Origin of the sequence: Polynucleobacter paludilacus (genome assembly GCF_018687595.1) — a bacterium.
Classification (GTDB): domain Bacteria; phylum Pseudomonadota; class Gammaproteobacteria; order Burkholderiales; family Burkholderiaceae; genus Polynucleobacter; species Polynucleobacter paludilacus.
Window position 1 is genome coordinate 794,141 of the sequence record NZ_CP061298.1, and the last position, 115,343, is coordinate 909,483.

A 115,343-nucleotide genomic window follows, 5' to 3' on the forward strand; every position below is an offset into this window, starting at 1 on the left:
ATGCCATTTTGTTTGGAGCGGTTGGTGACTGGAAATATGACACCTTAGCGCGCGAGTTTCGTCCAGAGCAAGCCATTCTGGGTTTGCGCAAACACCTTGAGTTATTTGCCAACTTTCGTCCAGCCATTTGCTATGCAGAACTGACTGCCGCATCGAGTTTGAAACCTGAAATCGTTGGCGGCTTAGATATCTTGATCGTTCGAGAACTGAACGGCGATATTTATTTTGGGCAACCGCGCGGCATTCGCAGCTCAGAGTTGCCATTGTTTAAAGGTGCGCGTGAAGGTTTTGACACGATGCATTACAGCGAGCCAGAAGTGGAGCGCATTGGTCGAGTGGCTTTTGAAGCGGCTCGTAAGCGTAGCAAGAAAGTTTGCAGCGTAGATAAAGCCAATGTATTAGAAACATCGCAACTTTGGCGCGATGTCATGATTCGGGTGTCTTCAGAATATCCAGATGTAGAGCTATCCCATATGTATGTTGATAATGCAGCAATGCAGTTGGTCAAAGCACCCAAGGCATTTGATGTCGTCGTGACTGGAAACCTCTTTGGAGACATTCTTTCTGATGAGGCTGCCATGTTGACAGGCTCTATTGGCATGTTGCCATCAGCCTCTTTGGATAAGAACAACAAGGGCTTATATGAACCCAGTCATGGTTCTGCGCCCGATATTGCTGGCAAAGGTATCGCTAATCCATTGGCGACCATTCTTTCGGCTGCAATGATGCTGCGCTACTCATTGGGAATGCCTGAGCAGGCGGATACGATTGAAGCAGCAGTACAGAAAGTCCTTTCGCAAGGTCTTCGTACAGCAGATATCTATACCGCTGGAACAACGAAAGTATCTACGGTTCAGATGGGTGACGCTGTTCTAGCGGCACTCGCTTAATTCATTCATTATTTAATACAGATTAGTGGCTCATATGGGAAATCAAAATACACCAGTTGTTGGACTCGTTGGCTGGCGCGGTATGGTTGGCAGCGTTCTCATGGAGAGAATGCTGGTCGAGAAAGACTTTGATTTGATCGAGCCGGTATTTTTTAGTACCAGTCAAGTTGGCGGTGAAGTGCCTGCCTTCAATGGTCAAAAAGTCACCAAGTCTGAAACCACTTTGCAAGATGCAAATGACATTGCTTCGCTAGCTCGTTGCGACATTATTTTGACTTGCCAGGGTGGCGACTACACCAATGCCATCTTTCCAAAGTTGCGCGCAGCAGGTTGGCAGGGTCACTGGATCGATGCTGCCAGCGCCTTGCGGATGAAAGAGGATGCCGTGTTGATTTTGGATCCTGTCAATCGTCCTGTGATTGATCGTGCTTTAGCTGCCGGTGGTAAAAATTGGATTGGTAGTAACTGCACGGTGAGTTTAATGATGATGGCAATGGGCGGCTTGGTCAAAGCGGATTTGGTCGAGTGGATCAGCGCCATGACTTACCAAGCTGCGTCGGGAGCCGGCGCTCAGAATATGCGTGAGCTGTTACTTCAAATGGGTGCTTTGCGTGACAGCGTTGCTGCAGAGTTGGCTGATCCTAACTCCTGGATCTTGGATATTGATCGCAAGGTTACCGCTACTTTACGTTCTACTGATTTTCCTAAGCAGAACTTTCGTAACACCGCTCTAGCAGGTAGTTTGATTCCATGGATTGATGTTCCTGTCGAAAATGGACAGACTAAAGAAGAGTGGAAGGGCGGTGCCGAGTTCAATAAGATTTTAGGTAAACCAGCCTTTCGGACACCTGGCAGCATACCCATTGATGGACTCTGTGTGCGAGTGGGTGCGATGCGTTGCCACTCTCAAGGATTGACCGTCAAACTCAAAAAAGATATTCCGCTCAAAGAAATCGAGAGTATTTTGGCTAACGACAATCAGTGGGTCAAAGTAGTCCCCAATGATCGAGAAATGACTGAGCGCGATCTATCGCCTGCGGCAGTGAGTGGAACCTTAACCGTACCGATTGGAAGACTCCATAAATTAGCCATGGGCCCTGAATATCTTGGCGCCTTTACTGTTGGTGACCAGCTGTTGTGGGGTGCTGCTGAGCCTCTGCGTCGCATGTTGCGTATCCTCTTAGATCACTAAGGATGGAAGTGCGCTCTAGAAGACTGCTGCTAATTCGCATTATTTGCGGGTTCTTGTTGAGCTGGTCTGGTGTGGCTGGAGCGATCACTTTGGGTTCCCCCCAAGTTCAGTCTCAAGCTGGGCAACCGCTTCGAGTTGAGATACCTATTCGAGTTTCTGCTCAGGAGCAGGATGTATTAGAGAGTCTCAAGGCGCAGGTCCCCAGCGCTGCTGACTATGCTCGTCTCGATGTATCTGGCAAGATACTCAATTTCAATATGCAGTCGATGGTATATCGCACGCGCGACGAAAGATTAGTGGTGTTAGTTGAGACTGTCGACCCCATCCCTGTAAGTGATGACCCCTTCGTCGACGTGCTGATTCAGCTCAATTGGGCTAGTGGCAGTCTAAGTAAGACCTTTACATTGCTCTTGGGTGATACACAAAAAGTGATCGTTAAACCAGGGCAAAACTTATCAGAGATTGCAGCTCAAATGGCTCCTTTTTTAGAGGGCGCTAGCTTGGATCAAGCCATGATGGCGCTTTATAAAGCGAACCCTGATGCATTTGCGAGTGGCTCAATCAATTTGCTTGCAGCTGGTGCTGAGCTGAATAAACCCAGTCAAGCTCTTCTTAGATCGATTAGTCCAGTTGAAGCAAGCCGTTTTGTGGCCGAGGCAAATGCGGAATGGCTAGCCAATCATTCTGATGCGGCTGGTGGTGAAAAAGGAAATCAAAAGATTGATTCCAAGCAAACCGTCAAGGGCAAAGAAATTCAAGACCGCTTGAAAATTGGTGCTAGTCCTACCGATGTTCAAGAAAAAGCTTATACAGAAGAACTAGTTGCTAAAGAAAAAGCATTAGAGCAGACCCGCGCTAAGGTCGTGGAGCTTGAAAAGAATATTGCTAAACTACAAAAGCTAGTGGATCAGGCAAAGGGCAAAAAATCCCAAGACCAAAACTATGGCTTAGGTGCATTTGGTCCTGCATTAATTGGCTTAGGCCTTATTGCCTTGACTGGCATACTACTTTGGCTATTCGCTCGCCATGCTCGCCGATCTGAGATAACTGCAAGCTCCTCTCATATGGTTCATCAGGCTTCTCCAGTGATGCCCGTACCTGAGCGTGCAAAGTCTCTCTTCGCTGGTATCAGTCTCGATCTTGAGCCCACCTCTAAAGTTCAGGCCGACGATAATCTTCTCGAAGATACGCTCCGTGTAAAGCTCAATTTAGCTAAGGCTTACATGACGATTGAGGACTATTCTGCAGCCAAAAAATCCTTAGAAGAAATCGTGCTCATCAGTAATACAGTAGATCCTTTACTAACCATTGAGGCTCAGGGCTTGTTAGCTGAGCTTACTCAACGAAACACTTAGATCGCAATCGTGAGAATTGCATTAGGCGTGCAGTATGAGGGTAGTCAGTTTTGTGGTTGGCAAACCCAAGCACCCCCCATTCGCTCCGTTCAAGCTGAATTAGAAAAAGCCATTGAATCTTTCATTGGGAGCGAGGGCGTTGCCAATAATCCCGTGAAGACAATTACAGCAGGCCGAACTGATACGGGCGTTCATGCCTTGGGTCAAGTGGTTCATTTTGATACGTCGGTAGAGCGTTCTGATTGGTCTTGGGTCAGAGGCATCAATTCCTTTTTACCCTCTGATATTGTGATCAATTGGGCTAAGCTAGTTTCAGAAGATTTCAGCGCGAGATTTTCTGCTTATGAAAGAACCTATATTTATGCACTGCATGCTAGTCCATGCCGCGCTCCGCTAGTTGCTCACCGGGCTGGCTTTTATATGTTGCCGCCCGATACTTGGTTCGACATTCCCGCGATGAAAAAAGCAGCCGAGTGTTTAATTGGCGAGCATGATTTCAGCTCTTTTCGCTCCGCGGAATGTCAAAGTAAAACCCCCATCAAAACCCTGTACTCGATCGACATTATTTCTGAGCAACCTTGGTTGTATTTCCGGATTCGCGGCAACGCTTTTTTGCATCATATGGTGCGCAATTTGGTTGGGTCATTCTTGATGATTGGCGTTGGTAAGCAAGATGCTTCTTGGATGCAGGAAATCTTGGAGGCAAGGGATCGAAAAGTGGCTGCACCAACATTCGCTCCTGATGGTCTATATCTTGCCAAAATTGCCTATCCAGAGGTATTCCAGATCCCCGATTCCTGGCTACAGAATTCTTTACTACCGAGCCAGCTCCTCGACTATTAGGCTTGCCTAGGGCTTATTATTAGGCTTATGGGACTACTTCATTTCACGCCAGGCCATACTAGGGTCAAAATCTGCGGTTTACGTACCGAGTCAGATGTAGATGCGGCAGTCCAAGCAGGGGCAGATGCGGTCGGTTTTGTCTTCTATCCCCCCAGCTCCAGAGCAGTAACCCCAAAAACAGTAGCCCAGCTTATCAAGCGCTTACCAGCCGGAGTAGATGCGGTCGCTTTGCTTGTAAACCCTAGTCAGGCCCAGGTAGATGAGATTCGGTCAACAGCCCCAATTAGCCTCTGGCAATTTCATGGAGATGAGTCTCCATCGGATTGCTCCCTGTTTGCTGAGGGTGAGCCTTGGATCAAAGCAGCCAGAATAGGGCCTAAGTTCGCTTTTGACGAATTTTCTCTACAATATGAGGCTGCAAATGCTTTTCTCCTCGATGCTTTAGTTGAGGGTTATGGAGGAGGGGGCATCCCTTTTGATTGGAATGGAATTCCTCAAGCATGGCTAAGCGTAAACGGGCCTCGGGTCGTTTTGAGTGGTGGGTTAAATGCGCACAACGTCGGCGAGGCGATTGCGCGTCTGCATCCTTGCGCGGTTGACATCTCCAGCGGTGTCGAAATCAGCAAAGGTGTAAAAGATCCTGCACTGATCAAGCAGTTTATTGAAGCGGTTCGTGCAGCAGATGTGAAGCTGTCATCCCCCTAATTGCTGTAATTTGATTTAAGAGGTAGCCATGTACGACAAACCTGATGCAAGAGGACACTTTGGTCCTTATGGTGGTGTGTTTGTATCCGAAACATTGATGTTTGCTTTGGATGAACTCAAGGCCGCTTACGCAAAATATCAAAACGATCCCCAATTTCTTGCTGAGTTTCATAGTGAGCTGAAACATTTTGTTGGTCGCCCATCACCGATTTATCATGCTAAGCGCATGAGTGAAATTCATGGTGGTGCCCAGATCTATTTCAAGCGAGAAGATCTCAACCATACCGGTGCCCACAAGATTAATAACGTCATTGGCCAAGCGATGCTGGCCAAGCGGATGGGTAAGCCCCGCATTATTGCCGAGACCGGAGCGGGGCAGCATGGCGTTGCCACGGCTACCATCTGTGCGCGCTTTGGCTTGGATTGCACCGTCTATCAAGGTTCAGTAGATGTTGCACGACAAGCGCAGAATGTGTATCGCATGAAACTACTCGGCGCTAAGGTTGTACCCGTAGAGTCTGGTACCAAAACCCTAAAAGATGCTTTGAATGAAGCGATGCGTGACTGGGTAACGAATGTGGAAGATACCTTTTACATTATTGGCACCGTTGCAGGACCACACCCTTATCCGATGATGGTCAGAGATTTTCAGAGTGTGATTGGTGAAGAGTGCAAAGTGCAAATGCCCGATTTGACTGGTCGTCAACCTGACTATGTTTTAGCTTGTGTTGGTGGCGGTTCTAATGCAATGGGTATCTTTTACCCCTATATTGATTTTCCAGAAGTGAAACTCATTGGAGTTGAGGCTGCCGGTCACGGACTCAATAGCGGCCTTCACTCCGCGGCTCTTTGTGTCGGTAAGCCTGGGGTGTTGCACGGTAACCGCACTTATCTTTTACAAGATGAGAACGGACAAATTGCAGAGACCCATTCTGTTTCAGCGGGCATGGATTACCCTGGAGTAGGCCCAGAGCATGCTTGGCTTAAAGATTCAGGTCGCGCTGAGTATGTTGCGATTGATGACAAGGAGGCTTTGCAAGCCTTCCACGATTGCTGTCGTATTGAAGGCATTATTCCCGCATTGGAATCAGCCCATGCGATTGCCTACGCCTGTAAATTGGCAGGGACCCTTGGAAAAGATAAGACCATTCTGGTCAATCTATCAGGTCGTGGCGATAAAGATATGCATACCGTGGCTCAAGCAACAGGCTCTGAAGGCTAAAGATTCATGTCTAAAATTACCACTCTTTTTAATGAACTCCGAGCTACGGGTAAAAAGGGATTAATTCCTTTTATTACTGCTGGCGATCCTCATCCAAATCAAACTGTAGAACTGATGCATGCATTAGTCCGCGGGGGTGCAAACGTGATTGAGTTGGGCGTACCGTTTTCAGACCCCATGGCGGATGGACCGGTGATCCAGCGATCTTCTGAAAGAGCCTTATCTCATAAAGTCAGTCTGCATCACTGTGTTGAGATGGTGAGGACCTTTCGTGAGAAGGATCAAAAAACGCCTGTTGTTCTGATGGGCTATGCGAATCCTGTTGAGCAAATGGGAGCAGAGCGCTTTGCTCTAGAAGCCAAAGATGCGGGAGTGGATGGTGTTTTGGTAGTGGACTATCCGCCCGAAGAATGCACTGAGTTTGCCGTGCTCATGAAAGCCGCTGGTGTTGATCCTATTTTCTTATTGGCACCAACTTCTTCACGGTCTCGCATTCAGGAGGCAGCCAAAATTGCATCGGGCTATATTTACTATGTATCGTTGCGTGGCGTCACTGGTGCATCGAATCTGAATACTCAAGATGTAGCCAGCATCATTCCACAAATTCGCGAAGTAAGTGACATTCCGATTGCTGTAGGTTTTGGTATCCATGACGCCGCAAGTGCCAAAGCAGTTTCACAGACTGCAGATGCCGTTGTGATTGGTAGTCGTATCATTCGCCTATTAGAAGAGGCCCCTGAAGGCGAGGCAGTACAATCTCTAGAGAAATTTATTCAAGAGATTCGGACAGCCTTAGACAGTTGAGATCAATATGAGTTGGATCGATAAGTTACTGCCACCCCAAATTCAGCAAACAGATCCTGCTAATCGCAAGTCTGTTCCTGAAGGCCTCTGGGTTAAATGCCCAGCATGTGAAACTGTGCTCTACAGTACTGATATCGAAGCCAATCTTTCGGTATGTCCAAAGTGCAATCACCATATGCGGATTTCTGCTCGCCAACGCTTGGATAGTCTTTTAGACCCGAAGGGGCGTTATGAAATCGGTGCCGATATCTTCCCAGTAGATGCGCTTAAGTTTAAAGATTCCAAGAAATATCCTGATCGACTTAAAGAAGCGGCTGATGCTTCAGGTGAATCTGAAGCATTAATTGTGCTGGGTGGAAAAATTGAGAATATTCCAGCGGTCGTTGCTTGCTTTGAATTTCAATTCATGGGTGGTTCAATGGGCTCGGTGGTAGGTGAGCGATTCACTCGAGGCGCTCAAGAAGCAATCGACAAAAAATGTGCCTTTATTGTGATTACCGCAACTGGCGGGGCACGTATGCAAGAAAGCCTGCTTTCGCTATTTCAAATGGCTAAAACCAACTCGATGCTGACATTGCTCTCTAAAAAGGGTCTGCCTTACATTAGCATTCTGACTGATCCCACCATGGGTGGTATTTCAGCCAGCTTTGCTTTCATGGGTGATGTTGTGATCGCAGAACCTAAGGCCTTGATTGGTTTTGCTGGTCCGCGTGTCATTGAGCAAACAGTACGCGAAAAACTCCCCGAAGGTTTTCAGCGTTCTGAATTTCTCTTGCAAAAGGGCGGCATCGATATGATTGTGGATCGTCGCCAGCTTCGCTCTGAAGTGGCTCGTCTATTAGCACTTCTCCAGCAATTGCCTGAGCCTGACAGTACGCATTCTCACTAGCCTTTCTCACACCCGCTAATATCGCCGCATTTGTCGAACGTTCAAAATCCAAACTTGTTTACCAGCCTCTCGGCTTGGCTTGCTTATCTTGAAACGGCCCATCCTGTCGGTATTGACATGGGGCTTGATCGCATTAACCTGGTTAAAGCTGCTTTAAATCTCCAGTTCAACTGCCCCGTCATTACAGTTGCCGGCACAAATGGTAAGGGCTCGACCTGCGCCTATCTTGAAGCGATTTTATTGGCCGCTGGATACCGCGTTGGTATGCACACCTCTCCCCATTTATTGCGCTTTAATGAGCGTGCACGTGTTAATGGCGCTGAAGTCTCTGATGAACTTTTGTTGGAGTATTTTGCAAAAGTAGAGCAGGCGAGAGCTAGCCTGACTGATGCCCCTTCATTAACCTACTTTGAGTTCACAACTCTGGCCATCCTCATGCTGTTTTCAGAAACCCCTTTAGATGCAGTCATCTTGGAGGTAGGCATGGGAGGGCGTTTAGATGCCGTCAATTGCGTTGATACCGACTGTGCGATTGTGACCAGTATTGATATTGACCATGCGGATTTTCTGGGCAACACCCGTGATGCGATTGCATTAGAAAAAGCAGGGATATTTCGTCAAGGAATACCAGCCATTTGTGCGGATCCAGTTCCACCCCAAACCCTAATCGACTATGCCGAAAATTTAGGGTGTGACCTGTGGTTGCAGGGCCGCGATTTTCAGTTTCTGGGTGATAAACAGCAATGGGGCTGGAGCGGCAGAGGCAAACGCTTCAGTGGCTTGGGTTATCCAGCCTTGCGTGGAGCCAACCAAATTCTGAATGCCAGCGGAGTCATAGCCGCCTTGATGGCCTTACATCAGCGCTTACCAGTGGGTGCGCAGGATATACGCAATGGATTTGCCTTAGTGGAATTGCCGGGGCGTTTCCAGGTTCTTCCAGGGCAGCCAACGGTTGTACTGGATGTGGCTCATAACCCCCATGCTGCTGCTACTTTGGCGCAAGGTCTGGATAAGATGGGCTATCACCCCTATACCTATGCCATATTTGGGGCGATGGCAGACAAAGATATCGCTGGAGTCATTAAGCCCTTCCTGGGGATTGTGGATTTTTGGTATTGCACCGATTTACCGACCCTCCGTGCTGCAACTGCTCTGGCCTTAGCCGGCGAGCTTGAACTCCTCGGTGTCAAGTTAAAAAATGGTCAAGATGGCGGTATCGAAAGCTTCCAAAACCCTGCTTTAGCCTATCAAAAAGCGCTTTCTGAAGCCGGAGAGGGTGATAGAATTATCATCTTCGGATCCTTCTATACCGTTGCAGGCGTAATGGCTTATCGAAACCACCAGGCGCATTGATCCATGATTCGTTTACCGAAGCTTTTTAAGCGAAAAACGCAGTCTGATCACCTTGAAAGAGGTTCAGTTGGAATGCGTCGCACCCCTAAAAAATCCACAGCCCGTTCCTTTGTTCGAGCCCAAGAAAATGAAGAGCCCGCATTAACTGAAGATCCTGAAACTCAGCGCGCGCGCCATCGCTTAATCGGCGCCAGTATTTTAGTAATCCTTGCTTTCATCGCCTTGCCACGTATTTTGGATAGCAAGCCCAAGGCAGCTAGTAATGATATTGCTGTGAATATTGTCACAAGCCTTCCGGTTCCGGGTATGAATTCTGAGACACCAGCAAATATTAAATCCAATGTTGCTTCCCAAGTAACTCCAACTACAGTCGCTCCGGTTGCACCCATTCCGGCACCTGCGCCAGTGCCTGCGCAGAGTAATCAAGCCGAATCTAAACCAGATGCTAATAAAAGCGCAGCTCAAAGCCAAACACCACCCACAGCAAGTGCTCCCGATACCAAATCTAGTCCGCCACCAGTTCCTGCCAAGTCTGCAGCATTGGGCTTAGCTGCTGGCGAAGAAGTGGTCGCTTCTAGCAATAAACCAAAAACCAACGCAGATCCCACTACCACTAAACCTGGTGCCAATCCTGCGGGTAAATTTGTGATTCAAACTGAAGCGTTTAAGTCAGAAGATCGACTGAATGGCTGGCTAAGCAAGATGAAGGCTCAAAAGATTCCAAGCTATGTGATTAATAAAACCACATCTGATGGCACTAAGCTCTTTGTGCTAAGAGCAGGCCCATTCCCGGATAAAGACGCTGCTGAGGCGGCAGAGAAGAAGATCAAGGCAATGGGACTCAATAGCCGCATTGTGGATGCCAGTAAATCCTAATGGACCTCATATCCACCTTAAAGCTAACCACGGTGGATTACTTCACCCTAGTGGTTTTGCTTACATCGGCTTTAATCGGAATCTCTCGCGGTTTATTTAAAGAAGTCCTCGCGCTCGCATCATGGTTTGTTGCCGCTTGGGTAGCTTACCGTTATAGCAACTATCTATCTACAGAGTGGCTATCGAGCTTTCATTTGGAAGAGCTAGTTAGCCTTGGCTCAAGCTTCTTGATCCTTTTTGTCCTTACCCTCATTGCCTGTGGACTTTTGGGCGGCATCGTTCAAAAAATTATTCTATCGGTGGGATTGAGTTTGACAGATCGTTTCTTGGGCTTGATCTTTGGTCTAATGCGCGGCATTCTCATTATTGTGGTCTTAGCAACCTTAGCGCTCTTGACCCCCATTCCCCAAACCATTGCTTGGCAACAGGCCTTAACAAGACCAGCGATTGAGACGGGAGTCGGTTTTATTAAGGGCTGGTTACCAGAAGATTGGGCGAAGCAATTAAGTGATGCAGTACCGAAAGTAGTTATTCCATTAACCATAGGGAATTAGGCATATGTGCGGCATAGTCGGAACAGTCTCCCATGCACCAGTAAATCAATTACTGTATGACGCTTTGTTGCTATTGCAGCATCGTGGTCAAGACGCTGCAGGCATTGCAACGATGAATGGCAATTCTTTTACGATGCATAAAGCGAATGGCTTAGTGCGCGACGTTTTCAGAACTCGCAATATGCGCAGCCTGGTTGGCAACGCTGGTATTGGTCAGGTTCGATATCCAACAGCGGGTTCAGCCAGCAGCGAAGAAGAAGCGCAGCCCTTTTATGTAAGCGCGCCTTACGGCATTATCTTGGCACATAACGGCAATCTGACCAACGCACCAAGCTTGCGGGTTGAAATGGCCTATCGTGATCGTCGTCATATCAATACCAGCTCTGATACTGAGGTTCTGCTCAACGTATTGGCTGATGAACTTCAAAAAGAAACGAATAGTGCTGCTTTAGACGAAGGCGCCATGTTTAATGCCATCACCGCTGTAACCAAGCGTGTGAAAGGTTCTTATGCTGTTGTTGCTTTAATTGCTGGTTATGGCTTGCTAGCATTTCGTGATCCATTTGGGATTCGACCCTTATGTATTGGCCGCATTGATACCCCCAAAGGCCCAGAGTGGATGGTTGCTTCTGAATCTGTTGCCCTAGAAGGTCTTGGATTTACTTTTGTGCGGGACGTCAATCCAGGCGAAGCAATTTATATTGATCTGGACGGTAATTTCTACTCTAGACAGTGTGTTGCTGAGGCAGTTCTAACGCCTTGCATTTTTGAGTATGTCTATATGGCGCGTCCTGATTCAACGATTGATGGCGTTACGGTTTATAACGTCCGGATGCGAATGGGTGACTACCTAGCAGAGAAGATTCGTAAAGAAACGAATGTCAAGGAAATTGATGTTGTCATGCCGATTCCGGATTCCAGTCGTCCAGCTGCCATGCAAGTGGCTAAGCGTTTGGGAATAGACTATCGCGAAGGCTTCTTTAAGAACCGCTATATCGGTCGCACCTTCATCATGCCAGGTCAGGCGGTACGTAAAAAGTCTGTTCGACAAAAGCTCAATGCCATGCGGATTGAGTTTAAAGACAAAACTGTTTTGATTGTGGATGATTCCATTGTGCGTGGCACCACTTCCTATGAGATTGTTCAAATGGCGCGCGAGTCTGGCGCCAAGAAAGTCATCTTTGCTTCGGCAGCACCGCCAGTCCGTTTTCCCAATGTCTATGGCATTGATATGCCTACCCGAAGCGAGCTCGTTGCTTATGGCCGTACTGATGAAGAGATTAATAAATTGATTGGCGCCGATCAGCTTATTTACCAGAGCGTTGAGGATATGAAACAGGCAGTACGCGATATCAATCCAGAGATTAAAAACTTTGAGGCATCTTGCTTTGATGGTAATTACATCACTGGTGATATCAACGAGTCCTATCTGGATGCGCTAGAAGCGGCGCGCAATACCAGCACCGCGAAGGCAGATCGTGCAGGAGATCCGAGTGACTTTGCCCGCTCACAACTGCACTTACATCTCGCAACCGAAGACTAAAAACGACAAGAAATGCCTCAAATCGAGGCATTTCTTGTATTTGGTGTCAAAATAGCAGCATGAAAAGTAAACCAAAACGACCCTCAGTTGACCTATCTAAGCTAGCGCTAGAGACTATTGCTGTCCGTGCGGGTACACGTCGTACCGAAGAATTTCATGAGCACTCTGAAGCACTGTTCTTAACCTCCAGTTTTTGCTTTGATAGTGCAGAGCTGGCTGAAGCGGGTTTTGCAAATGCCGATAAAGGATTTATCTACTCGCGTTTCACCAATCCGACCGTGAGTATGTTTCAAGATCGTTTAGCTGCACTTGAGGGTGGAGAAGCTTGTATTGCAACCTCCTCTGGTATGGCCGCTATATTGACCACCGCAATGGCCCATCTACAAGCTGGCGATCATGTGATTTGCTCTCGCTCGGTATTCGGTGCAACCATTCAGCTATTTAGCAATATCCTAGGTCGTTTTGGTATCACTACAACGTATGTTGATTTAGTAGATACCAAAGCGTGGCAGAGTGCTATTCAAAGCAATACCAAACTTTTTTATCTTGAAACACCATCCAATCCATTAACTGAGATTGCTGATATTAAAGCGATAGCGGCGATTGCGAAGAAGGCTAAGGCCTTATTTGTGGTGGATAACTGTTTTTGCACACCAGCCTTACAAAAGCCTTTAGCTCTTGGTGCGGATGTCGTAATTCATTCAGCTACGAAGTATCTGGATGGACAAGGTAGGGTCGTCGGTGGTGCGATTGTTGGCAAAAAAGATTTTATTAACGGCAAAGTCTTTCCTTATGTCAGAACCGCGGGCCCGACACTTTCTGCCTTTAACGCATGGGTTTTCCTGAAAGGGTTAGAGACCCTTGAGTTGCGGATGAAACAACAAAGCCAGAATGCTTTGGCTCTTGCGCAGTGGATCGAGAAACAGCTTGGCGTTGAGCGCGTTTATCACCCCGGCCTCAAATCCCATCCTCAACATGCGCTAGCTAAACGTCAGCAAAAAGAGGGCGGCGCTATTCTTTCCTTTGTTTTAAAAGGCGGTCAGCGTTCTGCATTTCGGCTGATTAATCAGACCAAGCTTTGCTCAATTACCGCAAATTTGGGTGATACCAGAACAACCATCACCCATCCAGCAACAACGACGCATTGCCGAGTTTCTCCTGAAGCAAGAAAAGAAGCTGGAATAGTTGATGGACTTGTACGTATTGCCGTCGGCCTTGAGAACGTCAATGATTTGATCAACGACCTTAAGGGTGGTTTCAAAGCTCGCTAGCACTACCAGATTCCTGAAGCCGTCTGGGATCGTTAATGGGTCTTAATGGCATGATGTGGATTTGCTGGGTATCAAACTCAATATGGGCTTCACTGCCAAGCTGTATCGCTAAGCGCTTGACCTCTGCAGAGGAAGCTTCCCAATTCACCACAACCTCGCTGTCTTTAATCTGAAATTGAATTGATGCAATCTGACCAATGCTGCTGAGCTGATGAACAATAGCAATTAGGCTGTTAGGCTTTGCTTGTGCATGGACGCTAATGCCGCTTTGGGGAATCACCCATGCAACCTTTTGACCTGCCGGAATTTTTCCTTTATCAAACACCTGCAATACTCGATTGCATCCATCCCAGCTTAATGATCCAGCACTAAAGATGCCGGTGTAAATATTATTAATGCCGACTAGTTGCGCTACACGGCTATTGCGTGGTTTTTGAAATAGGACTCTTGGACTAGCAGTTTGCAGGCTAACGCCTTGATCAATCACGGTGATGCGATCTGCTAATAAGCTAGCCTCTTTCAAATCATGCGTGACAAGCAGGATGGGAATATTCAGCTCTTTTCGAATGCTTGCCAAAGTTTTATATAACTCGTGACGGGTGGGAATATCAATCGCCGAGAATGGCTCATCGAGAAGCAACACTTGAGGCTGTCGTGCTAATGCTCTCGCTAAGGCAACCCGCTGTTGTTGACCTCCTGATAACTCATGGGGCATTCGTTGCGCTAATGGTGAGATACCTAATTTTTCCAACCATTCTTGAGCAATCACCATCCGCTCCCCAGAATTTAGATATGTATTTTGTAGTGGAATGGCAATATTTTCTAAGGCATTGAGATGGGGAAATAAGGCATATTGTTGGAATAGAAATCCACAAGAACGCTTTGCTGTTGGGAGATTCATTTCTACTCGCGCATGAGAAGCGCTATACCAATTCACATCCCCACATTGAATGTGGCCTTCATCGGCTTGCATCAATCCCGCTATCGCTCTTAATGTGCTAGTTTTGCCACTACCAGATGGGCCTACTAATGCGTGGAGCTCACCTGGAAGACATTCCAGTTGAATCTGTAGCGGCATTGGATGAGCCTGATTCAGCTTAACCTTCAGCATTAGCGCTTGCCTAATCGATTTTTTTGATGACGCGGACTAAATACACCGTAAGACAGTGCAATCGCAAACAGTGAGATAGCCAAAAGGAGCAGAGACAACTTTCCGGCTCCAGCAGTGTCAAAACTTTGGACCCTATCGTAGATCGCAATCGAAGCAGTTTTAGTCTCTCCAGGAATAGCGCCACCGACCATTAAGACCACGCCGAATTCTCCAAGGGTGTGTGCAAAGGTGAGAGCGGAGGCGCTCAAAATACCGCGCCAGATAAGTGGCAGCTCTATTAAACGAAAAGCTTGCCAAGGTGAAAGACCACAGACTTTAGCAGCTTCACGTATATGAGGGTCGATCGATTCAAAAGCGCGTTGGATCGGCTGGATAGCGAAAGGGATATTCACAATCAGGGATGCGATCAGAATTCCGGTGAATGAAAAAACCAGCGGAATGCCTAAAATAGTTTTGCCTCCGAAGCCAACTAAAAAGTAATAACCCAACACCGTTGGAGGCAAAACCAAGGGGAGGGCCAGCCCGGCCTCAAGCCAAACTTTGAATGATCCAGCATTTACAAGGCGATATGCACACCAGACCCCAAGGGGGATCATGATCGCTATCGTCCATAAAGCCAGCTTTAGAGATAAAAAGATTGAGTCAAAATCCATCATCATCTGATTGTATTGCGGTATTTGAGGAATCTCCCCGGTCAAATTAAGCCTATTGCTAAGTAGCCTTAAAATAGGCGCTTTAGTCCAGCCTTGGATCCTTTAGCAATCGAATATCTGATTCCATGAATACACCAGACATTATGTCGCAGAGCCATCTTATTTTATGGCTTACCTTCGCTATCACTTTTGCCCTTGGGGCGGTAATGCAGCAGACCTCGTTTTGCACCATGGGGGCTATTGCGGATGTATTTTTGATGGGCAGCTGGGACCGATTGAGACAATGGTCTCTCGCCATTGGAGTTGCGATCATCGGCTTTACTGTGATGGCCACTTTGGGAGTAATCGACCCACTCAAGAGTATTTATACCTCCAGCAAATTATTACTTGCTTCTACATTGGTTGGGAGCACGCTATTTGGCCTGGGAATGATGCTTGCCTCAGGTTGTGGCAGTAAAACCTTGGTCAGAATTGGTGGGGGCAATCTTAAATCCCTGGTCGTATTTTTAGCCTTAGGACTGAGCGCTTATATGTCACTGAAAGGGTTCTTGGGTGTGATTCGTTTCAATACACTTGATACCGTTTTCATATCTCTTGCCACCCCACAAGATTTACCAAGTATATTCAGCAATCTCACTGGCGTTGCTCGCGATGAACTTCACTTCATTCTTGGAACGCTAATTGGTGGGGCTTTTATTTTATTTGCACTCATTCGTAAATCGTTTTGGACATTCGAAAATGTACTTGCTGGAATATTCGTCGGCCTAGCGATCTGTGCTGTTTGGTGGGTATCTGGACATCTAGGGTATTTGGCTGAAGATCCGAATACCCTCGAGGAAGTATTCCTGGGCACTAATTCTGGAAAAATGGAAAGCCTTTCTTTTGTCGCGCCTTACGCCTATACACTGGATTGGTTGATGTTTTATAGCGATATATCCAAGGTTCTCACCATTGGTGTTGTTGCTGTAATTGGCATGATCCTTGGCTCTGCTTTCATGGCGGTCTCGAATAAAAGCTTCCGTTGGGAGTCCTTCCGAGACCCTGAGGATACCGCCAATCACCTCATTGGGGGAGTGCTGATGGGATTTGGAGGAGTAACTGCCTTGGGTTGTACTATCGGTCAGGGGCTCAGCGGAGTTTCCACTCTAGCGCTTGGCTCATTCATTGCTTTGCCTGGTTTTGTCTTTGGCGCCTATTTAGGGTTAAGATATCTTCAATATAGGATGTCGCCAAACCCGTGCGATTAACTTTGAAAGTGAATAATGCATATTGATTGGCTAGCCTTCACTCCGGGACCCTCATTGCTAGGGGGGGTTTTATTAGGGATTGCTACCTCAGCATATGTTCTGCTTCATGGTCGCATCTTAGGTATTAGTGGAATCATTGGCGGTTTATTGCGCCCTGTCAAACAAATGTGGGTTTGGAGAATCGTGCTTCTCCTTGGCATATTGTCCTCACCGCTTTGGGCAATCTTTTTATGGGATATGTATCCGGTTCAAATCATTGATGCCGGCTGGCCTGCAGTCATCCTCGCAGGCTTGCTAGTTGGCTTTGGTGCTCAGTATGGATCAGGCTGTACTAGTGGCCATGGTATCTGTGGGCTATCCCGTCTATCACCTCGCTCTTTAATTGCGATTATTTCATTCATGTTCTCGGGGTTCGTCATCGTGTACGTCCTGCGTCATCTTTTGTGAGGCTGTCATGAAAAAACATTTCAGCTTATTAAGTCAATATCTCATTGGCGTTCTCTTTGGCTTTGGCCTGATGATTTCAGGAATGAGTAATCCTCAGAAAATACTCAATTTTTTGGATATTGCCGGCGACTGGGATCCATCCTTATTATTCGTGATGCTGGGCGCTGTCTTAGTCGGTCTTTGTGGCTTTTATGTAGTCTCTAAAAGATCGCAGTCTTTTTTTGGTGGAACTCTTCACTTGCCGGCAAAAAAAGAAATTACTAGACCATTAGTCATTGGCAGTCTTATCTTCGGCGCAGGCTGGGGCTTGGCTGGTTTCTGCCCCGGGCCAGCCATCGTCGCTCTTGGTGTAGGGCATCTAAAGGCCTTGGTCTTCATTCTTGCGATGTTGGCTGGGATGGAAATCTGCGAGCGATTCTTTATGAGCAAATCCGAAGAAGACTGATTTAAAATCGACTCTTATTAACGATTTGAATATATTGAGGTTTTTATGAGTCTCGCAATTGCTTGTCACAATGATGCCTTTGGCACAGCACCTCAAATTGACCCTGCGCAACTTGAAGAAATAGTTGCTCAAGGTTATAAAAGTGTTATCAATAATCGCCCTGATTTTGAAGGCGGCCCAAGTCAACCCTTAAATGAAGTCATCGAAGCCAAGGCGAAGAGTTTGGGTTTGCATTACGCTTATCTCCCTGTAGTCAGTGGTTCAATTACCCCTGAACAGGTTATAGAGATGGCGCGCTTGCTAAAGACGCTGCCTAGTCCAGTTTTGGCATTCTGCCGATCGGGCGCGCGCTCTACCAATCTGTACCAGCTAGCCCAACAAGTTCGCTAAGGCTGCTTCGAATGCGGATCGACATACCTGAAAATAAAAAGCTGGTGCATGAAACAGTGATGCCGATTCGCTGGGGTGATATGGATGCCTATCGCCATGTCAACAATACGGTTTACTTTCGTTATATGGAGCAAGCCCGGATTGAATGGATTGCGGCACTAGGGTATCCAATGGATACCACCGTGGAGGGCATGCTGATGGTCAATGGTTTCTGTAATTTCATCCAACAACTGACCTATCCTGGTGACTTATTAGTCAAGACTTATGTTGGTCACATTGGCAAATCCAGTGTGGATGTTTTTAATACGATGGCCCTAAGTTCTGAGCCTGAGGTTTTATGTGCAGCCGGTGGGGCAACAATGGTGTGGGTCGATTTACAGGCCAATAAGTCCATGCCTTGGCCAAAGCATGTTTTAGATAAGCTCTCTTAGGAAAGCGCTTGCAGCCCAAGAATTCACACATTCTGGAAATTGCTCAATTCACAAAAGAGCGTAATCAATTCGACGCCATCATTGATGTTCGGTCACCCGCTGAATTTGCTTTAGACCATATTCCAGGGGCAATCAATTGCCCCGTCTTGAATAATGAGGAGCGTGCCGAGATTGGCACGCTATACAAACAGGTTTCTCCATTTGCCGCCAAGAAACTAGGTGCTGCAATTGTTTCACGCAATATCGCTCTGCATCTAGAGCAATCTTTCCTTGACTTTCCTCGTGAATGGCGTCCTCTCATTTATTGTTGGCGGGGCGGTGAGCGCAGTGGAGCATTTACCCATGTACTCAATCGGATTGGCTGGAAAGCGTTGCAATTAGAGGGGGGTTATCAAGGATTTCGTAGGGTGGTGATTGATGACCTTGAGCATGCTGCGAAACAATTTGATTTTCGGGTGATCTGCGGCATGACTGGCTCTGGTAAGACGAGGATCTTGCAAGAGCTCAAACTGCAAGGTGCACCAGTATTAGACTTGGAAGGCCTGGCAAATCATCGTGGTTCGGTGCTTGGCAATGAACCTGAGATTGAGCAACCATCTCAGAAAGGCTTTGAGACTGGCCTGTGGAATGCACTACAAAATCTTGATCCAAGCCACCCCATTTTTATTGAATCTGAGAGCAAGAAGGTGGGGGGCGTCCATATTCCCGATGCTCTGATGGAGAAAATTCGGCATGGTCATTGTATTGAGCTCAGATCAAGCTTATCCACTCGAGTCTCTTGGCTGTTGCATGAATATCCCCATTTTGTTCAAAATCCGATTCAATTCAAAGAAAAGTTGTCTTTATTAACATCTCGTTATGGCAAAGTGCAGATCGCCGAGTGGTGCGAACAGATTGACGCAGGGCGTTTCGAAGAATTGGTGACGGACTTATTAGTCAAGCATTACGATCCCTCTTATCAGTCCTCAATCGTTAGAAATTTTCCAAAATACCGTGCCGATTGCTTTGTAGAGCTTGCCAATAAGAGTGATGCTGCATTCGCATCTGCAGCGAGTCACATATTGAAGCAATTTACCTCGGGATAAACCAAGATATGCATCAGATCATGACAGAAAAGAAACGCCACCATCGCTACTATGATTTGATCTTGGCTGCCTTTGTAGTAGTTTTGCTTTGCTCAAACTTTATTGGAGCGGGTAAAGCGGCTGTCGTTCATTTGCCATATTTTGGTGAATTTATTTATGGGGCCGGGATTCTGTTTTTCCCCATTTCCTATTTTTTTGGCGATATTCTCACTGAGGTTTATGGCTATGCTTATGATCGCAGGGCAGTTTGGGCAGGCTTTGCAGCGCTAGCATTTGCTGCCATCATGGCTCAAATTGTCATTGCATTGCCGCCTGGACCAGGTGCTTACATGGAAAACTACCAGCATGGAATGGAGGCTGTATTTGGTAATTCTTGGCGAGTTGCTTTGGCTTCGATGATGGCTTTTTGGTCAGGAAGTTTTGTAAACAGTTATGTTCTAGCCAAACTGAAGATTAAGACTCAAGGGCGTTACCTGTGGATGAGGGCCATTTGCTCTACAGCCGTCGGCGAATTAGTTGATTCATCTTTGTTCTATATGTTGGCTTTTTATGGCCTGTGGCCAACCAGTGAAGTGATTCAGGTGGCTTTTGCGCAATATTTCTTGAAAACTTCTTGGGAGGTATTGGCCACCCCATTGACCTATTTGGTGGTCAATTTCCTCAAGCAGAAAGAAAATGAGGATTACTACGATATCAATACCAACTTCACCCCATTTAAGGTAAAAGTCTAATTTCCATTCAAAATTGCTAGACCCGTTAAAATAGCGGTCTTGTCTGCCCTTATGGCTAGCAAAGTTAAAAATCCATATTTTGTAAATCGCATCTCTTAAGGTTAGAAACATTCGTGCTTACTGCATCTAATATCACCATGCAATTTGGGGCAAAACCCCTGTTTGAAAACATCTCTGTCAAGTTTGGTGGAGGCAATCGCTATGGTTTGATCGGTGCCAATGGTTGCGGTAAATCTACCTTTATGAAGATCCTGGGTGGCGAGCTTGAGCCTACTAGCGGAAACATTAGCCTAGACCCAGGCGTTCGTTTAGGCAAATTACGTCAGGATCAATTTGCCTATGAAGATGTCCGGGTTTTGAATGTCGTCATGATGGGGCATGAAGAAATGTGGAAAGCGGCCGCTGAGCGCGACGCAATTTATGCTAACCCTGATGCTAGCGATGAAGATTACATGCGTGCTGCTGAGTTAGAGGGTAAGTACGCAGAATATGGTGGCTACACTGCAGAAGCCAAGGCAGGGGAGCTCTTATTAGGCATCGGCATTCCGATCGAGCAACATACCGGTCCAATGAGTAATGTGGCGCCTGGCTGGAAGCTGCGCGTTTTGCTGGCTCAAGCTCTGTTCTCAGACCCGGACGTTCTGTTGCTAGACGAGCCAACCAATAACTTGGATATTCATTCGATTCATTGGCTTGAAGATATTCTGAATGATATCAAGAGCACTATTGTCATTATTTCCCACGATCGCCACTTCTTAAATGAAGTCTGTACGCATATGGCGGACATGGACTTCGGTACGCTGAAAGTCTATCCTGGTAACTATGATTCTTATATGCTTGCTTCTGTACAAGCCCGCACACAGCAACTGAGCTCTAACGTTAAAGCTAAAGAAAAGATTGCAGAATTACAGGCTTTCGTGGCTCGATTCTCTGCCAATGCATCAAAGGCGCGTCAAGCTACTTCACGTCAACGTCAGTTAGAAAAAATCGAGATTGTGGAAGTCAAGCCATCTTCGCGCCAGAACCCATTTATTCGTTTCGATGCTGAAAAAAAATTGCACAATATGGCCGTGGAGTGCAATGCCCTAACTAAAGCTTACGACCGTACTATTTTTAAGAACTTCAAACTTGGGGTAAGAGCAGGAGAGAAGATTGCCATTATTGGGCAAAATGGTGCGGGTAAAACAACCCTCCTCAAAACGATTCTCAGCAAACGATTTGAAGGTATTGCTGCAGATAGTGGTGACGTCAAGTGGGCTGAAAATGCCAATGTCGGCGTGATGCCTCAAGACAATACTGAGATGTTTGCCAAAGATGAACTACTCATGGATTGGATGAACAACTGGCGTAACACTGGTGATGATGACCAGTCTATCCGTGGAACTTTGGGTCGCTTACTTTTCTCAGGCGACGATATTGGTAAGTCTGTCAAAGTCTTATCAGGTGGTGAGAAGGGCCGAATGATTTGGGGCAAACTCATGCTTCAAAAATATAATGTTCTAGCCATGGATGAGCCAACTAATCACATGGATATGGAGTCTATCGAAAGTTTGCAAATCGCACTTGAGAAATTCGATGGCACTCTGATTTTCGTATCGCATGATCGCGAATTCGTATCTGCTTTAGCTAACCGCATTCTTGAAGTCAAGATGGATGGCACTGTGAACGACTACTCAGGCACATACGAAGAATATCTGCGCAGCCAAGCTTTAGCAGGTTAATCTAGCTCTTATTTTCTTTAGCTTGGCGCTGAAAGCGCATTGCCGTTCCCTCTGCGCGAATTCTATTCCAGACCTGTGCTTTTTCATCGGGGCCAAAAAAGACCCAATTACTGACTTCGGCTAAGGTGCGTCCGCAGCCTTGGCAAATCTCATCGTATAGGGTGGTACAGACTCCGATACAAGGAGAGTCAGATTCTGCATCCCCTGTTGATAGGGAATTGGCGCTATTGCCCGCATTTTGAAGGTAGTTTTCGTTGCTCACGGAAGTACTGTATTCGATTTCAGAGGACTGTGCTCGGAGAGCTCATCTACGTAAGCTGCCATTCCGGCACTCTCCCGATGTAGAAAGTGTTTAACTGCTTTTGAAAATTGAGGGTTTGCAAGCCAGTGAGCAGATTTTAAGGTTTTGGGTAAAAAGCCTCTAGCCATCTTGTGCTCGCCTTGAGCGCCACCTTCAAAGGTCTGAATTCCTTCAGAGATACAGAACTCAAGGGACTGGTAATAGGCAGTCTCAAAGTGTAGGCAGGGAATATATTTGAGTGCACCCCAATAGCGTCCATAGACTTTACTTCCCGCTTTATCTACGACCAATAAAGAGCTTGCAATCCGTCTGCCTCCCTGGCTAGCGATGATGAGATGCAAATAACTTGGCATGTCTTTAGATAGCTTTAGCAAGAATTCAAGGTTTAAATAGGGACTCGAATGATGCTCTAAATAGGTTTGTGCATAGCACTCATAAAAGAATTCCCAATCTGCTGCAGTAGATTGTTCGCCAGAAATGTGTTCAAACTCGACTAGCTCTTTACGCACTTGGGCTCGTTCATGACGAATATTCTTGCGCCGTTTTTTATTCAAAGCCTCTAGGTATTGATCAAAGTCTTGATAGCCTTGATTTTTCCAATGAAACTGTACCGAATCCCGCAGCATAAAACCTTCCGCTTCCAGCAATTGAACATCATCGTCGCTGGGAAAAAGGATATGAATTGAGGATAGATCATTATCCAGTGCAACCCCTTTTAAGCCAGCAATCAATAATTTTTGAATGGTTTTGTGGTCTTCGCCTACCTTAGCCAAGACTCTGGCTCCCTGAACAGGGGTAAAGGGGATCGCGCTCAGTAGTTTGGGGTAGTAGGGTTTACCGAGTTGGTGATAAGCCTCAGCCCAAGCCCAATCAAATACAAACTCACCATAAGAATGTTGTTTTAAATAAAGCGGTATGGCCCCTACAAGCATTCCATGAGGGTCTTTGGCAATGAGGTGCGTAATTTGCCAGCCCGTATCCGCTCCAACACATTCTGCTTCTTCCAAGTTACTCAGAAAGGCATGCTTTAGAAAAGGGCCGGCATGAGGATGAAGCAGGGCATCCCACTGCTCGGGACTCACTTTAGAGAGACTATCTAGCAGCTCGAGACGATAGGGTAACTCGGTTAACTCCGCTTGCACTTCACTTATTCTTGAATTAACTCAATTTTGTATCCATCGGGATCTGTCACAAAGGCAATGATGGTATCGCCACCCTGAACGGGGCCGGCCTCACGAGTGACCTTGCCGCCGGCTGCTTTAATCTTGGTGCAGGCTGCATAGGCATCTGGAACCTGGATGGCAATATGACCATAAGCAGTTCCCATCTCGTAGGAGTTGACCCCATAGTTATAGGTAAGTTCAATCTCCGCCTGTCCCTCTGCATTGCCTTTGCCGAAACCAACAAAAGACAAAGCGTATTTTTGCTCTGGTCGTTCGGTTGTACGAATCAGATTCATGCCTAAGACCTTGGTGTAAAAATCTACTGAGCGCTGCATATCACCGACTCGAAGCATTGTATGGAGGATCATCATATGTTGGCTCGTTTTATTAGGATGCAATTTCATGTGGTGCAAATGCATGTATGCTCAGCGCATGAATTTCAGCGGGAATATGGTCTTTGAGAGCAGCATAGACCGCACGATGCCTTGCTACTGCACTGAGACCGCTAAATTCAGAGGCCACAATATGAATTCTGAAATGACCCCCACCACTCGCAGCGCCAGCATGTCCTGCATGTAGGTGGCTCTCATCTTGTATCTCAAGATGGGATAGTTTGAAGGCTATCTGTAAATCACTTCTGAAGCGCTCGATTCTCTGTTGATTGAGGTTCATTCGCTAACTTGCTCCATGTGTTTTGATAGCCACACGCCTTGCAAGATGATGAAGACAATGAGCAGACCAGTACTACCAAAGAGTTTAAAGTTAACCCAGGCATCTTCAGAATATTCAAAGGCAACATACAAATTAAGAGCGCCCATCAAAAAGAAGAAGAGCGACCAAGCATAATTTAACTTTTGCCATGCAGACTGTTGACTATGGGCTTTCAGGGTAATTTGCTTACCCATGAGTACTTGGATCCAATTCTTTTGAAAAAATTGTGCACTGATTAATAGGGTTCCAGAAAATAACCAGTAGAGCGCAGTAGGCTTGAGTTGGATAAAGGTTTTGTCATGCAGGAAAATAGTGAGACTTCCAAATACCACAATGAGCACTAAGCTAACCCACTGCATGGCATCAATTTTGCGATGACGATAGTAGACCCAGAGAATTTGACCTATGGTTGCCACCATCGCTACGATCGTTGCCGTATAGATGTCTGCCAACTTAAAGGCAATGAAAAAGAGGATGATAGGAAAGAGATCGAATAAGAATTTCATATACAGATTATGCCGTTATTAAGACGCCTCTTTCTGTTCTGGCTCTTGAGCGAGATCGCTCGGCTCAAAACGGAGTGAAGCAGAATTAATGCAGTACCTTAGACCGGTGGGGGCGGGGCCGTCCTCAAACACATGCCCAAGATGCGCATTGCAATTTGAGCAACGCACCTCGGTCCGAATCATGCCATGGCTTGAATCTTTAACTTCTTGTATAGCTGAAGCGTTTTCGGGGGCGTTATAACTTGGCCAGCCACAACCCGCATCAAATTTGCTACTAGACCTAAATAGAGGGGTATGGCAGCAAACACACTGGTATTGACCCTGATCCCAATGATCCCAATATTTACCAGTAAAGGGCCTCTCGGTTGCCGCTTCTCTGGTGACTTTGTATTCAATCTCGCTTAAAGCAGATTTATATTCAGCATCCGTTTTTTTCATGTTCATTCCAGTGATTAAGAGGAGCAACTAACTTCAACAGGACGATACTCTGAAGGAGGGGGATTTGCATAGGCTTCATTATTTTCTTGCTCATCAAATGGGTTTTCTAAAATAGCCAATAATTTACTGACTTCTGAGTAGTCCTGTATTTGAGCCTTTTCAATGGCATCTTGGGCTAAGTGATTGCGCAAAATGAATTTCGGATTGCAAGCATTCATGAGCATTTTTCTCTCTGCATCTACGCTATTTTCAGATTGAAGCCTCAAACCATAATCTCTAAACCATTCATCGATTACTGCAAGATGATTAAAAAGATCGCGAGCCTCTTTTGGCGGCTTGAGAAGAATAGAGTCGTAATTAGCCAGCTTTCTAAAAAAGAAGGTGTAGTCGACTCTAGCGTCATGCATCACTTGCAATAATCTTTCAATGAGGCTGATGTCTTCAAACTCTACCGTCTGCAGCCCCAGCTTTGCTCTGAAGAGACCCTGCCATCTCCCTGCGTAGAGCTTAGGGAATTCCTCTAAGGCGGAACGTAATAATGCTTGTGCTGTTTCGCTTGGGTGATTGATCTCTAAAAGCGGGCACATTGCACTGGCTAAGCACGCCATATTCCAGTGCATGATTTGGGGTTGACGATGATAAGCATATCGGCCACCGCTATCACTATGGTTGCAAACATGATCGATTTGAAATTGATCCAAGAAACCAAACGGTCCGTAATCAATCGTTAAGCCCAAGGCGCTAATATTGTCTGTATTTAATACGCCATGGCAGAAGCCGACAGCTTGCCATTGCGCTACGAGATCGGCACTTCTTGCGGAGATGGCCTTGAATAGCTCAAGATAAGGCTCTTTAGCAGCTCTACATTCTGGATAAAAATGGTCTATTAAATAATCAGCCAATTCTTGCAAGCGTTCTACTTTTTGTAGAGCGGCGTAATGTTCAAAATGCCCTATGCGGATAAAGCTAGGAGCAAGACGAGAGCACACCGCAGCAGTTTCTAGGGTTTCTCTTCGGACTGCTTGGTTTGAGCCTACTACAGCAAGTGCGCGACTGCTTGGAATGCCTAGACCATGCATTGCTTCGCTACAAAGAAATTCTCTGATTGAGGAGCGAAGCACTGCTCGCCCATCGCCCATTCGGGAATAGCGAGTTTTGCCTGCTCCTTTGAGCTGTAGTTCCTGGCCATTGATTTCTCCAAGCAAAATTGCTCTCCCATCACCCAAATGCCCAGCCCAGACACCAAATTGATGGCCACTATAGGCAGTAGCGATAGGACGGTCGAATGTTTTGTCGTCAAGATCTAATCGATTTCCGGCAAGTACTTCAAGCCATTTTGGATCGCTGGGGAGTTGTGCACGCCCCAAAGGAATATTGATCAGCTTAGCTGCGGAGGAAGAAAAAGCAACCCAATAAGGATCAGGTAAGGGGCTGGGATTGACTTGATGCAGAACATCGTCGCCTTGCAGTAAAAATGCCATAGTTCGTCTATTCTATGGGGATTCTGAAATCAAGGTTAAAGCTTCAAAACTATTTCTTAATAGTCTTAAAATCGATCTCATGACAACTCCATTACAAACTCAAACTTCACAGCAACTAGCCAATCTAGGCGAAGAATTGAATGTTCCTTTTTTAAAGCTACTGGGTGTACGTTGTATCAGTGCAGAGATGGGCAAAGGTGAAATCCTGCTTGCGCTCAAGCCAGAGCATAAAAATACTTGGGAGGTCGCGCATGGCGGTGTTTTATTGACATTAATGGATGTTGCTATGGCTGTCGCCGCACGCTCAGCTGATCCTGCGGATCGAAGCGTGGTTACGATTGAATTGAAGAATAACTTTATGCAAGCAGCGAACGGCATCTTGCGAGTGAAGGCTGAGACTGTACGTAACACTGCCACGATGGCATTTTGCGAAGCCAAGCTTTATAACGATCTGGGTGAAACCTGCTGCATGGCAACGGGTACGTTTAAATATCTAAAGCGCTTACCATCACGCAATGCCGCAGGAGAGCGGGTCATTAACGACGATCTACGTTGGGAATAGATCCGAATTAAACCGATAAATTAGAGCCGGATGCATTGCTCAGCACGCCCGTGATGACATCATGACCGACGGTTCCATTGGCATCAAAGCGCCGCTCCACCATTTCAAAAGCACCGTCTTTGCGAACCCTTAAAAGCGTACTGGATCGGGTGCCATAGGAAGAGGTTTTGACAAAAGCAGGTGAGAGGGCTTTTTCCCAATCCTTACTCACGCCAGTAGAAGGCAATTCATGGTCATTGGCCACGTGAGTGTCGGCCAATAAGCGCAAATACTGATCAGCGTTTTTGAGTCCGCCATGATCCATGGCCAATGTTTGAGCAAATGCCGCTATCCGGTGATTGACTTTAGGCCATGGTGTATCCAGCATGGCATTGGAGAGCCCGTAGACTCCCGGGCTTAGAGGGTTTTCAGGAAACACCTTCCGCGGACGAATTTGTTGACCCATCATGAGACGATTGCTAACCCAGTGCATCTCAGCGTTTTCTGGATTACTGAAATCAGCCATCAGGAGATTAAAGCCGTTGTATTGGTCAAAGCGCTTGCCATGAGTCTGAATAAATTCCTGGGGGTGCTCCTTGCCCGCTAAATACATCAGGGATAGTTCGCCACGGGTTCGCGTATCCGGTCTTTTTTCACTGGGGGCTCTGACATTTGTTAGGGCGGCAAAACGACCAGTTTTGGCAAAACCTAACCATGTTCCTGGGCTGCCAAGCACATCGGCTTTATCCCTGCCTGCCAAGACCTCCGGATGCTCCGGCCACCAATGCATCGCTTGGGTATCGCGCTCATAAAATTCATCACGATTTGCAGCTACCACCAAAGGGTAGTCTGGATGCGATTTCCAGGCAAAGAGGATTAGGCACATATACGCAAGCTAAAAGGATGAAGGATTAGATTTCGATCAAAGGGTAAGGCAACGAGTCTATTTTTAACACAGGCCCATCGATACTTCCCAAATGGATATCCCCATTTTCGAGCGCCTCTAGCTTTATCTCTATTTGCAGGTCAATCCTGGAGGGTGCAAATGGATTTTTTGCAGAAAGCACAACCATGCCGGCTGGTTGGTTTGGATCTTGCGAATGAAAAACTTCGGTGCCAGGGGCATGGGCGACAGTGTCTAGATCGTGATGTAGAAGCCGAGCTAAATGAAGACGTCTCTTGATTGCGCCCCGATATTGGCTCCTCGCTACGATTTCTTGTCCTGGATAACAACCCTTTTTGAAATCGATACCTGCAACAGATTCAAAATTGATCATTTGAGGCACAAACTGCTCCTGGGTTGCCATCACAATTCTGGGTATGCCACTTAATACCTCAAGATCATTCCAGAGCTCTAAATTTTTGCTTTGCTTATGGGTATTGAGAAGGGGCTGTTTTGGTCGGGCAGAAATAATGCGCTCAAAAATATCTCCATCAACTGTAACCGAAGGTAGTTGCAGTGAAATTTCATCAGGATTACCTAGGTATGGTGTTTTAGTATCGCGTATTAGATGACCCTCTACATCCCAGCTATCCGAAACATCTTTAACGGTCAGTTTAGATCGCAACACATACATGCTCAGTCGCTTTGCGGTACTTGCCGCAATATCTCTGGAGATCAATAGCCCATAGCGCTTAATTTCCTCTCCGCCCACTATATTTACCTGCAAGAGTAACCATGCGCTGGCTAATAAGCGGCCTTTGGGGCTACAGTAGCCCACCAAACGAACTTGAGCGCTGCCATGGGCAGCTTGACTGCCTTTAGCCGACTCTAAGCCTTGAACCGAATTGGTGAGCTGGTTTTGCAGGAATTGCTCTGAATCAGGTCCCTCCACCAGAATAAGGCCCCAATCGGATAAGGGGGTGCTCTCCCAGAGAGCTGAGTTGTCTGTTTTTGTAGTTGAAATAGGGTTCACGCTTTTATCATAGCGTGATGAGTCAAAAATTTCAGAAAATGAATTTATTAAACCTAAAAAAGCAACCAACATGGGTTATCTGGTTGTTTGGCACATTGATTGGTTTATTAATCTTTTTTTATGCCGCGATATTCCTCATTACTGTTGTTCCGACAAATCCAAATTTTTCAGATGGTTCAGGCTATAAAGTCAAAATTCAACCCAAATCTGGTCTCAATTCAATTGCGATGCAAATGCAAGATCAGGGTCTTGCCGTTAATCCTGTGGTGTTTCACATCAGTGCCAGAGCGCTATTTGTTGGCTCAAGACTAAAGCCAGGCACCTATCTTTTTCCTCTAGATGCCGGATTGGGAAAGATTTTGTTACAAATGGCTAGGGGCGATCGGGTACGTGAGAGCGTTTCAATTATCCCAGGCATGACTATTTGGCAGGTGAGGGCATTAATCGATGCGCATCCTGCTTTGAATCATCAAACCCGGTCAATGAGTTCTAGAGAGTTGCTCGCTCAATTGCATTTAACTTACCCAAGTTTGGAGGGGGCATTTTTTCCCGATACCTACGTGTTCGATCCAGATGAAATGGATCTCATGATTTATCAGCGAGCAGCACAAGCAATGCAAAAACAGCTTTTATCCGCTTGGTCTGAAAAGACTGCAAGCAGCCCACTGAAGACGCCTTATGAGCTCCTCATATTGGCTTCGATTATTGAGAAAGAGACCGGTAGGGCTAGTGATCGCAATTTAATTGCTGCGGTATTTTTAAACCGCCTCAAGCTAGGAATGAAACTGCAGACGGACCCAACGGTGATTTACGGTATTGGCCCTAAATTTGATGGAAATCTGCGTAAAGCCGACTTGACCCGAAACAGTCCCTACAATACCTATATGCACAAAGGTCTACCCCCTACGCCGATTTCAATGCCAAGCAAGGAGTCTTTGCTGGCAGCCGTTACACCTTCCAATAGCAAGGCACTTTTCTTCGTGGCGAAAGGGGATGGAAGTAGCCATTTCTCTGCGACTCTTTCTGAGCATGAAGCCGCGGTTGATCAATATCAGCGCAAAAAATCATTACAAAACTCGCCACATTAATTGATATGACTACTGCCTCTTATCCAGGATATTTCATTAGCTTCGAAGGTATCGATGGGGCAGGGAAGAGTACGCATATTGATGCCTTTGCCAATCTTCTAAAACAACGTTTTCCTGAGCGCGAAATTGTACTGACTAGGGAGCCTGGTGGAACTGAACTAGGCGAACAATTACGCCAGTTGCTTCTGAATGCTCCAATGAATTTGGAGACTGAAGCCTTGCTGATGTTTGCGGCGCGGCGCGAGCACTTAGTTCAAATCATTGAGCCAGCTTTGTTGGCCGGAAAGATAGTGATCTCCGATCGTTTCACGGATGCTAGCTTTGCCTATCAAGGCGGAGGGCGAGGTCTAAGTATTGATAAATTAAATGCGCTTGAGCAGTGGGTGCAAGGTAAACAAAATCAAACCATCTTGCAGCCCAATCTCACTATCTTGTTTGATCTACCAGGATCGATTGCTGAGGCGCGTCGCTCTAAAGTGCGAACGCCTGATAAATTTGAGCAAATGGACCTTGATTTCTTTGAGCGCGTGCGTCAAGAGTATCTGCGTCGTGCTAAAGCAGATATGAATCGTTTTCACATTGTTGATGCGACTCAAACTCAGGATCTGATTTGGCAGGACCTAGAGCAACTTTCTTTACAAATCTAGTTCATGCTCAATTCATCATCTCAATCGGAAGTAACGAGACCTAATATCCCACCTTGGCTAGAGCCACTATGGGGTAGTGTGGATTTAAATCATTTTCCGCATGCGGTTTTATTTCATGGCCAACCTGGTATTGGGAAATTTGAGTTAGCGATTGAGTTAGCAAAGGCACTACTTTGTGAATCCACCTTAAGCACAAAACCCTGCAATAGCTGCGAAGCCTGCCATTGGTTTGATTCTGGTAATCACCCTGACTTTATCGCCTTAGTGCCCGAAACACATCAGAAAAGATTGCCTAGAGGAGATTTTGATTTTGATGCAGAGGCGCCAAAGAAAAAAATAGCTAGTGCTGATGATGATGAAACGTCAGATAAAAAAGCAAAGAAAAATGTCGCGATTGAAGATACGCGTAAGGCAATCGAAGGTCTCTCCATCGGAGCGCACAGGGGTGGCAATCGAGTGATCTTGATTTATCCATTAGAGTCCCTTCGACCTGACTCTGCTAACACTTTACTCAAGTCTTTGGAAGAGCCGCCTGCTCAGACGATTTTTCTGCTGCTCGCTGATCGCCTTGAAAGGGTGCTTCCCACTATCCGCTCTCGTTGTCGCTTGATCGCTGCCCCAAGACCTGATCGCGAGACTGGTTTGGCTTGGTTAAGAGTTCAAGTACCTTTGGCTACTGGTGCTAAGTTAAATGAAGATGAGCTCGAATCAATCTATGACGAGCAAGGTGGTGCGCCATTCTCTGTATTGAACTCCTTGCTGGCCAGACATCATCAAGACGATAAGGATGAGCTCTCTATTTCTATTCAGGCATCGAGAGTTTTGCTACAGGGTTTATCGCAAGGGGGACGCATTCAATCCTTAGGGATCGCTGAAAAGATTCATAAATCACAGATGGGCCCCTTGCTCACCTCAGCGCAACGTTGGGTTGCCGATTTATTAGCAGTGATAGAAGGAGGCAATGCGCGCTATTTTCCCAAGCATCAAACGCATCTTCTCGCCCTCAGCAAACAGGCCCGCCTGGTTAAATTGCTTCGCTTTTGGAAACTCTTAACAATTACCCGTCGTCATGAAAACCACCCTCTAGCAAATCGGGTTCAGCTAGAAGCTTTGCTTTCTAACTACCAGCAGATCTTTGAAGATTAAAATTCAAACCCATGTTTATAGACTCCCATTGCCATCTCGATTTTCCTGAGTTTCGGTCTAGATTGCCTGAGGTTCTGGGAAATATGGAAAAAGCCAATGTGAAGCTTGCCTTATGTGTTTCAGTCGACCTGCCTGACTTTCCCAAGGTGCTTAAGCTGGCTGAAGACTATCCTCATCTCTATGCTTCGGTTGGGGTTCATCCAGACTATGAGGACACTCCAGAGCCAACTATTGAATTCTTAGTCGAAGCTGCACAGCACCCTAAAATTGTTGCGATTGGTGAAACTGGCTTGGATTACTACCGAATGGGCGACCGGAGCTATCAGTCAATGGAGTGGCAGCGTGAACGTTTTAGAACCCATATACGGGCCGCTATCGCCTCTAGACGCCCACTCATCATTCATACTCGCTCTGCCTCTGAGGACACCCTCAGAATTCTTGAAGAGGAGGGCGCCAGTCAGATTGGCGGGGTAATGCACTGCTTTACTGAGAGCCTAGATGTAGCCCAAGCTGCTATAAAAATGGGCTTTTTTATCTCCTTTTCAGGCATTGTGACATTTAAAAGCGCGAAGGATCTACAAGAGACTTGTCGTCAAGTACCCCTTGATAAATTATTGATTGAGACGGATTCACCATATTTAGCCCCAACTCCATATCGTGGAAAAACCAATGAGCCTGCATGGGTCGCCCAAGTTGGTGAGTTTGTGGCTGATTTAAAGGGGGTTTCTGTTGATCAATTGGCCAAACAAACTTCTGATAATTTTTTTGAATGTTTTCATATAGATAGAGAATCTTCTTGAAAATTTACTTTAGATTTTTTATCTTCATTATTTATATCGGCTTCTCATTATTTGGGCATGCAAGAGCTCAAACACCATCCCAGATTACCGATTTCACAAAAGCAGCCAAGTTTGATGACATTTCTGAGGTGAAGTCCCTTGTTAATGCTGGTGTTAGCGTCAATTCTGTAGACCCTAAAGGCGACCCCATGTTGCTCTTAGCGGTTAAAGATAAGTCGTTAAAAGTCTTTGAATATTTGCTATTAAACCCCAGTATTGATGTTAACAAGACCAATTCCTATGGAGAAACACCGCTAATGATGGCGTCAATTGATGGCGACCTCGAAATGGTGAAAGTACTGGTTGAGAAAAGTAAGGCTGATATCAATAAAAGCGGCTGGAATTCCTTGCTGTATGCCTGCTCAAAAGGTCAACTTGAAGTAGCCAAATACCTTGTTCAGCACGGCGCTGATATTAATTCTTTAAGCACAAACGGCAGCACACCGTTGATGATGGCGGCCATGTCAGGAAATGAGTATTTAGTTAAATATCTTCTAGATCAAGGCGCCGATTTAAAGTTACGCAATGCTTTGGGCTACAGTGCCATTGATATGGCTGCACAATATGCCCATCCATGGATAGATGAAGGCCTAGTTTCACGCTGGCAAAAGCTCTATAAAGAGCCATATCCAGGCGGCCCTAAGCCATATCGTGCTAATTGATCCTCTATTCAATTTGCGTATAATCATTATTATGTCAAACAAGATTAATCTCTATGAATATTGAAATACTCCACACCTTAGAGAGCTTTAAAACTGTCTATACCCAGGTTGTTCAAGAATCAGGCAATAGCGACATCTGGATTATTGCTTTAGCTACCGCTGTCACCCTGGCTATTCATAGTTTCATTGTTCTCGCTATTGCTGGGGTTTTTCACAATCTAGATAAAAAGATGAAGGATCGCCATATTTATGGGGGTAATTTCGTCGCTTACTTCGTGGCAGTCATGCTGATCGTTTTGAGCCACTTATTACAAATCATGACGTGGACTTATATTTGCTTGGCATTTGAGGTGCTCCCAGACAGCGCTAAAACCTTCTTCTTTGCTGGCGAGATGTACACCACTGTCGGATACGGAAATTATCATTTGAGTCACAAATGGGAAATACTCCCCATTTTTATTGCTTTCACAGGCTTATTCGCTGTATCAACTTCTGGAGCAGCGCTTTACTCGATGATGGGTGCTCTGGTGGACCGCGGCAATAATCAAAAAACCTGAGATCTAAAAGAATCTCAATCCCAGTGGATGTCCGGACTTTCTAAGCCTTCAAGTAAGCGGCTATTCTTAGGTAAATTCGCCGCCAAAAAATCCATTTGGTCCGCAAGAATATTGCGCCCTTTAAGAATCATGTCCTCATAAAGACTTGGCATGTAGGGGGCATAAAGTAAACTCATCCCTGCATTTTCTGGGGTACGATTTCCCTTCTTTTGATTGCATGGACGACAAGAGATAACGAGATTCATCCAGGAGTATTTACCGCCGCGACTGTTGGGAACAATATGCTCTGCTTCCGCATCGCCCTCGTGAATGCGTTCCCCGCAGTATGCGCACAAACCTCGATCGCGCCGGAATAACTTTCGCTTGGTGATGCCAGGAATGACATCAAAGAGATTAATTTTTGCTGAACCTTTTACGGCGATGATCGAATGCAGCTCAATAACGGATTGAAGCCCGGTTGCACGAGAGATGCCGCCGCGCATTTTTAGAATGGGGTCACCAAGAGTCCAAAGCACGCTGTTATCAGCATAATGCTTGGTAGCTTCTTCTGCAATGACCCAGCACTGAGGGATACCCCCAGCATCTAATTTCAAAATGCTCAGCACAACCTCTCCTTTCTAGACCATGGCGTATTAGCCATCTGTCGTTTGATTCATCTTACCGAAGAATCATGACCTAAGCAATAAAACTGCCTGGAGAAAGTTTATGCTGCAATAAACCGAATCACTTCAGGCAAATACTCTACGTATTCGGAGATGCCATGATCGCTGCCCTCTAGAACTAATTGGCTAGCACCGGGATAAAAATTGACCATTTCTTGCCAATCTAAAAGCTCATCGCCCTTGGCCGCAATTAAAAAATATCGCTCTGCTTGAGTAATCTTGCCTACTTGCAGAGCATTTAATTCATCAATATATTCAGGTCGAAAATCAAAAGGCTCGTCACTATCGTAGGCTGTCATCATTCCGACATGGGGAGCCAATTCGCGAGGGGCATAGACTGCAGGATTCAAGACAACTGCCTTCGCTTGGTATTTCTCAGCCAGATAATTGGCATAAAAGCCCCCTAAGGATGAACCAATAATGACCAATCGGTCAGCACTACTGCCATCAATATGCTGGGTCACCATCTCCATGCTGAGTTTTGGTGAGGCTAGTAATTGAGGACAGTACCACTCGTAAGGGTGTTCAGGGGATGAAATGACTTCAATCCCCTGCCCTGTCATAACGGCCTTACTCGATCTGGGTGATGAGCGAAAGCCATGCAAATACACAACTAGAGTAGATGGCATCACTTATCTAGTAAACAAACCATTACGCTTTTTGACCGATTTCAAAGTTCGCCAGTTTCTCTAAGGCCTTCACCATTGCTGAGTGATCCCAAGCCTTTCCGCCATATGCTGAGCAGGAATTAAACAAGGCTTGAGCGGTAGCAGTATTTGGCAATGAAACGCCTAACTCTTTAGCGCTATTGAGAGCTAAGTTCAAATCCTTCTGATGGAGCTCAATTCGAAAGCCAGGATCAAAGGTTCTCTTAACCATACGTTCGCCATGGACTTCCAAAATTTTAGAGCTTGCGAATCCTCCCATGAGTGCTTGACGAACTTTTGCTGGATCTGCGCCAGCCTTAGCTGCAAACAAGAGCGCTTCGCCAACCGCCTCGATATTCAGGGCAACAATAATTTGATTGGCAACTTTAGCCGTTTGACCATCACCATTGCCGCCAACTAAATTGATATTTTTTCCCATGAGCTCAAAAATAGGCTTGATGCGTTCAAATACAGCTTCGTCGCCACCCACCATGATGGACAGCGTGGCATTTTTAGCTCCAAGCTCGCCACCGGATACAGGTGCATCTAAATAGTCACAGCCAAGCGCATTGATCTTCTTAGCAAATTCTTTGGTCTGGATTGGAGAGATCGAACTCATATCTACAACAACTTTGCCTTTAGACAAACCAGAAGCAATACCATGCTCACCAAACAACACTTTTTCGACGTCTGGTGTGTCAGGCACCATCGTAAAAATAATATCGGCATGTTGAGCAACTTCTGCTGGAGTTTTGCATTGGGTTGCATTAGATTGAGCAATATCTGCAGGCACCTTGCTTCTAGTACATACAAATACGTCATGCCCAGCTTTAATTAAGTGTCCTGCCATAGGCGCACCCATGATGCCTAAGCCTACAAAGCCCAACTTTAATGTATTACTCATTTCCAAAAACCTCTTCAAAATTGTGGAGAAAAAATTTGCTCAAGACCCCTATTCTAGTGCCATAGGCGTTATAAATGAATGAAAAAAGCGCAAGATAGTTAGTCTTGCGCTCATGAATCACTAAGAACGATAGCCTTACTGAGATTCAGCTTTCTTTTTGTTTTGGCGATAGATAAATGCCGTCAATATCGGTGTCAAAACAGCGGTAACAATGACAGATGCTGCCACTTGAATGGTTGCAATTGGAGCAATCGCAGCAAATGAGGGGTCGGCCAGTGCAACAGCTTGAGGCGTACCAGTTGCGTTACCCGCGGTGCTTGACGCAGCTGCACCGGCAACACCAGAGCCGCCCAATAATCGATCAGCCAGGATACAAACAATCCCTGTAATCACCAGCACAGACAAGCCCAACAAAATTCCTGGAATACCAGCAGTCATCACGGCCGAAAGATTAATACCCTGCCCCAATGTGAATGCCATGAAAGGAATGATGATTGGCTCATGCTTACCAAAGAAATCACGTAGATCTGAATCAAGATTTCCAAGAATTGCACCAGCAATAATTGGTGCGATGACAGAGAACATGGTTAACCAAGGAATCACAGCCAAGCCAGCCCCGACTAGGACCAGCATGGTAAGGAATGGGCCTGTTTCGATACTTTGTGGTACATAAGTTCCTGCGTCTTCTTTATTGCCAAAGGTACTAGTAAGAGCAAGGAACATACCGCCATTCGTATCGTTCATGGCCGCTAATACTGCTAGGGTTGTTAGGCCAATGATGTCGCCATTAAAGAAATGGGCGATGCCGAGTGCAACCAAAATAGCAACCCCAACCTTTGCAAATAAAATACCAAAACCCCGCTTGAGCATGGTTGGCGCTGCGTTCAAAGTCATTTTGGTACCAACAGTAAAGAGGTACATCGCTAAAAAGGTTGGATAACCTTGATTGGTCAGCGCTTGAGTGAAGCCGCCAATCTTCATGGCATTTGGTGCAAACGTATTCAGGAGCATACCGATAAACAATGGTACGACCATCAATCCGCCTGGCACCTTATTAATCGCTTGATAAATTTTCATATAAACAACCCTTTAAATAAATTTGTCCCAGAGGCAATGTGCCTAGTTTTTATTATTCATACTCAGTACTGCAGGGGTTTAATCCCTGCTGCGGTTCTATTAAATATGATTTGTACAGGTTTATTTATTGATTTAGGTCAATGCCTAGCGAAAACACCTAGTAAATAACTAGTCGCAGATACTGCGCTGCAACAGATAAATCAATGGAAAACTACCTTATCTGTTCTGTCATCCAGCCTAGACCACTGAATGTGTCACTAGCTGGCTTGTATTCACAACCGACCCAGCCTGTATAACCAATTTTTTCAAGAAAACGAAATAAATAAGGGTAGTTAATTTCACCGGTTCCAGGCTCATTTCGCCCAGGGTTATCCGCTAATTGCATGTGTGCAATGCGATGAAAGTATTTTGTGATGGTATTGGCCAATTCTCCTTCCATGCGTTGAGCATGATAGATATCGTATTGAAGGAAAAGATTATCTGCCCCTACCTCATCCAAAATGCTGATGGCTTGCTGAGTGCTGCACAAGTAAAAGCCGGGGATATCGTATTGATTGATTGGTTCAACGAGTAATTTGAGGTGATTCTTTTTGAGCTCAGCAGCTGCGAAACGAAGATTGTTAACGAAAGTTTGATGTAGCAGCTTGTGATCAACGCCAGGAGGGACTTTACCGGCTAGGCAATTTAACTGGTCCACACCCAAAACCCCAGCATAGCGAATAGCCTCGGCAACTCCAGCTTTAAATTCCTCCACACGATCAGGTAAGCAAGCAATACCCCTCTCCCCGCCGTCCCAATTACCAGCCGGTAAGTTATGCAGTACCAGTTTCAAGTGGTATTGATCCAGCTTCGCCTTAATTTCCTCTGCAGGTATGCCATAGGGAAACAGGAACTCAACCGCCATAAATCCTGCTTTTGAAGCTTGTTCAAACCGGTCAATGAAAGGAAATTCGGTAAACAACATGGTGAGATTGGCTGCAAAGCGGATCATAAGAACCTTTTAAAATAGGCATTAAAGTATCCTAGATCTTATCAAATAAGGGCGTTCAATTTGAAAAGCTATATGTTAAAAATGCGCTAAGATCTGAGCAGACCCACATGTTTCCTCTAAGGATTGTTATGAAAACCGATCAACACCCACTTACCTACTTACTGGCATCGACATGTCTTTTTGCATCCCTAGCCTTTAGTCAGCCCCCTGCCGCTGCTGATAAGCCTATGGAGATCGATGCGGCTGTGACGCAGAATCGTTATCAATTATTTGAAGGTGATGTCATTGGTGTCAATCACAAAACCAGAACGATCACATTTAAAAATAAAGATGGAGTTTCAAAGTTTGTAGCGGGTCCTGATGTCAAAAACTTTGATCAGATTAAGAAAGGCGATCACCTAAGCATGACCTATGAGCTAGGCGTTGCTATTGACTTAATTAAAACAAAAAGTGATGGCGTTCGCAGCAAAGTAGAAACCACAACCTTGTCTCAAACTAATGGCGACAAGCCTTCTGAGAAGCTGACCAATAAAACTACCATCATCGCAGACATTGTTGCTGTAGATCGTGAAAAAAAACTCGTGTCAGTAAAAGGGCCTAGCGGTAAAGTAACAACTGTGAGCGTTACCAATTCTGTCTTACTCAATGATGTCAATGTGGGCGAACAAGTTAAAGTTGTTTACACCGATGCGATGGCTGCCTCAATTACCCGTTCTAAAAAATAATTTGTAGTAGATGTTACCAAGGCAACTCCTCATGAGGCTTCTTATAAGCCTCATTTTTATTGCATGTCTGATGGCATGCGCTAACACGACTAGACCGGGTGCAGTTGGCATTAATCGCTCACAATTCATGGTGGTCTCTACAGCCGATGTGAATAGACTATCAGCCGCCGACTTCGAAGAGCAGAATAAAAAGGCCAAACAAAAGAATGTTCTGATTACTTCAGGGCCTACCTACGATCGCCTAAAGCATGTTGCTGATAGGTTAATTCCGCAAACTGCAGTATTTCGGGATGACACCCGAACTTGGGATTGGCAGCTGAGTTTGATTCAATCTCCTACTCTAAACGCAAGCTGTGCCCCCGGCGGGAAAATTACCTTTTACACGGGCATCATCGAGCAGCTTAATTTGAATGATGCTGAAATAGCAGCCATCATGGGTCATGAGATGGCGCATGCCCTTCGTGAGCATGGTCGAGAACGCATGTCTGAAGCAATGACGCAGAGTGCACTAACTAACGTTGCTCTTGCGGTCGCTGGCGCAAATTACGCCACAGGGATCAATGCGGCAAATCAGCTCGCACAATATGCCTTGGTGCTGCCTAATTCACGACAAAATGAGTCTGAGGCAGACGCGATTGGACTCGAACTAGCGGCGCGGGCAGGATATGACCCATATGCTGCAATTACCGTATGGGAGAAGATGCTCAAAGCTACTCAGGGGAAAAATCCACCAGAGTTTTTATCTACCCATCCATCTGGCGAAACCAGAATTGAACAATTAAATACATTGATACCCGCAGTGGAGCCTTTATATCTGAGCGCCAACAAAGCGCCTCAATCACCGCCAAACAAAACAAACACTAAAACGAATTAATTTTTCGCAGCTGGGGAGCTTGGAATATTAGGACCCTGCTTTGATTTCACGGGTTGAGCTCCAGGAGAAACTGGGGCTGTGGGGGCAGGTTTTACAGGCTGACTTGCAGGCCCTGAAGGACGGACGGCGCTGGAGTTGGCACCGGCAGAAGTCGGCGATTTACCAGCAAAAGGATCATAGCCAAAGCCAGCCGCTTGGGCTGCAATGGACATAGAAAGACCGATAAGGATCGCTAGTAAAGACTTCATCCCAATATTCTCCCATAGGAAACCGGAATTTGCCAAGATTTACCAGATATCGAGGTTTGAACCCCTTTAATCGCGTACTTCCTGCTCGCGTGCTTTTTTGAGGGAGAGGCTAGCTTGAGTTAAAAGGCGGAAATTGCTATCACTCACTTTAGAGATCAGGACAGCCTTGTAACGCTCTCGCTGGAGCCATTCCACAATCGCAACAGCGATAAACGCGATCAAAATATAAGAAATAAAAACAAAGCCGTCTTGTGGCGTTGGCATGTCATAAGAATCAAAAGGCGGTACAAAGAAGAAAAAGGCAATTGGTACAGAAAGAAAAATCGTCAACAGGCTGGGGATGAAGCCATAAAACAAGGCAATGATGATGGTGTTGAGGATAAAAAAGGTCATTGGAATATTGCCCTGCAAGAAATCATGGAGGCTATACCGTATGCTAAATGCGACAAAAACGCCGAATATTGCAAAAAAATACGCTTGGATCCCGGAATGGGCCCACCGTTTCGAATTCTTAATCTGCATAAGTAATAATGTCGTAATTAATTAATAGGCATCTAATTCGACTCAATGACATCCATAGCCGAGCAAACAGACCGATACGAGACATTCTATCAAGGTAATTCAGGCCATGCGGTAGTTTTATTGCCAGGCCTTTGCGGTTCAGAGCTGGAAATGGGCGTCATTCCCCGACTCCTAAAACAGTCAAATCACACCTATACAGTACCTAAGATCAATGGCTACTCTGCCCATACCGGCCTTTCAAACTATCAAGAGTGGATCGATAGCGTAGACCAATTTATTACTGACCTTGCCCAATCGCATAACTCTGTTTCTGTTGTTGGATTGAGTATGGGCGCGACGCTCGCTCTGGCGGTTGCAGCACAAAATAGTAAAGCTCATAGCGTGGTTGCTCTTTCCCCTGTTTTTATATTTGATGGCTGGGCAATCCCTTGGTATCACCCTTTCCTCGCCCTGGTATTTGCGTTGGGAATCCGTAATTGGCACTACAAAGAAAGAGAGCCGTTTGGCGTCAAAAACCTTGAATTAAGACGCCATATCCGAAAAGCGGTCATGGCTAATAGTGTGAGCGAGCTTGGCGCCGCCCATTTACCTGCAGTTCACCTCTATCAGTCCTTGGAGCTCATTAAGGCAACTAAAAAAGAACTCAGCTCAATAACAGCAGACGCTTTAATCATTCATGCGATTGATGACGAAACTGCATCGCCAAAGAATCCAGAAATAATCCTTAGGGGAATTTCCTCCGAAACCTGTCGAATGATTTGGCTTGGTAATTCTTACCATATGATCACTGTGGATAACGAACGAGAAGTGGTTGCAAATGAGGTCAATAATTTTATTAATCAGGCACTTGAAAAAGAAAAGATCGTTGATAGGCTTGCTGTAGACACGCCTAATCTCGTGATCAAAAATCGTTCTAGAAGTTAATTGATTATGAAAAAAATTTCTATCTCGATCTATAGCTTTCTATTCACATCATTTTTTGTAACGGGTGTCCAAGCACAGTCCTTGCCGCCTTTCAAAGTAGACAATACCCAGTATAGAAGCGTCAGTTTAGGCAACTATCTTAGCGAGCTAAACGAAGAAAATGCCAACCTCAAAATACGCAGGCTGAATATTGCCTCTGCCGACGCAAATGCTAAAGATGCTGGGATGCCCTATCTAAGTCCGATTCTTACCTATGCTCGCGGCAGTATGTATACCCAGGCTCCATATGCTGGTTATACCAACCCTGCCTCCAACACTTTGGGCGCCATGGTCACAATAGAAGGTTGGGGAAAGCGCTCTGCACGCGAGGCTCAAGCCCAAGCGGATGCCAAACGTAAATTGGCTGAGATGATTACGGAGGGCAAAGCAATTGAAACTGAAGCGATGTTTAACTATATAGACGCACTACGCACCAAACTCTTATGGCAGTCCTACCAAGAGGCGATCGATGCGCTAAATCAATATCGCGCTAGCGGATCTACTCAAGCTGCTGAGTTTATTGCTGCACAAAAGGTTCTTGCAAACGATTTGAAGTACTACTCCTATGGCATGGCCAATTTTGTTGGCAAGACAGGCTCCGAACTGATCATGCCGGTTGGCACCTTAAATATAGAAGCAAAAAACTTTAAAGTGGAAGACTTAATTGCTCGAGCTCAAGAAAATCGAGCCGATATTGCTTCAGGTCAGGCAGCTGTTGAGTCAGCAGCAGCCAATTTGGAGGTGGTCAAAGCAAGCAAAAATATTGATTTTTTACCTGGCGTTTACTATACCCAAACCCCCTCTTATGCATCCAGCGGCATCAACTATGGAACTCAACAAGCCTTTAGCTTTTTATTGAACGTCCCCCTGGGTAATGGTTTTCTGATGAATTCCGATGTAACCACTGCTGCTAATAGCCAGGCTGAGCTTGAGGTTAGCTTGATGGCAACAAAGGCCAAAATCGTGACCGAGATTAATCAGACCTATCTTCAATACCAGTCTGCAAAAGAGCGTTTGGAGGCAGCCACTAAGGCTTATAACCAAGCCAAAATGAGCAAAAATAACATCCAGGGAATTTTGCGATTTCGCGATGCGGAATATGAGCTTTTTGATGCTCGTACTGTGCATGCTAAAACTCTGATACTCTTAGAAAGACTAAGCGGCAATTTTGAAGTGCCTAATTTGCACTAGGAGCAATCATGAGACCGATTTCATTTGTATCTGCGGCATTACTAGTAGCTTTCATTGGAGCAATGGGTTCCAGCGTATTAGCCGTTACAGAGACTGCAGCCCAAAAGGCTTCTGCTGCAGCCTTACTTGCCCAACAACAGGCAGCAGCTAAAGCAGCCGCAACCGCTGCGGCGGCAAAAGCAGCCGCAACCGCTGCGGCGGCAAAAGCAGCTGCAGCTGCAGCTGCTGCAAAAACAGCCGCCTTGAATACGGCTAGTAAAAGTACTACTTCTTCTGTATCCAGTTCAGTCGCTAAGCCAGCTTCGGCAACTACCACCTCCACTGCTAGTAATACGAGCACTACTTCTGTAAGCTCTTCAACCAGTAGTTCAACGACCACTTCAAGCGGTACGAGTAAATCTTCAACATCATCTACAACCTCTTTAGCAAGTACAGCCAAGACAAGCCCATCCAATGCAGTTACATCAGGCGGTACAGGCTCCTCTAAAGCCAATACCTCTTCAGGCAGTGCTAGTTCGAACGCAACTGATAGCTCTAATTATTTAAGCGCTTCGCCGACAGACAATAAAAAGTAATTTTTCAGAAATGGAATATAAAAAAGCCCTTTTAAAAGGGCTTTTTTATTGAATTTGGCGGAACGGACGGGACTCGAACCCGCGACCCTCTGCGTGACAGGCAGATATTCTAACCAACTGAACTACCGCTCCAAATTACATCGAGTAATACCAATACTGCTGTGCAACAACCAGAAAATCTGGCGTCCCCAGGGGGATTCGAACCCCCGTACTCACCGTGAAAGGGTGATGTCCTAGGCCTCTAGACGATGGGGACCTGGAACACTACAATTATCTCGCAGATTTATTGGTGGAGATAAGCGGGATCGAACCGCTGACCTCTTGCATGCCATGCAAGCGCTCTCCCAGCTGAGCTATACCCCCTAAATCTCGCAAAATAACCACAAGACAATCAAAACAATCCAAGATTTTATCCTATTTTGTCCATGAGAGGCAATTTACCTAGCTGGCAACCTTAGCAAGGCGTTTTAAGCTTTCTTCTTTACCCAAAACGACCAAGACCGAATCAATGGCAGGCGTTTGGGTAGTGGCGAATAAGGCATACCTCACTGGCATGGCAAGTGCCGGCATTTTTAACTGGTGTTTTGCCAGCACCTGTTTGAAGGCGGCTGAATAGGCTTCCTTGCTGGCATCTGTTTGTTCAATTGCCGCTATCAAGTCTGCAATCACAGGCTTAATCCCGCTCGGTATATTTTCAGCAATCTCAGCTTCTGTCAGTGCTGGTGCTGGCGAGTAAAACAGTTTTGCACCCTCTGCAATTTCAATTAAGGTATTTGCTCTATCCTTTAACAAGGAGACTACTTGAACAAAGTTTGGACCCTGCTCTATATCGATACCACGTTCATCTGCAAAGGGTCTAACAGCCTCTGCTAATAACTTTGGATCAGCCTCTTGAATATAGTGATGATTCAGCCAAAGCAACTTTTCAGGATTATGCTGGGCTGGGGATCTGCCAAGATTAGCAAGATCAAACCAAGCAACAAATTGCTCTTTAGTGAAGACTTCTGCGTCACCATGCGACCAGCCTAAGCGAGCAAGATAGTTCAAAATTGCTTCAGGTAAATAACCTTCTTTTTGGTAATCGCGCACACTCATAGCCCCACTGCGTTTACTCATTTTCTCGCCCTGGTCATTTAAGACGGTCGGTAGATGGGCGTAGATCGGTGGGTTAGCTCCAAGTGCCTTAAGAATATTAATTTGCCGTGGCGTGTTATTCACGTGATCATCGCCTCGAATAACATGGGTGATTTTCATATCAAGATCATCAACAACAACGCAGAAGTTATAAGTTGGCGTCCCATCCGGTCTTGCGATTACGAGATCATCTAGCTCATCATTGCTGATTTCAATTCTGCCTTTGACGGCATCTTCCCAAATGACTGAGCCCCCAATAGGATTTTTAAACCGGATCACTGGAGAAATATCAGGTGGAATAGCGGGAAGCGTTTTGCCAGGCTCTGGACGCCATAAGCCGTTATAGCGTGGCTTCTCTTTATTCGCCATTTGCAGATCACGCAAACGATTGAGCTCGTCTTCACTCATATAGCAGGGATAAGCCAAACCACGATCGAGCATTTGCTTAATCACTTCGCGATAACGATCAATGCGTTGCATCTGGTAGATTGGTCCTTCATCTATATCCAAGCCTAACCAAGCCATACCTTCGAGAATCACATCGACTGATTCTTGGGTTGACCTCTCTACATCGGTATCCTCAATTCTTAGTATGAAGTCACCGTGGTTATGGCGAGCAAAAGCCCAAGGATATAGAGCGCTACGAAGATTACCCAAATGAATAAAGCCCGTTGGACTAGGGGCGAAACGTGTACGAATTTGCATAACTTCTATTATCTCAGGTCAGGCTTAATCTGAACAATTCTGAAAAACGTGGATACTTTGGGGTATGAATGAACTTCTCGTATTTATGTGTGATGGCGCCCCTGTCAGGGGGGAAATTGTCTCGATTGGCACTGCATGGCAGGCAATCCTAGAGAGACGCAATGATCCACCCGCTGTTCAAAAGGTATTGGGTGATTTTGTAGCTGCAGCCACCCTACTAAGTGCTAGCCTCAAGTTCGACGGAACCCTCATTATTCAAGCCCAAAGTCTTGGACCAATCTCCTTGCTAGTAGTCGAATGCAAATCCGATCTATCCATGCGGGCTACTGTCAAACTGTCTGTAGATCCCTCTGAAATTGCTGCTGATGCCACCCTTGCACAAATGCTGGATGCTAGCAACACTGGCCGACTGGTCATTACGCTTGACCCAGCTGACCGTCAAGCCGGCAACCCCCCATATCAAGGCATTGTGGCCTTGCAAGACCATCAAGGCGCAGTAATAAGACCAGTTGAAAGCGTATCGCAGGCCATTAGCCTCTACATGCAAAATTCTGAACAATTGGATACCCGAATTTGGTTGGCCTCCAACGCTACTCAGGTGGGCGGCTTACTCTTGCAACGTTTACCGGATTCCGGTGGTCACGCTCATTTGGATCCACATACTGAAGCAGAAGGCTGGATCCGCATCCAGGCGCTCGGTGAGACCATTACTGATGAAGAGCTTTTAACACTGCCGCCAGAAACAATCCTGCGTCGCCTGTTTTTAGAAGAGTCATCGCACTATGGCGTACGCAGCTTTCCGAGCAGACCCATTCAGTTTGCTTGTCGCTGCTCTCGGACTAAAGTCGCAGATATTCTGAGAATGTTGGGTGACGATGAAGTGGAGAGCATTTTGACTGAGCAAGGCAAGGTAGAAACCGCTTGTGATTTTTGCGGCAAGCAATACGAGTTTGATGCCGTTGACTGTCGCCAAGTGTTCAGCACCAACTCTCTGAGCGATGCTACCCGACCACCATCAAGCGGGCATTAAAGACTATTTGCTTTTACTAGCCTTTATGCCATCTGCCGAGTCTTGATTTGGTGTAACTGCCTCTTTTGGCAGAATTTGAACAAAAAACTCACCTTCCTTGATCATGCCGTGCTCTACACGGGCACGCTCTTCAATCGCCCGAGTGCCATCTTTTAAGTCGGCAACATCGCCAGCAAGCTTAGCATTCCGAAGTGCTAAAGCACCATTCTTAGCCTGTTGGAGCTGAAGTTGCTTCTCCATCTCATAAACCTTAAGCCAGCCACCCTTGCCCAACCATAGCGGATATTGAATTACCAGAAGTAATACCAACATGGAATAAACAATGATGCGCATAGTCGTATCGGGAGGCTTATTGAACTATCGCTTCAGATTGTAGAAAACAGATTTACCTGGATAGCTGGAAACATCGCCTAAATCTTCTTCAATGCGGAGCAATTGATTGTATTTGGCGATGCGGTCTGAGCGAGAAAGTGATCCCGTCTTAATTTGACCAGCATTGGTGCCAACTGCAATATCCGCAATCGTACTATCTTCAGTTTCGCCAGAGCGATGCGAGATGACCGACGTGTAATTGGCACGCTTGGCCATTTCGATGGCAGCAAAGGTTTCAGTTAAAGTGCCGATTTGATTGATCTTAATTAAGATGGAATTCGCAATACCTTTATCGATTCCCTCCTGCAAAATTTTTGTATTAGTAACGAAGAGATCATCGCCCACCAGTTGAATCTTTTTGCCAAGCTTACGGGTAATGTCTGCCCATCCATCCCAATCGCTTTCATGCATACCATCTTCGATCGACACGATCGGAAATTGATCGGCGAGCTGACCAAGGTAGTCGGAGAACTCGCTTGAGGAAAGTTGCAAACCTTCACCAGCCAATTGATATTTACCATCCTTGTAAAACTCGCTAGCAGCACAATCTAAGGCCAGTAAAACGTCATTGCCAGCTTCATATCCAGCCCCTTCAATCGCTTTGAGAATCGTACTTAAACATTCATGATTGCTTTTAAAGTTTGGGGCAAAGCCGCCCTCATCGCCCACCGAGGTCGGCATACCTTGGGCGCCGATGATTTTTTTGAGTTCATGAAAGATCTCCGCACCACAGCGCAAGGCTTCTCTAAAACTTTTTGCACCAACCGGCATGATCATGAATTCTTGAATATCTAGACTGTTATTGGCGTGCGCACCACCATTCACGATATTCATCATGGGTACTGGGAGCTGCATAGAGCCAGAGCCACCAAAATAACGATATAAAGGCAGGCCAGCTTCTTCGGCAGCCGCTCTCGCAACGGCCATGGATACCGCAAGAGTAGCGTTAGCACCCAAGCGCGCCTTATTGGGTGTGCCATCCAATTGAATTAAGGTGTGATCTAGAAAAGCTTGCTCTGAAGCATCAAGACCCAAAATAGATTCAGCAATTTCGATATTGATGTTCTGAACTGCTTTCAAAACACCCTTACCTAAGTAACGCGTTTTATCACCATCACGCAATTCAATTGCTTCACGTGATCCAGTAGATGCGCCAGAAGGCACTGCTGCGCGACCCATCACGCCAGATTCGAGCAGTACATCACACTCAACGGTGGGGTTACCGCGAGAATCTAAAATCTCCCTGCCGATGATGTCAACAATGGCGCTCATGTAAATCTCCTAAAGACAATGTGAATTATTTAAAGCTATTTTCTAAAAAGGAATTGCCCTTTTTAACCACGGTATCGATTGCAACCAATGATTCCAGAAGCTCTTTCATGCGATTTAAGGGAACGGCATTAGGGCCATCCGATAGCGCTTTAGAAGGCTCAGGATGGGTTTCCATAAAGAGGCCGCTGATACCAACAGCAACCGCAGCTCTAGCAAGCACGGGCACAAACTCTCGTTGACCGCCACTGCTATTGCCTTGACCGCCAGGTAATTGAACCGAGTGGGTTGCATCAAATACCACTGGGGCATTCGCTTCGCGCATGATAGCGAGGCTACGCATATCAGAAACTAAATTGTTGTAACCAAAAGAAGCGCCGCGTTCACAAACCATAAACTGATCTGCTAGGTTAGCCTCCTTTGCGGCTGCTCTGGCTTTCTCAATCACGTTCAGCATCTCGTAGGGGGACAAGAACTGACCCTTCTTGAAGTTGACTGGCTTACCGCTTTGAGCGCAAGCGCGAATGAAATCAGTCTGCCTGCACAGGAAGGCTGGAGTCTGGAGCACATCCACTACTTTAGCCACTTCAGCAATTTCGGTAATGTCGTGTACGTCAGTTAGCACTGCTACGCCGATTTCGCGCTTCACCTTAGCTAGAATTTCTAACCCCTTCTCCATACCAAGGCCACGAAATGATGTGCCAGAAGAGCGATTGGCTTTATCAAATGAAGATTTATAGATAAATGGAATATTGAGTGCACTCGTGATCGCTTTTAGCTCACCGGCAATATCCAAAGCAGATTGTTCTGACTCGATGACGCAAGGGCCGGCAATTAAAAAGAAGCGCTGATCTAAACCAACATTAAATCCACAGAGTTTCATGAAAAGTCCTTAGATATTCTGATGTGGCATTAGGCTGCTAACTTCTGCGAAGCATCGTGGTGAGCAAGCGCGGCTTTAATATAGGCAAGAAATAAGGGGTGCCCATCACGTGGCGTTGAAGTGAATTCTGGATGGAATTGCACACCAAAGAACCATGGATGCATGGCTTGCGGCAGCTCCATCATTTCAGGCAAGGACTCGCTTGGTGTTCTAGCGGAAATAATCAGTCCGGATTTTTCAAGGCGTGGCACGTAAACGTTATTCACCTCATAGCGATGACGATGTCGTTCATTCACTTCGGCGCCATAGATTTTGTGAGCCAAGGTATTGGGCTGGACTGGGCAGCGTTGCGAACCTAAGCGCATTGTGCCGCCAAGATCAGAGTCATTGCCGCGTTTTTCAACTCGACCTTCACGATCTTTCCATTCTGTAATTAAAGCGACAACAGGATGGTCGGTATCAGGATCAAATTCGGTACTGTTTGCTTGCTCGATATGGGCAACATGACGAGCAAACTCAATCACAGCCAATTGCATACCAAGACAGATTCCTAAATAGGGGATTTGATTTTCTCTTGCATAACGAATTGCCGCAATCTTTCCTTCGGTGCCCCGTTTACCAAAACCACCAGGCACCAGGATCGCATCTAAATTACTGAGGCAGTCAACACCATTGGCCTCAATCTGCTCTGAGTCGATATAGGTAATATTGACTTTAGTGTGATTGTGGATACCTGCGTGACGCAAGGCCTCTATCAACGACTTATAGGATTCAGTGAGATCAACGTACTTACCAACCATACCAATTGTCACTTCGTGTTGTGGGTTGGCCATTTCATAAACTAAGTTGGCCCACACGGAAAGGTCTGCAGGTTTAGCCTGGATATCCAGTTCGCGGCAAATTAAATCATCCATTTTTTGTGCATGGAGCATCTCTGGAATCTTATAGATCGTATCTACATCCCAAACAGAAATGACGGCTTCTTCTCGTACGTTAGAGAAGAGTGAAATTTTCGCCCTCTCATCTTCGGGTATGGGCCGATCCGCACGACATAACAACACCGTTGGCATGATGCCGATCTCACGTAACTTTTGTACAGAGTGTTGAGTCGGTTTCGTTTTTAACTCACCTGCGCTGCTGATATAAGGCACTAGAGTTAAGTGGACGAAAGCGCAACTGTGCGCCGGCAAACGTAAACTCATCTGTCTCGCAGCTTCCAAGAACGGAAGTGATTCGATATCACCCACAGTCCCACCGATCTCGCAAATTGCTACATCGGCCTTTCCATCATGACTAGCAAGGGCACCACGCTCTACAAAGGCCTGAATTTCATTTGTAATATGGGGAATAACTTGAACTGTTTTACCTAGGTACTCACCGCGGCGCTCTTTGCGAATCACGGATTCATAAATTTGACCAGTTGTGAAGTTATTGCTCTTACGCATCTTTGCTGACACGAAGCGCTCATAGTGACCCAGATCCAGATCCGTTTCCGCGCCATCTTCTGTAACGAAAACTTCGCCATGCTGAAACGGGCTCATTGTGCCTGGATCAACGTTAATGTAGGGGTCTAATTTTAGGAGGGTGACTTTCAGGCCGCGGGATTCGAGAATCGCGGCAAGCGAGGCAGCTGCAATTCCTTTCCCTAGAGAAGAAACCACGCCACCAGTGACAAAAACGTATTTAGTCATCGCTTAAGCTCTGTTGGAAAAAGTAATTATAACGATAGCTGGGGAACAAGTTCAGATTTTAAGCAGGTTAAGATGACAGAAATGCACCCTAAGGGAATCCTAAAATTCATGAAAAATCTCCTCAACATTGCTGATCCAACCGCTATATACAAAGCAAGCGCCTTATTCGCCATTAGCGCACTGATGGGCTTGATGAGCTCATTAGCCCTAGCCCAAGATACCGGCTCCATCGTAGGACTCTGGAAAACCTTTGATGACGACACCAATCAACCGGCGGCACTAGTCCAGATCAATGAGCAAAATGGTGTTTTTGTAGGCAAAGTGAGCAAAATTTTGGATCCAAGCGGTTTGCCAACCTGCGTCAAATGTAGCGACTACCGCAAAGACAAACCCGTAGTGGGCATGGAAATTCTCACTGGTTTAAAAAAGGATGGAGATAACGCCTACTCCGGCGGAAAGATCCTGGATCCAGACGATGGGGAAATATATAGCGCAAACATCAAATTACTTGAGCAGGGCAATAAACTAGATCTGCGCGCCTACCTAGGCATTCCCTTAATTGGTAGATCCCAGACCTGGATTCGTGAAAAATAAGCAGCTATGCGCCTCTTTTTTGCCATCCTTCTTAGCATTGGTACCCTCTTCTACCTACTGCCTTTTGCCATTGCCTTCAACAAGCGCCGCGCCAATACTGGGGCTATTTTTGCCTTAAATCTCTTTTTAGGCTGGTCATTATTGGGATGGGTGGCAGCACTCGTTTGGGCGCTGAAAGAAGAGACTGTGATTTAAGCCTTTTTTTGGTGAATTTCCCCAAAAAATCAGTAGTAAAACCCATATTCACGACACATATGTGGATTTACAATGAATGTGTTCAGGTATCGAGTTTGATCGATCCTGCCTGGCTTTTCCAATAGTTCACTTCATTTCATAGGAAATACGATGTTAGATGCCTACAACGCCCAAGTTGCTGAACGTGCAGCCCAAGGGATTCCAGCCCTCCCCCTAACTAAAGACCAAACTGCCAAGCTGGTTGAGTTATTAAAAAGCCCCGCAAAAGGCACAGAGGCAGAACTCGTTGAGCTCATCACCCATCGCGTGCCTGCAGGTGTGGATGAGGCTGCCATGGTGAAAGCCGAATTCTTAGATGCCATTGCCAAGGGCACAGAAAAATCCCCTTTAATCTCGCGTATTAAAGCGACTGAATTGCTGGGCACCATGCTTGGTGGCTACAACATAAAGCCCTTGGTAGATTTATTGTCTGATTCTGAGTGTGGTGTAACTGCTGCAGAAGCTCTCAAGAAAACCCTCTTGATGTTTGACTACTTTAATGATGTGCATGAACTAGCTGAAAAAGGCAACGCAAATGCCAAAGCTGTCATGAAAAGTTGGGCCGATGCAGAATGGTTTACCAGCAGACCAGCAGTGCCAGAGAGTATGAAGCTGACCGTCTTTAAGGTAACCGGCGAAACTAATACCGATGACCTCTCTCCTGCGCCTGATGCTTGGAGCCGCCCTGATATTCCTCTGCATGCTACGGTGATGCTCAAAAATCCACGAGCTGGCATTGAACCAGATGAGCCAGGTGTTCGAGGACCGATGAAACAAATTGCTGAGCTCCAGAAAAAAGGTAATCTCATCGCATATGTTGGCGATGTGGTGGGTACTGGTTCATCACGCAAGTCTGCTACCAACTCGGTTTTATGGTGGACTGGTCAGGATATTCCATTCGTACCGAATAAGCGCTTTGGTGGGGTTTGCTTGGGCGGCAACATCGCTCCAATCTTCTTCAACACCATGGAAGATTCTGGTGCCTTGCCAATTGAGCTTGATGTTTCCAAAATGCAAATGGGTGACGTGATTGAATTACGTCCTTATGATGGCAAGGTATTTAAGGATGGTCAGGAGATCACCAGCTTTGCTCTCAAGTCACCAGTAATTTTGGATGAGGTTCGTGCTGGCGGTCGCATTCCTCTCATTATTGGTCGTGGTTTGACGGCAAAGGCACGTGCTGCTTTGGGCCTGCCTGCTTCAACAGAGTTCCGTCTGCCAGTCAGCCCTGCTGATAACAAAAAAGGGTTCACCCTCGCCCAGAAGATGGTTGGTCGGGCTTGTGGTTTACCTGAGGGTCAAGGCGTTCGCCCCGGCACCTATTGCGAGCCACATATGACTACTGTCGGCTCTCAAGATACCACCGGCCCAATGACACGCGATGAGCTGAAAGACTTGGCTTGCTTAGGATTCTCTTCAGACCTCGTGATGCAAAGCTTCTGTCACACATCGGCCTACCCAAAGCCAGTGGATATCCGCACTCAGCATGAGTTGCCTGCTTTCATGACTAACCGCGGCGGTGTTTCTCTTCGCCCAGGTGACGGCGTGATTCACAGCTGGTTAAATCGTTTGCTGCTACCCGATACCTGCGGTACTGGTGGTGATAGCCATACCCGTTTCCCCATTGGTATCTCCTTCCCCGCTGGTTCTGGTTTAGTGGCCTTTGCTGCTGCGACTGGCGTAATGCCTCTGGATATGCCTGAGTCTGTATTGGTCCGCTTCAAAGGCAAGATGCAGCCAGGAATTACTTTGCGCGATTTAGTAAATGCGATTCCTTTGTACGCGATCAAGCGTGGTTTACTGACCGTAGAAAAACAAGGTAAGAAAAATATTTTCTCAGGCCGCATTCTAGAAATCGAAGGATTACCAGAGCTCAAAGTTGAGCAGGCCTTTGAATTGTCTGATGCATCAGCCGAACGTTCAGCCGGTGGGTGCACAGTGCACCTAAATAAAGAGCCCATCATTGAGTACATGCGTTCGAACATTACTTTGATGAAGTGGATGATCGCCAATGGCTATGAAGATAAGCGCACTTTATCGCGTCGCATTAAAGCCATGGAAGCCTGGATTGCTAATCCTCAGTTGCTCAAAGCCGATGAGAATGCCGATTACGCTGAGATCATTGAGATTAACGTTGAAGAAATTAAAGAGCCTATCTTGGCCTGCCCTAATGATCCAGACGATGTGAAGTTCTTGTCTGAAGTTGCTGGTGACAAGATCGATGAGGTATTCATCGGCTCTTGCATGACCAATATTGGTCATTTCCGCGCGGCAGGCCAGGTGCTTCAGGGTAAGAAAGATATGCCTACCCGTTTATGGATAGCGCCTCCTACCAAAATGGATGCAATGACGCTGATGGAAGAAGGTTATTACGGCATGCTTGGCAGCACTGGCGCTCGTATGGAAAGCCCAGGTTGCTCGCTTTGCATGGGTAACCAAGCTCAAATTCGTAAAGGCTCAACTGCAGTCTCTACTTCAACACGTAACTTCCCAAACCGTCTTGGTATCGACACACGAGTGTACCTAGCCTCCGCTGAATTGGCTGCTGTTGCCGCGTTGCTCGGCAAGCTCCCTACCCCTAAAGAATATTTAGAGCAGGTGCAGAATTTGAGTAGTAAAGCGGAAGAGGTTTATCAATACATGAACTTTGACAAGATGAAATCATTCAGCGATGTAGCTGATACAGTGACTGTCTAGCTTTAATTTAGTTGCAATGCAAAAGGCGATCGATTGATCGCCTTTTTCTTTATCAAGATCTCAGTACTTATATTCTGAGATGAGCCTCTTGACGCGCATTCGCCTGGCTTAGTCCTTTTACCCAGCTACGTGTTGGTAAGTCTGTTTGCTCTTCTAATAATTGAGCGCGTTTCTTCACAACCTGCCATTGGGCTTCTAAAGTCGGGCCTTTAAAAGCGATTGCAACTACATTGCAATCATGTGACTCAGGAAATAATAGAACACGGTCATTAAATGCTTCGCAGATATTATTTAAATTGATATCGAAACTCTGATGGCGCGAGAATAAGTTCACCGTCATGATGCCGGGAGCATTTAGTGTTTGATAGCAGTTACGGTAAAACGCTAATGAGCTTGCTGCTGGACCATCACAAATCGCATCATATAAATCAACCTGAAGTGCGTCGAATTGTTGATGATTCTTTAAATCAGCAACAAAGACTTTGGCATCAGTTTGGATTGTCTTCAAACGACGATCATCGTCTGGGGTGTTGAACATCGTTCTTGCAGCAACAATCACCGCCGGATTTAGCTCAACAACGGTATTGATGACAGAGGGGCAGTGACGATAGGTAAATTTAGTCAATGCCCCCGTACCCAATCCCAGCTGGGCAACCTGCATCTTCGGTTTGGTTTCAAGAAATAAGAGCCAAGCCATCATTTGCTGGTTATATTCGAGGTAAATCTCATCGGGATCGCGGATGCGCATTGCCCCTTGAATCAGTTCGCTGCCAAAATGGAGATAGCGAATACCACCGCTCTCCGAGAATGTAACGGGTTCCATTGCTAACAACTTAGTTGGCCCAGTGTCGGGCATTACGGAACAAGCGAAGCCAAGGGCTTGCACCGTCCGGTGTATCCAGCCACTCGGGCGGGCACCAGCTCATTTGCACAGCTCTAAATACGCGCTCAGGATGCGGCATCATGACTGTAAAACGACCATCTGCAGTCGTTACACCCGTTAAGCCACCTGGAGAGCCATTGGGATTTAGAGGGTAAGTTTCGGTAGCTTGACCGTAATGATCTACAAAACGTAGCGTGGCAAGATTTTGATTCAAAATCGTTTCAAGATTGCCCTGTTGGCTAAAGTTTGCATAACCTTCACCATGGGCGATTGCGATTGGTAGCTGGCTACCAGCCATGCCTTGCGTAAAGATGGATGGTGATGGCATGACCTCAGCCATTACCAAGCGCGCCTCGTACTGCTCTGATTGATTGCGAGTAAATTTAGGCCACGCTTGCGCTCCAGGAATAATGCTCGAAAGATTGCTCATCATTTGACAGCCATTGCAAACACCTAAAGCAAAGCTATCTTGACGATCGAAGAAGGCTGAAAATTGATCTCGCAGGGCTACATTAAAGAGGATGGTTTTAGCCCAGCCTTCACCCGCACCTAATACATCGCCGTAACTGAAGCCACCGCAAGCAATCAGGCCGCGGAAGTCTGCCAAGTTAGCTTTTCCAGATAGTAAGTCAGACATATGCACATCATGACTATCAAAACCAGCTGAGTGCACTGCATAAGCCATTTCTACATGGGAATTGACGCCCTGCTCGCGCAATATAGCAACCTTCGGTCTCAGATTTTTTTGAATGAATGGTGCAGGAACATTTTCCGCAATATCAAAACTCAGTTTGGGGGACATACCTGGATCAGTCAGATCATCTAAGCGCTGAAACTCACTGTCAGCGCACTCTGGGTTATCACGTAATCTGGCAATTTGATAGCTAGTGTTACTCCACATTTTTTGGAGCACTTGACGAGGTTCAGAGAAGATTTTTTTGGCGTCGCGCCAAATCTCGATATTGCCATTGTGATTTGGCTTCGCAATCACATGACTATGCGCGCTTAGGCCATGATCGCGAAGTGTTGAGAAAACTGCGTCACGTTGCTCACGGCGAACCTGAATAACAACGCCTAACTCTTCATTAAACAGCGCTCGCAAAGTTTGTTCGTGACGACGTCCTTCAATTTGTTGTGCCCAATTCTTCGCATCGCCATAATCAGGCTCGTGATCGCGATCCAGGGTAATCATATCGACATTGATTGAAACGCCGCAGTGACTTGCGAAAGCCATCTCTGATATGCAAGTAAATAGACCGCCATCGGAACGATCGTGGAAGGCCAAGATTTTGCCGTCCTGCTTCAAAATACTGAGAGCTGTTACAAGGGACTTTACATCTTCAGGATGATCTAAATCGGGGGTGAAATTACCGGACTGATTGAGGACTTGAGCCAAAATGCTGCCAGCCATACGATTTTGACCCCTACCGAGGTCGATCAGAATCAATTCGCTCTCGATGGGCTTGCCATTACGATCGTTGAGTAATAGCAATGGGGTGAGAGTTTTACGAACATCAGAAACTGCTGAAAAAGCAGAAATGATCAATGAGACTGGGGCGGTTACCTTTTTGCTATCCAAACCATCCTGCCACTCAGTCGCCATTGATAGAGAATCTTTGCCAACTGGAATAGAAATTCCGAGCGCTGGGCAAAGCTCCATTCCGATCGCTTTAACTGACTCATACAATTTGACATCTTCGCCAGGAGAGCCGCAAGCTGCCATCCAGTTTGCGGATAACTTGACACCATGAAGATCTGAAATATCTGCCGCCAATAAATTGGTTAGCGCCTCACCCACTGCCATGCGAGCTGCCGCTGGTGCATTGATGACAGCTACAGGAGTGCGCTCTCCCATGGTCATGGCTTCGCCGCGGTATCCCTGGTAATCCATCAAAGTGACAGCACAATCAGCCACGGGTACTTGCCATGGACCGACAAAAGGATCACGAGCATTTAAGCCGCCAACCGTTCGGTCGCCGATCGTAATTAAGAAGGATTTACTCGCTACCGTAGGTTGCTGCAAAACCCAGGCAATACAGTCAGCCAACTTGGCGTCGGTGAGATTGAGGTCGGAAAAATGCTGCTCCACAGTTTTCACTTGGCGATGCATACGGGGTGGTTTACCCAGCAAGACCTCCATCGGCATATCGATTGGTAAAGCAGCCTCAGGGTCAGCAGATTGTTTACTATCGCTGAGCTGAAGCTGTCGCTCATCTGTTGCAACCCCAACGATGGCATAGGGGCAGCGCTCACGCTCACAAAGCGACTTCAGTAGGTCAATATCGTCTTCTGCAATTGCTAGTACATACCGTTCTTGAGATTCATTGCACCAAATCTCAGCTGGACTCATGCCGCTCTCCTCGAGCAGAATATTTCTAAGCTCGAACTGCGCACCTAAATTAGCGCCATCGGCTAATTCAGGAAATGCGTTTGAGAGACCACCGGCGCCAACATCATGAATCGAGACAATTGGATTATGTTCGCCCATGGATCGGCAGGCATTAATCACTTCTTGAGCGCGGCGTTCCATTTCTGGATTGCCGCGCTGTACTGAGTCGAAATCCAGATCGGCAGTATTTGTACCAGTGGCTACCGAGCTACCCGTTGCCCCACCCATACCAATCCGCATTCCAGGACCACCTAGTTGCACTAGTAAGTGCCCAGCCTGAATCGGTTTTTTGTGTGTATGAATTGAATCGATCGCTCCAATCCCACCCGCAATCATGATGGGCTTGTGATAGCCTCGACGCGAACCAGCTAAGGTTTGCTCAAATACGCGGAAATATCCGCCCAAAATTGGTCTACCGAATTCATTATTAAAAGCCGCTCCGCCTAAAGGGCCATCAATCATGATTTGCAGAGGGGTCGCAATCCGATCTGGTTTCCCATAGACTTCAATCTCCCATGGCAAATCCGTTCCTGGAATATTCAGATTCGAAACTGAAAAACCAGTTAATCCCGCTTTCGGCCGCCCACCAATTCCCGTGGCACCTTCATCCCGTATCTCGCCACCCGCACCAGTTGATGCGCCAGGAAATGGTGCAATTGCGGTTGGATGATTGTGGGTCTCCACTTTCATCAATGTGTGAACCAAACGAGTCTGTTTTTGGTACTGTTGCTTTGGTCCCTGAGGCTGCCATACTTCGGCCTCGCAACCTTCCATAATCGCAGAGTTATCCGAATACGCCACCACTGTGCCTTCTGGATGAAGTTGGTGGGTATTACGAATCATTGCAAACAAAGAGCGATCTTGATCTACGCCATCAATTGTCCAGCTTGCATTAAAGATTTTGTGTCTACAGTGCTCACTATTGGCTTGCGCAAACATCATTAACTCGACGTCGCTAGGATTGCGCTGCAGACGTTGAAAGCTTTCTAAAAGATAAATAATTTCATCCTCAGAAAGCGCTAAACCCAATTCTTGATTCGCTTGATCGAGGGCTCGCTTGCCCTCACTCAGGATGAGAATGCGTTTGAGAGGACGATCTGGCAGAGTTTGGTAGAGAGGATCAACGGCGGCAATATCACGAACCACAGCCTCAGTCATTCGATCATGAAGTGCAGCCAAAATGGCATCAGTTTGTTTGACATCTAACTCGTGACTGCTTTGCCAGGAGTATTGAATACCTCGCTCAATCCGCAGAATATCCAAGCCACATTGCCGGGCTATCTCTGTGGCCTTACTGGCCCAAGGAGATACAGTACCAAAGCGCGGTATCGAAATGGCTTGATATTTTTGATTGGAATCTTTGTTGAACCAACTGCCCTTCGCTTTTAAATGACTAACAAAAGGGTCGCCATAAGTTAATAACTGACTTAACAATTGGCGGTTGTTTGGCGATAACTCTGTATCAGTCCAAATGAAATGAATATATTGCGCTTCGATAGCCTCTAACTGGATGGCTTGAGCGGAGAGCGAAGCTAAAAGTCGCTGTTGGCGAAAGGCTGAAAGGGCATCGGCCCCGAGTAAAAAACTGAAAAATGACATGCTTAGATTATAAGGTTAAGCTAAGCAATTACCCTCCAGCATTACCGGTATTAACGGGCTTTAAAGGGTTGATGATCTTCACATTGGCCGCATCGCGCCAATAGCTCATAAAGCCAGCAAATTCTTCCTGCGCTGCTAATGCCTGAATTTGTTGTGCCTGAGCTTTATGGAGCGCAGGATCTGCTCCACTAGCCTGTCTGACCTGATCAATACGATATAGGGTTGTACCAACACCTGGGTTGGCCACAGAAACTACTGCCGGTAACTGCTTGCTGTCAACCGTCATGATCTGGTCCAAGGCAGTGCCTGCAAGACTACCTGGTTTATTTCTAGAGATCCAGAAAGCTTTCGTAAATCCGGTTGAATTTTGTGGATCTGATTTAAGGGCGGCTAACTTTTCTGCCGCAGCATTCGTAGCCAGCTTTTCTGCTGAACGTTGCGTCACTTGACGCTTGATTTCGCCACTCACCTCATCGAAAGCGAGCGTTTGCGCTGGATGAAAAGCAATCACCCGCGCAGATACATATATGCCAGGAGATACCTGAACCGCTTCAATATTGCGTTTATTTTTTACTGCATCATCGCTAAATAGCGATTGAATGACTTTAGGATTTGTTAAAGGATGCCCATAACTTAGACCAGATGCACCGCCACGCGTCAAGCGTTGCTGTTTTTGGATATCGAGTTTTAGCTTGTCTGCAGCAGGCTTGAGGCTATCGGGCTGATCATAAGTAAGGTTAGCAAATTGATCCGCCTTATCGGCTAAGACTTTGGCATCACCCTTTGGGTCTAACTTCAAGACGATGTATTCAACATCAATATATTCAGGACTTTGAAACAGCTGTGTATTGGCAGCATAAAAGTCTTTAAGCTCTTGCGTAGATGGACTTACCTTACTCAAATAATCCTTGGCTGTGAACTCAAGGGTTTGAACTTCTCGCTCTGACTCATACAAAGAAGAAATGATTTCCGATAGCTTAGGACTCCCAAGTTCAGTCCGAGCAACAGAACCAACCAGTTGCTGAATCTTGAGATCAAAACTTTGGCTGGCATAGAACTGCTCTTCATTCATGCCATTGTTAGAGAGTAATTGCTTAAAGCGGACATCATCAAAGCTACCGTCTTGTCGATATAAGGCCCGAATTTGAGGAATACTTTGAAGGCTACGAATGAGTTCTTCTTTGCTGACCTGCAAGCGCAGTTTATTTACGGCAAAACCGAGCAATTGTTGCTGTAGAAGTTCATTCAGAATGGCCTGACGAAATGGCTGGCTTTGAGCAATTTGAGGGCTACCGCCAACCCGTTGAGCTTGTCGTTTAGCTGCGTTATCTACTTCTTGAGCGGTGATTGGGCGGCCGTTCACTTTAATCAGGTCGGTTTCTTTATCGAAGAACCCGGTGTAACTCGAAATCCCGAACATCAAGAATGAAGGGACAATGAACAGCATCAACACGATTTGAAGAATCTTTTGATGCTTACGAACGGTATCGAACATGAAGGTATCGCCGGTACTAGGCTAGGAATGGGGGCTGGTGGGCGCTGACGGGATCGAACCGCCGACATTCTGCGTGTAAGGCAGACGCTCTACCATCTGAGCTAAGCGCCCCAAAATATTACAGTCGAGATTGTAACCCAGGAGCCCTAACTTCGGTACTTTAGACCGAAATTAGTGCTTCAGGACTTCCCCAACCGCTCCCTTTTCAGTTGCTTTGCTCGCCTCACTAGCCTTTTTGGCCAACTCTTCGGGGCTTGGCTCAGGCAATGCCTCAGGTTTACGTTCCAAGGCAAGTTCGAGGACATTGTCGATCCAGCGCACCGGAACAATCTCAATTGCATTCTTGACGTTGTCAGGAATATCAATCAAGTCCTTTACATTTTCTTCTGGAATCAATGCCAACTTAATGCCACCACGATGCGCAGCCAGGAGTTTCTCTTTAAGACCGCCAATGGGTAATACTTCGCCACGCAAAGTAATCTCACCGGTCATTGCCACGTCAGAGCGAACTGGAATACCAGTCAAAACAGATACCAATGCAGTAGTAATCGCAATGCCAGCTGATGGTCCATCTTTGGGAGTAGCGCCTTCAGGGAAGTGAATATGGATATCCTTCTTCTCGAAGGATTCATCCGTAATGCCCAAGCGCCGGGAACGTGAACGAACTACAGTTCTTGCAGCTTCGACCGACTCTTTCATGACATCACCCAAAGATCCGGTGCGAGTAATAACACCCTTACCCGGCATGACCGCCGCTTCGATAGTCAGAAGATCACCGCCGACCTCAGTCCAAGCCAAACCAGTCACTTGACCAATTTGATTCTCTTTTGCGGCTAAGCCAAAGTCATACATGCGCACAGATAGGAACTTCTCCAAATTATCCGCATTCACAACAATTGGTGCAGACTCTTTTTTGAGTAAGAGAAGCTTAACGACCTTACGGCAGATTTTGCTGATCTCACGCTCTAAAGACCGCACACCAGCTTCACGCGTGTAATAGCGAATCATGCTACGCACTGCGCTTTCCTCAATCTTCAACTCATCTTTCTTCAAGCCATTATTTTTGACCTGCTTTGGAATCAGATAGTTCACGGCAATACTGGTTTTTTCATCCTCGGTATACCCAGCTAGACGAATAATTTCCAAGCGATCTAATAAAGGACCGGGAATATTTAAAGAGTTTGCGGTAGCAACAAACATCACATCCGAAAGATCAAAGTCCACTTCAACATAATGATCTTGGAATGTATTGTTTTGTTCTGGATCTAAAACCTCAAGCAGAGCACTAGCTGGATCGCCCCTGAAATCCATTCCCATCTTGTCAACTTCATCAAGCAAGAACAAAGGATTGCGTACGCCAACTTTAGTTAAGCTTGTCAGAATCTTGCCAGGCATTGAACCGATGTAGGTACGACGATGACCTCGAATTTCAGACTCATCGCGCACCCCGCCTAATGCCATCCGCACAAACTTGCGATTTGTCGCGCGTGCAATCGATTGACCTAGAGAAGTTTTACCAACGCCAGGAGGGCCTACTAGACAGAGAATAGGCGCTTTGACACGGTCAACACGTTGCTGAACAGCAAGATACTCCAGAATGCGTTCTTTGACCTTATCCAAACCATAATGATCCTCATCCAAAACCTTCTCTGCATTGGTTAAGTCATTATTGATTTTGCTTTTCTTCTTCCAGGGCAAGTTCACCAAGGTGTCGATGAAGTTGCGAATGACTGTTGCTTCAGCAGACATGGGTGACATGAGCTTGAGTTTTTTCAACTCTGACTCGGCTTTTTTCAAAGCTTCTTTCGGCATGCGAGCAGTTTTGATCTTCTTCTCTAACTCTTCGAGATCAGCACCCTCTTCGCCTTCACCCAATTCCTTCTGAATAGCTTTGACTTGCTCGTTCAAGTAGTATTCGCGCTGACTCTTTTCCATTTGACGCTTCACACGTCCACGAATGCGCTTCTCTACTTGCAAAATATCAATCTCACTCTCGAGGTCAGCCAAGAGACTTTCTAAACGCTGCACAACATCATTCATTTCAAGCAAGCGCTGTTTCTGCTCAAGCTTGACTGGTAAATGAGCACAGATCGTATCCGCTAAACGGCTAGGCTCGTCAATACCCCCCAATGAAGACAAAATTTCTTGGGGAACTTTTTTATTGAGTTTTACGTACTGGTCAAACTGAGCCATGATGGCACGTCGTAAGGCTTCTGTTTCATGCGCATCTAGCGCGTTAATAGCTGTTGGTGTTGCCTCACAGTTGAAGTAACCAAGACTATCTTCAATTTGACTCACTTCAGCCCGCTGGACGCCTTCAACCAATACTTTGACAGTGCCATCAGGCAACTTGAGCATTTGCAGGATATTGGCAATACAACCTACTTCATAAAGATCTTCTACGGAGGGCTCATCTTTAGCTGCCGCTTTTTGGGCAACCAAGAGCACGCTCTTCCCGGTTTCCATAGCCGCCTCAAGAGCCTTAATGGATTTAGGGCGACCCACAAACAATGGAATCACCATATGAGGGAATACAACCACGTCCCTTAAAGGGAGCAATGGGAGTTGAATTGGTTCAGAGGGTAGTAATAAGTGGCCAGGCATGGGGCAAATCCTCCAAAGTAGTCAATTCTAGATAAATACCCAAAATAATGTAAACACTATATGGGGTAGGTATTTCTGAATAGGATACTACCTATATGGGTCACACTTTGTAAAAAACAAGGGGAAAATAGCCATAAATGAGCAAAAAAGGCTCAAAAAGGGACAAAAAGACGAAAAAATTAGGCTTTTTTACTTAAATCAGATTGTTCAGCAGTCTGTTTATAGACAAGAAGGGGTTTACCACCCTCTTGAATGCTACTTTCGTCGATCACCACCTTTTGAACATTCTTCAAAGAAGGCAGGTCATACATCACGTCCATTAATGAGCCTTCGAGAATCGATCTAAGACCGCGAGCACCAGTCTTGCGGGCGATGGCCTTCTTGGCAATAGCTGATAGCGCCGCAGGTCTGACCTCTAGTTCAGAGCCTTCCATAGTAAGCAAGGCTTGATATTGTTTAACCAATGCATTTTTGGGTTCGGTCAGAATCTGGATCAATGCTGCTTCATCCAATTGCGACAGAGTAGCCACCACAGGCAAACGACCAATTAACTCAGGGATTAGGCCGAATTTAATCAAGTCCTCAGGCTCAACTTCAACCAATAAATCGGTAATACCGCGATCATCTTTGCCAGGAACGCTGGCATTGAAGCCAATGCCAGTTTTGGCAGTGCGTTGTTGGATCACTTTTTCTAAGCCATCAAATGCACCACCACAAATGAACAAAATATTGGTAGTGTCGACCTGGAGAAAATCTTGATTAGGATGCTTGCGGCCACCTTGAGGGGGAACCGATGCCATCGTACCCTCAACCAATTTCAACAGAGCCTGTTGCACACCCTCGCCTGAAACATCACGAGTAATGGATGGGTTATCTGATTTACGAGAGATCTTGTCGATCTCATCAATATAAACAATGCCGCGTTGCGCCTTTTCTACGTTGTAGTCGCAGGCTTGCAACAGCTTTTGAATAATGTTTTCTACATCCTCACCCACATAGCCCGCTTCAGTCAAAGTAGTCGCATCAGCCATCACGAATGGCACATCCAACATACGAGCCAAAGTTTGCGCAAGCAAAGTCTTACCCGAACCCGTAGGACCGATTAGCAAAATATTACTTTTGGCTAACTCGACGCCATCCACGATGGCTTTACCTGGTTTTGGCGTTTCTTTTTTATCAGTTGCCTCGACGGGTTTGCCATCTTTATCCAGCTTGGGGGTCTTGGGTTTAGGTAAATACTGCAAACGTTTGTAGTGGTTATAAACCGCTACAGCCAAAGTTTTCTTGGCGTGATTTTGACCAATCACATACTGATCTAAATTCTCGCGTATCTCATGGGGTGTTGGTAAAGCTGCTTCGCCATCATCTTTAGGAGGTTTGGCAATCTCTTCTTGAATAATGTCAGTGCAAAGATCAATGCATTCATCGCAGATGAAAACAGATGGACCAGCAATCAGCTTCTTGACTTCGTGCTGGCTTTTGCCGCAAAAAGAGCAATACAGGAGTTTTTCTGAATCGCCGTTGGTTTTTTTATCAGTCAAAATCGTAACCTGGCTTAAGGACGCTTTTCAATGACTTTATCAATCAGGCCATAATCTTTTGCCTGCTCTGCAGACATGAAATTATCGCGGTCGGTATCTTTTGCAATCGTTTCAATCGACTGACCTGTGCGGTCCGCAAGAATTTGATTCAAACGTTCACGCAGATACAGAATCTCACGCGCTTGAATTTCGATATCTGAGGCTTGGCCACGAGCGCCACCCAAAGGCTGATGAATCATGACCCGTGAGTTTGGTAAGGCATAACGCTTGCCTTTCTCACCAGCACACAACAGGAATGCACCCATGCTTGCAGCCATCCCCATGCACAAGGTACTGACATGTGGCTTAATAAATTGCATCGTGTCATAAATTGCTAGGCCAGCAGAAACGGAGCCGCCAGGTGAGTTGATGTAAAGAGAAATCTCTTTGTCTGGATTCTCGCTCTCCAAAAAGAGTAATTGCGCGATCACTAAGTTGGCAGTTTGATCATTCACTTCACCAACCAAGAATACAACTCGCTCACGTAATAGGCGTGAATAGATGTCATACGCGCGCTCACCACGGCCAGAAGTCTCGATCACCATCGGCACTAAACCTAAACCCTGGGGTTCGATATGTTCAGAATGCATTTGATTTTGACTCATGATGATGACCTTAGACAATTGGTGTAATTAGTTCAGTTTACTCAGTTCTTCAAAGCTCACTGGCTTTTCGCTTACCTTGGCAACAGAGGTGAAGTGTTTGATCACGTTATTCTCTAAAACCAAGTTTTCAATTTCTTTTAAACGAGCAGGATTGCTGTAGAACCAACGTACCACCTCTTTAGGATCTTCATAGGTCGCAGCCTGCTCTTCAATTTCAGCCTTAATTTGATCGGCAGTAGCACTCAGATTCTGCTGCTTAACCAGATCACTCAAAATCAGGCCTAAGCGAACGCGTTTAAGAGCCTGTTCTGCAAACATTTCGACAGGGATTGGCGCATCCTTAGCATTAGGAATACCGCGCTGCATTAGGTCTTGTCTAGCAGACTCTACTAAGCGCTCTTGCTCTGAAGCCACTAAAGATTTGGGCACATCCAATTCGCACAGTGTGTTGAGCTTATCCATCACTTCATTTTTGAGCAAGGAAGTAATACGACGATTGACTTCACGATCGAGGTTTTCTTTGACTTCAGCACGCATCTTTTCAACGCCGCCTTCTGTTACACCCAAAGATAAAGCAAAGGCCTCATCTATCGGTGGAAGATGAGGCCAATTGACTGACTTAACAGTGATTGTGAAGTCGGCGGTTTTGCCTGCAACATCTTTACCATGGTAATCAGCTGGAAATACTAATGGGAAAGTTTTGCTCTCACCCGCTTTAAGGCCTAAGGTTGCAGCCTCAAATTCGGGGAGCATTCTGCCCTCACCTAAAACAAATTCAAAGTTTTCTGCTTTACCACCAGCAAATTCAACACCGTCGATCTTGCCGACAAAATCAATGATGACTTGGTCACCAGATTGAGCTGAGGTGTTAGCGCCACCATCACCATGGGCACTTGTAGTGCCACGTGGGTGATAATGGACTTGTTGCTTGCGTAAAACATCCAAAGCACGATCAATCTCAGCATCGCCAATGGCAGTGGTGTATTTGCTGACTTCAACCTTACTGATATCGCCGATTTTGACTTCAGGCAACACTTCGAAGTAAGCATCAAAGACAATCTGGTCTGCATCAAGTTCGCTCTTGGGCTCTAAGCGTGGCTGTCCTGCTAATTTGACCCCCTCTTTTTGGCTCAACTCAAAAAAGAGCTCAGAGGCTTTATCAAACTGGATCTCAAAGTCCACTTGCATGCCATATTGTTTTTCAACAATATTTTTAGGTACTTTGCCGGGACGAAAACCAGCCATCTTCATCGTTTTGCCTAGCTTGGCTAAACGCTCATCGCGTGCTTTAGCTAAATCTGCACGGGGGAACTCTAAGGTCATTTTTCGGTCTAACTGACCTAAATTTTCTATTTGCAAAGCCATTCTCGTCTCATCAATGAATTACAGGATATGAAGTCCAAGCCAAGTAACAAACTTGTGGTGCGAGGAGGGGGACTCGAACCCCCACACCATTTCTGGCGTCAGGACCTAAACCTGGTGCGTCTACCAATTTCGCCATCCTCGCGAACTCTGTTGAGCGCTACCGAGCTTAGACTTCACTCTAAAGACCCTAATTCTACAATGCTCAGCCTATTCGAGCCCTACAGAGGAGGTTTAAAGCTTGAAAGAGGCAATTTATGAGGGCTTGTAGAGCAAGGTAACTGCATGAACAGCGATACCCTCGCCTCTCCCCAAATGACCAAGAGCTTCATTCGTCTTGGCTTTTAGGTTGATGTGGCTGGGTGTTACAGCCAGATCAGCCGCAATATGCTCAATCATCTCTGGTAAAAAATCTGCCAATTTAGGCTTTTGACAAATAACCGTTGCATCCACATTGCCGACTTGAAAACCGGCGGCCTGCACTTTTTGTAAAGCAGCGCGCAATAAGATCCGGCTATCCATCCCCTTAAATTGAGGATCAGTATCTGGAAACAGCTGGCCAATATCGTTTAGCCCTGCCGCTCCAAGTAAAGCATCAGTGATAGCATGGAGCAAAGCGTCTGCATCAGAGTGTCCGAGTAAGCCCTTTTCATAAGGGATATGCACACCTCCCAAAATGAGCTTGCGATCCGCCACTAAGGCATGAACATCGTAACCTTGTCCAATTCGAAATGGTGGCGGATTCATGTGATTACTCATATTGATCTCAATGTAAGGTTAGAGAATCGTTATTGATTAGGTGAAGCGCTCAATACACTTTGCATCAGGTCCCAATCGGCTGGATGAGTCACCTTGAAGTTACGAGTGGCTCCCTCAATTAATAATGGCTTCTCACCCTGCAGCTCCATTGCGCTGGCTTCATCGGTCACATCAGCTTCGTTACGAATAGCATCCTCAAGCGCGTCGAAGAGTTTTTTTACACCAAACATTTGTGGAGTTTGCGCTTGCCATAAATGATTGCGGGAGACTGTTGCTTCTGCTCGAGTGAACTGATTTGCTACAACCGAACTTAAATCGGCTCGTTTCAGGGTATCAGCAACAGGCAGCGCTAATAGCCCGCCGCAATGATTTTCAACTACCGCAGAAATGAGCTTTTGAATTAAAGCCGGCGTAATGCCTGGTCTTGCTGCATCATGAACCAATACCCAATCATCCTCAGAAATTCCACCTTGGATCATCGCCGCGAGAGTGTTCTTGACAGTTTCTTGTCGAGTGGTACCTCCGGTAGGCAAAAAAGCCAGTGACTTGGTGTTTTGTTTGAGTTCACTCAAGATTGGGTTGTGCGCAAAATGCGGATTGATACCAACCCAAATGGAGTGAATCTCAGGCGTATTTTGAAACGCCTCAATAGCATAGGCCAACATCGGCTTACCCGCTAGGTTTTGGAATTGCTTGGGCAAGTCGCCACCAAGACGGGAACCACTTCCAGCAGTGGGAAGTAAGGCATGGCATTGGCGACCATTTAATGGAATCGGGCTGGCTTTAGGCATACCTGATTCTATAATGAGCCTAGATGTCTGATGCAGTAAAACCAACACCCCCTATCCCCGCCCCGCGGGTTGGGCAGCGCTTTACCTTTTCAGGCCTGGTTGGCTCCTCTGATGCGGCTTTAATTGCCCAAGCAGCCCAACAAAATCGTGGCAAATTTTCAGTGATGGTGATTTTTTGTGCTCTGGCACAAGAAGCTCAGCGCCTCTTAGAAGAAATCCCTGCCTTTGCACCTCAACTCAAGACGCGCTTATTGCCGGATTGGGAAATTCTTCCCTACGATCATTTCTCGCCACATCAAGACTTGGTTTCAGAGAGGTTAGCGACCTTATATGAATTCCTGAATGCGAGCTGCGACATTGTTTTGGTACCCGTAACTACTGCATTACAAAGGATGGGGCCACCCAGTTTCTTGTCAGGTCACACCTTCTTCTTTAGACAAGGCGACCAACTCAATGAAGCAGCGCTGAAATTACAACTGCAGCAGGCAGGCTATGACCCAGTCAGCGCAGTAATGCGACCCGGTGAATACAGTATTCGTGGTGGTCTGATTGATTTATTCCCAATGGGCTCTAGCCTGCCCTATCGCTTAGATCTTTTTGGCGATGAAATTGAGCAGATACGCTCTTTTGATCCCGATACCCAACGCAGCCTATTTCCCGTCAAAGAAATCCGATTACTACCTGGACACGAATTTCCATTTGACGATCACTCGAGAACAGCGGCACGTGGGCGATGGCGAGAGGTCTTTGAGGGCGACCCCACCAGGTGCTCAATTTATAAAGATATCAACCTTGGGATCCCCAGCGCGGGTATTGAATCCTATTTACCCATCTTTTTTGATGAGACTGCCACCATCTTTGACTACTTCCCTCGTTCGGGAGATCCAGTTTGGTTAGTCAATATTGGCGATATTGAATCCAGCATTCGCAGTTTCTGGAAAGATACCCAGCAACGTTATGACTTTCTAAAGCATGATTTAGAGCGACCTATCCTGCCACCTAAAGAGTTATTTCTCGATGTAGATCAATTTTTTAGTAATGAGAAAGACAATGCAAGGCTGGTTTTAGAGCGAGATCCAAATGAGGCACTGGTCTTTTTACCGACCCCTGATGTTGCGATTCATCGACGTGATGCAGATCCCGTCAGTCGCTTGCGCAATCTAGTTGAGCATGGTCAATCAAGAGTATTAATTTGTACTGATAGTGCCGGCCGGAAAGAGTCGATTCGTCAACTTCTAGAAGAGAGTAATTTCATAGTTGATGGCGCAAGCACTGCCGTCTATCAGTTAAAGCCTGATAGCGTTGAAACCATTCCAGAATTCTTACAAGGCGCATCGAACTTTGGCTTGGTTAGCAGTCCTTTGTATGGTGGCTTTGCCTGGCCACAAGAGCAGGTCATCCTCATTACCGAGGCCGAGCTATTTACCACTACCGCTCGCCAAAGACGCAGAAGTAAAGGCAATGAAAACGCTGATCCAGATATGTTGTTTAAGGATCTATCGGAACTCAAGATTGGCGACCCCGTAGTTCATGCAGAGCATGGGATTGGACGATACCAAGGCTTAGTCCTTCTCAATCTCGCGCCACCAAAACAAGAACCCATATTCGAAGAGTTTTTGCATTTGGTTTACGCCAATGAGACGACCTTGTATGTGCCTGTTCAGCAATTGCAGCTAGTGACGCGTTACGCCGGCTCTGATCCTGATACGGCCCCATTACATCAGCTTGGGTCTGGGCTATGGGATAAGGCCAAACGCAAAGCAGCTAAGCAAATCCGGGATACCGCAGCAGAGCTTTTAGGGCTTTATGCTGCTAGAGCGATTCGCAAAGGTCATGCTTTTGAATATTCTCATCATGATTACGCTGCATTTGCTGAGAGCTTTGGTTTTGAGGAAACGCCTGACCAGGCTAGCGCAATTAATGCCGTCATTGGTGACATGACAAGCGGCACGCCAATGGATCGACTCGTCTGTGGCGATGTTGGCTTTGGTAAGACTGAGGTCGCCTTACGAGCCAGCTTCATTGCAGTAATGGGTGGCAAGCAGGTAGCGATCTTAGCGCCAACCACCCTACTGGCTGAGCAGCACGTTAGTACTTGGAAAGATCGCTTCGCTGATTGGCCAGTCCGCATTGTTGAACTGTCACGTTTTAAAAGTACCAAGGAAATTAATGCTGCTCTGGAAGCGATTGCCAAAGGTGAGGCGGACATTATTATCGGCACGCATAAATTACTTTCTAAGGAAAGCCAGTTTGCCAATTTAGGTTTGGTGATTGTGGATGAGGAGCACCGCTTTGGTGTTCGTCAAAAGGATGCACTCAAAGCCTTGAGGGCCGAAGTCGATATCCTGACATTAACAGCCACCCCGATCCCTAGAACGCTAGGTATGGCCATGGAGGGCCTACGAGAGTTTTCGATTATCGCCACTGCACCACAAAAACGCTTAGCCATCAAAACATTTGTCCGGCGTGAAGGTGATGGAGTTATTCGAGAGGCAGTCTTACGTGAAATCAAACGTGGTGGTCAGGTCTATTTTTTACATAATGAAGTTGAGACGATTGAGAACCGTAAGCATGCATTACAAGAGCTTATCCCTGAAGCACGCATTGGGGTAGCTCATGGACAAATGCATGAACGTGATCTAGAAGCCGTCATGCGTGACTTTGTTACCCAACGTACCAATATTTTATTGTGCACCACCATTATTGAAACCGGGATCGATGTGCCGACTGCCAACACCATCATCATGCATCGGGCTGATAAGTTTGGCTTAGCGCAATTGCATCAGTTACGTGGTCGAGTCGGTCGCTCACATCACCAAGCCTATGCTTATTTAATGGTTCCAGATCCTGAAGCTTTGAGTAAACAAGCACAATTGCGCCTCAATGCTATTCAAGCAATGGAAGAATTAGGCTCCGGTTTCTATTTGGCGATGCATGACTTAGAAATTCGGGGTGCCGGCGAAGTCTTGGGTGATAAGCAATCTGGGGAAATTCATGAGATTGGCTTCCAGTTATATACCGAAATGCTCAATCGTGCCGTTAAATCTCTACGTAGTGGCAAAGAACCTGATCTCTTGTCACCATTGCAATCCATTACGGATGTGAATTTGGGTGTACCTGCCCTATTACCTCAAGACTACTGCCCGGATGTACACGAGCGCCTCTCCCTCTATAAACGGTTTGCTGCTACCAATGATTTTTCTGAGCTCATGGGTTTGCGTGAAGAATTGGTTGACCGCTTTGGTGATTTGCCAGATCAAGCCAAATCCTTTTACGAGACCCATCGCTTGCGCCTTGAAATGACAGGCTTTGGAATCAAGAAGATTGACGCCTCTGAAAATACTATCCAGATACAGTTCATTCCGAACCCGCCAATTGATCCACTGCGAATTATTCAACTCATACAGAGTTCGAAACATATTCAGCTGAACGGCCAAGATAAGCTTAAAGTTCTCCCTTTAAAGACGGGTGGCTTTGATCGTTTAGAGCAGCGTTTGGATCAAATTCGCCAAATCCTGAAGCGCTTAAATGAGGGCGCCGCTGTTGTGAACGCTTTATGATTTAACCATGACTGCTATTCCATCTACCACTCTAGTTGCGATCTCTAAAGAACCGATTAATCCGGCTTTAGATAGTGCTCTAAAGGATTTCTCCTCAAAGCAAGGCATGGAGATCACCAATTCGCATCCGAAGGAATCCAGCAGTCATTATTTTTCAGAGCGCTGGTCCGTGCCTTTCTTACATGAAATCCATCGCACCGTCCTGAGAAATATTGCCGCTGAACATGGCTCTGATTTAGCTTTTTTATCACCATTATTTGATCCAGCAAGCATACGGGTGCTGGCAATGGATATGGATTCCACACTCATCAATATTGAGTGTATTGATGAAATTGCAGACTTCGCAGGAAAAAAAGCGGATGTAGCCAAAATTACCGAAGCCACCATGCGCGGTGAAATCAAAGACTTTAAAGAAAGTCTGCGTAAACGCGTCGCTCTTTTAGAAGGCATCTCAGTCGATGTATTGACATCGGTTTATCAAGAACGCTTACGACCCAACCCAGGCGCAACCGAATTATTAGCTGCAGCTCATCAACGCGGTCTGCACACCCTCTTGGTCTCTGGCGGGTTTACTTTTTTTACAGATCAACTTCGCGAGCAACTGGGCTTTACCCAAACCCAATCTAATACTTTAGAAATCGTTAATAGCAAGCTGACTGGCAAAGTCCTCGGCAATATCGTCGACGCTGCTGCAAAGGCCTCTTATCTCGAGCAAGCATGTGCATCATTAGGCGTAAGCAAAGTTCAATCGATTGCAATGGGTGATGGTGCAAACGATTTACTCATGATGGATGGAGCTGGTTTGAGCGTAGCCTATCAAGCAAAACCGCTTGTTAAAGAAAAAGCCGACGCGGCTTTTGACCGAGTCGGCTTAGATGCCGCTTTGTTGCTATTGTCTTGGGTCTAATTAGATCCGCTCAAAAATAGTTGCAATGCCTTGGCCACCGCCGATACACATAGTTACCAGAGCGTACTTTCCATTTACACGTTGCAACTCATGCAAGGCTTTGGTTGCAATTGCAGCACCAGAGCAACCGATGGGGTGACCTAAGGCGATTGCACCACCATTCACATTGGTCTTGGCAGGATCTAGGCCCAACCCCTTAGTCACGGCTAAGGCTTGAGCAGCAAAAGCTTCATTGGATTCAATGACATCGATTTGATCTAACTTCAAGCCAGCTCTAGCCAATGCCAATTTAGATGCAGGAATTGGGCCTTCACCCATGATGTGATTAGGTACACCTGCTACTGCATAAGAAACCAATCTTGCGATGGGCTTATGACCTGCTTTCGCTGCGGCGTCGGCTGCTGCTAAAACAAAGAAGGCTGCACCATCATTAATTCCTGAGGCATTACCTGCGGTGACCGAGCCACCCTCTTTTTTGAAAACGGCCTTCATCTTTCCGAGCGTTTCCATGGTTGTTTCAGGTTTGCAATGCTCATCGGTATCAAACACAATATCGCCTTTGCGAGACTTGACGGTAATCGGTACGATTTGAGATTTGAAGCGCCCCTCTTTAATTGCCACTGCGGCTCGGCGATGAGATTCACAAGCGAGCGCATCTTGCTCTTCGCGGGTGAGCTGCCATTTCTCAACCAAATTCTCGGCTGTGACACCCATGTGACCAACGCCAAATGGGTCGGTTAATACGGCAACCATCAAATCAATCATTTTGCTATCACCCATACGCGCACCGCTTCGCATCGCAGGAGATCCATACATACCACGTGACATCACCTCAACACCGCCACCAATACCGTAATCACAATCATTGAGCATGATTGCTTGCGAGGTGCTCACAATCGCTTGTAAGCCTGAGCTACATAAACGATTTAAGGCCATCGCTACAGACTCCATCGGCAAGCCGGCCTGAATCGCTGCCACACGAGCAACGTAGGCATAACGGCTGTCGGTCGGAATGGTATTGCCAACGGTCACATAATTAATTAAAGCAGGATCCACTCCAGAGCGCGCAACAGCCTCTTTCATCACGATTCCGCCTAGTTCGGCGGGCTCAAAAGAGCTTAAGGAACCACCAAAGCTGCCAATGGCAGAACGAACTGCGCTTAAAACGACGACATCACGGCTCATATCAATTCCCTTCTCATACCTCGTTTGAGGCTTCATTAATCAGCAAAATCGTATTTTGATTGACTTAGTCAAGTCTCGGCTATTAGGTCATGCCCTTGGGCCTCAATTACCGTCGCACGGACAAATTCGCCAGCTCGATAACGCTTAGAAGGCTTGCTTGGGGGCAAAACCCTCACCAAACCATCAATTTCAGGGGCATCGCCAGCGGTTCGACCGATTCCGCCTGCTTCATCTACTCGGTCAATCAAGATCTGAATGCGTTTACCAAGCTTCTTTGTCAAACGGTGAATCGAGATTTCTTCGGCTTTTTCCATAAATCGGGCTTGCCGTTCATTGCGGATTGCCTCTGGCACGGGGTTGGCTAACTCATTAGCGGCGGCACCGGCCACTGGTGAATAGGCAAAACAGCCAGCGCGATCAATCTCGGCCTCATCCAGGAAATCCAGTAAATACTGAAACTCTTCCTCAGTTTCACCTGGAAAGCCAGCGATGAAGGTACTGCGAATAACCAAATCGGGACAAGCAGCACGCCATGCCTGAATGCGCTCGAGGTTTTTCTCACCACTAGCAGGTCGCTTCATGCGTTTCAGCACATCAGGATGAGCATGTTGCAAAGGAATATCTAAATAAGGCAAGACACCATAACCATGATCTGAAAACTCTGCCATCAAGGGCAGGATCTCATCAACATGAGGATATGGGTAAACGTAGTGCAGTCTGACCCAGGCTTGATGTTTACGAGCAATCGCATTCAAGGCATTCACTAAATCAAACAAGCGAGTTTTCACTGGCTTGCCGTCCCAAAAACCGGTGCGATATTGAATGTCGACACCATAGGCACTAGTGTCTTGAGAAACAACGAGTAATTCTTTTACACCTGACTCAAAGAGTCTTTCTGCTTCCAGTAATACCTCACCAATTGGTCGTGAAACTAAATCACCCCGCATGCTTGGAATAATGCAGAAGGTACAGCGATGATTGCAGCCTTCTGAGATTTTCAAGTACGCATAGTGCTTTGGAGTTAACTTGACCCCGATCGGTGGCAAGAGATCGGTAAAGGGATCATGTGGTTTAGGGAGATGTTGATGAATGGCCTGCATGACCTCATCAGTAGCGTGAGGGCCGGTTACTGCAAGAACCTTCGGATGAATACTCTGAATGAGATCTGAACCATCCGCATTCTTACGGGCGCCAAGACAGCCCGTGACAATCACTTTGCCGTTCTCAGCAAGGGCTTCACCAATCGCATTTAAGCTTTCTTCAACGGCAGAATCGATGAACCCGCAGGTATTGACCACGACTAAGTCAGCACCGGAATAATCCTTAGCCGTCTCGTACCCTTCAGCGCTTAATTGCGTGAGGATGAGTTCAGAATCAACTAAAGCCTTAGGGCAGCCTAAGGATACAAAGCCAACTTTTCCTGCCACGTTATTCTTTTTCTGCTGATTTGGTTTGGGGGGTAAAGGGGAAGTTGCCAAATAGGCCCTGCGATCCTTGCATTTGCTCTTGCATCTTCACGAACAAATCTTTACTTTGATCCATATAGGTACCCATCAGGTTCTGCATGAGCGGATTTTGCATACTCAGTAGCTGAGACCAAGCATCGGGAGCGTTAGAGCCCATTCCCTTGGATTGGTCACTGAGCTTGTTATGGATATCAACAAAAGACTGCATAGTCTTTTCGAGGTAATTACCCATGAGACCTTGCATGGAGTTTCCGTAAAAGCGGATGATTTGAGAAAGCGTTTGGCTTGAGAAAACAGGTGCACCACCCGCCTCCTCCTCCAGAATGATCTGTAGCAAAATATTGCGTGTCAGATCTTCCTCAGTTTTAGCATCCAGCACTTTGAAGACTGCATTGGCCATCACCAGACCTTTAATGTCACTTAAGGTGACGTAGGTGCTCGTTTGAGTATCGTAGAGGCGACGATTTGGATACTTCTTGATCAATCGCTCTTCACCAACTCGTTTTGCGCGGGTAGCCATAAATAGTCCTCAGTCTGCTTTGTCTTTACTGCAATGCAATAAAGGGGCTAGTGTAGCCCTAGTTTGGATCAGGGTAAAGAGCCAGGAACGACTGTTTAGCCAGTATGAATGCCGCCATTCAGCGAAAAGTCTGCGCCAGTTGCATACCCACTATCGCCAGAGGCAATCCAGCAACAAATAGAAGCGATTTCATCTGGGGTGCCCAAACGCTTCACTGGAATGCCAGCCACGATCTTTTCGAGTACATCTTCACGAATGGCCTTCACCATGTCTGTGCCCACATAGCCAGGGGAAACTGTATTGACGGTTACGCCTTTAGTGGCAACCTCTTGAGCCAAAGCCATCGTGAAACCATGCAAACCTGCTTTAGCAGTGGAATAGTTGCACTGTCCAAACTGACCCTTTTGTCCATTAACAGAAGAAATATTAATAATACGACCCCAGTTGTTGTCGCACATGCCATCGATCACTTGCTTGGTGACATTAAATAATGAATTGAGGTTGGTATCGATCACGGCCTTCCATGCATCAGGCGTCATCTTACGGAATACGCCATCTCGAGTAATGCCAGCGTTATTGATCAACACATCAACGCGACCGACTTCAGCCTTCACTTTATCGAAGGCTGCCACAGTACTATCCCAGTCAGATACGTTACCCTCAGACGCAATGAAGTCAAATCCTAAAGCCTTTTGCTCACCGAGCCATCGATCTTTGCGTGGCGAGTTCGGACCACAACCCGCAATCACTTTGAAACCATCCTTGGCCAGTCTTTGGCAAATAGCTGTTCCAATTCCACCCATACCACCTGTAACGTAGGCAATTTTTTGTGACATTGTGTTCTCCCGATTTTTTTATTTCTGTTCTGATATTTTTTCTTTTACATACTTCCCTGGTGCAGCAATTAATTTTGGGTAGCTTTTGTTGCCAAGTATTTTGGATGCCGCTTTTTTCTCACCACCAAATGGCGCCAACCAATTGATGTAATCGGGCCACCAACTACCGCGCTCATCTTTCGCAGCAGCAAACCAGGCATCGGCCGTTTTAACTAATTTCTCATTGACAAAATAATGACGCTTATTTTTACTTGGCGGATTAATCACACCAGCAATATGGCCAGAAGCGCCCAAGACAAAACGGTTTTTGCCCTTCAACAAATGAGTAGACTGATATGCCGACTTCCAAGGAACGATGTGGTCGTCGTGTGAAGCATAGATATATGCTGGACAATCAATCGTGCCTAAGTCCACCTTCTCTCCGCAAATAGTAAGTTTGTTAGGTTTAATTAGCTCATTCTGGAGGTAGGTGTGGCGAAGGTACCAGCAGTACATCGCACCAGGCAAATTGGTGGAATCTCCATTCCAGTAGAGCAAATCAAATGGCGGCGGGGATTTACCTTTTAGGTAATTTTCAACCACGTAATTCCAGACCAAATCGTTAGGACGTAAGAAGGAGAAAGTATTACCAAGCTCTAAGCCCGACATCATGCCAAAGTTACCTGACTGGCCCCCAATGGTGTTCTCGCGCAACTTGACACTACCCTCATCTACAAAGATATCCAGTATTCCAGTATCACTAAAGTCTAACAGCGTAGTGAGGAGCGTGAGGCTCGTGACCAATTTCTTTTTGCGAGCTGCAAGTACTGCCAAAGCAGAGGCAGTTAAGGTTCCACCCACACAAAAGCCTAAGACATTAATTTGCTCAGTGCCACTGATTGCTTTGGCAACTTCAATCGCTTGGATCACTCCTTCACCAACATAATCATCCCAGGTGACTTGACTCATTGCATCATCGGGATTTTTCCAGGACACCAAGAAAATCGTATGGCCCTGCTCCACCAAATAACGAACCATAGAATTATCGGGTTGCAAATCCAATATGTAGTACTTGTTAATACAAGGCGGAACCATCAGCAGAGGTCGCTCATAAACCGTTTCAGTCAGTGGCGAATACTGAATCAATTCAAATAAATTATTTCGAAATACAACAGCACCCTCAGTGGTTGCTAAATTCTTACCGATTTCAAAAGCGGTTTCATCGGTCTGTGAGACTTTCCCTTTTTTGAGATCGCTTATCAGGTTGCTAATACCATTCTGAATGGATTGCCCTTGTGAACTAATGATGTTCTCCAAGACCTCTGGATTTGTTGCAATGAAATTGGCAGGCGACATTGCATCAATCATTTGCTCAGTGGTGAACACAATACGATGCTTCGATTTATCGTCAGTCTCGACTGCATGAGCTAAAGCCAATAGATGTTTTGAGTTCAACAAATAACTAGCGGCAATTGTTTTACTCCAAGTGGAATGCCATGCTTGGCCTGAAAAGCGGCGATCCTTAATTTCGATTGCATCGGGATTGGTAGCTAGGTGCGATAACTCTTCAAAATATTGTTTTTGAATTTCAACCAAGCGCTCGGGCGGAATGAGGGCCATATGATGAGGGGCCAAGGCGGGTGAGGTAGTTTGATTCATTCCAGAAAGCATGGTGATCTCTTATTAATGAAAACATTCTCCTTCTATAAACACAGAAGGGTTATACGCACTAACCCTAGCACCGAGCAGATTTAGTGGTCAAGGCTCTATCCAGATTAGCGATGCAAAGCGTCCTGAAACGCCATCTCTACGGTGTGAAAAGAAGCGACTGGACTGGGCATAGGTGCACAAACCCCCACCATAGATATTCTGTATCCCAACCCTTTTAAGGGCCTGATGGGCTAGCAGATCCAGATTGGCTAAATACTTCCCAGGCTTTTGTGGGATTGGCTGAAAAGTTTGCGGGTTGATCTCAAAATCACGCTGGGCAAATGACTCAAGCACCTCTTTACCCACCTCAAAATGGTTTTGACCAATGGCCGGACCAAGCCAGGCCATCAATGCTGATGGGGTTAAGCCCGCTGCCTGCTCAACTAGAGCACTCACAGTATTTTCTAAAATGCCAGCACAAAGACCGCGCCAGCCTGCATGCGCTACCCCAATGTTCTGACCATCTGCACTACAAAAAAATACAGGCAGGCAGTCTGCAGTTAAAACGGCCAGCACCTCATTCGTTTGATTGGTCACTGCCGCATCTGCCTCTAGCAACATTGACTCCTTTACTCTAGATAAAGTCGTACTCACTAAAGTTCCATGAGTTTGCCGCATCCAAAGAGGTTCACTGGGCAAAACTGCTCTCAGCAATTGACGATTGAGTAATACTGCACTCGGATCATCCCCCACATGGTCACCTAAATTCAATGAATTGTATGAGCCCACACTATGGCCATTAGTTCGAAGAGTAACCGTGGTGTGCACTCTCTTGGGTGCTGGCCAATCAGCTGAAATGAGGTCCATTAATTGGCATTACCCATTGAGGAAATCGTGGCCGACTCAGAGGGCAAGTCTGTTTCGTTCAAGTGAAGCTGTGTCATCAATCCCATTAAATCGGCTGGAGGTAACTGAAACCAAGCCATTACTTGATGCGTTGCGGGATGCTCTAAGCCCAGAGCGAATGCGTGGAGAGCCTGTCTTTCAAGTCCGATGGCCTTAGCAATCCCTGGAATTTTTTTCCGATAGACAGGATCACCTATCAATGGAAAGCCTAAAGATTCTAGGTGCACTCTAATTTGATGTGTCCTCCCTGTCTCCAAGCGACACTCCAATAGTGAAATTGGGTGATCTTGAAAGTGGCCTTGGGCTAAACGACGAAATTGCGTAGCGGCTGGCTTGCCCTGGGAAACACCTGCAGCCATTTTGAGTCGATCTCGTTGATCGCGCCCCACTGATGCAAGCACCTTGCCTTGACTTGGTGTACTACCCCATACCCAGGCTAAATAGCGACGGTTTACAGCCCTCTCTTGAAGTTGGCGAACTAATGCCGTTTGCGCTTCTGCGGTTCGTGCTACCACCATCAGGCCGGAGGTATCTTTATCCAATCGATGCACAATCCCTGCCCTGGGTAAATACTTCAGCTCTGGGTAATGAAACAGTAAGGCATTGAGCAAGGTTCCACGCCAATTACCAGCAGCTGGATGAACCACTAAACCCACTGGTTTATTGATCACAATCATGCTTGAGTCTTCATAAACCACATCGAGAGAAATATTCTCTGGGGTAAAGGCAAACTGCTCGGGCATTTCTTGTGGAAAAACCTTAATGCTCTCACCACCACGTAGCATAAATCGAGCCTTAGTTACCTTACCATCCACCGTAACCGCCCCTGCCTCAACCCAGGACTTCAAGCGATTTCGAGAATATTCAGGCAATAAGGTCGCCAAAGCCTTATCCAGGCGTTCCCCACCACCCTCCATGGGGATTTCCAGGGCAATGAAATCCTCTTCGTCGATATAATCAGAGGGATTCGATTCAGGAGTTTCCGGCAATGCCACGCTTAAAAGGCCTTTTTGTTATGTCCGACGTAATTTCAGACGCCAGTTTAAGGCTTGCCGCTGCTATTCAGAAAATTGTTTCTATAAGACAGGGTCGTCGGGCGCTATCTCTTCTCCTCATTGTTAGCGGCACTTTATTGCTAGGCGCCTGCGCTGGTAGCGATGGTCAAAAGGATGATGCAGATATTTGGTCTGAGTCGCGTTTGTATTCTGAAGCTACCGACAAACTCAATGATGCCGATTATGCAAAATGTGGCAAATATTTTGACAAACTCGAGGCACGCTTTCCATTTGGGCCGTATTCACAACAAGCACAAATTAATGCAGCCTATTGCTACTGGAAAGCCCAAGAGCAAGCCCAAGCATTGGTAGCGATTGATCGATTTATTAAGCTTTATCAAGGCAGCCCTAATTTAGATTACGCCTATTACCTCAAAGGCTTAATTACCTTTAATGATGATTTGGGTTGGCTAGGTAAATTTACTGGTCAAGATCTGAGTGAGCGTGACCCAAAAGCAGCCAAAGAAGCCTTCGAGTCTTTCAAAACGGTTGTTGTCCGTTTTCCTGATAGTAAATATGCGCCCGACTCAATCGATCGGATGCGTTACATCGTCAATTCATTGGCGGATGCTGATGTGATTGTGGCTCGTTATTACTATCAACGAGGCGCTTACTTGGCTGCAGCCAATCGTGCACAACTCGTCATCCGAGACTACGATCGCGCACCCGCCGTTGAAGAGGCGCTCTATATTTTGATTAAGTCCTACAATAAATTGGATATGCCTGAGTTAAGTGCTGACGCTGAGCGTGTATTTAAATTGAACTTCCCTGACAGCCAGATGCTGATTACAGGTCAGCGCGTCAAAAAGGAAAAAAGATGGTGGCAAATCTGGGTTAAAGAGAGCGACGGTCAAATTAAATAATCTTGACCGGGACCCTGGGCGCAACTGCACAGATCAGCTCATAACCAATAGTGCCACTATGTTGCGCAAGAACATCCACAGGTACATGTGTACCCCAAAGCTCAACACTTGTACCTATTTGAGCATTTGCTGCGCCTCTTAAATCAATTGTGATCATATCCATCGATATTCGACCCACAATCGGGCAAATCATTCCGCCATTCATCATCGATGGATCAGTGACCCAAACTGGACTGCCTTCTTTGGCATGTCTTGGGTAACCATCAGCGTAACCACAGGCAACAATACCAATCCGCATTGGCTCACGTGCCTCATAAATTCCACCATAACCAACGCGATCGCCAATCGACAAATCTTGTATTGCAATAATTTCGCTTACTAGAGACATTACTGGCTTTAGGCCGCTGTGCTCTATGTCAGCGTTAATGCCCGAAGGTGAAACGCCATACAAAATTACACCCGGCCTGACCCAATCCCCTAAGGTATTGCGATGCCAAAGAATCGTGGCTGAATTACCGTAGGAGGTAGACCCTGGTAAGCCATCAATACCGAGATGAAAGGATTCCAATTGCTCATCTACTGTAGGGGAACGATCTAGTTGATCGGCATTCGCAAAGTGCGTCATGTGATGCATGTGATAGCCAGCAGCATGAAGACGATGAAAAGCAGTTCGATAGACATCAGGTTTAAAACCCAGACGGTTCATTCCGGTATTCATCTTCAAAAACACATTCATTCTCGTATGTGGCTGCGCTTCAAAACCCTCCAACCAAGTCACTTGATTTTCGCAATGAATCACCACATCACAAGTCAGCTCATGGGCAAGAATGAGCTCATTTTCATGAAAGAGACCCTCTAAAAGCAAAATTCTGCCCTGCCAGCCATGATTTCTGAGGAAACGGGCATCCTCTAAATCCAGAACGGCAAACCCATCGGTAGAGCCCAGGCCCTTGAGGGCAGCCTCTAGACCGTGGCCGTAGGCCCTGGCCTTAATCACGCACCAAATCTTAGACTCTGGAGCCAAGCCCCTTATTTTGGCCAAATTATGCTCAAATGCAGCAGTATCAATAGCAGCCAAAATAGGTCTGGTCATTAGGCTATTAGCCGAACTGCCCATGTAAAAAGCCCCTTTCGTGTTTTAATTGATGCAATGACTAGATTGTACGAATGAACCGTAGTTTTTACACCATTATGGCGGCGCAATTTTTTTCGTCGCTCGCCGACAATGCCTTGCTCATTGCAGCAATCGCTCTTCTGGTCCAGCTTCAAGCTCCGGCCTGGATGACCCCTTTACTGAAATTATTCTTTGTCTTGTCCTATGTATTGCTGGCCGCTTTTGTTGGCGCCTTCGCTGATTCGAGGCCCAAAGGCAATGTGATGTTCATTACCAACACCATTAAATTTGTTGGGTGCGTCTTTATGCTCTGTGGCGCACATCCACTGATCTCATATGCAATAGTAGGTTTGGGGGCGGCAGCCTACTCGCCAGCCAAATATGGAATATTGACTGAACTATTGCCACCAGAAAAACTTGTTGCGGCGAACGGCTGGATTGAAGGCTTAACCGTTAGCTCGATCATTTTGGGCACTGTTCTGGGCGGCATTCTGATTAGCAGCAATGTTTCCAGTTCACTTCTGAGCTTTGATATGCCCATGATTGATACCGGGATCGATACCCCTGCCGAATCAGCGATCTTGATCACTATGTTTATCTATCTGATTGCAGCACTGATTAATTTACGCATTCCTGATACGGGCGCACGTTACCTAGCGCAAAAGACCAATCCCATAGAGCTCATTAAAGATTTTGCCCACTGCTTTGTGACACTCTGGAATGACCGTTTAGGTCAAATTTCCCTAGCAGTGACAACACTCTTCTGGGGTGCAGGCGCCACCCTCCAATTCATCGTCATTAAGTGGGCAGAAGTATCTTTGCATATGAATTTATCGCAAGGCGCTATTTTGCAAGCCATCACTGCTGTAGGAGTCGCTGGCGGCGCAGTATGGGCTGCTTGGCGGGTACCTTTGCGTAAATCTCTAACAGTGTTGCCTTACGGCATCGCCATGGGTGTGGTGGTAAGTACCCTCGCCTTGTATAACTCTGACATGTTGCCCGATCTTGTCTTGGTCAATTTTTACTCCTTGAAGCTTCATCTGAATCTGTTGCCAGCGTATTTCTTGCTCATGCTAGTGGGTTGTTTAGCAGGATATTTTGTCGTTCCAATGAATGCGCTGCTTCAACATCGAGGTCATGTACTGATGTCGGCTGGACATTCAATTGCAGTCCAGAACTTCAATGAGAATATTTCAGTGCTATTGATGCTGGCAAGCTATTCACTACTGATTTGGCTTGATTTTCCAGTAAAGTACGTCATCATTGGCTTTGGTCTAGTGGTCTGCTTAATCATGTATTTGGTCATGCGCCGACATAAAGCAAACCAAGCTGAATATGACTCTCTGCATCTGATTGGTGAGCACAAGCACTAAATCAACAGCAATTTCCCTACAGGCTATGTAAAACAGATTTGGCTAGTAAAAGGTCTTGCCATAACAATCTTTTATCTTGCGGCCTGGCGATGAAATGTTCTAGGGTAAAAGAAGGAACCAAGGGAATCTCTTCAAGCCCCTCTCGATTTAACTCTAGGATGGTGTCTCGTAACTCTTCTAGAGGATCTCTTTCCCCAGTCATCGCTTGGACTGCTTGACCGCCAAAGGCAATTGAAATTACGGGTAAGGCTTCATCTGGTCTAGCCAGCTTCGCCTTATTAGCAGGCTCACACCAAAGCCATTCTTTGGAATCTAAACCCAAAACGCGAATGAGGTTCTGAAACAAAATCTCTGTATCACCCTTTGGTTTGATCCCAAAGAACCACCATATACCCCGCGGCTTGGCTTGAGAAGAAACAGGGGTAGGCTCCTCAATCTGAGAGGCTTGAGCAGAGTCTCTGGCAACCCATTCAGAAATACCCATCTCTTTTAAAAGGGCTGAGTTGGAATTGCTTATTGTATTCATTGCGCTAGATTAATCGATTTGGCCATCACCTGGGCATCTTCTCGTTGACCAGTGGCCTGATCGGCTGGATAGTAGGCTTTACGAACCCCAATAGTTTGATAGCCAAGACCCTCGTATAGGGTAATTGCCGGAATATTGGATGGCCTGACTTCCAGGATGATCCGAGGCATTAGGCGAGTAGCGGCAATGCCCTCAATGGTATTCATGATTCTTGCCGCTATACCAAGACGACGTAATTTAGGCGAGACGGTGATATTTAGGAGATGTAATTCATCCACTGCCGGGTAGAGAACACAATAAGCCCACAACACCTTAGGATCTAAATAGGTGCCCAGCTGGGCACCATCTGATTCAGGCCTGATGCAGTAAGCCCAATGACCAGCTGCTAATGAATCATTGAAATTACCCTTGGTCCAAGGATGTGCATGGGAGATTTGCTCGATAGACAAAACCTCATCTAGATCGTCGCTTTGCATTGGCAAAAAAGCCAACTCAACTGAGCTTGCCATTATTTGAGTTGGCCATGATGCAAACGCTCTTCGGTCGTAAAGGCAACTTTGTTGCGGACATAAAGAGGTTCTAATTGATCTACGGGTATTTGCATTCCTTGGTCCCACATTGCTTGGGCGCAGATGAGCACACCTAAGGCGTGCGCACCAATTTGATCTTGCTTGATGATGGCATTTGGTGTTAGCAAACGATCGCCATACTCTAAGATCGCACTCCCTATCACGATATCTGCCTCGCTTAGCTCAACCAACTCTGGTGCGCTAAGACGTGCATCAGAGATACGCTTAGGCCGCGCGTTCGACTGCAATTGATACTGAGCCCAGTAAACCTCATCCATTCGAGCATCAATCGCCACTACTAGATTGTTTGTCTGATTATTTGATGATCCGCTCTGATTCAATTGGGCTGCGATTGCATCCAAGCTCATTACCGGTATCACTGGCAGATTTGCACTGAGTGCTAGACCTTGTGTAACTGCAAGCCCTAATCGAACGCCTGTAAAGGCACCGGGCCCGATATCTACAGCAATCGCATCCAAATCTTGGAGCTCCAGATTCGCCTCTTGCAAAAGCACATCAATCCAAGGCAAGAGATGCTGGCTGGCGGCTGACGATAATTTTTCATGACGAAATAACGGCTGTTCAGACCCAAAGCTGAGGGCTACTGAACACCAAGAGGATGAAGTATCAATTGCAAGTAAACGCGACAAGCTAAGCCTATAAAAAAATATCTAAGGACTCAAGCTCTGAATGATCTCTGCCGGAGCCTGTACTAGCTCAATTAGAACACCTTCACCGCCATAGGGAAATTCTTCATTTCCTTTGGGGTGTATGAAGGTAATGTCGTGACCCGCAGCCCCCTTACGAATACCGCCCGGAGCAAATCGCATCCCTTGAGCACTGAGCCATTCAACCGCTTTAGGTAAATCATCGACCCAAAGACCGATATGGTTTAAGGGGGTTTGATGAACGGCAGGCTTTTTATCAATGTCATAGGGTTGCATTAAATCAACCTCTACCTGATGTACACCCATTCCGATTGCACAAATATCTTCGTCCACATTCTCCCGCTCCGAGACGAAAGTGCTGAGATATTCAAATCCAAGCAGCTCAATCCAGAGTTTTCGCAGGCGTTCTTTGCTTTCACCACCAATGGCGATCTGCTGAATCCCAAGAATACGAAAGGGCTTTGTCATTTTTACTCTTTACTCGAAACGGATAATCAGTTGATCTACTGCCAAGCTATCACCCTCTTTCGCGCAAATCTCAGCGATGATGCCGTCTTGAGCTGCGCTCAGGGTATTTTCCATCTTCATTGCTTCGATTGCTGCGAGCTTTTGCCCTGCAGTGACGCTCTCACCTGCTTTAACAAATATTTTTGTTAGCAGGCCCGGCATAGGAGATAAAACCAATTTAGAGGTATCGGGTGGAAGCTTGATAGGCATACGACGCTGCATTTCAGCGCCGAAGGAGCTCAGCACCATACAGTCATATTGGGCACCATCAAGGACGAGATGGTACTTCACACCACGACGCTCCACTTGGGCGGTGATCTTACTGGTGCCATTGATTCTGGCATGCAAAGTGATATCACCAGGACGCCAAGCACTCTCGATATCGTAGCGACTCAAGCCGTCGGCGGTATTGATATAAACAGAATAGACACCTTGTTTTAACTCAATGCGGGCTGGTAGCTCATATGGAGCTTCACTTGCACCGACCCGTTTACCAGTAACAATCACGAATTCTTTTGCAATGACCATCTCGTGCCCAGCTAACTGACCATCAATCAACTTGATGTGTTCAAGATAGCGGTAACGCATGAATGCTGCTAAAGCCGCCAATCTATTGGGGTCGGCGGGTTGAACAGAATCCTTTTTAAAGCCCTGCGGATACTCCTCTGCGATAAAACCAGTTGTGAAGTCACCAGAAACAAAGCGAGGATGTTGCAATAAAGCAGCCTGGAAAGGGACGTTTGAATGAATCCCCCGAATCACAAAGTTGTTCAGGGCATCACGCATCTTTTCGATTGCTGCTGCACGATCCTTGCCATGGACAATCAACTTTGCAATCATTGAGTCGTAATACATGGGGATCTCGCCTCCCTCATAGACACCTGTATCAACACGCACGCCATCTTGCTCTTCCGGTGGACGATATTTAACAAGACGGCCAGTAGAGGGCAAGAAGTTCCGGAATGGATCATCCGCATTGATACGGCATTCCATTGACCAGCCATTGAGTTTGATGTCATCTTGCTTAAATGCCAACTTTTCGCCAGCAGCAACCCGAATCATCTGCTCAACTAGATCTAAACCAGTGATTCCCTCAGTAACTGGATGCTCTACTTGCAAGCGCGTATTCATCTCAAGAAAGTAAAAAGACTTGTCTTTGCCAACCACAAACTCGACCGTACCAGCGGATTGGTAGTTCACGGCCTTAGCTAAAGCTACCGCTTGTTCGCCCATTGCTTTACGGGTTGCGGGATCAATAAATGGGGATGGTGCTTCTTCGATGACTTTTTGATGACGGCGCTGAATCGAGCAATCTCGCTCGCCTAAATAAACCGTATTACCGTACGCATCACCCAAAACTTGGATTTCAATATGGCGCGGGCCCTCAACAAATTTCTCGATAAAGATCCGATCATCACCAAAGCTATTCATCGCCTCAGTCTTGCATGCTGCAAATCCCTCAGCAGCTTCTTTATCATTGAATGCAACACGCAAACCTTTGCCACCACCACCAGCAGAGGCTTTGATCATGACTGGATACCCAATACCCTGGGCGATTTTTACAGCCTCTTCAGTCGTAGCGATTGCCTCGTTATGACCAGGAATGGTATTAACTTTAGCTTCGAGTGCTAATTTCTTGGAGGCAATCTTGTCTCCCATTGCTGCAATCGACTGATGCTTTGGCCCAATAAAGACAATGCCCTCTTCTTCACAACGCTTAGCAAACTGTTCGTTTTCGGATAAGAAGCCATAGCCTGGATGAACTGCCTCAGCGCCGGTATCCTTGCAAGCCTGAATAATGCGATCCATTACCAGATAGGATTCACGTGAAGGTGCTGGTCCAATCAACACAGCTTCATCCGCCAGCTGTATATGGCGAGCCTCTTTATCAGCCTCCGAATAAACGGCAACCGTTTTAATGCCCATCTTTTGAGCTGTCTTGATGACACGGCAAGCAATTTCGCCGCGATTGGCAATGAGAATTTTCTTAAACATCTTCGTAGTCATGATTGGCCGCCTTATAAAGGAATATTGCCGTGTTTACGGGCGGGGTTCTGTAATTCTTTATCTTTCAACATGGCTAAAGATCTCGCAATCCGTTTACGCGTCTCGTGAGGCAAGATCACATCGTCGATATAGCCACGGCGTCCTGCTACAAAAGGATTGGCAAACTTGGCTTTGTACTCTGCCTCTCTTGCTGCAATTTTGGCGGGGTCGGATTTTTCTTCACGGAAAATAATTTCTACCGCGCCTTTTGGACCCATCACTGCAATTTCTGCCGATGGCCATGCGAAATTGACATCGCCACGCAAGTGTTTTGATGCCATGACATCATAAGCACCGCCGTAAGCCTTGCGAGTAATTAAAGTTACCTTCGGGACTGTGCAATCAGCATACGCATACAGCAACTTAGCGCCATGCTTGATAATGCCGCCGTATTCTTGTGCAGTCCCTGGCATAAATCCTGGTACATCGACCAATGTCACGACAGGGATATTAAAAGCATCGCAAAAGCGGACAAACCTCGCTGCTTTGATGGAGGCTTTGATATCGAGACAACCTGCTAGCACTAAGGGCTGATTCGCAACAATGCCAACAGTCGAGCCTTCGATACGGGCAAAGCCAATGATGATGTTCTTGGCAAAATCAGGTTGCAGCTCAAAGAACTCGCTATCGTCAACCATCTTATGGATCAGTTCTTTGATGTCATAAGGCTGGTTCGGATTCGATGGCACCAAGGTATCTAATGAATAATCAGGCTCTTCATGCCGATTGGGGATCTTGACAACCGGAGGCTTCTCACGATTTGAGAGTGGTAAGTAGTTAAAGAAGCGTCTGAGCATCATGATTGCTTCAACATCATTCTCAAAAGCAAGATCACATACTCCAGATACTGTGGAATGCGTCATTGCACCACCTAGCTCTTCTGCAGTCACGTCCTCGTGCGTGACGGTCTTCACCACCTCAGGACCCGTTACAAACATATAAGAGCTATCTTTGACCATAAAGATAAAGTCAGTCAATGCGGGCGAATAGACTGCACCACCGGCAGACGGGCCCATGATTAAGGAAATTTGCGGAATGACGCCGGAAGCGGTGACATTGCGCTGAAAGATTTCTGCATAGCCGCCCAAAGAGGCAACACCCTCCTGAATTCGTGCACCACCAGAGTCATTCAAGCCAATTACTGGGGCGCCGACTTTCATGGCCTGATCCATGATCTTGCAGATCTTTTCTGCATGAGCCTCTGAAAGTGATCCTCCCAATACGGTAAAGTCTTGCGAGAAGACAAACACTAAGCGGCCATTAATCATGCCGTAACCCGTTACTACACCATCACCGGGTACAGTTTGTTCATCCATACCAAAATCATGGCAACGATGCTCAACAAACATATCCCACTCTTCAAAAGAGCCAGCGTCGAGCAGTAATTCAATACGTTCACGGGCGGTTAGTTTGCCTTTAGCGTGTTGAGCCTGAATTCGTTTTTGCCCTCCACCTAGTCGCGCTAATTCACGCTGATCTTCGAGCTGTTGGATGATTTCTTTCATAACATTTCCTTAGAAAAATTCATGGCCCATCGCCTCAAGCAAGCGACGCGCCGCTACCGAGGCAGCCATGGTTCCAGCATTTACCTCAGCACTGAGTCTGGGTAATAGTGCTTGCACTTCAGGATGGCTTCGGAAGGCGTGCTTTAGTCCGGCATCGATGCGTTCCCACATCCATGAGCCTGCCTGTTGTTTCCGACGCTCCTCTAACTTGCCATTCGCAGTCTGCAATTTCTGAAAGCGCAGAATGTTGTCCCAGAGTTCTGGAACGCCTTGGCCATTGAGAGCACTCAAACTCATAACGACGGGGTGCCAATAATCTGCTTGGTGAGAAGCATGGTCCGGATTGCCCTGAAAGCCAAGTAAGCGCAGTGAGCTCGTAATAAAGGCTTGCGCTCTCATAGCGGCATTCGGATCAATATCTGCTTTATTAATGACGATCAGGTCAGCCAACTCCATCACACCTTTTTTAATAGCCTGGAGATCATCGCCAGCATTGGGAAGTTGAAGCAAGAGAAATAGGTCTGTCATGCCTGCTACAGCAATCTCACTTTGTCCCACGCCCACAGTTTCAACGATCACTACATCGTGACCTGCTGCTTCAGCAACGAGTAATGCTTCACGGGTTTTTTCTGCAACACCACCTAAAGTCCCTGACGAGGGGCTTGGCCGAATAAAGGCATGCTCATGAACTGACAGGCGCTCCATGCGAGTCTTATCACCCAGAATCGATCCACCCGAGATGCTGGATGAAGGATCGATTGCTAAGACCGCAACCCGATGTCCTTTGTCGATCAAATAGAGACCCAGGGTTTCAATTAAAGTGGATTTACCAACACCAGGCACACCAGAGATACCTAAACGAAAGGACTTTCCTGTCTTAGGTAGCAATGCATTGAGCGCTTCGTCTGCGCGCTTGCGGTGATCTGAGCGCGTGGATTCCAAAAGAGTAATGATCTTCGCCAGTGCACGACGTTGCGCTGGCGATGGTTGACCAGTGAGATCCTCAATTAAGGATTGATCAGCGGCATTCATCATGGGTTTTGATTCCTAGACTTAGCTAGGATTAACCTGTTTCCGAATTTGCTCAAGCACATCTTTCGCTGAAGCTGGGATCGGTGTACCTGGTCCGTAGATACCCTTCACTCCTGCTTCGTATAAGAATTCATAGTCTTGGCGTGGAATTACACCACCCACAAACACGATGATGTCATCAGCACCCTGTTTTTTAAGCTCTTGAATAATCGCAGGGACTAATGTTTTATGGCCAGCAGCTAAAGTCGAGATTCCTAAAGCATGTACATCATTCTCGATTGCTTGACGGGCACACTCTTCAGGCGTCTGAAACAAGGGGCCAATGTCAACGTCAAAACCTAAATCCGCAAAGGCGGTGGCGACTACTTTGGCGCCACGGTCATGACCGTCTTGACCCAATTTGGCAATCATCACTCGAGGACGACGACCGAAGTCTTTTGCGAAATCACCAATTTCTACTTTGAGTTTTTCCCAGCCCTCGGCTGAGTCATAGGCAGCTGCATACACTCCGGTCACCTTTTGCGTATCGGCGCGATGGCGCCCGTAAACTTTCTCTAATGCGTCTGAGACTTCACCGACCGTAGCACGTAAACGCATTGCATCCACAGCAAGTCCTAATAAATTACCGGTGTTCTCTTCTGCGGCTTTGGATAAAGCATCAAGTGCTACATCGACTTTCTTCTGATCACGTTTGGCTTTGATATTTTTTAAGCGAGCGATCTGACTATCACGCACCTTGTCATTATCGATCATCAATACATCGACCAAATCTTCTTTGCCAAGCTTGTATTTATTCACACCCACAATGACATCCGAACCAGAGTCAATCTTGGCTTGCTTTTCTGCAGCAGCAGCTTCAATCTTCAGCTTGGCCCAGCCACTTTCTACTGCTTTGGTCATGCCACCCATGGCTTCGACTTCTTCGATAATTTCCCATGCTTTGTCAGCCATCTCTTGCGTGAGGTTCTCCATCATGTATGAGCCAGCCCAAGGATCGATCACACTAGTGATATGGGTCTCTTCTTGCAAAATCAACTGGGTATTGCGAGCAATGCGGCTTGAGGTCTCAGAGGGCAAAGCAATTGCCTCGTCAAAGGAGTTGGTATGCAGCGACTGCGTTCCGCCGAACACAGCTGCCATTGCCTCAACCGTAGTGCGAACGATATTGTTATAGGGGTCTTGCTCAGTCAAAGACCAGCCTGAGGTCTGGCAATGCGTCCGGAGCATCAGCGACTTCGGACTCTTAGGCTCGAATGATTTCATGATGCGCCACCATAAGAGTCTTGCTGCGCGTAACTTAGCAACTTCTAAATAGAAGTTCATGCCAATTGCAAAGAAGAAAGACAGACGACCGGCAAATCCGTCAATATCCAAGCCTTTGGCTAGCGCTGTTTTCACATACTCTTGACCATCTGCCAAGGTGAACGCCAATTCCAAGACTTGATTGGCCCCTGCTTCTTGCATGTGGTAACCCGAAATGGATATCGAGTTGAACTTCGGCATGTACTTAGCGGTGTACTCAATGATGTCGCCAATAATGCGCATCGATGGTTCAGGCGGATAAATGTAGGTGTTACGCACCATAAACTCTTTCAGAATGTCATTCTGAATGGTGCCCGAGAGTTGATCTTGCCTTACCCCTTGTTCTTCACCAGCCACGATGTAACCAGCCAAGACTGGTAACACCGCACCGTTCATCGTCATCGAGACAGAGACCTTGTCCAAGGGAATGCCGTCGAATAAGATTTTCATATCCTCGACCGAATCAATCGCAACACCGGCTTTACCGACATCGCCCGTCACACGAGGATGATCCGAGTCGTAACCACGATGCGTTGCCAAATCAAACGCCACTGAGACGCCTTGGCCACCTGCGTCTAGCGCTTTGCGATAAAAGGCATTCGATTCTTCCGCTGTTGAAAATCCCGCATATTGACGTATGGTCCATGGGCGTACTGAATACATCGTTGCCTGTGGGCCACGCACAAATGGCTCAAACCCAGGTAAGGTATCGGCATAGCTCAGCCTCTCAAGATCGGCAGAGGTATACAAAGCCTTTAAGTAAATTCCATCGGGTGTTTGCCAGCCCAATTTATCAACATCGCCATTAGGGGCGGATTTTTGCGCTGAGCCATTCCAATCTTCCAGACTCGCTTTTGGCACATTAGGCCAAGTCGAGGCATTGGTTTTTTTATCGCTAGCCATCAATTGCTCCCTTAAGGCTGTATTCATCTCGCAAAGTAATTATGGTCATTTTGCTTGACAAATCCTGGTTTGTCTAGATATTGTATACATAATTATGAATACAAAACTGATTAATCGCCCCCTATATGAGGATGTCGCAGACCGCCTCAGAGGACAAATCTTTGCCCATGAACTAGCTCCAGGGAGCTGGCTAGATGAGCAAAGCCTGGCTGTTCAGTTTGGGATTAGCAGGACTCCGATGCGAGAAGCCATTAAATTATTGGCTGCTGAAGGACTTGTGACGATTAAATTGCGCAGAGGCGCCTATGTCACTGAAGTTGAACGAACTGATTTAGAGCAAATCTTCACTGTGCTCTCCCTTCTGGAGGGCGAAGCTGCTAAAGAGGCAGCACTAAAGGCCAATGAATCCCAATTAAATCAATTAGATGACGTTCATCATCGCCTAGAAAAAGCGGCAGCGGATCGCGATATCGAGCAATTTTTTGAAATTAATGTGAAATTTCATGAGTTGATTCTCGATATCGCTGGGAATAAGTGGTTAAACGGGGTTATTGGTGATTTGCGGAAAGTCCTCAAGCTGCAAAGAAAAGACTCCCTGAATAGAACCGGGCGATTGCAAAATTCTCTGTTAGAGCACAGGCAAATATTGGAGGCCATCCTGAAAGGGGATGCGAAGGCAGCTGAGATGGCAATGCGCAAACATCTAGCCCAAGGTTTAGAGGCGGCGAGGTAGATTTCGAGCTCAATGCTAAGGTATTACCCATAAAAAACAATGGCTTAGGAGATTATCCTAAGCCATTTTGGTATGCACTACAGCAATTACTTTTTAATTACTAAAGTCCCTGGCAAAGAAGATACATAAGCAGCGATATCTTTTAAGTCCTGTTCTGAGTAGGATTGAACTTGGCCTGCCATGATGGCGTTATTGCGACCGTACTTCGCATTGCTGCCACCAACTTGGTAGGCATGTAATGCATAGTAAAGGTAATCGGCAGGTTGACCAGCCAAACGTGGGTAGACCGGCAGAATTGGCGCATTGAGTCCAGCACCATGACAGGAGGTGCAATTACCCTTCTCTACCAAAGCCTGACCTTTTTCAATGTTGGCGGCATTGGCCAAGCCAACGCAACAAAATACAAGAGTAGTGATGAATGCAAATTTCATAGACATATCTCGATTACTTCAATGGGTTGATCGGTGAGCTGGATGTTTGCGCGGCATAGTATTCGCCGATATCAGCCATATCCTGATCGGACAGACTTCCGGCAATCGCTCTCATCGTTGGGTGCTTGCGCTCGCCCTTTTTATACTCAGACAAAGCAACCGCAATATAGCCCGCATTTTGACCGCCCAACATGGGCACGCGATAGACCAAAGGGTAGTCAGCACGATAGTCAGGAATGGAATGGCAACCAGTGCAAAGCCAGACTTTGCCTGCACCAGCTTGAGCAGAACCCTGGACGTCATCGGCTTGCGCTGCAAGTGCGGTAAAAGCCAAACTAGCACAGAGGGCCAATTGGGAAATCAAGTGTTTTTTCATAGAAATCATCAAGAAGCAGATTGATCAAAAGTTTGAGAGAGTATAGCGGAGACTGCAGGCAAACGGCCTGGAATGCGTATTTTTGGTGAATTGGCGTTTCTAGGCAATATTTTTCCCTATACTTTCTGCTATTCGCAATTATCGAGAACACCATGACCGCCCTTGCCTCAGATCGCCTCAAGACTTTAGGCATCGAATTACCCCCAGCCGGCCCTCCCGCCGCCGCTTATGTAATGGCAACGACCTCAGGCAATACCGTCTATCTCTCCGGGCATATTGCAAAACAAGCTGGCAAAGTTTGGGTTGGCAAGCTGGGGCACGATATGGATACCGAAACAGGTAAGAATGCGGCACGCTCGATAGCCATCGATTTACTGGCTACCCTTCAAAATCACCTAGGCTCGATTGATCGAGTCAAACGCATCATCAAAGTGATGGGTTTGGTTAACTCAACCACAGGCTTCACTGAACAGCACTTAGTCATCAATGGATGCTCAGAATTGCTATTCGAAGTGTTTGGCGATGCAGGCAAGCACGCACGCAGTGCCTTTGGTGTCGCTCAAATTCCTTTGGGTGCCTGCGTCGAAATTGAACTCATTGCAGAGATTTAAAGCACTGCTTTAGTTGGCTTTGAGCTTACCGTCTTTCAGACGAGGCTCAACAAAGTGGCCTTTGCGGGCACGATTACCGACAAATGTCTTGAGCGTCTTGGCATCCAAATTGAGCTCGGTTGGTTTGCTGGCTCGACCCGCACCACTATACGATGCGCCTTCAGCGCCGACTGCAATCGCAGAAGCCAAAGTCTCTTTAGGATCAAGACCCATCAGAATCACACCTTTACCTCCAGCAGGTAAACGCTTGAGCTCATCTAATGGGAACACCAAGAGCTTGGCACTCTCAGACAAACAAGCAACCTGTTTCATGCCGACTGATACTTTGGCGGCACCAAGCGGAGCATCTCCACCTGGGAACTTAGCATCAACACCCACAAAAGCTTTACCGGCTTTATTGCGGGTCATCATGTCGCTCACATTAGCCAAGAAACCATTGCCAGCACGAGTAGAGATCAGAACCAAATCATCAGCATGGCCAGCGTAATACGCCACCATTTGAGATCCGGCGGCCAAATTCACAAAGCTGGTGAGGGGCGATCCATCTCCACGCGCACCTGGGAGCTCGCTCACCGGTACTGTGTAAACGCGACCATCACTACCAAAGCCTTGCATTACATCGACCGTGCGGCATTCGAAAGTGCCATACATGCCATCACCAGCCTTAAATGCAAACTGGCTAGGGTCATGTTCATGACCTTGACGCACTCGTACCCAACCTTTTTGAGAAACAATTACTGTCACAGGCTCATCAACCACCTTAGTCTCAGCTATAGCACGCTTATCTTCTTGGATGATGGTGCGACGATCATCACCAAAGTCTTTCATATCGGACTCAATCTCTTTGATGATGCGCTTACGTAAATTGCTATCGTTTTGTAAGAGTCCTTCAAGATCATCGCGCTCGGTTTTCAGCTCCTTGAGCTCTTGCTCGATCTTAATGCCCTCTAAGCGAGCCAACTGACGCAAGCGGATGTCCAAAATGTCTTCTGCTTGACGCTCAGTGAGTTTGAAGGCGGTAATCAAATCCGCCTTAGGCTCATCGCTATTGCGAATAATCTTGATGACCTTATCAATATTGAGAAGCACCGTTAAACGGCCTTCCAAAATATGCATACGGTCTTTGACTTTATCCAAACGGTGCTCAGTACGACGGGTGACGGTTTGCACTCGGAAACCAATCCACTCAGAAATAATATCTTTGAGGCCTTTTTGACGGGGACGACCATCAGTTCCAATCATCACCAAATTCATTGGGGCGTTGGATTCTAAAGAGGTATGGGCTAACAAGAGATTGACAAACTCATTGAGATCGATGTTCTTACTCTTAGGCTCAAACACTAAGCGCACTGCTGCATCTTTACTTGACTCGTCACGCACCCCATCTAATACCGCCAAGATCGTTGACTTCAGGTTGTTTTGATCAGTCGTGAGGGTTTTCTTGCCAATCTTGACTTTAGGGTTGGTAATCTCTTCAATCTCTTGCAAAACCTTTTGAGAAGAAGTTGAAGGTGGTAATTCATTTACGACCACTTGCCACTGACCGCGAGCCAATTCTTCTACAGACCAACGGGCTCGGACTTTTAAGCTCCCGCGACCACCCTCATAGATCTGGGCAATTTCGTTAGCTGGGGAAATAATTTGACCACCGCCAGGGAAATCAGGGCCAGGGATGATCTCCAGCAGTTCAGCGGTCGACATCTTGGGCGACTTCATTAAGGCAATGGCTGCGCTAGCGACTTCACGAAGGTTGTGCGAAGGTATTTCAGTTGCCATACCCACCGCAATGCCTGAAGCCCCATTCAGGAGAACAAAAGGTAAACGTGCGGGTAATAGTTTGGGCTCTTGAAAAGATCCATCATAGTTCGGGGCAAAATCCACCGTACCTTCATCAATCTCACTAAGCAATAAACCAGCAATCTTGGTTAAGCGCGCTTCGGTATAACGCATGGCAGCTGCGCCATCACCATCGCGAGAACCAAAGTTACCCTGACCATCGATTAAGGGATAGCGCAAGGAAAAGCTTTGCGCCAAACGAACCAAAGCATCATAGGCGGATTGGTCGCCATGCGGATGAAACTTACCCAGCACATCACCCACCACGCGCGCGCTCTTCACTGGCTTAGCATCAGCGCGCAGCCCCATCTCGCTCATCGAGAACAAGATACGGCGTTGTACTGGCTTTTGTCCATCAGCGACATCCGGCAAAGCCCGCCCTTTAACAACGCTAATGGCGTAATCTAAGTAGGCGCGCTCGGCATAGACTGCTAGCGTGAGGCTGTCTTTATCATCCTCATTAAGCTCAACCTTGTTGGGATCATGTGGGGGTGGATTGCCGCCTGACTTTGAAGACTGATCTGTGACCATATCGGTCTCATGAACATTGGAAAAAAGATCCGCCTGCTCTACCGGCTGAGTTGGTTTTGATGGAACCGTTTTATGAACGGGTTTCTTAGTAGCCATTAGATATCTGCCTCAACTTCATTACCGCGCTCTTCCAACCAATCGCGCCGCGCGCCGGATTCGGATTTACCCATCAACATATCCATCGTTTTAATCGTTTCATCCTGGGTCCACTCACCTAGTGTTACAGGCAGCAAACGTCGAGTGTCGGGGTTTAAAGTGGTATCCCACAATTGCTCTGCACTCATTTCTCCCAAACCTTTAAAGCGAGAGATCTGCCATGCGCTCTCTCGAACGCCGTCCTTGCGTAATTTGTCTTCAATGGCCTGAAGCTCATTCGCATCGAGGGCATAGATTTTTTGGGCAGGCTTCTTGCCGCGGGCTGGAGCATCGACTCTAAACAAAGGTGGCCTTGAAATATAGACATGACCCAAATCAATCAGTTTGGGAAAGTGCTTATAGAACAAAGTGAGCAGCAATACTTGAATATGCGCTCCATCAACGTCAGCATCAGAAAGTATGCATACCTTGCCATAGCGTAGATTCGATAAATCGATATCGTCATTGGGGCCATGAGGATCAACGCCGATCGCTACCGCGATATCGTGTACTTCGTTATTCGCAAAGAGACGATCGCGCTCTGCCTCCCAGGTGTTCAAAACCTTACCGCGTAGAGGCAAGATTGCCTGATATTCCTTATTGCGACCCATCTTCGCTGAACCACCTGCTGAATCTCCCTCGACTAGGAAAATTTCATTCATAGTGATATCTTGACTCTCGCAATCGGTTAACTTGCCCGGCAGCACTGCTACACCAGAAGATTTCTTCTTTTCAACTTTTTGACCAGCGCGCGTTCTAGCTTGCGCCTGTTTAATCACGAGATCAGCAAGCTTACGACCATAGTCGACATGCTGGTTTAACCAAAGCTCTAGAGCGGATTTGGAATAGGCCGAGACCAATCGAACGGCGTCGCGTGAGTTGAGGCGCTCTTTAATTTGCCCCTGAAACTGAGGGTCTAGCACTTTGGCAGACAGAATAAAGGAAGCTCTCGCAAAGACATCCTCAGGCATCAGTTTCACGCCTTTGGGTTGTAGGGCATGCATCTCGATAAAGCCTTTGACAGCATTGAAGAGGCCTTCGCGTAAACCGCTCTCATGAGTTCCTCCTGCTGGAGTAGGAATCAGATTGACGTAACTCTCACGCACGGGTGCGCCATCTTCAGTCCAAGCGACTACCCAAGCAGCGCCCTCACCTTCAGCGAAACCATCTTCATCACTATTGCCAGTGGCATATTGCTCACCTTCAAATGGAGGAATGACCTCAGCACCATGACCTGCTTGGGCGATTGCTTCATTGAGATAGCCGCGTAAGCCCTGAGCATATTGCCAAGTTTGACTGTCGCCCGATTTTTCTTGAATGAGAGTGACTTTGACCCCAGGCAGCAATACGGCCTTAGATCTGAGTAAACGAATCAACTCTGGCATTGGAATTGCTGCACTATCAAAGTACTTTGCATCAGGCCAAGCCCGCACGCGAGTGCCATGCGATTTATCTTCTTTGCTGGATGCTTTAGATTTGAGTTTCTCAATCACCTTGCCGTCAGCAAAAGTCAAGGTGGAAACTTGCCCATCACGCCAAACCGTCACTTCCAATCGTTTTGAAAGTGCGTTAGTAACAGAGACGCCAACCCCATGCAGACCACCTGAGAAAGCGTAAGCGCCACCGCTGCCTTTTTCAAACTTACCGCCAGCATGCAATTGGGTGAATACAATTTCTACTACGGGAAGCTTTTCCGTAGGATGCATTCCCACAGGAATACCTCGACCATCGTCTTCGACACTCACGCTGCCATCAGTGTGCATGGTCACAATGATGTGTTTGCCAAATCCGCCTAGCGCCTCATCGGATGCGTTATCCAGAACCTCTTGAATGATGTGCAAAGGATTATCGGTACGGGTGTACATACCGGGCCGTTGCCGGACGGGTTCAAGGCCTTTCAGGACCTGAATCGATGATTCGCTGTATTCGGAGGTTTTACGTGTAGCCATTCGCGCAAATTGTAGCCATGTCTGGCTGACACCCTCAAATTTCAATGATTAACCCTGTATTCATGCCAAAATTGGCTCATGGGAGCCTTAAGTCATATTCGTGTTTTAGATCTGAGCCGGGTGCTTGCGGGTCCCTGGTGTACCCAAAATCTAGCTGATCTTGGTGCAGACGTGATCAAAGTAGAAAAGCCCGGTGTGGGAGACGATACCCGTCATTGGGGGCCACCCTTTGCAAAAGATCCTCAAGGCATCGATAGCAGTGAGACAGCGTATTTCATTGCTATTAATCGGAATAAACGCTCGATCACGGTTGATATCAGCACCCCGGAGGGGCAAGACATTATTCGCAAGCTAGTCGAGAAGTCTGATGTTCTGATCGAAAACTACAAAGTCAGTCAGCTGGTGAAATACGGTCTTGACTATGCAGCACTCCAGAAAATCAAACCCGATTTAATTTACTGCTCGATTACTGGCTTTGGTCAAACTGGCCCTTATGCCAATCGCCCAGGCTATGACATGATCGTTGAAGGCATGGGCGGATTCATGAGTGTGACAGGTGAAGCCGAAAATACTCCCGGAGCATCACCTCAAAAAGCCGGAATTCCGATTGCCGATATTCTGACTGGTATGTATGCCACGAACGCCATCCTGGCAGCCCTCATCCATCGCGATCGCACTGGTGAAGGGCAATGCATCGATATGGCTTTACTCGACACCCAAATTGCGATTATGGCTAATGTATCAAGCGCGTATTTATGCTCAGGAGAAATTCCGAAGCGATTAGGAAATGCGTCGGCAACGATCGTGCCCTATCAAACCTTCCCCACATCCGACAGCTGGATCATTGTTGCCGCTGGTAACAATAGCCAGTTCAAACACTTTGTTACCGTGGGTGGTCAAGCCCACTTGGCGGATGATCCACGTTTTAATGACAACCCCGAACGGGTTAAGCATCGAGACCAGCTCATTCCCCTTCTAGAGGAAATGACGCGCCAAAAGACGAAAGCGGAATGGATCACATTACTCGAAGAAGCCAAAGTTCCCTGCGGACCGATTAATAATTTTAAAGAAGTATTCGAAGACCCTCAAGTCAAGGCTAGAGGCATCGAGCTAACTGTTCCTCACCCAGCCGTAGGTCAAATGAAATTAGTTGCCAGTCCTATGCATTTATCGAAAACTCCTGTTGATATCAGAATGCCTCCACCGATGCTAGGACAACACACTGGGGAGATCTTGCGAGAACAATTGCAGCTAGATGCTGGCACAATTGAGGCGCTAAAACAAAAGGGTGTTATTTAACCCGTCTCTTGCAGCAAAGGCTTGTGCCTCTTGAGTTTCTCGTGGTGTAATTTTGCTACTGATTTTTGATAACCCGCTGTAGCACAATGGATAGTGCAACCGCCTCCTAAGCGGTAGATCCAGGTTCGACTCCTGGCGGAGGGACCATCACTTTTATCAAAGTTATCCACAGCATCTGTGGATAAATACCGAAATGTTTTGCTAAGTTACCGATTTATATAGACCGAGCTGGCTTGCCTAATATTTGAGCAGAATATCTTGCTTGACATTCCGTATAGTTCACCCTCAATTTCTCTTACACTCTGCTGATGCAAAAAATAAACGACAGTACCTTAGCCGCCTTAGAGGAGATGTTGCAGAACTCCGCTCGCTCTGCACCGCTCGATTTTTTACCGATCTTCTTCGAAGGTGCACATGCTGAAAAGCAAATGCTTGGTCATCTTAATCCCGAGTTCATTCCTTTCATTCAGTCGTCTCTGGAAGAGAAGCATATTGCTAATATTGAGATGAATCATCATGGCCTCTGGATTGATAATGCCAGTCCTTTTGCTATCACCGCTAGCCTGACTGAGTTAGCCAATCGACTTCGCCAAGGTGGATTTATACCGGGCTGGCGTAATGAAGAGTTTTCTTGGATTGATCACAATGGTCACGCCTACTTTCGCTTAGAACGAGCTGCTTTTAGAACCTTGGGTTTGCGCAGCACTGCCAGCCATATCAATGGCTTTACTAAGGAGGGAAACTTATGGCTTGGACGTCGCAGCGAGAGCAAAAGGACTGATCCAGGCCTCTTAGACAACTTGGCAGCTGGCGGCATTGCCGCTGATGAGACACCCTGGGTTTGCGCTGTTCGAGAATTGTGGGAAGAAGCTGGCGTACCGCCACAACTGGCTAATCACATTGCACCCGCTGGTAAGGTTCATATGCGCCGTCCTATTTTAGGGGGTGGTTTTCATGATGAGCAGCTGTTTATCTATGACCTCGCTCTATCTAGCAATTTTATTCCTACCAATCATGATGGCGAGGTAAGCGGCTTTATTGAGATTTCGCTTGCAGAGGCGGCGGCCCGAATTTTGGCTGATGAATTCACGACTGACGCCGCCTTTGTCACGGCGGACTTTATATTGCGGAGCAATAAAGGGAGTTTTCTCCCCTGAACGCCATTTCATGGTTAAATTAGCCCAAGGATGAAACAGGGGTGCCCTTCACATGAAGGCGCTGAGAAAGACCCTCTTACCCGAACCAGGTAATGCTGGCGTGGGGAGTTCCATCAGACCGGCACCCGGTTTCGTCCATCTAAATATGTCAGGAGATGGATATGAGTAGCAGCAACCCAAAAGTAAAACCCGAAATTCCAAGCCTAAAAAGTCTTGAGCGCGACTTTGGTCAAAAGTTTGCCTATCCAGCATCAAGCAAAACCTATTTAACAGGATCACGGCCCGATATTAAGGCGCCGGTTCGCATGATTGAGCAGTTTCCCACTCGCGTTGGGGAGCAAATGGTATCCAACCCTCCTATTCCTGTGTATGACACCTCAGGCCCTTATAGCGATCCTGAGATTGTCATCAATTTAGAAAAAGGTTTGCCAGCATTACGTGAGACTTGGATTGCTGAGCGCAATGACACCGAACTACTCGCAGGCCCCTCATCTGACTACGGCGTTGCTCGCTCAAAAGATGCCGATACACAACATTTACGCTTTGCTCATATTCGTGCACCCCGCGTTGCAAAAGCGGGTCAAAATGTGAGCCAAATGTATTATGCTCGCAAGGGTATTGTTACCCCTGAGATGGAATATGTTGCTCTGCGTGAGTCCATGGGTTTAGAGCAACTGCGCAAGAATCCAGAGTACACCCAATTATTAAAGCAACATCCTGGTAAGAGTTACGGCGCCAATCTTCCAGAAATTATTACTGGGGAATTTGTCCGTCAAGAAATTGCTGCGGGTCGCGCCATTATTCCCGCCAACATTAATCACCCTGAATTAGAGCCGATGATTATTGGCCGCAATTTCCGTGTCAAGATCAATGGCAATTTGGGTAACTCTGCTGTGACCTCTTCTATCAACGAGGAAGTCGAGAAAATGGTTTGGTCAATCCGTTGGGGTGCTGACACCATCATGGATTTATCGACTGGAAAACATATTCATGAAACCCGTGAGTGGATTATTCGCAACTCTCCTGTGCCAATTGGTACAGTGCCCATTTACCAAGCGCTTGATAAGACGGGGGGTATCGCCGAGGATCTCACTTGGGAAATGTTCCGCGATACATTGGTTGAGCAAGCTGAACAAGGTGTCGACTATTTCACGATTCATGCTGGCGTATTACTGCGTTATGTCCCACTGACTGCCGACCGCATTACCGGCATTGTGTCGCGTGGTGGTTCGATCATGGCCAAGTGGTGCCTAGCCCACCATAAAGAGAACTTCCTCTACACCAAGTTCGATGAGATCTGCGAGATTATGAAAGCGTACGACGTTTCATTCAGTCTTGGCGATGGTTTGCGCCCTGGCTGTATTGCTGACTCTAATGATGCCGCCCAATTTGGTGAACTGCATACTCTAGGTGAACTCACTGCTAAAGCCTGGCAGCACGATGTCCAAGTGATGATTGAGGGTCCTGGCCACGTTCCGATGCAGCGCATTGAAGAGAATATGACCGAAGAATTGAAGCATTGTTTAGAGGCCCCCTTCTATACACTGGGGCCCTTGATTACCGATATTGCCCCTGGCTATGATCACATCACCAGCGGTATTGGCGCAGCCCAAATCGGTTGGTACGGCACTGCAATGCTCTGCTATGTCACACCAAAAGAACACTTAGGCTTGCCAGACAAAGAAGATGTCCGCGAAGGGATCATCACCTACAAGATTGCCGCTCATGGCGCCGATCTTGCCAAGGGTTTGCCTGGCGCTCAGATTCGGGATAACGCCCTATCTAAAGCCCGCTTTGAGTTCCGCTGGGAAGATCAATTTAATCTAGGTCTGGATCCGGAACGTGCACGTGAATATCACGACGCTACTTTGCCAGCCGAAGGAGCCAAAATTGCCCACTTCTGTTCTATGTGTGGACCTAAATTCTGCTCCATGAAGATCACCCAAGAAGTGCGTGACTATGCGGCAAACTTGAAAGCTGAAGGCATTGATCCCAATAAAGGCATGGAGGAGAAATCCATCGAGTTCCGCAAACGCGGTAGCGAGATCTATCAATAAGCTGATTTAAGCTGACGATGGCTTCATTCGAGAGTATGCGCTTTGGGATTATTGGTGCTGGCCTAATAGGCCGGCTCCTAGCGGTCGAGCTCGCACAAGCCGGTGCTCAAGTTGATCTTTACGATCAAAGCGGTCCTGATGCAGCATTGTCTGCAGCTCGAGTAGCTGCAGCAATGCTGGCACCACTAGCCGAGTCAGCTATCACCGAGCAAAGCGTTGTGAGTATGGGCGTGCATAGTTTGATGCGCTGGCCAGAGTTGCTTGCCAAGCTTGCTAGTCCGGTGTTCTTTCAGAAAAATGGCAGTCTCATATTGTGGCATCCCCAAGATGCGCATGATGCAGAGCGCTTTATTAAGCATTTGCAGAAGAATCAACGCAGTAATCCCTTGCTGACCGAGCCAGAACTACTGGATTCTGCAAGGCTGATGGAGATTGAACCGAGTGTTACCGATCGATTTAGTCAAGGTCTCTATTTACCCAATGAGGGTCAACTCGATAATCGGCAACTGTTAAATGCTTTAGTGGTAGAGCTTTCTACCTTGCCCGTCAATTTGCATTGGAATCACGCAATAGAGCCTCAGGCTCTAGAGCAAGGCGGTCGATACGATTGGGTAATCGATTGTCGCGGCCTAGGTGCTAAAGCGGATTGGCCAGAAATCCAGGGAAACTCCCTGCGCGGAGTACGAGGGGAAGTGATTCGGCTATATGCCCCAGAAGTTAACCTTCTGAGGCCTACCCGTTTAATACATCCGCGCTATCCCATCTATATCGCACCCAAAGAGAATCACGTTTATGTGGTTGGAGCTACGGAGATTGAGTCAGATGACCATTCGGAAATGAGTGTGCGCTCTGCGATGGAATTACTAAGCGCTGTCTATACAGTACACAGCGGTTTCGCTGAAGCTCGAATCCTGGAAATGGCAACCCAATGTCGACCAACCTTAAAAAACAACCTGCCTGAAGTTTGCATTGGTAAGAGTAATAGTCTCACTAAGCATATGTCGATCAATGGACTCTATCGACATGGCTTCATGATTGCCCCAGCTATTTTGGATAGCGTGATTGAGCTATTAGAAAGCGGCACGAGCAGAACAGCCAGTCAATTGGGATTACAGATAGTTCAATCTTCAGCTACAAGGGTAGCCGCATGCGCGTGATGATTAATCAGATTGAACATCAGCTACCGCAAGGGGCAAAGCTTGAGAATGCTCTAGCCCTTATACAAGCTCAGCCACCTTTTGCAGTAGCCATTAATTTGCAATTCATTCCTAAATCCAATTACAGTCAATGCACGCTTGCCGACAATGATCAGATTGAGGTCATTTCACCGGTAACTGGCGGGTAGTTTTTTATGAACATGAACACCCTTAAAGAGCAACAAGCCTTGAGTAATGATGATCTGGTTCTCTATGGAGAGCATTTTTCCAGTCGCCTATTGCTAGGAACATCGCGCTACCCTTCCCCACAGATTTTAGAGGAAGCTGTTGTCGCCTCAAAACCAGCGATGATTACTGTCAGTTTGCGTCGCCAAGGCGCTACAGGCCAAAGTGAAAATGCTTTTTGGGATCTTCTGAAAAAAATGGCAGTCCCGGTTTTACCAAACACCGCTGGCTGCCATAGCCCTCAAGAGGTCATCACGACAGCGCAAATGGCCAGAGAAGTGTTTGAAACGAACTGGATTAAGCTCGAGTTGATTGGTGATGATTACACCTTGCAACCCGATACCCTGCGCTTAGTGGATACTGCTAAGACGCTCATCAATGATGGATTCAAGGTATTGCCCTATTGCACTGAAGATCTCATTCTTTGCCAGCGACTCGTTGATGTTGGCTGCCAAGCTGTGATGCCTTGGGCCGCTCCAATTGGAACGGGTCAAGGTCCACTGAATCCGTTTGCCATGAAACTCCTGCGAGAGCGCCTGCAAGTGCCTCTATTAGTAGATGCTGGTCTTGGTCTGCCATCCCATGCCTGCGCTGTAATGGAATGGGGATTTGATGGCGTTCTACTCAATACAGCCGTGGCACTGGCCGATCATCCCATCGCCATGGCTAAAGCATTTTCATTGGCGACTCAGGCTGGTCGCACTGCATATTTATCGGGAGCAATGCCTGCTCAAGAATCTGCTCAAGCTAGCACCCCATTAGTGGGTAAGCCCTTTTGGCACCAATCCTAAGTATTTAATCGATTGATATGAGTTTAGTTCGCGACCTCGCCGATCAAATTGTGGCTGCACACCGAGCCGATGATGTGAGTCTTCCGTTGCCTATCTATAGCCTCAACTCACCTCCACCTCGAATTGACAATGAGCATGCTGTTGATCACTATGAACTCGCTGCTACTTTAGCTGCAGTTTCTATGGGATTTATAGAGGCCGATGCCGCAGTCCTTGGTAAAGCTTGGTCAAGAATGGTTCAACATGATGGCAATTTTGATCCACTGCGATGGCCAAATCGCCCCGAATACTTTGATTTATTGCCCTGGACCCGCATCATGAATCCCAAGGCTTTTCCAGAGTGCCCTAAGCGCTTAGGACTCTACGGAGTGATGCCAGATGCTGACTGGGTTAATCGCATGGTCGAAGCAGAGCTACCAACTGTCCAACTCAGATTAAAGAGCAATGATGCGAAACACATTCGCTCTGAAATCAAAAGATCGATAGCGGCAGTTAAAGGTAGTAAGACTGTGCTCTTTATTAATGACTATTGGCAGGATGCTATTGAGTTAGGCGCCTACGGAGTGCATCTGGGTCAAGAAGACTTAGCGACCGCTGATCTCGATGTTATTAGAAATGCTGGCCTCCGTTTAGGCTTAAGCACACATGGGTATGCTGAGATGGTTCATGCAGATCGCTTCTGTCCTAGCTACATCGCTATGGGGGCAATCTTTCCAACGACACTCAAACGAATGCCTACGGCACCTCAAGGGCTTGGTCGCCTATATAAATACGCTCAATTAATGCAAGCTTATTCATTAGTAGCCATTGGTGGAATCGATGAGACCAGCATTCATGCCGTCGCTCAGAGCGGCGTTGGATCCGTAGCGGTGGTTAGAGCCATCACCGGATCGAATGATCCGCAGACTGCAGTCAAGCGACTAAAGGAATTAATGCAGGCCTAGCAGCATTGAGGATCTATCGATCTTCTTGAGGCAATGATGTTGGGTAAAACTCAAACATTGGCCACAGTGGTCCCGGCCCCTCCCCGATCGACAGGTAACGCCCAGCCTCAAGCCCCGCTTCCACATAGGCAATAGCCTTTGCTACCGCATGAGCTAAATCATGCCCATCAGCAAGATAAGTTGCAATGGCTGCTGAAAGAGAGCAACCAGTGCCATGCGTATTTTCTGTATCAATACGACGGTGCTTAAACTCTTTTGATTGAATAATTTCTAGGCAGTCTTCAATGCTTCGCCACATCAAATAATCGGTAAGCTCAGCATGCTTTGCATCTAAATGGCCGCCCTTAATCAACACTGCCTGAGGACCCAAGGCTAATAGTTCTTCTGCGGCAGATCTAAAGTCATCGACTTGATCAATATCGCGACCCAGCAGCAAAGAGGCCTCTTCTAAATTAGGCGTTACCAAACTAGCCATCGGAAATAATTCACTGATCATCGCCTGCGCTGTGTCATCGCCACCCAAGCTCGCCCCAGATGTTGCTCGTAACACAGGATCCAGAATGATTCTGGTAACACCATGTTTTCGCAAGGATTTGGCTACCAGCTGCACGATTTCTGGACTGGCCAACATGCCAATTTTGACTGAATCAGCTCCGATATCACTGAGGACTGCGTCAATTTGAGCCTCAATAATCTGTAAATCAATATCCTGAATCGCAGTTACGCCCAATGTATTTTGGGCAGTGATTGCCGTAATCACTGACAAACCATAAGCACCCAACGAGCTAATCACCTTGAGGTCTGCCTGGATCCCAGCACCCCCGCCGCTGTCGGAGCCAGCAATGGACAGGACTTTGGGGATCTGGGCGGAAGTCGGAAGCAGTGTCTTCATATTGCTATAATATTCGCTTATTCCTCGATAGCTCAGCGGTAGAGCAGCAGACTGTTAATCTGTTGGTCCGTGGTTCGATCCCACGTCGAGGAGCCAAATTCTTGTAGAAAAGCCACCCTTGGGTGGCTTTTTCTTTTGGCACATTATTTAGAGCTATTTTTGAACGACAGGTTGGGTCAGCTGACCAGTCGGCTGTGTAGTGTTTGATGGAGGATTGGTTTGGGGTGTAGAGGGATTACTTGCGCCTGGGGTTAAGTTGGTTACCTGATCAACGCAGTCATTGCTGTCATAAGTTACTTCGTAGACCATTAAATTGCCATCGGCAAGCGATTCAACTGGAGTAGTCACAGCCTCACTGATGCCTAAAGTAAAGACATCCGCTGTTCCTTCGGCCAGGGCTCGCGCAGTTTTAGCACCTTCAGTGTAGCCTTGCGTGAATCTATAGATTTCATACTTCTTGCCATCTTTAACGCCACTAGTCACAGGTACGCCAAATTCTGCAATCAAGGCATCTCGTGGTGTACCGACTTTAAAAAGAGAGATATCTTTTTTGGATGGCTGATGCGCAGCCATATAAACAGAGCAACCGCCCAATAAAAATAACAAAGAGACGATGACGCCGATTTTTATAAATTTCATTCAATACCTTATGTTTAAAATTGAAGGCTAGATACTGATGAACTAGCTAATTCCATGACGCTTCATGACTTGGGCAACATGCTCCCTGAGGTCATAAAGAAGATTGGTATACGAACTAGGAATCTTTTCTTGTTTAATCAAAGCATCAATCTCAGTGCGTAAGCTTTCCAGCTCTTGCTGTGTTATCTCTCGATTTCCGCCCTGATCAAATCGTTTCTCAATTTTGACCAACATCAAATAGAAACGATTCACCCTGCGGGTATAGAACCACTGGGTTAATGCTGGGTAAGCTTGTGAAAATGGATAAATAATAGCCAAGAGTGGGACGAGTACCAATAGTAACTTTCCAACAAAGCTAGCCGCCCAGTAAGGCAAATGCTTTTGTAAAAAAGGTTTTCCACCCCGGGAATAATAATTTTGCGCATCGGAACTTAATGGAAAATCAATATCACGATCGGCAGGAAACTCATTCTCTGCATGTAAAAAACTGGGTGGCTGGTGAATGTCATCCATGATGCCCATCATGAGATAAATCAATGCCGAATGAGTCTCTTTTTGGGCAACCACGGTAAAAGTGGATGCCAGCAAGTTCATATTATTGGCTGGCTTATTGTTAATGAGATCAATTGTCCCCATCGGTAATGTAAGAACATGAAATTCCCGCAAATTGCGTGAGATGCCCTCTGCATCAGGCCAATTCAGGACACTGACATTTGGAGAGTTAAATAACTTTTTGATCAGGGGATCTTCAGCTGGAGCCGAAGTAAATAAGGCGTCAATCTCATTAGCCTCAAGCGCCTTCAAAGCATCCTGGCGACCAAGATCAAAAAACTGGCTGTTTTGTGCCGTGATCCCAACCGCATTCAGGATGTGGGTAGCATTGTTATGAACCCCCTGAGTTACAAAGCCTAGCGCAATTCTCTTACCCTTCAGGTCATTAATATCCCGAACTGTTCCGAGCTTAGATTGATAGAATATCCAGATCGGCGCATAAACAATACTGCCCAGTGATTCAAGATTCGGATAGTCCGCACTATTAGCAGCACCGCCTTCAATAAAACCAAATTCAATGTTTTTAGTATCGTGATTAACTAATGCGATATTTTCAAGGGTGCCATTCGTTTCAATCACATTGACCTTAACCCCAGCCTTTTCAAACTCTTGGGCATATTTTTGGGCAGTTTCATAGAGATAGGTTCCCTTTGGGCCTGCAGCAATATCGACAGTATTTGGCGGCAATAGGAATAGCTCAACTATTGCGACAGCAATCGCAATCAGAATAGCTAAGGCAGCTACGTAGAGGGCTACTTGTTTTTTAGTCATAATGTCTTATTAAAGCATATGCACTAGGTGGAGAATATTACAAATATGAACAATCTAAATACCCAGAACCCTATTGTTCATACAGACTCCTTCAAAGATAAGCTAGAGAGTGAGTTCAAAAAAGGGATCTCCCTATCTCTTTACTTTGGCATCTGGTTCTGTGCATTGGCTTTTTTGGGGGCCACAACCCTAAGAGAATGGCCTATTCCATGGCGGATGTTTGGTTTTGCCCTCATTAAAGCGGGCTTATGCGCCAAATTTATGCTGATTGGTGAGGCCGCTTTCCCACTAAACCCTAATCGTCGGCTGGGGATTGTCCCCTCGCTTTTGGCCCAATCTATTATTTATCTTGCCATTGTTTTGTTACTGAATTATCTCGAATATGGTGTCGATGGAGTCATTCATGGCAGAGACTTTGTGAGCTCTCTGGCGAGCTTTGGCAATGGTGACCCCTTGCATATCGTGGCTCTTTTAATTGTTTACTGGTTAATTGTTTGGCCCTATCTTTTATTTACAGGGATGAGTATTGTTTTAGGAAATACCCATACGATTGCCATCCTGTTTGGACCACCCAAGAGTCCTAATTAAGCATGACGATCTTGATTTGAGGGATCCTCTAACTTTCTCACTTCACGACGTAAGATTTTGCCCACGTTAGATTTGGGTAACTCATTTACAAACACAATCTTTCTAGGGCGCTTATAGCTGGTCATCTGTTCTTTGCAATACTGCAAAACATCTGCACTAGTAAGCTCATGCTTGTCTTTCACAATATAGGCCTTGACAATCTCTCCGAGCTTACGATGCTCCACTCCAACCACAGCACATTCATGAATGCCGGGCATCAAGGCCAGCACTTCTTCAACCTCATTCGGAAAAACCTTGAAGCCACCAACCACAATCATGTCTTTAATGCGATCAACAATCGTGATGTAGCCATCACTATCCATAAAGCCAATATCTCCTGACTTAAAGTAACCATCAGAGGTAAATGCTTTTATGTTCTCATCAGGCTGATTCCAATATCCCGCCATGACTTGAGGGCCCCTAATGCAAATCTCTCCTACTTCACCAAATGGAACTCTTTCACCGTCCTCCCCAAGGATAATTACGTCCGTGCTCGGTAGCGGTAAACCAATATTTCCTGTAAATTGCTTAATCAATGGCGTATTGACACAGACCACTGGAGAGGTTTCAGATAGTCCATAGCCTTGCGCAATCGGATTGCCTGTAATTGCCTGCCAATGATCCGCCGTTTTCTTTTGCATTGCCATTCCACCGCCAATCGTGACCAGTAGGTTGGACAAATTGAGTTTTTTAAATTCAGGGCGATGTACCAGTGCATGAAAAAGTGTATTGACGCCTGGGAAGATATTCACATCCGGATGCTTATCTAGCAATTTGATGAGCCCTGTGATGTCCCTAGGGTTAGAAACCAAGAGTAGTAAGCCACCCTTGCGTAAGCCCAATAAGGCACAGGCAGTGAGGGCAAAGATATGGGTTAAGGGTAAAGCACATAAAAATACGAGTTGTTTTGCTTGCTTGCCATGAAGTGCGGGCTCAATCCAAGCTTCAGTTTGCAAAACATTTGCAAGGATATTTCGGTGCAATAAAGTAGCGCCCTTGGATATGCCGGTAGTTCCGCCAGTGTACTGAAGGAAGGCAATCGAGTTAGGATCGATCGGCAATTGTTGAAAGGGATTTTGCTTACCGAGATGAAGGGCATCAATAAAGCGACTATGAGGAAAGCTCCACACAGGTACGATCTTTTTAATATAACGGGCAACAAAGTTGACCAGAATGCCTTTGGGGCCCAATAAATTTCCAAGACTACTCACAACGACTTGCTTCAAGGGGGTTTGCTCCACTATTTGCTGATAGATATGGGCAAAGTTTTCGGAGAGAACGAGAACGGATGCTTGGCTATCTTTTAATTGATGCTCAAGTTCTCTTGGTGTGTAGAGGGGGTTAACATTGACTACAACACAGCCTGCGCGCAATGTACCCAACATCGCAATCAGATATTGCGGCACATTGGGAAACATAATGGCCACCCTTGAGCCAGCTGGCAGATTAAGAGTTTGCAAATAAGAGGCGAATTGCGTGGATAGCTGATCTAGAGTTCGATAGCTAAATTTTTGGCCCATGGATTCCATGGCAGTCCGCTCTGGATATTGCAAAAAGGATTTGTCCAGCAAATCAACAACGGAAGTATGCTCTGGAAGACTGATCTCGGCAGGAACCCCTGCTGGATACTGTGCCAGCCACGGTTGAGCCGTATTCATATCCAAATCCTAGAAAAGCGTCTTGGCCGTTTTGAATAATTTCATTGCGCCCCAGCCAAGAGCCAAAACTTTACTAGCCAATTTAGGCTTAAAGTGAGCCAAAACGGCAAACGCGCTAGTCCACAAAATGGGACTGCTCTTGATAAACTGCACAGCCTCAAGGCCTTTATCAGCCAAAGAAAACGGTTTCTTGAGGACTGTGAAATGCGAGCTGATTTGCTGACGCTCTTTAGCAGCCTGAGCTTGAAGGACGTGCTGACGAGCTAAAAGAGTTTCAAGTGATCGACTCATCTGGGATTAGCCTGATTAATGATGATTGAGAGCTGAGCGATCTTTTTCTAGCTCAGTGATCGACGCAGCAAATAATCCCGGCATCGTTTTGATGGCGCGCATAATCATCAATCCGAACACTAGACCAGCCAGCAAAAATCCACCGGTTAAGATGGCTAAGGCAGCCATTCGGTTGGTCTCGGAGCTATAAACCACAATCCAGAGTGCCAGCATGACCAGGCCAAAGAACAAGCAAAATAAGCAAAACAGAATTAATACGAGCAGCTTAATGAACTGAGCCCGAGCAACAGACACATCACTGGAAAGTAATTCAAGACGAGTTTGGGCAATCGAAGTTGCGGTAGATAGCAAGCTCTTCAGAGAGCTTAATAGATGCTCTGTTGCCATCGGCTTTTAACGGCGACTGATTAAGAGGCCAATCAATAAACCTGCACCCGCCGCGATACCAACGGCTTGCCAAGGTTTCTCATGGACGAATACATCAGCTTCCTGAGCAGCTTCTTTTGCTTTTTCAGTAATGACGCCCTGAGCCTCAGATAAGCTTTCTTTAGCCGCGCTCAGAGTGTGTTCAGCCTTGGCTCGGACAGAGTGCATTGCTTCACCGCCGTGCTCTGCACTTGCCTTAATTAAAGCCTCAGCGTCAGAAATTAAGGCCTTGAAATCATCTACTAACTTGTGGGAGGCATGCTCAGTAGATATCGAGGATTTGTGGCTTGTCATGGTTATTCCAATTAATGGTTATTGACTATTCTAAGCAATTCTTGTGGCATCACCTATCATGCCACCTTTTGCCTACCCAGTCCTCTTAAGAACAGTATTTTTGCTCTAAGGTACTGATATCTCTTGATTGGTCATCCACCATGCGATTCATGGCTTTTTGCGCTCTTTCACGATTTTCTGGTGCTTGGAGATTGGTTTTGATTAATCCACCTACATCTTTGCGAATTGAAGTGTTGCCATATTGAAGACCTTTCAGCATGGCCACAGTTTCTGCCGAGAGCTTGCATTGTTGAGTGACTAATTCAGATGAATCTGGTGAGGAATTTGCAAATGCAAACGCAAATATTGAGATGGACAGGATACCGATGATCGTCTTTTTCATTTTATTTCCTTATTTTTTGACCACATGTTGGACAGCAACCTAAATCTTTCGCCTTGAGTTTCCTCAGCGCGGCATAAACACTGGATTCTGAAATCTCCATCTTCCTGGCTGCTTGGGCAGCAGTAAGACCTTTTCCAACCCACTCCACTGCTTGATATGTCTTTGGTATTGCTCTTTTCATATTGCTTTCTCCATTTGATTACTATACTACAGAAGTTGTGAAGTTGTGAACTTTATTTATAAAAATATATCTGTTGTTTTGAGGCAATAAAAAAGCCCCTAAAGGGGCTTTATGCAATTGTGAGATCGTGAATTAAGGAGAAATTTCGGGCTCGGGATGTTTTTGATCATGGTGATCAGCGCCAAGGAAGAGGTACATGGAAGGAACCACAAAAAGTGTAAAGAGCGTTCCAATTGATAGGCCAGTGAAGATCACTAGACCCATCGACTTGCGCCCTGCAGCTCCTGCTCCCGAAGCAATTACCAGTGGAAAAACTCCTAATACCATCGCAAAGGTAGTCATCAAAATCGGCCTAAGTCGAACTGTGGCAGCCTCAATAATTGCCTCCAACTTCGTTCTACCAGCAATTTGTAACTCGTTTGCAAATTCGACAATCAAAATACCGTGCTTACTAATCAAACCCATCAGAGTTACTAAGCCAACCTGGGTATAGATATTGAGCGTAGTAAAGCCAAGATTGATAAAGATTAAGGCGCCAAATAAAGCCAGCGGTACCGAGACCAAAATCACAATCGGATCCCTAAAGCTCTCAAACTGAGCTGCTAAGACCAAGAAAACGATCAGGATCGCAAAGAACATTGTGCCCAGGAAACCACCAGATTCATTAGCAAACTGACGGGATGGTCCTGCATAGTCAACTGAGTAACCATTGGGGGCGACTTCTTTTACCGTATCAGCCAAAAACTTCAAGACCTCCCCTTCAGAAATAAACGGAGTACTCACCCCAGAAATTGTTGCTGAATTCAGTTGCTGAAAATGATTAATGGACTCAGGCACCACCTGCTTTTGGATAGTTGCAAAAGTTCTGACCTGTATCAAATCCCCCTTCGGAGTTCTGATGTAGTAATCCAAGATTTGGTCTGGATTCAGGCGATTGACCTGCTCCACTTGCGGAATGACGCGATACGAACGTCCTGCGATCGAGAAGTAATTTACGTAACCACCACCCAAGGCCGCTGTTAAAGCGCCCCCTACCTGCTGTTGGGTCATGCCGAGAGAAGACACCTTATCCTTGTCGATCACCAGCATATCCTGAGGTTTATCAATCTTTAAGTCTGTATCCACAAAGAAAAAATTGCCACTTCTTCTGGCTTTATCAAGCACAGCTTGTGAGACTTCATTTAAAGCTTGGTAGGGTTCAGTTGTTTTAATAACGAACTGAACAGGCAAGCCTTGCGAACCAGGCAAAGCCGGAAACTGGAAGGCTGCAATCCGGACACCTGCGATCGAGTTCCACTTGTTTTGGAGAACCTGCTGCAGAGTCATTGCACTGCGGCTACGCTGTGAATAGTCTTTTAGATTGATACCGCCAAAGCCAGTACCTGGACTCGTAATTTGAAACGATGCGGCAAACTCAGGCTCTGTTTTAGCCATATCAAAAACTTGGTCTGCATAGAGCTGCATCTGCGCTACGGTGCTGTTGGGCGGACCGGTCAAATTCATCAAGACAATCCCTTGATCCTCTGTGGGAGCCAATTCGGCTTTGGAGGTCGAGTATAAGTAAGCTACGCCACCAAGCAGGATGACACCCATTACGATCACAACCTGCCAGGTTCTCAACAGACTCCGTAAGGCTGTTTCATAGGTGTGATGAACCTTCTCAAACACACGATCAATCTTTAAAGCAAATTCTGTCGTCTCTTGATCCGCTTTAAAGATGCGTGAACACATCATGGGCGATAAGGTCAACGCAATGAGTCCCGAGACGGCTACGGCACTCGCCAACGTAAATGCAAACTCAGTAAACAATGCGCCGGTCAAGCCACCCTGAAAGCCAATTGGGATATAAACCGCGATCAAGACCACGGTCATCGCTAGAATTGGGCTACCAAGTTCTCGTGCGGCAATAATCGCAGCATCAAAAGGCGATTTACCTTCTTTCATATGACGGTCAACGTTTTCCACCACGATGATGGCGTCATCAACCACCAGACCAATGGCAAGCACCAGCGCTAATAAAGTCAGCAAATTAATCGAGTAACCCAGCACCTGCATGAGGAAGAAGGTACCAATTAGCGACAAGGGCATCGCAATCACCGGAATCGCAACAGCTCGAT

The 115,343-nt window shown here is 46.6% G+C and carries 112 protein-coding genes, 7 tRNA genes and 1 riboswitch (2 of these 120 running past the window's edge); of the genes, 52 read left to right on the plus strand and 67 right to left on the minus strand.

Annotated elements, in window-relative coordinates; all coding sequences use genetic code 11:
- The 13 genes in view from leuB to AOC06_RS04315 are tightly spaced (at most 59 nt apart) and all read left to right on the plus strand, a layout consistent with a single transcriptional unit that may run on beyond the window.
- Positions 1-890: the 3' portion of a 3-isopropylmalate dehydrogenase gene (gene leuB, locus AOC06_RS04255; RefSeq protein ID WP_215381490.1), read on the plus strand. Its footprint begins 181 nt before the window's first position; only the last 890 of its 1,071 coding nucleotides appear in the window; the start codon falls outside the window, past its left edge; its stop codon occupies positions 888-890.
- Positions 891-924: 34 nt separating this feature from the next.
- Positions 925-2,082, plus strand: a complete 1,158-nt coding sequence (asd, locus tag AOC06_RS04260; protein WP_215381493.1) for an aspartate-semialdehyde dehydrogenase — start codon at positions 925-927, stop codon at positions 2,080-2,082.
- A gap of 2 nt (positions 2,083-2,084) precedes the next feature.
- Positions 2,085-3,437, plus strand: a complete 1,353-nt coding sequence (locus AOC06_RS04265; RefSeq protein WP_215381495.1) for a FimV/HubP family polar landmark protein — start codon at positions 2,085-2,087, stop codon at positions 3,435-3,437.
- Between the two features lie 6 nt (positions 3,438-3,443).
- Positions 3,444-4,280: a tRNA pseudouridine(38-40) synthase TruA gene (gene truA, locus AOC06_RS04270; RefSeq protein WP_215381804.1), complete on the plus strand. Its 837-nt coding sequence runs from the start codon at positions 3,444-3,446 to the stop codon at positions 4,278-4,280.
- Positions 4,281-4,307: 27 nt separating this feature from the next.
- Entirely contained in the window at positions 4,308-4,985 is a 678-nt protein-coding gene (locus tag AOC06_RS04275; protein WP_215381498.1) for a phosphoribosylanthranilate isomerase, read from the plus strand.
- Between the two features lie 28 nt (positions 4,986-5,013).
- Entirely contained in the window at positions 5,014-6,207 is a 1,194-nt protein-coding gene (gene trpB / locus AOC06_RS04280) for a tryptophan synthase subunit beta (RefSeq protein WP_215381502.1), read from the plus strand.
- Positions 6,208-6,213: 6 nt separating this feature from the next.
- The gene (trpA, locus tag AOC06_RS04285; RefSeq protein ID WP_215381504.1) at positions 6,214-7,011 is read left to right on the plus strand and encodes a tryptophan synthase subunit alpha; all 798 of its coding nucleotides are present in this window, start codon (positions 6,214-6,216) and stop codon (positions 7,009-7,011) included.
- Positions 7,012-7,018: 7 nt separating this feature from the next.
- The gene (accD, locus tag AOC06_RS04290) at positions 7,019-7,900 is read left to right on the plus strand and encodes an acetyl-CoA carboxylase, carboxyltransferase subunit beta (RefSeq protein WP_215381506.1); all 882 of its coding nucleotides are present in this window, start codon (positions 7,019-7,021) and stop codon (positions 7,898-7,900) included.
- Positions 7,901-7,930: 30 nt separating this feature from the next.
- Entirely contained in the window at positions 7,931-9,253 is a 1,323-nt protein-coding gene (gene folC, locus AOC06_RS04295; protein WP_215381508.1) for a bifunctional tetrahydrofolate synthase/dihydrofolate synthase, read from the plus strand.
- A 3-nt stretch (positions 9,254-9,256) separates the two neighbouring features.
- Positions 9,257-10,129, plus strand: coding sequence for an SPOR domain-containing protein (locus AOC06_RS04300; RefSeq protein WP_215381510.1), 873 nt, complete (start codon positions 9,257-9,259; stop codon positions 10,127-10,129).
- On the plus strand, positions 10,129-10,683 hold the full coding sequence (locus tag AOC06_RS04305) for a CvpA family protein (protein ID WP_215381512.1): 555 nt from the start codon (positions 10,129-10,131) through the stop codon (positions 10,681-10,683). Before AOC06_RS04300 ends, AOC06_RS04305 begins: the two co-directional genes overlap by 1 nt.
- A gap of 4 nt (positions 10,684-10,687) precedes the next feature.
- Positions 10,688-12,226: an amidophosphoribosyltransferase gene (gene purF / locus AOC06_RS04310; RefSeq protein WP_215381514.1), complete on the plus strand. Its 1,539-nt coding sequence runs from the start codon at positions 10,688-10,690 to the stop codon at positions 12,224-12,226.
- Positions 12,227-12,285: 59 nt separating this feature from the next.
- Positions 12,286-13,497, plus strand: a complete 1,212-nt coding sequence (locus tag AOC06_RS04315) for an O-succinylhomoserine sulfhydrylase (RefSeq protein ID WP_215381517.1) — start codon at positions 12,286-12,288, stop codon at positions 13,495-13,497.
- Here the strand turns inward: AOC06_RS04315 and AOC06_RS04320 are convergent.
- Entirely contained in the window at positions 13,484-14,608 is a 1,125-nt protein-coding gene (locus AOC06_RS04320; protein ID WP_215381520.1) for an ABC transporter ATP-binding protein, read from the minus strand. The genes AOC06_RS04315 and AOC06_RS04320 overlap by 14 nt on opposite strands.
- Positions 14,608-15,264, minus strand: coding sequence for a molybdate ABC transporter permease subunit (gene modB, locus AOC06_RS04325; protein ID WP_369411333.1), 657 nt, complete (start codon positions 15,262-15,264; stop codon positions 14,608-14,610). The genes AOC06_RS04320 and modB overlap by 1 nt, the downstream gene beginning before the upstream one ends.
- A gap of 122 nt (positions 15,265-15,386) precedes the next feature.
- Between modB and AOC06_RS04330 the strand changes: the two genes are divergently transcribed.
- The 8 genes from AOC06_RS04330 (at position 15,387) to AOC06_RS04365 (ending at position 21,758) form a co-directional block, all read left to right on the plus strand.
- Positions 15,387-16,508 carry a YeeE/YedE family protein gene (locus tag AOC06_RS04330; RefSeq protein ID WP_215381523.1) on the plus strand — a complete coding sequence of 374 codons (1,122 nt, stop codon included), beginning with the start codon at positions 15,387-15,389 and terminating at the stop codon, positions 16,506-16,508.
- A 15-nt stretch (positions 16,509-16,523) separates the two neighbouring features.
- Positions 16,524-16,955, plus strand: coding sequence for a YeeE/YedE family protein (locus AOC06_RS04335; RefSeq protein WP_215381525.1), 432 nt, complete (start codon positions 16,524-16,526; stop codon positions 16,953-16,955).
- A 7-nt stretch (positions 16,956-16,962) separates the two neighbouring features.
- On the plus strand, positions 16,963-17,400 hold the full coding sequence (locus AOC06_RS04340) for a YeeE/YedE family protein (protein WP_215381528.1): 438 nt from the start codon (positions 16,963-16,965) through the stop codon (positions 17,398-17,400).
- A gap of 45 nt (positions 17,401-17,445) precedes the next feature.
- A complete protein-coding gene (locus AOC06_RS04345) occupies positions 17,446-17,790 on the plus strand; it encodes a protein tyrosine phosphatase family protein (RefSeq protein ID WP_215381532.1) in 345 nt (114 codons plus the stop codon).
- Positions 17,791-17,801: 11 nt separating this feature from the next.
- Positions 17,802-18,221 carry an acyl-CoA thioesterase gene (locus AOC06_RS04350; RefSeq protein WP_215381534.1) on the plus strand — a complete coding sequence of 140 codons (420 nt, stop codon included), beginning with the start codon at positions 17,802-17,804 and terminating at the stop codon, positions 18,219-18,221.
- An 8-nt stretch (positions 18,222-18,229) separates the two neighbouring features.
- Complete coding sequence (gene mnmH / locus AOC06_RS04355; protein WP_215381536.1) at positions 18,230-19,306, plus strand: tRNA 2-selenouridine(34) synthase MnmH; 1,077 nt, start codon at positions 18,230-18,232, stop codon at positions 19,304-19,306.
- A 20-nt stretch (positions 19,307-19,326) separates the two neighbouring features.
- A complete protein-coding gene (locus AOC06_RS04360; protein ID WP_215381538.1) occupies positions 19,327-20,037 on the plus strand; it encodes a queuosine precursor transporter in 711 nt (236 codons plus the stop codon).
- Positions 20,038-20,150: 113 nt separating this feature from the next.
- Complete coding sequence (locus tag AOC06_RS04365; protein WP_215381539.1) at positions 20,151-21,758, plus strand: ABC-F family ATPase; 1,608 nt, start codon at positions 20,151-20,153, stop codon at positions 21,756-21,758.
- A gap of 1 nt (position 21,759) precedes the next feature.
- Here the strand turns inward: AOC06_RS04365 and AOC06_RS04370 are convergent, their stop codons facing one another.
- Genes AOC06_RS04370 through AOC06_RS04400 form a run of 7 tightly spaced genes read right to left on the minus strand, consistent with a single transcriptional unit; the run spans position 21,760 to position 26,358 of the window.
- On the minus strand, positions 21,760-22,020 hold the full coding sequence (locus tag AOC06_RS04370) for a DUF1289 domain-containing protein (RefSeq protein ID WP_215381548.1): 261 nt from the start codon (positions 22,018-22,020) through the stop codon (positions 21,760-21,762).
- Positions 22,017-23,201, minus strand: a complete 1,185-nt coding sequence (locus AOC06_RS04375) for a GNAT family N-acetyltransferase (RefSeq protein ID WP_255880055.1) — start codon at positions 23,199-23,201, stop codon at positions 22,017-22,019. The genes AOC06_RS04370 and AOC06_RS04375 overlap by 4 nt, the downstream gene beginning before the upstream one ends.
- Before the next feature lie 5 nt (positions 23,202-23,206).
- Positions 23,207-23,593 (minus strand): lactoylglutathione lyase, encoded by a 387-nt coding sequence (gene gloA, locus AOC06_RS04380; protein WP_215381551.1) that lies wholly within the window; start codon positions 23,591-23,593, stop codon positions 23,207-23,209.
- 16 nt (positions 23,594-23,609) lie between these two features.
- On the minus strand, positions 23,610-23,894 hold the full coding sequence (locus AOC06_RS04385) for a BolA family protein (protein ID WP_215381554.1): 285 nt from the start codon (positions 23,892-23,894) through the stop codon (positions 23,610-23,612).
- On the minus strand, positions 23,891-24,439 hold the full coding sequence (locus tag AOC06_RS04390; protein WP_215381556.1) for a septation protein A: 549 nt from the start codon (positions 24,437-24,439) through the stop codon (positions 23,891-23,893). The genes AOC06_RS04385 and AOC06_RS04390 overlap by 4 nt, the downstream gene beginning before the upstream one ends.
- An 18-nt stretch (positions 24,440-24,457) precedes the next feature.
- On the minus strand, positions 24,458-24,883 hold the full coding sequence (gene msrB / locus AOC06_RS04395) for a peptide-methionine (R)-S-oxide reductase MsrB (protein WP_215381559.1): 426 nt from the start codon (positions 24,881-24,883) through the stop codon (positions 24,458-24,460).
- An 8-nt stretch (positions 24,884-24,891) separates the two neighbouring features.
- Positions 24,892-26,358, minus strand: coding sequence for a protein adenylyltransferase SelO (locus AOC06_RS04400; protein WP_215381562.1), 1,467 nt, complete (start codon positions 26,356-26,358; stop codon positions 24,892-24,894).
- A gap of 79 nt (positions 26,359-26,437) precedes the next feature.
- Here AOC06_RS04400 and AOC06_RS04405 point away from each other — a divergent pair, with 79 nt between their 5' ends.
- The gene (locus tag AOC06_RS04405) at positions 26,438-26,920 is read left to right on the plus strand and encodes a PaaI family thioesterase (RefSeq protein WP_215381564.1); all 483 of its coding nucleotides are present in this window, start codon (positions 26,438-26,440) and stop codon (positions 26,918-26,920) included.
- A 7-nt stretch (positions 26,921-26,927) separates the two neighbouring features.
- On the opposite strand, the gene AOC06_RS04410 is transcribed toward AOC06_RS04405, so the two are convergent.
- Positions 26,928-27,785, minus strand: coding sequence for an NRDE family protein (locus AOC06_RS04410; protein ID WP_215381567.1), 858 nt, complete (start codon positions 27,783-27,785; stop codon positions 26,928-26,930).
- A 25-nt stretch (positions 27,786-27,810) separates the two neighbouring features.
- Positions 27,811-28,815, minus strand: coding sequence for a CAF17-like 4Fe-4S cluster assembly/insertion protein YgfZ (gene ygfZ / locus AOC06_RS04415; RefSeq protein WP_255880057.1), 1,005 nt, complete (start codon positions 28,813-28,815; stop codon positions 27,811-27,813).
- A 17-nt stretch (positions 28,816-28,832) separates the two neighbouring features.
- On the opposite strand from ygfZ, the gene mltG reads away from it, so the two are divergent.
- Genes mltG through AOC06_RS04445 form a run of 6 tightly spaced genes read left to right on the plus strand, consistent with a single transcriptional unit; the run spans position 28,833 to position 33,754 of the window.
- Positions 28,833-29,903: an endolytic transglycosylase MltG gene (gene mltG, locus AOC06_RS04420; RefSeq protein ID WP_215381572.1), complete on the plus strand. Its 1,071-nt coding sequence runs from the start codon at positions 28,833-28,835 to the stop codon at positions 29,901-29,903.
- A 5-nt stretch (positions 29,904-29,908) separates the two neighbouring features.
- The gene (gene tmk / locus AOC06_RS04425; RefSeq protein WP_215381574.1) at positions 29,909-30,550 is read left to right on the plus strand and encodes a dTMP kinase; all 642 of its coding nucleotides are present in this window, start codon (positions 29,909-29,911) and stop codon (positions 30,548-30,550) included.
- 3 nt (positions 30,551-30,553) lie between these two features.
- The gene (locus AOC06_RS04430; RefSeq protein ID WP_215381576.1) at positions 30,554-31,696 is read left to right on the plus strand and encodes a DNA polymerase III delta subunit-related protein; all 1,143 of its coding nucleotides are present in this window, start codon (positions 30,554-30,556) and stop codon (positions 31,694-31,696) included.
- An 11-nt stretch (positions 31,697-31,707) separates the two neighbouring features.
- Entirely contained in the window at positions 31,708-32,496 is a 789-nt protein-coding gene (locus tag AOC06_RS04435; protein ID WP_215381579.1) for a TatD family hydrolase, read from the plus strand.
- Entirely contained in the window at positions 32,493-33,197 is a 705-nt protein-coding gene (locus AOC06_RS04440; RefSeq protein WP_215381589.1) for an ankyrin repeat domain-containing protein, read from the plus strand. Before AOC06_RS04435 ends, AOC06_RS04440 begins: the two co-directional genes overlap by 4 nt.
- A gap of 53 nt (positions 33,198-33,250) precedes the next feature.
- Positions 33,251-33,754: an ion channel gene (locus AOC06_RS04445; RefSeq protein WP_215381590.1), complete on the plus strand. Its 504-nt coding sequence runs from the start codon at positions 33,251-33,253 to the stop codon at positions 33,752-33,754.
- Between the two features lie 14 nt (positions 33,755-33,768).
- Here the strand turns inward: AOC06_RS04445 and AOC06_RS04450 are convergent, their stop codons facing one another.
- From AOC06_RS04450 to hyi, 5 genes are all read right to left on the minus strand, one after another.
- Positions 33,769-34,359 (minus strand): HNH endonuclease, encoded by a 591-nt coding sequence (locus AOC06_RS04450; RefSeq protein ID WP_439650689.1) that lies wholly within the window; start codon positions 34,357-34,359, stop codon positions 33,769-33,771.
- Positions 34,360-34,457: 98 nt separating this feature from the next.
- The gene (locus tag AOC06_RS04455) at positions 34,458-35,045 is read right to left on the minus strand and encodes a YqiA/YcfP family alpha/beta fold hydrolase (protein WP_215381592.1); all 588 of its coding nucleotides are present in this window, start codon (positions 35,043-35,045) and stop codon (positions 34,458-34,460) included.
- 22 nt (positions 35,046-35,067) lie between these two features.
- Complete coding sequence (gene glxR / locus AOC06_RS04460; RefSeq protein ID WP_215381595.1) at positions 35,068-35,967, minus strand: 2-hydroxy-3-oxopropionate reductase; 900 nt, start codon at positions 35,965-35,967, stop codon at positions 35,068-35,070.
- A gap of 135 nt (positions 35,968-36,102) precedes the next feature.
- Entirely contained in the window at positions 36,103-37,044 is a 942-nt protein-coding gene (locus AOC06_RS04465) for a 2-keto-3-deoxygluconate permease (protein WP_215381598.1), read from the minus strand.
- A 211-nt stretch (positions 37,045-37,255) separates the two neighbouring features.
- Positions 37,256-38,035, minus strand: coding sequence for a hydroxypyruvate isomerase (hyi, locus tag AOC06_RS04470; RefSeq protein WP_215381601.1), 780 nt, complete (start codon positions 38,033-38,035; stop codon positions 37,256-37,258).
- A 128-nt stretch (positions 38,036-38,163) separates the two neighbouring features.
- On the opposite strand from hyi, the gene AOC06_RS04475 reads away from it, so the two are divergent.
- Together AOC06_RS04475 and AOC06_RS04480 are read left to right on the plus strand one after the other, a co-directional pair.
- Positions 38,164-38,760, plus strand: coding sequence for a hypothetical protein (locus AOC06_RS04475; RefSeq protein WP_215288255.1), 597 nt, complete (start codon positions 38,164-38,166; stop codon positions 38,758-38,760).
- Positions 38,761-38,791: 31 nt separating this feature from the next.
- Entirely contained in the window at positions 38,792-39,634 is an 843-nt protein-coding gene (locus tag AOC06_RS04480; protein ID WP_215381604.1) for a M48 family metallopeptidase, read from the plus strand.
- On the opposite strand, the gene AOC06_RS04485 is transcribed toward AOC06_RS04480, so the two are convergent.
- Positions 39,631-39,882: a hypothetical protein gene (locus AOC06_RS04485; RefSeq protein WP_215381606.1), complete on the minus strand. Its 252-nt coding sequence runs from the start codon at positions 39,880-39,882 to the stop codon at positions 39,631-39,633. The two genes, AOC06_RS04480 and AOC06_RS04485, sit on opposite strands and share 4 nt — an antisense overlap.
- A gap of 66 nt (positions 39,883-39,948) precedes the next feature.
- On the minus strand, positions 39,949-40,404 hold the full coding sequence (locus AOC06_RS04490) for a DUF4118 domain-containing protein (RefSeq protein WP_215281816.1): 456 nt from the start codon (positions 40,402-40,404) through the stop codon (positions 39,949-39,951).
- 45 nt (positions 40,405-40,449) lie between these two features.
- On the opposite strand from AOC06_RS04490, the gene AOC06_RS04495 reads away from it, so the two are divergent.
- Both AOC06_RS04495 and AOC06_RS04500 read left to right on the plus strand, forming a co-directional pair.
- A complete protein-coding gene (locus AOC06_RS04495) occupies positions 40,450-41,328 on the plus strand; it encodes an alpha/beta hydrolase (RefSeq protein ID WP_215381608.1) in 879 nt (292 codons plus the stop codon).
- Between the two features lie 6 nt (positions 41,329-41,334).
- A complete protein-coding gene (locus AOC06_RS04500) occupies positions 41,335-42,558 on the plus strand; it encodes a TolC family protein (protein WP_112209209.1) in 1,224 nt (407 codons plus the stop codon).
- On the opposite strand, the gene AOC06_RS04505 is transcribed toward AOC06_RS04500, so the two are convergent.
- The 5 genes from AOC06_RS04505 to gltX form a co-directional block, all read right to left on the minus strand.
- Complete coding sequence (locus tag AOC06_RS04505; RefSeq protein ID WP_215378969.1) at positions 42,545-43,051, minus strand: hypothetical protein; 507 nt, start codon at positions 43,049-43,051, stop codon at positions 42,545-42,547. The genes AOC06_RS04500 and AOC06_RS04505 overlap by 14 nt on opposite strands.
- 137 nt (positions 43,052-43,188) lie before the next feature.
- Positions 43,189-43,265: transfer RNA gene (locus tag AOC06_RS04510), tRNA-Asp, on the minus strand.
- A gap of 48 nt (positions 43,266-43,313) precedes the next feature.
- A tRNA-Glu gene (locus tag AOC06_RS04515) sits at positions 43,314-43,389 on the minus strand.
- Between the two features lie 31 nt (positions 43,390-43,420).
- Positions 43,421-43,496, minus strand: a tRNA-Ala gene (locus AOC06_RS04520).
- 78 nt (positions 43,497-43,574) lie between these two features.
- Positions 43,575-44,972 carry a glutamate--tRNA ligase gene (gene gltX, locus AOC06_RS04525; protein ID WP_215378971.1) on the minus strand — a complete coding sequence of 466 codons (1,398 nt, stop codon included), beginning with the start codon at positions 44,970-44,972 and terminating at the stop codon, positions 43,575-43,577.
- Positions 44,973-45,036: 64 nt separating this feature from the next.
- Between gltX and hslO the strand changes: the two genes are divergently transcribed.
- Positions 45,037-46,002 carry an Hsp33 family molecular chaperone HslO gene (hslO, locus tag AOC06_RS04530; protein ID WP_215378973.1) on the plus strand — a complete coding sequence of 322 codons (966 nt, stop codon included), beginning with the start codon at positions 45,037-45,039 and terminating at the stop codon, positions 46,000-46,002.
- A gap of 3 nt (positions 46,003-46,005) precedes the next feature.
- Here hslO and ftsB read toward each other — a convergent pair whose 3' ends face one another.
- From ftsB to pyrG, 4 genes are read right to left on the minus strand one after another with little or no spacing between them, the layout of a single operon-like run.
- On the minus strand, positions 46,006-46,335 hold the full coding sequence (ftsB, locus tag AOC06_RS04535) for a cell division protein FtsB (protein WP_215335634.1): 330 nt from the start codon (positions 46,333-46,335) through the stop codon (positions 46,006-46,008).
- A gap of 24 nt (positions 46,336-46,359) precedes the next feature.
- Positions 46,360-47,646 carry a phosphopyruvate hydratase gene (gene eno, locus AOC06_RS04540; protein WP_215378974.1) on the minus strand — a complete coding sequence of 429 codons (1,287 nt, stop codon included), beginning with the start codon at positions 47,644-47,646 and terminating at the stop codon, positions 46,360-46,362.
- A gap of 25 nt (positions 47,647-47,671) precedes the next feature.
- Positions 47,672-48,526: a 3-deoxy-8-phosphooctulonate synthase gene (kdsA, locus tag AOC06_RS04545; protein WP_215378976.1), complete on the minus strand. Its 855-nt coding sequence runs from the start codon at positions 48,524-48,526 to the stop codon at positions 47,672-47,674.
- Between the two features lie 29 nt (positions 48,527-48,555).
- Positions 48,556-50,217 carry a CTP synthase gene (pyrG, locus tag AOC06_RS04550; RefSeq protein ID WP_215378977.1) on the minus strand — a complete coding sequence of 554 codons (1,662 nt, stop codon included), beginning with the start codon at positions 50,215-50,217 and terminating at the stop codon, positions 48,556-48,558.
- A gap of 108 nt (positions 50,218-50,325) precedes the next feature.
- Between pyrG and AOC06_RS04555 the strand changes: the two genes are divergently transcribed.
- The 3 genes from AOC06_RS04555 to AOC06_RS04565 all read left to right on the plus strand — a co-directional run bounded on the left by AOC06_RS04555 (position 50,326) and on the right by AOC06_RS04565 (position 53,742).
- Positions 50,326-50,811: a DUF2147 domain-containing protein gene (locus AOC06_RS04555; protein WP_215378980.1), complete on the plus strand. Its 486-nt coding sequence runs from the start codon at positions 50,326-50,328 to the stop codon at positions 50,809-50,811.
- Between the two features lie 6 nt (positions 50,812-50,817).
- Positions 50,818-51,006 (plus strand): superinfection immunity protein, encoded by a 189-nt coding sequence (locus AOC06_RS04560; protein WP_215350820.1) that lies wholly within the window; start codon positions 50,818-50,820, stop codon positions 51,004-51,006.
- Between the two features lie 150 nt (positions 51,007-51,156).
- Positions 51,157-53,742, plus strand: a complete 2,586-nt coding sequence (locus tag AOC06_RS04565) for a bifunctional aconitate hydratase 2/2-methylisocitrate dehydratase (RefSeq protein ID WP_215378983.1) — start codon at positions 51,157-51,159, stop codon at positions 53,740-53,742.
- A 67-nt stretch (positions 53,743-53,809) separates the two neighbouring features.
- On the opposite strand, the gene AOC06_RS04570 is transcribed toward AOC06_RS04565, so the two are convergent.
- The 11 genes from AOC06_RS04570 to ispD form a co-directional block, all read right to left on the minus strand.
- Positions 53,810-54,565 (minus strand): spermine/spermidine synthase domain-containing protein, encoded by a 756-nt coding sequence (locus tag AOC06_RS04570; RefSeq protein WP_215378985.1) that lies wholly within the window; start codon positions 54,563-54,565, stop codon positions 53,810-53,812.
- Positions 54,566-54,575: 10 nt separating this feature from the next.
- Positions 54,576-58,613 carry a phosphoribosylformylglycinamidine synthase gene (gene purL, locus AOC06_RS04575; RefSeq protein WP_215378987.1) on the minus strand — a complete coding sequence of 1,346 codons (4,038 nt, stop codon included), beginning with the start codon at positions 58,611-58,613 and terminating at the stop codon, positions 54,576-54,578.
- Positions 58,614-58,641: 28 nt separating this feature from the next.
- Positions 58,642-60,108, minus strand: coding sequence for a peptidylprolyl isomerase (locus AOC06_RS04580; RefSeq protein ID WP_215378989.1), 1,467 nt, complete (start codon positions 60,106-60,108; stop codon positions 58,642-58,644).
- A 35-nt stretch (positions 60,109-60,143) separates the two neighbouring features.
- Positions 60,144-60,219, minus strand: a tRNA-Val gene (locus AOC06_RS04585).
- Between the two features lie 60 nt (positions 60,220-60,279).
- The gene (gene lon, locus AOC06_RS04590; RefSeq protein ID WP_215378991.1) at positions 60,280-62,712 is read right to left on the minus strand and encodes an endopeptidase La; all 2,433 of its coding nucleotides are present in this window, start codon (positions 62,710-62,712) and stop codon (positions 60,280-60,282) included.
- Positions 62,713-62,891: 179 nt separating this feature from the next.
- The gene (gene clpX / locus AOC06_RS04595) at positions 62,892-64,253 is read right to left on the minus strand and encodes an ATP-dependent Clp protease ATP-binding subunit ClpX (RefSeq protein ID WP_215378993.1); all 1,362 of its coding nucleotides are present in this window, start codon (positions 64,251-64,253) and stop codon (positions 62,892-62,894) included.
- 14 nt (positions 64,254-64,267) lie between these two features.
- Complete coding sequence (gene clpP, locus AOC06_RS04600) at positions 64,268-64,897, minus strand: ATP-dependent Clp endopeptidase proteolytic subunit ClpP (protein WP_112204018.1); 630 nt, start codon at positions 64,895-64,897, stop codon at positions 64,268-64,270.
- A gap of 27 nt (positions 64,898-64,924) precedes the next feature.
- On the minus strand, positions 64,925-66,262 hold the full coding sequence (gene tig / locus AOC06_RS04605; protein ID WP_215378995.1) for a trigger factor: 1,338 nt from the start codon (positions 66,260-66,262) through the stop codon (positions 64,925-64,927).
- Positions 66,263-66,317: 55 nt separating this feature from the next.
- Positions 66,318-66,404 (minus strand) — tRNA-Leu (locus AOC06_RS04610).
- A gap of 110 nt (positions 66,405-66,514) precedes the next feature.
- A complete protein-coding gene (gene ispF, locus AOC06_RS04615; RefSeq protein ID WP_215381812.1) occupies positions 66,515-67,006 on the minus strand; it encodes a 2-C-methyl-D-erythritol 2,4-cyclodiphosphate synthase in 492 nt (163 codons plus the stop codon).
- A 41-nt stretch (positions 67,007-67,047) separates the two neighbouring features.
- Complete coding sequence (ispD, locus tag AOC06_RS04620) at positions 67,048-67,809, minus strand: 2-C-methyl-D-erythritol 4-phosphate cytidylyltransferase (RefSeq protein WP_215378998.1); 762 nt, start codon at positions 67,807-67,809, stop codon at positions 67,048-67,050.
- Positions 67,810-67,832: 23 nt separating this feature from the next.
- Here ispD and mfd point away from each other — a divergent pair, with 23 nt between their 5' ends.
- The gene (gene mfd / locus AOC06_RS04625) at positions 67,833-71,369 is read left to right on the plus strand and encodes a transcription-repair coupling factor (RefSeq protein WP_215379001.1); all 3,537 of its coding nucleotides are present in this window, start codon (positions 67,833-67,835) and stop codon (positions 71,367-71,369) included.
- Between the two features lie 7 nt (positions 71,370-71,376).
- A complete protein-coding gene (gene serB, locus AOC06_RS04630) occupies positions 71,377-72,276 on the plus strand; it encodes a phosphoserine phosphatase SerB (protein ID WP_255879872.1) in 900 nt (299 codons plus the stop codon).
- Here serB and AOC06_RS04635 read toward each other — a convergent pair whose 3' ends face one another.
- The 7 genes from AOC06_RS04635 to AOC06_RS04665 all read right to left on the minus strand — a co-directional run bounded on the left by AOC06_RS04635 (position 72,277) and on the right by AOC06_RS04665 (position 79,813).
- Positions 72,277-73,461: an acetyl-CoA C-acyltransferase family protein gene (locus AOC06_RS04635; RefSeq protein WP_215379004.1), complete on the minus strand. Its 1,185-nt coding sequence runs from the start codon at positions 73,459-73,461 to the stop codon at positions 72,277-72,279.
- A 68-nt stretch (positions 73,462-73,529) separates the two neighbouring features.
- A complete protein-coding gene (gene rimO / locus AOC06_RS04640) occupies positions 73,530-74,888 on the minus strand; it encodes a 30S ribosomal protein S12 methylthiotransferase RimO (RefSeq protein WP_215379007.1) in 1,359 nt (452 codons plus the stop codon).
- 1 nt (position 74,889) lies between these two features.
- Entirely contained in the window at positions 74,890-75,447 is a 558-nt protein-coding gene (phaR, locus tag AOC06_RS04645; protein WP_215335651.1) for a polyhydroxyalkanoate synthesis repressor PhaR, read from the minus strand.
- 95 nt (positions 75,448-75,542) lie between these two features.
- Positions 75,543-76,283 carry a 3-ketoacyl-ACP reductase gene (locus AOC06_RS04650; RefSeq protein WP_215379010.1) on the minus strand — a complete coding sequence of 247 codons (741 nt, stop codon included), beginning with the start codon at positions 76,281-76,283 and terminating at the stop codon, positions 75,543-75,545.
- A gap of 18 nt (positions 76,284-76,301) precedes the next feature.
- Positions 76,302-77,921, minus strand: a complete 1,620-nt coding sequence (gene phaC, locus AOC06_RS04655) for a class I poly(R)-hydroxyalkanoic acid synthase (protein ID WP_255879874.1) — start codon at positions 77,919-77,921, stop codon at positions 76,302-76,304.
- Positions 77,922-78,020: 99 nt separating this feature from the next.
- Positions 78,021-78,779: a peptidoglycan editing factor PgeF gene (gene pgeF, locus AOC06_RS04660; RefSeq protein WP_215379015.1), complete on the minus strand. Its 759-nt coding sequence runs from the start codon at positions 78,777-78,779 to the stop codon at positions 78,021-78,023.
- The gene (locus AOC06_RS04665; RefSeq protein WP_255879875.1) at positions 78,779-79,813 is read right to left on the minus strand and encodes an RluA family pseudouridine synthase; all 1,035 of its coding nucleotides are present in this window, start codon (positions 79,811-79,813) and stop codon (positions 78,779-78,781) included. The genes pgeF and AOC06_RS04665 overlap by 1 nt, the downstream gene beginning before the upstream one ends.
- Positions 79,814-79,833: 20 nt before the next feature.
- On the opposite strand from AOC06_RS04665, the gene AOC06_RS04670 reads away from it, so the two are divergent.
- Positions 79,834-80,736 carry an outer membrane protein assembly factor BamD gene (locus AOC06_RS04670; RefSeq protein WP_215379018.1) on the plus strand — a complete coding sequence of 301 codons (903 nt, stop codon included), beginning with the start codon at positions 79,834-79,836 and terminating at the stop codon, positions 80,734-80,736.
- Here AOC06_RS04670 and alr read toward each other — a convergent pair.
- Positions 80,729-81,829 carry an alanine racemase gene (alr, locus tag AOC06_RS04675; RefSeq protein WP_215379021.1) on the minus strand — a complete coding sequence of 367 codons (1,101 nt, stop codon included), beginning with the start codon at positions 81,827-81,829 and terminating at the stop codon, positions 80,729-80,731. The genes AOC06_RS04670 and alr overlap by 8 nt on opposite strands.
- Positions 81,830-81,903: 74 nt before the next feature.
- Here alr and lplT point away from each other — a divergent pair, with 74 nt between their 5' ends.
- Positions 81,904-83,223: a lysophospholipid transporter LplT gene (lplT, locus tag AOC06_RS04680; protein WP_215379022.1), complete on the plus strand. Its 1,320-nt coding sequence runs from the start codon at positions 81,904-81,906 to the stop codon at positions 83,221-83,223.
- A 16-nt stretch (positions 83,224-83,239) separates the two neighbouring features.
- Here lplT and AOC06_RS04685 read toward each other — a convergent pair whose 3' ends face one another.
- Genes AOC06_RS04685 through scpA form a run of 8 tightly spaced genes read right to left on the minus strand, consistent with a single transcriptional unit; the run spans position 83,240 to position 92,281 of the window.
- Positions 83,240-83,749 (minus strand): DNA polymerase III subunit psi, encoded by a 510-nt coding sequence (locus AOC06_RS04685; protein ID WP_215379024.1) that lies wholly within the window; start codon positions 83,747-83,749, stop codon positions 83,240-83,242.
- A complete protein-coding gene (gene rimI, locus AOC06_RS04690; protein ID WP_215379026.1) occupies positions 83,746-84,258 on the minus strand; it encodes a ribosomal protein S18-alanine N-acetyltransferase in 513 nt (170 codons plus the stop codon). Before rimI ends, AOC06_RS04685 begins: the two co-directional genes overlap by 4 nt.
- Positions 84,258-84,968 carry a tRNA (adenosine(37)-N6)-threonylcarbamoyltransferase complex dimerization subunit type 1 TsaB gene (gene tsaB / locus AOC06_RS04695; protein ID WP_255879876.1) on the minus strand — a complete coding sequence of 237 codons (711 nt, stop codon included), beginning with the start codon at positions 84,966-84,968 and terminating at the stop codon, positions 84,258-84,260. The genes rimI and tsaB overlap by 1 nt, the downstream gene beginning before the upstream one ends.
- 21 nt (positions 84,969-84,989) lie before the next feature.
- Positions 84,990-85,454 carry a VOC family protein gene (locus tag AOC06_RS04700; RefSeq protein WP_215379028.1) on the minus strand — a complete coding sequence of 155 codons (465 nt, stop codon included), beginning with the start codon at positions 85,452-85,454 and terminating at the stop codon, positions 84,990-84,992.
- Between the two features lie 9 nt (positions 85,455-85,463).
- Positions 85,464-87,488 carry an acetyl-CoA carboxylase biotin carboxylase subunit gene (gene accC / locus AOC06_RS04705; RefSeq protein ID WP_215381820.1) on the minus strand — a complete coding sequence of 675 codons (2,025 nt, stop codon included), beginning with the start codon at positions 87,486-87,488 and terminating at the stop codon, positions 85,464-85,466.
- A gap of 23 nt (positions 87,489-87,511) precedes the next feature.
- Positions 87,512-89,044: an acyl-CoA carboxylase subunit beta gene (locus tag AOC06_RS04710; RefSeq protein WP_215379030.1), complete on the minus strand. Its 1,533-nt coding sequence runs from the start codon at positions 89,042-89,044 to the stop codon at positions 87,512-87,514.
- Between the two features lie 9 nt (positions 89,045-89,053).
- Positions 89,054-90,079: a methylmalonyl Co-A mutase-associated GTPase MeaB gene (meaB, locus tag AOC06_RS04715; protein ID WP_215379033.1), complete on the minus strand. Its 1,026-nt coding sequence runs from the start codon at positions 90,077-90,079 to the stop codon at positions 89,054-89,056.
- Between the two features lie 18 nt (positions 90,080-90,097).
- The gene (gene scpA / locus AOC06_RS04720) at positions 90,098-92,281 is read right to left on the minus strand and encodes a methylmalonyl-CoA mutase (protein WP_215381821.1); all 2,184 of its coding nucleotides are present in this window, start codon (positions 92,279-92,281) and stop codon (positions 90,098-90,100) included.
- Between the two features lie 94 nt (positions 92,282-92,375).
- Here scpA and AOC06_RS04725 point away from each other — a divergent pair, with 94 nt between their 5' ends.
- Complete coding sequence (locus tag AOC06_RS04725; protein ID WP_215379036.1) at positions 92,376-93,014, plus strand: GntR family transcriptional regulator; 639 nt, start codon at positions 92,376-92,378, stop codon at positions 93,012-93,014.
- Positions 93,015-93,100: 86 nt separating this feature from the next.
- On the opposite strand, the gene AOC06_RS04730 is transcribed toward AOC06_RS04725, so the two are convergent.
- Positions 93,101-93,445, minus strand: coding sequence for a c-type cytochrome (locus AOC06_RS04730; protein WP_215337157.1), 345 nt, complete (start codon positions 93,443-93,445; stop codon positions 93,101-93,103).
- Between the two features lie 13 nt (positions 93,446-93,458).
- Positions 93,459-93,821, minus strand: a complete 363-nt coding sequence (locus AOC06_RS04735; RefSeq protein ID WP_215379038.1) for a c-type cytochrome — start codon at positions 93,819-93,821, stop codon at positions 93,459-93,461.
- A gap of 152 nt (positions 93,822-93,973) precedes the next feature.
- Here AOC06_RS04735 and AOC06_RS04740 point away from each other — a divergent pair, with 152 nt between their 5' ends.
- A complete protein-coding gene (locus AOC06_RS04740) occupies positions 93,974-94,432 on the plus strand; it encodes a RidA family protein (RefSeq protein ID WP_215379041.1) in 459 nt (152 codons plus the stop codon).
- A gap of 9 nt (positions 94,433-94,441) precedes the next feature.
- On the opposite strand, the gene parC is transcribed toward AOC06_RS04740, so the two are convergent.
- Positions 94,442-96,799, minus strand: a complete 2,358-nt coding sequence (parC, locus tag AOC06_RS04745; RefSeq protein ID WP_255880085.1) for a DNA topoisomerase IV subunit A — start codon at positions 96,797-96,799, stop codon at positions 94,442-94,444.
- A gap of 95 nt (positions 96,800-96,894) precedes the next feature.
- The gene (locus AOC06_RS04750) at positions 96,895-98,883 is read right to left on the minus strand and encodes a DNA topoisomerase IV subunit B (RefSeq protein ID WP_215379044.1); all 1,989 of its coding nucleotides are present in this window, start codon (positions 98,881-98,883) and stop codon (positions 96,895-96,897) included.
- A 78-nt stretch (positions 98,884-98,961) separates the two neighbouring features.
- On the opposite strand from AOC06_RS04750, the gene AOC06_RS04755 reads away from it, so the two are divergent.
- From AOC06_RS04755 to AOC06_RS04790, 8 genes are all read left to right on the plus strand, one after another.
- Positions 98,962-100,182, plus strand: a complete 1,221-nt coding sequence (locus AOC06_RS04755) for a CaiB/BaiF CoA transferase family protein (RefSeq protein WP_215379046.1) — start codon at positions 98,962-98,964, stop codon at positions 100,180-100,182.
- 72 nt (positions 100,183-100,254) lie between these two features.
- Positions 100,255-100,329: transfer RNA gene (locus AOC06_RS04760), tRNA-Arg, on the plus strand.
- A gap of 161 nt (positions 100,330-100,490) precedes the next feature.
- Positions 100,491-101,339 carry an NUDIX hydrolase gene (locus AOC06_RS04765; protein WP_215379049.1) on the plus strand — a complete coding sequence of 283 codons (849 nt, stop codon included), beginning with the start codon at positions 100,491-100,493 and terminating at the stop codon, positions 101,337-101,339.
- Between the two features lie 27 nt (positions 101,340-101,366).
- Positions 101,367-101,463: riboswitch (TPP riboswitch) on the plus strand.
- Between the two features lie 37 nt (positions 101,464-101,500).
- Complete coding sequence (gene thiC / locus AOC06_RS04770; protein WP_255879881.1) at positions 101,501-103,396, plus strand: phosphomethylpyrimidine synthase ThiC; 1,896 nt, start codon at positions 101,501-101,503, stop codon at positions 103,394-103,396.
- Positions 103,397-103,413: 17 nt separating this feature from the next.
- A complete protein-coding gene (locus tag AOC06_RS04775) occupies positions 103,414-104,553 on the plus strand; it encodes an FAD-dependent oxidoreductase (RefSeq protein WP_215379051.1) in 1,140 nt (379 codons plus the stop codon).
- Positions 104,544-104,741: a sulfur carrier protein ThiS gene (gene thiS, locus AOC06_RS04780; RefSeq protein ID WP_215379053.1), complete on the plus strand. Its 198-nt coding sequence runs from the start codon at positions 104,544-104,546 to the stop codon at positions 104,739-104,741. Before AOC06_RS04775 ends, thiS begins: the two co-directional genes overlap by 10 nt.
- Positions 104,742-104,753: 12 nt before the next feature.
- A complete protein-coding gene (locus AOC06_RS04785; protein ID WP_215379055.1) occupies positions 104,754-105,569 on the plus strand; it encodes a thiazole synthase in 816 nt (271 codons plus the stop codon).
- A 17-nt stretch (positions 105,570-105,586) separates the two neighbouring features.
- A complete protein-coding gene (locus AOC06_RS04790) occupies positions 105,587-106,513 on the plus strand; it encodes a thiamine phosphate synthase (RefSeq protein ID WP_215379056.1) in 927 nt (308 codons plus the stop codon).
- Between the two features lie 13 nt (positions 106,514-106,526).
- Here the strand turns inward: AOC06_RS04790 and thiD are convergent, their stop codons facing one another.
- Positions 106,527-107,405 (minus strand): bifunctional hydroxymethylpyrimidine kinase/phosphomethylpyrimidine kinase, encoded by an 879-nt coding sequence (thiD, locus tag AOC06_RS04795; RefSeq protein WP_215277839.1) that lies wholly within the window; start codon positions 107,403-107,405, stop codon positions 106,527-106,529.
- Between the two features lie 21 nt (positions 107,406-107,426).
- Between thiD and AOC06_RS04800 the strand changes: the two genes are divergently transcribed.
- Positions 107,427-107,501: transfer RNA gene (locus tag AOC06_RS04800), tRNA-Asn, on the plus strand.
- A 57-nt stretch (positions 107,502-107,558) separates the two neighbouring features.
- On the opposite strand, the gene AOC06_RS04805 is transcribed toward AOC06_RS04800, so the two are convergent.
- Positions 107,559-108,044: a hypothetical protein gene (locus AOC06_RS04805; RefSeq protein WP_215271551.1), complete on the minus strand. Its 486-nt coding sequence runs from the start codon at positions 108,042-108,044 to the stop codon at positions 107,559-107,561.
- Between the two features lie 42 nt (positions 108,045-108,086).
- Complete coding sequence (locus AOC06_RS04810) at positions 108,087-109,367, minus strand: TAXI family TRAP transporter solute-binding subunit (RefSeq protein WP_215379058.1); 1,281 nt, start codon at positions 109,365-109,367, stop codon at positions 108,087-108,089.
- A gap of 45 nt (positions 109,368-109,412) precedes the next feature.
- Between AOC06_RS04810 and AOC06_RS04815 the strand changes: the two genes are divergently transcribed.
- Positions 109,413-109,955, plus strand: a complete 543-nt coding sequence (locus AOC06_RS04815) for a hypothetical protein (RefSeq protein WP_255879883.1) — start codon at positions 109,413-109,415, stop codon at positions 109,953-109,955.
- Here AOC06_RS04815 and AOC06_RS04820 read toward each other — a convergent pair.
- The 6 genes from AOC06_RS04820 to AOC06_RS04845 form a co-directional block, all read right to left on the minus strand.
- Positions 109,952-111,652, minus strand: coding sequence for an AMP-binding protein (locus AOC06_RS04820; RefSeq protein ID WP_215379061.1), 1,701 nt, complete (start codon positions 111,650-111,652; stop codon positions 109,952-109,954). The two genes, AOC06_RS04815 and AOC06_RS04820, sit on opposite strands and share 4 nt — an antisense overlap.
- Before the next feature lie 9 nt (positions 111,653-111,661).
- Positions 111,662-111,943 carry a YqjK family protein gene (locus tag AOC06_RS04825; RefSeq protein ID WP_215379064.1) on the minus strand — a complete coding sequence of 94 codons (282 nt, stop codon included), beginning with the start codon at positions 111,941-111,943 and terminating at the stop codon, positions 111,662-111,664.
- Between the two features lie 15 nt (positions 111,944-111,958).
- Positions 111,959-112,330 (minus strand): phage holin family protein, encoded by a 372-nt coding sequence (locus AOC06_RS04830; protein ID WP_215277844.1) that lies wholly within the window; start codon positions 112,328-112,330, stop codon positions 111,959-111,961.
- Between the two features lie 6 nt (positions 112,331-112,336).
- On the minus strand, positions 112,337-112,663 hold the full coding sequence (locus tag AOC06_RS04835) for an ElaB/YgaM/YqjD family protein (protein WP_215277845.1): 327 nt from the start codon (positions 112,661-112,663) through the stop codon (positions 112,337-112,339).
- Positions 112,664-112,748: 85 nt separating this feature from the next.
- Positions 112,749-113,045: a hypothetical protein gene (locus AOC06_RS04840; RefSeq protein WP_215277846.1), complete on the minus strand. Its 297-nt coding sequence runs from the start codon at positions 113,043-113,045 to the stop codon at positions 112,749-112,751.
- A gap of 313 nt (positions 113,046-113,358) precedes the next feature.
- Positions 113,359-115,343: the 3' portion of an efflux RND transporter permease subunit gene (locus AOC06_RS04845; RefSeq protein ID WP_215379065.1), read on the minus strand. 1,063 nt of this gene lie beyond the right edge of the window; the window shows 1,985 of its 3,048 coding nt (coding positions 1,064-3,048); its start codon lies beyond the right edge, outside the window; the stop codon is at positions 113,359-113,361.

Coding starts and splice junctions, on each gene's coding strand:
- asd (WP_215381493.1), top strand. CDS start 925: ATGGGAAATCAAAATACACCAGTTGTTGGACTCGTTGGCTGGCGCGGT.
- AOC06_RS04265 (WP_215381495.1), top strand. CDS start 2,085: ATGGAAGTGCGCTCTAGAAGACTGCTGCTAATTCGCATTATTTGCGGG.
- AOC06_RS04275 (WP_215381498.1), top strand. CDS start 4,308: ATGGGACTACTTCATTTCACGCCAGGCCATACTAGGGTCAAAATCTGC.
- trpB (WP_215381502.1), top strand. CDS start 5,014: ATGTACGACAAACCTGATGCAAGAGGACACTTTGGTCCTTATGGTGGT.
- trpA (WP_215381504.1), top strand. CDS start 6,214: ATGTCTAAAATTACCACTCTTTTTAATGAACTCCGAGCTACGGGTAAA.
- accD (WP_215381506.1), top strand. CDS start 7,019: ATGAGTTGGATCGATAAGTTACTGCCACCCCAAATTCAGCAAACAGAT.
- AOC06_RS04300 (WP_215381510.1), top strand. CDS start 9,257: ATGATTCGTTTACCGAAGCTTTTTAAGCGAAAAACGCAGTCTGATCAC.
- AOC06_RS04305 (WP_215381512.1), top strand. CDS start 10,129: ATGGACCTCATATCCACCTTAAAGCTAACCACGGTGGATTACTTCACC.
- purF (WP_215381514.1), top strand. CDS start 10,688: ATGTGCGGCATAGTCGGAACAGTCTCCCATGCACCAGTAAATCAATTA.
- AOC06_RS04315 (WP_215381517.1), top strand. CDS start 12,286: ATGAAAAGTAAACCAAAACGACCCTCAGTTGACCTATCTAAGCTAGCG.
- AOC06_RS04320 (WP_215381520.1), bottom strand. CDS start 14,608: ATGCTGAAGGTTAAGCTGAATCAGGCTCATCCAATGCCGCTACAGATT.
- modB (WP_369411333.1), bottom strand. CDS start 15,264: ATGATGGATTTTGACTCAATCTTTTTATCTCTAAAGCTGGCTTTATGG.
- AOC06_RS04330 (WP_215381523.1), top strand. CDS start 15,387: ATGAATACACCAGACATTATGTCGCAGAGCCATCTTATTTTATGGCTT.
- AOC06_RS04335 (WP_215381525.1), top strand. CDS start 16,524: ATGCATATTGATTGGCTAGCCTTCACTCCGGGACCCTCATTGCTAGGG.
- AOC06_RS04340 (WP_215381528.1), top strand. CDS start 16,963: ATGAAAAAACATTTCAGCTTATTAAGTCAATATCTCATTGGCGTTCTC.
- AOC06_RS04345 (WP_215381532.1), top strand. CDS start 17,446: ATGAGTCTCGCAATTGCTTGTCACAATGATGCCTTTGGCACAGCACCT.
- AOC06_RS04350 (WP_215381534.1), top strand. CDS start 17,802: ATGCGGATCGACATACCTGAAAATAAAAAGCTGGTGCATGAAACAGTG.
- AOC06_RS04360 (WP_215381538.1), top strand. CDS start 19,327: ATGACAGAAAAGAAACGCCACCATCGCTACTATGATTTGATCTTGGCT.
- gloA (WP_215381551.1), bottom strand. CDS start 23,593: ATGATGATCCTCCATACAATGCTTCGAGTCGGTGATATGCAGCGCTCA.
- AOC06_RS04385 (WP_215381554.1), bottom strand. CDS start 23,894: ATGAACCTCAATCAACAGAGAATCGAGCGCTTCAGAAGTGATTTACAG.
- AOC06_RS04390 (WP_215381556.1), bottom strand. CDS start 24,439: ATGAAATTCTTATTCGATCTCTTTCCTATCATCCTCTTTTTCATTGCC.
- msrB (WP_215381559.1), bottom strand. CDS start 24,883: ATGAACATGAAAAAAACGGATGCTGAATATAAATCTGCTTTAAGCGAG.
- AOC06_RS04400 (WP_215381562.1), bottom strand. CDS start 26,358: ATGGCATTTTTACTGCAAGGCGACGATGTTCTGCATCAAGTCAATCCC.
- AOC06_RS04405 (WP_215381564.1), top strand. CDS start 26,438: ATGACAACTCCATTACAAACTCAAACTTCACAGCAACTAGCCAATCTA.
- AOC06_RS04410 (WP_215381567.1), bottom strand. CDS start 27,785: ATGTGCCTAATCCTCTTTGCCTGGAAATCGCATCCAGACTACCCTTTG.
- mltG (WP_215381572.1), top strand. CDS start 28,833: ATGAGTCAAAAATTTCAGAAAATGAATTTATTAAACCTAAAAAAGCAA.
- tmk (WP_215381574.1), top strand. CDS start 29,909: ATGACTACTGCCTCTTATCCAGGATATTTCATTAGCTTCGAAGGTATC.
- AOC06_RS04430 (WP_215381576.1), top strand. CDS start 30,554: ATGCTCAATTCATCATCTCAATCGGAAGTAACGAGACCTAATATCCCA.
- AOC06_RS04435 (WP_215381579.1), top strand. CDS start 31,708: ATGTTTATAGACTCCCATTGCCATCTCGATTTTCCTGAGTTTCGGTCT.
- AOC06_RS04445 (WP_215381590.1), top strand. CDS start 33,251: ATGAATATTGAAATACTCCACACCTTAGAGAGCTTTAAAACTGTCTAT.
- AOC06_RS04455 (WP_215381592.1), bottom strand. CDS start 35,045: ATGCCATCTACTCTAGTTGTGTATTTGCATGGCTTTCGCTCATCACCC.
- glxR (WP_215381595.1), bottom strand. CDS start 35,967: ATGAGTAATACATTAAAGTTGGGCTTTGTAGGCTTAGGCATCATGGGT.
- AOC06_RS04465 (WP_215381598.1), bottom strand. CDS start 37,044: ATGAAAATTTATCAAGCGATTAATAAGGTGCCAGGCGGATTGATGGTC.
- hyi (WP_215381601.1), bottom strand. CDS start 38,035: ATGATCCGCTTTGCAGCCAATCTCACCATGTTGTTTACCGAATTTCCT.
- AOC06_RS04475 (WP_215288255.1), top strand. CDS start 38,164: ATGAAAACCGATCAACACCCACTTACCTACTTACTGGCATCGACATGT.
- AOC06_RS04480 (WP_215381604.1), top strand. CDS start 38,792: ATGAGGCTTCTTATAAGCCTCATTTTTATTGCATGTCTGATGGCATGC.
- AOC06_RS04485 (WP_215381606.1), bottom strand. CDS start 39,882: ATGAAGTCTTTACTAGCGATCCTTATCGGTCTTTCTATGTCCATTGCA.
- AOC06_RS04490 (WP_215281816.1), bottom strand. CDS start 40,404: ATGCAGATTAAGAATTCGAAACGGTGGGCCCATTCCGGGATCCAAGCG.
- AOC06_RS04495 (WP_215381608.1), top strand. CDS start 40,450: ATGACATCCATAGCCGAGCAAACAGACCGATACGAGACATTCTATCAA.
- AOC06_RS04500 (WP_112209209.1), top strand. CDS start 41,335: ATGAAAAAAATTTCTATCTCGATCTATAGCTTTCTATTCACATCATTT.
- gltX (WP_215378971.1), bottom strand. CDS start 44,972: ATGCAAATTCGTACACGTTTCGCCCCTAGTCCAACGGGCTTTATTCAT.
- hslO (WP_215378973.1), top strand. CDS start 45,037: ATGAATGAACTTCTCGTATTTATGTGTGATGGCGCCCCTGTCAGGGGG.
- ftsB (WP_215335634.1), bottom strand. CDS start 46,335: ATGCGCATCATTGTTTATTCCATGTTGGTATTACTTCTGGTAATTCAA.
- eno (WP_215378974.1), bottom strand. CDS start 47,646: ATGAGCGCCATTGTTGACATCATCGGCAGGGAGATTTTAGATTCTCGC.
- kdsA (WP_215378976.1), bottom strand. CDS start 48,526: ATGAAACTCTGTGGATTTAATGTTGGTTTAGATCAGCGCTTCTTTTTA.
- pyrG (WP_215378977.1), bottom strand. CDS start 50,217: ATGACTAAATACGTTTTTGTCACTGGTGGCGTGGTTTCTTCTCTAGGG.
- AOC06_RS04555 (WP_215378980.1), top strand. CDS start 50,326: ATGAAAAATCTCCTCAACATTGCTGATCCAACCGCTATATACAAAGCA.
- AOC06_RS04560 (WP_215350820.1), top strand. CDS start 50,818: ATGCGCCTCTTTTTTGCCATCCTTCTTAGCATTGGTACCCTCTTCTAC.
- AOC06_RS04565 (WP_215378983.1), top strand. CDS start 51,157: ATGTTAGATGCCTACAACGCCCAAGTTGCTGAACGTGCAGCCCAAGGG.
- AOC06_RS04570 (WP_215378985.1), bottom strand. CDS start 54,565: ATGGAACCCGTTACATTCTCGGAGAGCGGTGGTATTCGCTATCTCCAT.
- purL (WP_215378987.1), bottom strand. CDS start 58,613: ATGTCATTTTTCAGTTTTTTACTCGGGGCCGATGCCCTTTCAGCCTTT.
- AOC06_RS04580 (WP_215378989.1), bottom strand. CDS start 60,108: ATGTTCGATACCGTTCGTAAGCATCAAAAGATTCTTCAAATCGTGTTG.
- lon (WP_215378991.1), bottom strand. CDS start 62,712: ATGCCTGGCCACTTATTACTACCCTCTGAACCAATTCAACTCCCATTG.
- clpP (WP_112204018.1), bottom strand. CDS start 64,897: ATGAGTCAAAATCAAATGCATTCTGAACATATCGAACCCCAGGGTTTA.
- tig (WP_215378995.1), bottom strand. CDS start 66,262: ATGGCTTTGCAAATAGAAAATTTAGGTCAGTTAGACCGAAAAATGACC.
- ispF (WP_215381812.1), bottom strand. CDS start 67,006: ATGAATCCGCCACCATTTCGAATTGGACAAGGTTACGATGTTCATGCC.
- ispD (WP_215378998.1), bottom strand. CDS start 67,809: ATGCCTAAAGCCAGCCCGATTCCATTAAATGGTCGCCAATGCCATGCC.
- mfd (WP_215379001.1), top strand. CDS start 67,833: ATGTCTGATGCAGTAAAACCAACACCCCCTATCCCCGCCCCGCGGGTT.
- serB (WP_255879872.1), top strand. CDS start 71,377: ATGACTGCTATTCCATCTACCACTCTAGTTGCGATCTCTAAAGAACCG.
- AOC06_RS04635 (WP_215379004.1), bottom strand. CDS start 73,461: ATGAGCCGTGATGTCGTCGTTTTAAGCGCAGTTCGTTCTGCCATTGGC.
- phaR (WP_215335651.1), bottom strand. CDS start 75,447: ATGGCTACCCGCGCAAAACGAGTTGGTGAAGAGCGATTGATCAAGAAG.
- AOC06_RS04650 (WP_215379010.1), bottom strand. CDS start 76,283: ATGTCACAAAAAATTGCCTACGTTACAGGTGGTATGGGTGGAATTGGA.
- phaC (WP_255879874.1), bottom strand. CDS start 77,921: ATGAATCAAACTACCTCACCCGCCTTGGCCCCTCATCATATGGCCCTC.
- pgeF (WP_215379015.1), bottom strand. CDS start 78,779: ATGGACCTCATTTCAGCTGATTGGCCAGCACCCAAGAGAGTGCACACC.
- AOC06_RS04670 (WP_215379018.1), top strand. CDS start 79,834: ATGTCCGACGTAATTTCAGACGCCAGTTTAAGGCTTGCCGCTGCTATT.
- alr (WP_215379021.1), bottom strand. CDS start 81,829: ATGACCAGACCTATTTTGGCTGCTATTGATACTGCTGCATTTGAGCAT.
- lplT (WP_215379022.1), top strand. CDS start 81,904: ATGAACCGTAGTTTTTACACCATTATGGCGGCGCAATTTTTTTCGTCG.
- AOC06_RS04685 (WP_215379024.1), bottom strand. CDS start 83,749: ATGAATACAATAAGCAATTCCAACTCAGCCCTTTTAAAAGAGATGGGT.
- rimI (WP_215379026.1), bottom strand. CDS start 84,258: ATGGCAAGCTCAGTTGAGTTGGCTTTTTTGCCAATGCAAAGCGACGAT.
- AOC06_RS04700 (WP_215379028.1), bottom strand. CDS start 85,454: ATGACAAAGCCCTTTCGTATTCTTGGGATTCAGCAGATCGCCATTGGT.
- accC (WP_215381820.1), bottom strand. CDS start 87,488: ATGTTTAAGAAAATTCTCATTGCCAATCGCGGCGAAATTGCTTGCCGT.
- AOC06_RS04710 (WP_215379030.1), bottom strand. CDS start 89,044: ATGAAAGAAATCATCCAACAGCTCGAAGATCAGCGTGAATTAGCGCGA.
- meaB (WP_215379033.1), bottom strand. CDS start 90,079: ATGATGAATGCCGCTGATCAATCCTTAATTGAGGATCTCACTGGTCAA.
- scpA (WP_215381821.1), bottom strand. CDS start 92,281: ATGGCTAGCGATAAAAAAACCAATGCCTCGACTTGGCCTAATGTGCCA.
- AOC06_RS04725 (WP_215379036.1), top strand. CDS start 92,376: ATGAATACAAAACTGATTAATCGCCCCCTATATGAGGATGTCGCAGAC.
- AOC06_RS04730 (WP_215337157.1), bottom strand. CDS start 93,445: ATGAAATTTGCATTCATCACTACTCTTGTATTTTGTTGCGTTGGCTTG.
- AOC06_RS04735 (WP_215379038.1), bottom strand. CDS start 93,821: ATGAAAAAACACTTGATTTCCCAATTGGCCCTCTGTGCTAGTTTGGCT.
- AOC06_RS04740 (WP_215379041.1), top strand. CDS start 93,974: ATGACCGCCCTTGCCTCAGATCGCCTCAAGACTTTAGGCATCGAATTA.
- parC (WP_255880085.1), bottom strand. CDS start 96,799: ATGGTCACAGATCAGTCTTCAAAGTCAGGCGGCAATCCACCCCCACAT.
- AOC06_RS04750 (WP_215379044.1), bottom strand. CDS start 98,883: ATGGCTACACGTAAAACCTCCGAATACAGCGAATCATCGATTCAGGTC.
- AOC06_RS04755 (WP_215379046.1), top strand. CDS start 98,962: ATGGGAGCCTTAAGTCATATTCGTGTTTTAGATCTGAGCCGGGTGCTT.
- AOC06_RS04765 (WP_215379049.1), top strand. CDS start 100,491: ATGCAAAAAATAAACGACAGTACCTTAGCCGCCTTAGAGGAGATGTTG.
- thiC (WP_255879881.1), top strand. CDS start 101,501: ATGAGTAGCAGCAACCCAAAAGTAAAACCCGAAATTCCAAGCCTAAAA.
- AOC06_RS04775 (WP_215379051.1), top strand. CDS start 103,414: ATGGCTTCATTCGAGAGTATGCGCTTTGGGATTATTGGTGCTGGCCTA.
- thiS (WP_215379053.1), top strand. CDS start 104,544: ATGCGCGTGATGATTAATCAGATTGAACATCAGCTACCGCAAGGGGCA.
- AOC06_RS04785 (WP_215379055.1), top strand. CDS start 104,754: ATGAACACCCTTAAAGAGCAACAAGCCTTGAGTAATGATGATCTGGTT.
- AOC06_RS04790 (WP_215379056.1), top strand. CDS start 105,587: ATGAGTTTAGTTCGCGACCTCGCCGATCAAATTGTGGCTGCACACCGA.
- thiD (WP_215277839.1), bottom strand. CDS start 107,405: ATGAAGACACTGCTTCCGACTTCCGCCCAGATCCCCAAAGTCCTGTCC.
- AOC06_RS04805 (WP_215271551.1), bottom strand. CDS start 108,044: ATGAAATTTATAAAAATCGGCGTCATCGTCTCTTTGTTATTTTTATTG.
- AOC06_RS04810 (WP_215379058.1), bottom strand. CDS start 109,367: ATGACTAAAAAACAAGTAGCCCTCTACGTAGCTGCCTTAGCTATTCTG.
- AOC06_RS04815 (WP_255879883.1), top strand. CDS start 109,413: ATGAACAATCTAAATACCCAGAACCCTATTGTTCATACAGACTCCTTC.
- AOC06_RS04820 (WP_215379061.1), bottom strand. CDS start 111,652: ATGAATACGGCTCAACCGTGGCTGGCACAGTATCCAGCAGGGGTTCCT.
- AOC06_RS04825 (WP_215379064.1), bottom strand. CDS start 111,943: ATGAGTCGATCACTTGAAACTCTTTTAGCTCGTCAGCACGTCCTTCAA.
- AOC06_RS04830 (WP_215277844.1), bottom strand. CDS start 112,330: ATGGCAACAGAGCATCTATTAAGCTCTCTGAAGAGCTTGCTATCTACC.
- AOC06_RS04835 (WP_215277845.1), bottom strand. CDS start 112,663: ATGACAAGCCACAAATCCTCGATATCTACTGAGCATGCCTCCCACAAG.
- AOC06_RS04840 (WP_215277846.1), bottom strand. CDS start 113,045: ATGAAAAAGACGATCATCGGTATCCTGTCCATCTCAATATTTGCGTTT.